The 114,347-nt window shown below is 56.4% G+C and carries 99 protein-coding genes, 1 tRNA gene and 2 riboswitches (1 of these 102 running past the window's edge); of the genes, 40 read left to right on the forward strand and 60 right to left on the reverse strand.

Annotation, left to right across the window (positions count from 1 at the left end; all coding sequences use genetic code 11):
- The 3 genes from ACI7MX_RS17625 to ACI7MX_RS17635 all read left to right on the forward strand — a co-directional run.
- Nucleotides 1-1,007, forward strand: a 1,007-nt coding sequence (locus ACI7MX_RS17625; protein WP_405634589.1) for an excinuclease ABC subunit UvrC, incomplete at its 5' end; no start/stop codon positions are given.
- A 33-nt stretch (nt 1,008-1,040) separates the two neighbouring features.
- Complete coding sequence (gene pgsA / locus ACI7MX_RS17630) at nt 1,041-1,598, forward strand: CDP-diacylglycerol--glycerol-3-phosphate 3-phosphatidyltransferase (protein ID WP_122784402.1); 558 nt, start codon at nt 1,041-1,043, stop codon at nt 1,596-1,598.
- 66 nt (nt 1,599-1,664) lie between these two features.
- Nucleotides 1,665-1,740 (forward strand) — tRNA-Gly (locus ACI7MX_RS17635).
- A gap of 362 nt (nt 1,741-2,102) precedes the next feature.
- On the opposite strand, the gene ACI7MX_RS17640 is transcribed toward ACI7MX_RS17635, so the two are convergent.
- The 3 genes from ACI7MX_RS17640 to ACI7MX_RS17650 form a co-directional block, all read right to left on the reverse strand.
- Complete coding sequence (locus ACI7MX_RS17640) at nt 2,103-3,041, reverse strand: cyclase family protein (protein WP_405589555.1); 939 nt, start codon at nt 3,039-3,041, stop codon at nt 2,103-2,105.
- Between the two features lie 194 nt (nt 3,042-3,235).
- Nucleotides 3,236-4,054 carry an alpha/beta fold hydrolase gene (locus ACI7MX_RS17645; RefSeq protein ID WP_405589558.1) on the reverse strand — a complete coding sequence of 273 codons (819 nt, stop codon included), beginning with the start codon at nt 4,052-4,054 and terminating at the stop codon, nt 3,236-3,238.
- Nucleotides 4,055-4,172: 118 nt separating this feature from the next.
- Complete coding sequence (locus tag ACI7MX_RS17650) at nt 4,173-5,069, reverse strand: LysR substrate-binding domain-containing protein (RefSeq protein ID WP_405589561.1); 897 nt, start codon at nt 5,067-5,069, stop codon at nt 4,173-4,175.
- 105 nt (nt 5,070-5,174) lie between these two features.
- Between ACI7MX_RS17650 and ACI7MX_RS17655 the strand changes: the two genes are divergently transcribed.
- Genes ACI7MX_RS17655 through ACI7MX_RS17670 form a run of 4 tightly spaced genes read left to right on the forward strand, consistent with a single transcriptional unit; the run spans nt 5,175 to nt 8,399 of the window.
- A complete protein-coding gene (locus tag ACI7MX_RS17655) occupies nt 5,175-5,840 on the forward strand; it encodes an RraA family protein (protein ID WP_405589564.1) in 666 nt (221 codons plus the stop codon).
- Complete coding sequence (locus ACI7MX_RS17660; protein WP_405589566.1) at nt 5,840-6,505, forward strand: RraA family protein; 666 nt, start codon at nt 5,840-5,842, stop codon at nt 6,503-6,505. Before ACI7MX_RS17655 ends, ACI7MX_RS17660 begins: the two co-directional genes overlap by 1 nt.
- Complete coding sequence (locus tag ACI7MX_RS17665; RefSeq protein ID WP_405589569.1) at nt 6,502-7,137, forward strand: RraA family protein; 636 nt, start codon at nt 6,502-6,504, stop codon at nt 7,135-7,137. The genes ACI7MX_RS17660 and ACI7MX_RS17665 overlap by 4 nt, the downstream gene beginning before the upstream one ends.
- Nucleotides 7,134-8,399 (forward strand): pyridoxal phosphate-dependent aminotransferase, encoded by a 1,266-nt coding sequence (locus ACI7MX_RS17670; protein WP_405589572.1) that lies wholly within the window; start codon nt 7,134-7,136, stop codon nt 8,397-8,399. The genes ACI7MX_RS17665 and ACI7MX_RS17670 overlap by 4 nt, the downstream gene beginning before the upstream one ends.
- Nucleotides 8,400-8,464: 65 nt before the next feature.
- On the opposite strand, the gene ACI7MX_RS17675 is transcribed toward ACI7MX_RS17670, so the two are convergent.
- Nucleotides 8,465-9,556, reverse strand: a complete 1,092-nt coding sequence (locus ACI7MX_RS17675) for an NADH:flavin oxidoreductase/NADH oxidase (protein ID WP_405589575.1) — start codon at nt 9,554-9,556, stop codon at nt 8,465-8,467.
- A 49-nt stretch (nt 9,557-9,605) separates the two neighbouring features.
- Here ACI7MX_RS17675 and ACI7MX_RS17680 point away from each other — a divergent pair, with 49 nt between their 5' ends.
- Both ACI7MX_RS17680 and ACI7MX_RS17685 read left to right on the forward strand, forming a co-directional pair.
- Nucleotides 9,606-9,941: an ArsR/SmtB family transcription factor gene (locus ACI7MX_RS17680; RefSeq protein ID WP_405589578.1), complete on the forward strand. Its 336-nt coding sequence runs from the start codon at nt 9,606-9,608 to the stop codon at nt 9,939-9,941.
- Nucleotides 9,942-10,367: 426 nt separating this feature from the next.
- Nucleotides 10,368-11,648 carry an MFS transporter gene (locus ACI7MX_RS17685; protein ID WP_405589580.1) on the forward strand — a complete coding sequence of 427 codons (1,281 nt, stop codon included), beginning with the start codon at nt 10,368-10,370 and terminating at the stop codon, nt 11,646-11,648.
- 824 nt (nt 11,649-12,472) lie between these two features.
- On the opposite strand, the gene ACI7MX_RS17690 is transcribed toward ACI7MX_RS17685, so the two are convergent.
- Both ACI7MX_RS17690 and ACI7MX_RS17695 read right to left on the reverse strand, forming a co-directional pair.
- The gene (locus ACI7MX_RS17690; protein WP_405589582.1) at nt 12,473-13,033 is read right to left on the reverse strand and encodes an NTP transferase domain-containing protein; all 561 of its coding nucleotides are present in this window, start codon (nt 13,031-13,033) and stop codon (nt 12,473-12,475) included.
- Nucleotides 13,034-13,090: 57 nt separating this feature from the next.
- Complete coding sequence (locus ACI7MX_RS17695) at nt 13,091-13,948, reverse strand: LysR family transcriptional regulator (RefSeq protein WP_405589585.1); 858 nt, start codon at nt 13,946-13,948, stop codon at nt 13,091-13,093.
- A gap of 109 nt (nt 13,949-14,057) precedes the next feature.
- On the opposite strand from ACI7MX_RS17695, the gene ACI7MX_RS17700 reads away from it, so the two are divergent.
- Together ACI7MX_RS17700 and ACI7MX_RS17705 are read left to right on the forward strand one after the other, a co-directional pair.
- Nucleotides 14,058-14,717 carry an ankyrin repeat domain-containing protein gene (locus tag ACI7MX_RS17700; protein WP_405589588.1) on the forward strand — a complete coding sequence of 220 codons (660 nt, stop codon included), beginning with the start codon at nt 14,058-14,060 and terminating at the stop codon, nt 14,715-14,717.
- An 18-nt stretch (nt 14,718-14,735) separates the two neighbouring features.
- On the forward strand, nt 14,736-15,218 hold the full coding sequence (locus tag ACI7MX_RS17705) for a nucleoside deaminase (protein WP_405589591.1): 483 nt from the start codon (nt 14,736-14,738) through the stop codon (nt 15,216-15,218).
- A gap of 18 nt (nt 15,219-15,236) precedes the next feature.
- On the opposite strand, the gene gspD is transcribed toward ACI7MX_RS17705, so the two are convergent.
- From gspD to gspE, 11 genes are read right to left on the reverse strand one after another with little or no spacing between them, the layout of a single operon-like run.
- Nucleotides 15,237-17,492: a type II secretion system secretin GspD gene (gene gspD / locus ACI7MX_RS17710; protein WP_405589594.1), complete on the reverse strand. Its 2,256-nt coding sequence runs from the start codon at nt 17,490-17,492 to the stop codon at nt 15,237-15,239.
- Nucleotides 17,489-18,001 carry a hypothetical protein gene (locus tag ACI7MX_RS17715; protein WP_405589597.1) on the reverse strand — a complete coding sequence of 171 codons (513 nt, stop codon included), beginning with the start codon at nt 17,999-18,001 and terminating at the stop codon, nt 17,489-17,491. The genes gspD and ACI7MX_RS17715 overlap by 4 nt, the downstream gene beginning before the upstream one ends.
- On the reverse strand, nt 17,998-18,636 hold the full coding sequence (gene gspM / locus ACI7MX_RS17720; protein WP_405589600.1) for a type II secretion system protein GspM: 639 nt from the start codon (nt 18,634-18,636) through the stop codon (nt 17,998-18,000). The genes ACI7MX_RS17715 and gspM overlap by 4 nt, the downstream gene beginning before the upstream one ends.
- Nucleotides 18,626-19,657 (reverse strand): type II secretion system protein GspL, encoded by a 1,032-nt coding sequence (locus ACI7MX_RS17725; protein ID WP_405589603.1) that lies wholly within the window; start codon nt 19,655-19,657, stop codon nt 18,626-18,628. The genes gspM and ACI7MX_RS17725 overlap by 11 nt, the downstream gene beginning before the upstream one ends.
- On the reverse strand, nt 19,654-20,376 hold the full coding sequence (locus ACI7MX_RS17730; RefSeq protein ID WP_405589606.1) for a type II secretion system minor pseudopilin GspK: 723 nt from the start codon (nt 20,374-20,376) through the stop codon (nt 19,654-19,656). The genes ACI7MX_RS17725 and ACI7MX_RS17730 overlap by 4 nt, the downstream gene beginning before the upstream one ends.
- Nucleotides 20,373-20,984 carry a prepilin-type N-terminal cleavage/methylation domain-containing protein gene (locus ACI7MX_RS17735; protein WP_314484190.1) on the reverse strand — a complete coding sequence of 204 codons (612 nt, stop codon included), beginning with the start codon at nt 20,982-20,984 and terminating at the stop codon, nt 20,373-20,375. The genes ACI7MX_RS17730 and ACI7MX_RS17735 overlap by 4 nt, the downstream gene beginning before the upstream one ends.
- Nucleotides 20,981-21,316 carry a hypothetical protein gene (locus ACI7MX_RS17740; RefSeq protein ID WP_314484193.1) on the reverse strand — a complete coding sequence of 112 codons (336 nt, stop codon included), beginning with the start codon at nt 21,314-21,316 and terminating at the stop codon, nt 20,981-20,983. Before ACI7MX_RS17740 ends, ACI7MX_RS17735 begins: the two co-directional genes overlap by 4 nt.
- A 29-nt stretch (nt 21,317-21,345) precedes the next feature.
- Nucleotides 21,346-21,783, reverse strand: a complete 438-nt coding sequence (locus ACI7MX_RS17745; protein WP_314484196.1) for a GspH/FimT family pseudopilin — start codon at nt 21,781-21,783, stop codon at nt 21,346-21,348.
- A 1-nt stretch (nt 21,784) separates the two neighbouring features.
- Nucleotides 21,785-22,207: a type II secretion system major pseudopilin GspG gene (gspG, locus tag ACI7MX_RS17750; RefSeq protein WP_314484199.1), complete on the reverse strand. Its 423-nt coding sequence runs from the start codon at nt 22,205-22,207 to the stop codon at nt 21,785-21,787.
- A 10-nt stretch (nt 22,208-22,217) separates the two neighbouring features.
- Nucleotides 22,218-23,420 carry a type II secretion system inner membrane protein GspF gene (gene gspF, locus ACI7MX_RS17755; protein ID WP_405589611.1) on the reverse strand — a complete coding sequence of 401 codons (1,203 nt, stop codon included), beginning with the start codon at nt 23,418-23,420 and terminating at the stop codon, nt 22,218-22,220.
- Nucleotides 23,421-23,422: 2 nt separating this feature from the next.
- Entirely contained in the window at nt 23,423-25,141 is a 1,719-nt protein-coding gene (gspE, locus tag ACI7MX_RS17760) for a type II secretion system ATPase GspE (protein WP_314484269.1), read from the reverse strand.
- A gap of 669 nt (nt 25,142-25,810) precedes the next feature.
- On the opposite strand from gspE, the gene ACI7MX_RS17765 reads away from it, so the two are divergent.
- Nucleotides 25,811-25,987, forward strand: a complete 177-nt coding sequence (locus ACI7MX_RS17765; protein ID WP_405589614.1) for a hypothetical protein — start codon at nt 25,811-25,813, stop codon at nt 25,985-25,987.
- Between the two features lie 92 nt (nt 25,988-26,079).
- On the opposite strand, the gene ACI7MX_RS17770 is transcribed toward ACI7MX_RS17765, so the two are convergent.
- From ACI7MX_RS17770 to ACI7MX_RS17780, 3 genes are all read right to left on the reverse strand, one after another.
- Nucleotides 26,080-27,108, reverse strand: a complete 1,029-nt coding sequence (locus tag ACI7MX_RS17770) for a methionine synthase (RefSeq protein WP_314484204.1) — start codon at nt 27,106-27,108, stop codon at nt 26,080-26,082.
- Nucleotides 27,109-27,135: 27 nt separating this feature from the next.
- On the reverse strand, nt 27,136-28,119 hold the full coding sequence (locus tag ACI7MX_RS17775; RefSeq protein WP_405589773.1) for a DUF1852 domain-containing protein: 984 nt from the start codon (nt 28,117-28,119) through the stop codon (nt 27,136-27,138).
- Nucleotides 28,120-28,342: 223 nt separating this feature from the next.
- The gene (locus tag ACI7MX_RS17780; RefSeq protein ID WP_405589617.1) at nt 28,343-30,646 is read right to left on the reverse strand and encodes a PfaD family polyunsaturated fatty acid/polyketide biosynthesis protein; all 2,304 of its coding nucleotides are present in this window, start codon (nt 30,644-30,646) and stop codon (nt 28,343-28,345) included.
- 305 nt (nt 30,647-30,951) lie between these two features.
- Between ACI7MX_RS17780 and ACI7MX_RS17785 the strand changes: the two genes are divergently transcribed.
- The 3 genes from ACI7MX_RS17785 (at nt 30,952) to ACI7MX_RS17795 (ending at nt 45,755) form a co-directional block, all read left to right on the forward strand.
- Nucleotides 30,952-44,289 carry an SDR family NAD(P)-dependent oxidoreductase gene (locus ACI7MX_RS17785; protein ID WP_405589620.1) on the forward strand — a complete coding sequence of 4,446 codons (13,338 nt, stop codon included), beginning with the start codon at nt 30,952-30,954 and terminating at the stop codon, nt 44,287-44,289.
- Between the two features lie 64 nt (nt 44,290-44,353).
- Nucleotides 44,354-45,349, forward strand: a complete 996-nt coding sequence (locus ACI7MX_RS17790; RefSeq protein ID WP_314484217.1) for a thioesterase domain-containing protein — start codon at nt 44,354-44,356, stop codon at nt 45,347-45,349.
- Between the two features lie 4 nt (nt 45,350-45,353).
- Nucleotides 45,354-45,755 (forward strand): YybH family protein, encoded by a 402-nt coding sequence (locus ACI7MX_RS17795; RefSeq protein ID WP_405589623.1) that lies wholly within the window; start codon nt 45,354-45,356, stop codon nt 45,753-45,755.
- Here ACI7MX_RS17795 and ACI7MX_RS17800 read toward each other — a convergent pair.
- Complete coding sequence (locus ACI7MX_RS17800) at nt 45,745-46,677, reverse strand: AraC family transcriptional regulator (RefSeq protein ID WP_314484223.1); 933 nt, start codon at nt 46,675-46,677, stop codon at nt 45,745-45,747. The two genes, ACI7MX_RS17795 and ACI7MX_RS17800, sit on opposite strands and share 11 nt — an antisense overlap.
- A gap of 240 nt (nt 46,678-46,917) precedes the next feature.
- On the opposite strand from ACI7MX_RS17800, the gene ACI7MX_RS17805 reads away from it, so the two are divergent.
- The 4 genes from ACI7MX_RS17805 (at nt 46,918) to ACI7MX_RS17820 (ending at nt 50,737) form a co-directional block, all read left to right on the forward strand.
- Nucleotides 46,918-47,691 carry an L-iditol 2-dehydrogenase gene (locus tag ACI7MX_RS17805; RefSeq protein WP_405589626.1) on the forward strand — a complete coding sequence of 258 codons (774 nt, stop codon included), beginning with the start codon at nt 46,918-46,920 and terminating at the stop codon, nt 47,689-47,691.
- A 150-nt stretch (nt 47,692-47,841) separates the two neighbouring features.
- On the forward strand, nt 47,842-48,873 hold the full coding sequence (locus tag ACI7MX_RS17810) for a DNA topoisomerase IB (RefSeq protein WP_405589629.1): 1,032 nt from the start codon (nt 47,842-47,844) through the stop codon (nt 48,871-48,873).
- Between the two features lie 88 nt (nt 48,874-48,961).
- Nucleotides 48,962-49,297 carry an RcnB family protein gene (locus ACI7MX_RS17815; protein ID WP_314484232.1) on the forward strand — a complete coding sequence of 112 codons (336 nt, stop codon included), beginning with the start codon at nt 48,962-48,964 and terminating at the stop codon, nt 49,295-49,297.
- A gap of 204 nt (nt 49,298-49,501) precedes the next feature.
- On the forward strand, nt 49,502-50,737 hold the full coding sequence (locus ACI7MX_RS17820) for a M20/M25/M40 family metallo-hydrolase (protein WP_405589632.1): 1,236 nt from the start codon (nt 49,502-49,504) through the stop codon (nt 50,735-50,737).
- A 21-nt stretch (nt 50,738-50,758) separates the two neighbouring features.
- Here ACI7MX_RS17820 and ACI7MX_RS17825 read toward each other — a convergent pair whose 3' ends face one another.
- The 4 genes from ACI7MX_RS17825 to ACI7MX_RS17840 form a co-directional block, all read right to left on the reverse strand.
- Entirely contained in the window at nt 50,759-51,526 is a 768-nt protein-coding gene (locus ACI7MX_RS17825; RefSeq protein WP_405589635.1) for an SDR family oxidoreductase, read from the reverse strand.
- 24 nt (nt 51,527-51,550) lie between these two features.
- Nucleotides 51,551-52,618, reverse strand: coding sequence for a phosphotransferase family protein (locus ACI7MX_RS17830; protein ID WP_405589638.1), 1,068 nt, complete (start codon nt 52,616-52,618; stop codon nt 51,551-51,553).
- A 197-nt stretch (nt 52,619-52,815) separates the two neighbouring features.
- Nucleotides 52,816-53,130, reverse strand: a complete 315-nt coding sequence (locus ACI7MX_RS17835) for an SCP2 sterol-binding domain-containing protein (RefSeq protein WP_405589641.1) — start codon at nt 53,128-53,130, stop codon at nt 52,816-52,818.
- A 55-nt stretch (nt 53,131-53,185) separates the two neighbouring features.
- Nucleotides 53,186-53,896: a histidine phosphatase family protein gene (locus tag ACI7MX_RS17840; RefSeq protein ID WP_405589644.1), complete on the reverse strand. Its 711-nt coding sequence runs from the start codon at nt 53,894-53,896 to the stop codon at nt 53,186-53,188.
- 207 nt (nt 53,897-54,103) lie between these two features.
- On the opposite strand from ACI7MX_RS17840, the gene sohB reads away from it, so the two are divergent.
- Complete coding sequence (gene sohB / locus ACI7MX_RS17845; protein ID WP_314484250.1) at nt 54,104-55,123, forward strand: protease SohB; 1,020 nt, start codon at nt 54,104-54,106, stop codon at nt 55,121-55,123.
- Nucleotides 55,124-55,329: 206 nt separating this feature from the next.
- Nucleotides 55,330-60,447 carry an NEL-type E3 ubiquitin ligase domain-containing protein gene (locus ACI7MX_RS17850; protein WP_405589647.1) on the forward strand — a complete coding sequence of 1,706 codons (5,118 nt, stop codon included), beginning with the start codon at nt 55,330-55,332 and terminating at the stop codon, nt 60,445-60,447.
- Nucleotides 60,448-60,489: 42 nt separating this feature from the next.
- Here the strand turns inward: ACI7MX_RS17850 and ACI7MX_RS17855 are convergent, their stop codons facing one another.
- From ACI7MX_RS17855 to metH, 4 genes are all read right to left on the reverse strand, one after another.
- Nucleotides 60,490-60,984: a DUF934 domain-containing protein gene (locus ACI7MX_RS17855; protein ID WP_405589650.1), complete on the reverse strand. Its 495-nt coding sequence runs from the start codon at nt 60,982-60,984 to the stop codon at nt 60,490-60,492.
- Nucleotides 60,968-62,626, reverse strand: coding sequence for a nitrite/sulfite reductase (locus ACI7MX_RS17860; protein ID WP_405589653.1), 1,659 nt, complete (start codon nt 62,624-62,626; stop codon nt 60,968-60,970). The genes ACI7MX_RS17855 and ACI7MX_RS17860 overlap by 17 nt, the downstream gene beginning before the upstream one ends.
- Nucleotides 62,627-62,981: 355 nt before the next feature.
- Entirely contained in the window at nt 62,982-63,200 is a 219-nt protein-coding gene (locus ACI7MX_RS17865) for a DUF2970 domain-containing protein (RefSeq protein WP_314484260.1), read from the reverse strand.
- Nucleotides 63,201-63,344: 144 nt separating this feature from the next.
- Nucleotides 63,345-67,055: a methionine synthase gene (metH, locus tag ACI7MX_RS17870; protein ID WP_405589657.1), complete on the reverse strand. Its 3,711-nt coding sequence runs from the start codon at nt 67,053-67,055 to the stop codon at nt 63,345-63,347.
- 152 nt (nt 67,056-67,207) lie between these two features.
- Here metH and ACI7MX_RS17875 point away from each other — a divergent pair, with 152 nt between their 5' ends.
- Together ACI7MX_RS17875 and nfuA are read left to right on the forward strand one after the other, a co-directional pair.
- The gene (locus ACI7MX_RS17875; protein WP_405589660.1) at nt 67,208-69,505 is read left to right on the forward strand and encodes a fatty acid cis/trans isomerase; all 2,298 of its coding nucleotides are present in this window, start codon (nt 67,208-67,210) and stop codon (nt 69,503-69,505) included.
- A gap of 564 nt (nt 69,506-70,069) precedes the next feature.
- Nucleotides 70,070-70,654 (forward strand): Fe-S biogenesis protein NfuA, encoded by a 585-nt coding sequence (gene nfuA / locus ACI7MX_RS17880; RefSeq protein ID WP_153378818.1) that lies wholly within the window; start codon nt 70,070-70,072, stop codon nt 70,652-70,654.
- Between the two features lie 96 nt (nt 70,655-70,750).
- Here nfuA and cobM read toward each other — a convergent pair whose 3' ends face one another.
- The 5 genes from cobM to ACI7MX_RS17905 all read right to left on the reverse strand — a co-directional run bounded on the left by cobM (nt 70,751) and on the right by ACI7MX_RS17905 (nt 73,606).
- Nucleotides 70,751-71,497 carry a precorrin-4 C(11)-methyltransferase gene (cobM, locus tag ACI7MX_RS17885; protein ID WP_314484095.1) on the reverse strand — a complete coding sequence of 249 codons (747 nt, stop codon included), beginning with the start codon at nt 71,495-71,497 and terminating at the stop codon, nt 70,751-70,753.
- Between the two features lie 76 nt (nt 71,498-71,573).
- The gene (locus tag ACI7MX_RS17890; RefSeq protein ID WP_405589664.1) at nt 71,574-71,987 is read right to left on the reverse strand and encodes a cobalamin biosynthesis protein; all 414 of its coding nucleotides are present in this window, start codon (nt 71,985-71,987) and stop codon (nt 71,574-71,576) included.
- Nucleotides 71,984-72,685 carry a CbtA family protein gene (locus tag ACI7MX_RS17895; RefSeq protein ID WP_314484091.1) on the reverse strand — a complete coding sequence of 234 codons (702 nt, stop codon included), beginning with the start codon at nt 72,683-72,685 and terminating at the stop codon, nt 71,984-71,986. The genes ACI7MX_RS17890 and ACI7MX_RS17895 overlap by 4 nt, the downstream gene beginning before the upstream one ends.
- An 11-nt stretch (nt 72,686-72,696) precedes the next feature.
- Nucleotides 72,697-72,885 (reverse strand): CbtB-domain containing protein, encoded by a 189-nt coding sequence (locus ACI7MX_RS17900; RefSeq protein WP_314484088.1) that lies wholly within the window; start codon nt 72,883-72,885, stop codon nt 72,697-72,699.
- A 96-nt stretch (nt 72,886-72,981) separates the two neighbouring features.
- Nucleotides 72,982-73,197, reverse strand: a riboswitch (cobalamin riboswitch).
- A gap of 28 nt (nt 73,198-73,225) precedes the next feature.
- Nucleotides 73,226-73,606 carry a response regulator gene (locus ACI7MX_RS17905; RefSeq protein ID WP_405589776.1) on the reverse strand — a complete coding sequence of 127 codons (381 nt, stop codon included), beginning with the start codon at nt 73,604-73,606 and terminating at the stop codon, nt 73,226-73,228.
- A 198-nt stretch (nt 73,607-73,804) separates the two neighbouring features.
- Between ACI7MX_RS17905 and ACI7MX_RS17910 the strand changes: the two genes are divergently transcribed.
- The 5 genes from ACI7MX_RS17910 to ACI7MX_RS17930 all read left to right on the forward strand — a co-directional run bounded on the left by ACI7MX_RS17910 (nt 73,805) and on the right by ACI7MX_RS17930 (nt 80,306).
- On the forward strand, nt 73,805-77,272 hold the full coding sequence (locus ACI7MX_RS17910) for a response regulator (RefSeq protein WP_314484085.1): 3,468 nt from the start codon (nt 73,805-73,807) through the stop codon (nt 77,270-77,272).
- Complete coding sequence (locus ACI7MX_RS17915; protein ID WP_405589669.1) at nt 77,273-78,088, forward strand: CheR family methyltransferase; 816 nt, start codon at nt 77,273-77,275, stop codon at nt 78,086-78,088.
- Nucleotides 78,085-78,675 (forward strand): chemotaxis protein CheB, encoded by a 591-nt coding sequence (locus ACI7MX_RS17920; protein WP_405589672.1) that lies wholly within the window; start codon nt 78,085-78,087, stop codon nt 78,673-78,675. Before ACI7MX_RS17915 ends, ACI7MX_RS17920 begins: the two co-directional genes overlap by 4 nt.
- Nucleotides 78,666-79,862, forward strand: a complete 1,197-nt coding sequence (locus ACI7MX_RS17925; RefSeq protein WP_314484077.1) for a hybrid sensor histidine kinase/response regulator — start codon at nt 78,666-78,668, stop codon at nt 79,860-79,862. The genes ACI7MX_RS17920 and ACI7MX_RS17925 overlap by 10 nt, the downstream gene beginning before the upstream one ends.
- Nucleotides 79,863-79,928: 66 nt before the next feature.
- Nucleotides 79,929-80,306, forward strand: coding sequence for a response regulator (locus ACI7MX_RS17930; protein ID WP_314484074.1), 378 nt, complete (start codon nt 79,929-79,931; stop codon nt 80,304-80,306).
- A gap of 446 nt (nt 80,307-80,752) precedes the next feature.
- Here the strand turns inward: ACI7MX_RS17930 and eco are convergent, their stop codons facing one another.
- Nucleotides 80,753-81,229, reverse strand: a complete 477-nt coding sequence (gene eco, locus ACI7MX_RS17935) for a serine protease inhibitor ecotin (protein WP_314484071.1) — start codon at nt 81,227-81,229, stop codon at nt 80,753-80,755.
- A gap of 216 nt (nt 81,230-81,445) precedes the next feature.
- Here eco and pgm point away from each other — a divergent pair, with 216 nt between their 5' ends.
- On the forward strand, nt 81,446-83,086 hold the full coding sequence (pgm, locus tag ACI7MX_RS17940) for a phosphoglucomutase (alpha-D-glucose-1,6-bisphosphate-dependent) (RefSeq protein WP_405589677.1): 1,641 nt from the start codon (nt 81,446-81,448) through the stop codon (nt 83,084-83,086).
- A 46-nt stretch (nt 83,087-83,132) separates the two neighbouring features.
- On the opposite strand, the gene ACI7MX_RS17945 is transcribed toward pgm, so the two are convergent.
- The 3 genes from ACI7MX_RS17945 to ACI7MX_RS17955 all read right to left on the reverse strand — a co-directional run bounded on the left by ACI7MX_RS17945 (nt 83,133) and on the right by ACI7MX_RS17955 (nt 85,065).
- The gene (locus tag ACI7MX_RS17945) at nt 83,133-83,615 is read right to left on the reverse strand and encodes a YbaK/EbsC family protein (protein WP_405589680.1); all 483 of its coding nucleotides are present in this window, start codon (nt 83,613-83,615) and stop codon (nt 83,133-83,135) included.
- 75 nt (nt 83,616-83,690) lie between these two features.
- On the reverse strand, nt 83,691-84,701 hold the full coding sequence (locus tag ACI7MX_RS17950; protein ID WP_314484061.1) for an NAD(P)-dependent alcohol dehydrogenase: 1,011 nt from the start codon (nt 84,699-84,701) through the stop codon (nt 83,691-83,693).
- A gap of 67 nt (nt 84,702-84,768) precedes the next feature.
- A complete protein-coding gene (locus tag ACI7MX_RS17955; protein WP_314484058.1) occupies nt 84,769-85,065 on the reverse strand; it encodes a winged helix-turn-helix domain-containing protein in 297 nt (98 codons plus the stop codon).
- Between the two features lie 152 nt (nt 85,066-85,217).
- Here ACI7MX_RS17955 and hemB point away from each other — a divergent pair, with 152 nt between their 5' ends.
- Nucleotides 85,218-86,192, forward strand: coding sequence for a porphobilinogen synthase (hemB, locus tag ACI7MX_RS17960; protein WP_405589683.1), 975 nt, complete (start codon nt 85,218-85,220; stop codon nt 86,190-86,192).
- Nucleotides 86,193-86,197: 5 nt separating this feature from the next.
- On the opposite strand, the gene ACI7MX_RS17965 is transcribed toward hemB, so the two are convergent.
- Complete coding sequence (locus ACI7MX_RS17965; RefSeq protein ID WP_314484051.1) at nt 86,198-87,133, reverse strand: LysR family transcriptional regulator; 936 nt, start codon at nt 87,131-87,133, stop codon at nt 86,198-86,200.
- A gap of 483 nt (nt 87,134-87,616) precedes the next feature.
- On the opposite strand from ACI7MX_RS17965, the gene ACI7MX_RS17970 reads away from it, so the two are divergent.
- Nucleotides 87,617-88,882, forward strand: a complete 1,266-nt coding sequence (locus tag ACI7MX_RS17970) for a Wzz/FepE/Etk N-terminal domain-containing protein (protein ID WP_314484048.1) — start codon at nt 87,617-87,619, stop codon at nt 88,880-88,882.
- A gap of 9 nt (nt 88,883-88,891) precedes the next feature.
- Here the strand turns inward: ACI7MX_RS17970 and modC are convergent, their stop codons facing one another.
- The 6 genes from modC to ACI7MX_RS18000 all read right to left on the reverse strand — a co-directional run bounded on the left by modC (nt 88,892) and on the right by ACI7MX_RS18000 (nt 92,728).
- The gene (modC, locus tag ACI7MX_RS17975) at nt 88,892-89,980 is read right to left on the reverse strand and encodes a molybdenum ABC transporter ATP-binding protein (protein WP_405589687.1); all 1,089 of its coding nucleotides are present in this window, start codon (nt 89,978-89,980) and stop codon (nt 88,892-88,894) included.
- 2 nt (nt 89,981-89,982) lie between these two features.
- On the reverse strand, nt 89,983-90,663 hold the full coding sequence (modB, locus tag ACI7MX_RS17980; protein ID WP_405589690.1) for a molybdate ABC transporter permease subunit: 681 nt from the start codon (nt 90,661-90,663) through the stop codon (nt 89,983-89,985).
- Nucleotides 90,664-91,431: a molybdate ABC transporter substrate-binding protein gene (modA, locus tag ACI7MX_RS17985; protein WP_314484039.1), complete on the reverse strand. Its 768-nt coding sequence runs from the start codon at nt 91,429-91,431 to the stop codon at nt 90,664-90,666.
- Between the two features lie 122 nt (nt 91,432-91,553).
- Nucleotides 91,554-92,210 carry a DNA oxidative demethylase AlkB gene (gene alkB / locus ACI7MX_RS17990; RefSeq protein WP_405589693.1) on the reverse strand — a complete coding sequence of 219 codons (657 nt, stop codon included), beginning with the start codon at nt 92,208-92,210 and terminating at the stop codon, nt 91,554-91,556.
- Between the two features lie 2 nt (nt 92,211-92,212).
- Entirely contained in the window at nt 92,213-92,389 is a 177-nt protein-coding gene (locus ACI7MX_RS17995) for a hypothetical protein (RefSeq protein ID WP_314484033.1), read from the reverse strand.
- A 36-nt stretch (nt 92,390-92,425) separates the two neighbouring features.
- A complete protein-coding gene (locus ACI7MX_RS18000) occupies nt 92,426-92,728 on the reverse strand; it encodes a DUF1883 domain-containing protein (RefSeq protein WP_003445729.1) in 303 nt (100 codons plus the stop codon).
- A 209-nt stretch (nt 92,729-92,937) separates the two neighbouring features.
- Here ACI7MX_RS18000 and ACI7MX_RS18005 point away from each other — a divergent pair, with 209 nt between their 5' ends.
- Nucleotides 92,938-93,288 (forward strand): hypothetical protein, encoded by a 351-nt coding sequence (locus ACI7MX_RS18005; RefSeq protein WP_314484029.1) that lies wholly within the window; start codon nt 92,938-92,940, stop codon nt 93,286-93,288.
- A gap of 84 nt (nt 93,289-93,372) precedes the next feature.
- Here the strand turns inward: ACI7MX_RS18005 and ACI7MX_RS18010 are convergent, their stop codons facing one another.
- Together ACI7MX_RS18010 and ACI7MX_RS18015 are read right to left on the reverse strand one after the other, a co-directional pair.
- Nucleotides 93,373-93,654: a hypothetical protein gene (locus ACI7MX_RS18010; RefSeq protein WP_314484026.1), complete on the reverse strand. Its 282-nt coding sequence runs from the start codon at nt 93,652-93,654 to the stop codon at nt 93,373-93,375.
- 26 nt (nt 93,655-93,680) lie between these two features.
- On the reverse strand, nt 93,681-93,872 hold the full coding sequence (locus tag ACI7MX_RS18015; RefSeq protein ID WP_314484023.1) for a hypothetical protein: 192 nt from the start codon (nt 93,870-93,872) through the stop codon (nt 93,681-93,683).
- Nucleotides 93,873-94,152: 280 nt separating this feature from the next.
- Here ACI7MX_RS18015 and galU point away from each other — a divergent pair, with 280 nt between their 5' ends.
- From galU to ACI7MX_RS18045, 6 genes are all read left to right on the forward strand, one after another.
- Nucleotides 94,153-94,992, forward strand: coding sequence for a UTP--glucose-1-phosphate uridylyltransferase GalU (gene galU / locus ACI7MX_RS18020; RefSeq protein ID WP_405589699.1), 840 nt, complete (start codon nt 94,153-94,155; stop codon nt 94,990-94,992).
- 133 nt (nt 94,993-95,125) lie between these two features.
- Nucleotides 95,126-96,484, forward strand: coding sequence for a glutathione-disulfide reductase (gorA, locus tag ACI7MX_RS18025; RefSeq protein ID WP_314484013.1), 1,359 nt, complete (start codon nt 95,126-95,128; stop codon nt 96,482-96,484).
- Nucleotides 96,485-96,799: 315 nt separating this feature from the next.
- Complete coding sequence (locus tag ACI7MX_RS18030) at nt 96,800-97,405, forward strand: SCO family protein (RefSeq protein ID WP_122782723.1); 606 nt, start codon at nt 96,800-96,802, stop codon at nt 97,403-97,405.
- 28 nt (nt 97,406-97,433) lie between these two features.
- Entirely contained in the window at nt 97,434-97,895 is a 462-nt protein-coding gene (locus ACI7MX_RS18035; protein WP_405589703.1) for a copper chaperone PCu(A)C, read from the forward strand.
- Nucleotides 97,896-98,160: 265 nt separating this feature from the next.
- Complete coding sequence (locus ACI7MX_RS18040) at nt 98,161-98,313, forward strand: hypothetical protein (RefSeq protein WP_405589705.1); 153 nt, start codon at nt 98,161-98,163, stop codon at nt 98,311-98,313.
- Nucleotides 98,300-98,791, forward strand: a complete 492-nt coding sequence (locus tag ACI7MX_RS18045; RefSeq protein WP_405589708.1) for a GNAT family N-acetyltransferase — start codon at nt 98,300-98,302, stop codon at nt 98,789-98,791. Before ACI7MX_RS18040 ends, ACI7MX_RS18045 begins: the two co-directional genes overlap by 14 nt.
- A 4-nt stretch (nt 98,792-98,795) precedes the next feature.
- On the opposite strand, the gene ACI7MX_RS18050 is transcribed toward ACI7MX_RS18045, so the two are convergent.
- From ACI7MX_RS18050 to ACI7MX_RS18075, 6 genes are all read right to left on the reverse strand, one after another.
- Nucleotides 98,796-100,139, reverse strand: a complete 1,344-nt coding sequence (locus ACI7MX_RS18050; RefSeq protein ID WP_405589711.1) for an OprD family porin — start codon at nt 100,137-100,139, stop codon at nt 98,796-98,798.
- Nucleotides 100,136-100,576 carry a pseudoazurin gene (locus ACI7MX_RS18055; RefSeq protein ID WP_314483995.1) on the reverse strand — a complete coding sequence of 147 codons (441 nt, stop codon included), beginning with the start codon at nt 100,574-100,576 and terminating at the stop codon, nt 100,136-100,138. The genes ACI7MX_RS18050 and ACI7MX_RS18055 overlap by 4 nt, the downstream gene beginning before the upstream one ends.
- 22 nt (nt 100,577-100,598) lie before the next feature.
- Nucleotides 100,599-101,375: an ABC transporter ATP-binding protein gene (locus ACI7MX_RS18060; RefSeq protein ID WP_405589714.1), complete on the reverse strand. Its 777-nt coding sequence runs from the start codon at nt 101,373-101,375 to the stop codon at nt 100,599-100,601.
- Nucleotides 101,372-102,376: a FecCD family ABC transporter permease gene (locus ACI7MX_RS18065; RefSeq protein WP_405589717.1), complete on the reverse strand. Its 1,005-nt coding sequence runs from the start codon at nt 102,374-102,376 to the stop codon at nt 101,372-101,374. Before ACI7MX_RS18065 ends, ACI7MX_RS18060 begins: the two co-directional genes overlap by 4 nt.
- An 8-nt stretch (nt 102,377-102,384) precedes the next feature.
- Nucleotides 102,385-103,398, reverse strand: coding sequence for an ABC transporter substrate-binding protein (locus ACI7MX_RS18070; RefSeq protein WP_405589720.1), 1,014 nt, complete (start codon nt 103,396-103,398; stop codon nt 102,385-102,387).
- 145 nt (nt 103,399-103,543) lie between these two features.
- Nucleotides 103,544-103,738: riboswitch (cobalamin riboswitch) on the reverse strand.
- Between the two features lie 32 nt (nt 103,739-103,770).
- A complete protein-coding gene (locus ACI7MX_RS18075) occupies nt 103,771-104,934 on the reverse strand; it encodes a DUF1624 domain-containing protein (RefSeq protein ID WP_405589723.1) in 1,164 nt (387 codons plus the stop codon).
- A gap of 419 nt (nt 104,935-105,353) precedes the next feature.
- Between ACI7MX_RS18075 and ACI7MX_RS18080 the strand changes: the two genes are divergently transcribed.
- Nucleotides 105,354-106,454: a polyamine ABC transporter substrate-binding protein gene (locus tag ACI7MX_RS18080; RefSeq protein ID WP_405589725.1), complete on the forward strand. Its 1,101-nt coding sequence runs from the start codon at nt 105,354-105,356 to the stop codon at nt 106,452-106,454.
- 29 nt (nt 106,455-106,483) lie between these two features.
- Here ACI7MX_RS18080 and ACI7MX_RS18085 read toward each other — a convergent pair whose 3' ends face one another.
- Genes ACI7MX_RS18085 through ACI7MX_RS18115 form a run of 7 tightly spaced genes read right to left on the reverse strand, consistent with a single transcriptional unit; the run spans nt 106,484 to nt 112,750 of the window.
- Entirely contained in the window at nt 106,484-108,580 is a 2,097-nt protein-coding gene (locus tag ACI7MX_RS18085; protein ID WP_405589728.1) for a flagellar biosynthesis protein FlhA, read from the reverse strand.
- 2 nt (nt 108,581-108,582) lie between these two features.
- Nucleotides 108,583-109,713, reverse strand: a complete 1,131-nt coding sequence (flhB, locus tag ACI7MX_RS18090) for a flagellar type III secretion system protein FlhB (protein ID WP_405589731.1) — start codon at nt 109,711-109,713, stop codon at nt 108,583-108,585.
- A complete protein-coding gene (fliR, locus tag ACI7MX_RS18095; RefSeq protein WP_314483971.1) occupies nt 109,703-110,506 on the reverse strand; it encodes a flagellar biosynthetic protein FliR in 804 nt (267 codons plus the stop codon). The genes flhB and fliR overlap by 11 nt, the downstream gene beginning before the upstream one ends.
- Before the next feature lie 3 nt (nt 110,507-110,509).
- The gene (locus tag ACI7MX_RS18100) at nt 110,510-110,782 is read right to left on the reverse strand and encodes a flagellar biosynthetic protein FliQ (protein WP_122782738.1); all 273 of its coding nucleotides are present in this window, start codon (nt 110,780-110,782) and stop codon (nt 110,510-110,512) included.
- Nucleotides 110,782-111,489: a flagellar type III secretion system pore protein FliP gene (gene fliP / locus ACI7MX_RS18105; RefSeq protein WP_405589779.1), complete on the reverse strand. Its 708-nt coding sequence runs from the start codon at nt 111,487-111,489 to the stop codon at nt 110,782-110,784. Before fliP ends, ACI7MX_RS18100 begins: the two co-directional genes overlap by 1 nt.
- Before the next feature lie 56 nt (nt 111,490-111,545).
- The gene (locus ACI7MX_RS18110) at nt 111,546-111,914 is read right to left on the reverse strand and encodes a flagellar motor switch protein FliN (RefSeq protein ID WP_405589734.1); all 369 of its coding nucleotides are present in this window, start codon (nt 111,912-111,914) and stop codon (nt 111,546-111,548) included.
- Nucleotides 111,911-112,750, reverse strand: coding sequence for a FliM/FliN family flagellar motor switch protein (locus ACI7MX_RS18115; RefSeq protein ID WP_405589737.1), 840 nt, complete (start codon nt 112,748-112,750; stop codon nt 111,911-111,913). Before ACI7MX_RS18115 ends, ACI7MX_RS18110 begins: the two co-directional genes overlap by 4 nt.
- 336 nt (nt 112,751-113,086) lie before the next feature.
- On the opposite strand from ACI7MX_RS18115, the gene ACI7MX_RS18120 reads away from it, so the two are divergent.
- Nucleotides 113,087-114,347 carry the 5' portion of a sigma 54-interacting transcriptional regulator gene (locus ACI7MX_RS18120; RefSeq protein WP_405589782.1) on the forward strand. It continues 119 nt past the right edge of the window, so only the first 1,261 of its 1,380 coding nucleotides appear in the window; the start codon lies at nt 113,087-113,089; its stop codon lies beyond the right edge, outside the window.

The following is a 114,347-nucleotide window of genomic DNA, read 5'->3' on the forward strand; positions in this document are numbered from 1 at the left end:
GGCGGGTGCTGGGCAGCAAGAATTTCTTCCCGCAGGTCGGTATCGAGGAGGAGGTGGGTGAAGTCATGGCTGCCTTCCTGGGGCAGTACTACATCAGCAGCCCCGAGCGCGATCTGCCGAGCGAATTGATCGTTAACGTCGAGCACGAAAGCTTCGACGCCATTATTGATGCCCTTGAAGCCTTGCGCGGTCGAGAAATGGCCATCAGTTACCGTGTACGGGGCACTCGAGCTCGCTGGCAGCAATTGGCCGTCACCAATGCCGAGCAGGCGCTGGCTGCGCGCCTTGCCAATCGCTTGCATGTGGCTGCGCGCTTTGAGGCATTGGCCAAGGTTCTCAAACTCGACGAGATCCCGCAGCGCCTTGAGTGTTATGACATCAGTCATTCCAGTGGTGAAGCCACGGTCGCCTCTTGTGTGGTATTTGGCCCTGAAGGGCCGATCAAGTCCGATTACAGGCGCTTCAACATCGAAGGCGTAACCCCGGGCGATGATTACGCGGCCATGCACCAGGCCTTGATGCGGCGCTTTAGCCGGCTCAAAGAGGGGGAGGGCAAGCTGCCTGACATCTTGCTGGTAGATGGCGGTAAAGGTCAGCTGTCGATGGCGCGCGATGTGCTCAATGAACTGGCTATTCCAGACCTTATATTGTTGGGTGTGGCCAAGGGGGCAACCCGCAAGGCAGGTTTTGAAACCCTTTACTTGAATGACGCAGCCCACGAATTCACATTGAAGGGTGACTCTCCGGCTTTGCACCTGATTCAGCAAATCCGCGATGAGGCTCACCGCTTTGCAATTACCGGGCACCGGGCGCGACGGGGTAAAACCCGGCGAACTTCAACCCTGGAAGGCATTGCGGGCGTAGGCCCCACTCGTCGTCGTGATCTTTTGAAACATTTTGGTGGATTACAGGAGCTGACTCGTGCAAGCATCGAAGAGATCGCCAAAGCACCGGGGATCAGTAAAAAGCTCGCAGAGTTGATTTATGCAAATCTGCACAGCGAGTAGAATGCCCCTCTCACCTCGTAGCCAGTTGTGCCGATGAATATCCCTAATTTGATCACCGTACTACGCGTTCTACTGATTCCTTTTTTCATCCTGCTGTTTTATCTCCCTTACAGCTGGAGTTATGTCGCCTCCAGTTCAGTCTTCGCCTTTGCGGCGGCGACCGATTGGCTGGATGGTTACCTAGCGCGGCGGCTTGAGCAAAGCACGCCGTTCGGTGCTTTTCTGGACCCGGTCGCCGACAAGTTGATGGTGGCTGTAGCGTTGGTCTTACTGGTGCAAGAGCATCACAACGTATGGCTTACCCTGCCAGCTGCCGTGATCATTGGCCGAGAGATCGTCATTTCAGCCTTGCGCGAATGGATGGCTGAGCTGGGGGCTCGTGCCCAAGTCGCAGTGTCGAACATGGGTAAATGGAAAACCGCCGCGCAAATGCTGGCGCTGGTGATTTTGCTGGCCAATCCTTCTGACTTCAGCTTTTGGGTGTTGGTGGGGTATGCATTGCTACTCGTGGCGGCGGGGCTGACCTTGTGGTCGATGCTTCAGTATTTGCGCGCGGCGTGGCCTCACTTGAAGACGACCTCGACGAAATAAATAAAACATTTTGAATCAAAGGGTTGACGCAAACTTTCAGTTCTATAGAATGCGCACCACCAAGACGCGGGAATAGCTCAGTTGGTAGAGCACGACCTTGCCAAGGTCGGGGTCGCGAGTTCGAGTCTCGTTTCCCGCTCCAAATAAAGATCTACAGAGTTGCACGCAAGTCTGTAGATCAACCAAAAAAGACGCTTCGGCGTCTTTTTTTGTTGTACCTAATTCCATCGAAGCCAAGGGCATCTGGACGGATTTTATCCAGAATCCAGTCCATTATCGGATGGCTTCGAGAGCGGATTGTTGCCGGTACCCAACCAGAATTTTGCCGAATATCTAGCCCTGAACTCAAGGTTCAGGAGGATAAAACTATGGCATCTTCCAGATGCTGCCGTCCGGCATGCGAAGTCTTTTGGCAATCACGACACCCTCGCGCAGGCATACATAATGGTTGACCCTGTGCGCTGCAACAGTCATCGCAGTGCACAGGGGGCAGCAGTAAAGTAATCAGTAAATGGCAACCGGGTTGATGTTGACCTGAGTCGAGCCAACGTACAGCGGTTGGCCGAGCACGAACAGGAACTCCCAGACCTTGTCGCGCACCAGTGCACGGCTGTCGATCAGTTCCAGGTTGTAGATGCCACGCTTGGCGAGCATGTACTGGTTGACCGGAAACTCGTCATCACCCTGTGGGCTTGGATAGACCTCAGAGGCCCAGGTATCGCCGCCGAAAGCAACGATGCCTTGGTCGGCCAGCCACTGTGCGGCTTGCATGCCGATGCCGGGCTCCACTTCGAGGAATTGCGTGTTGTCCTTGCCGATCAACTCCAGCCAGCCGGTGTTGAACAGCACCACATCGCCCTTGCGCAAGGTCAGGCCCTGCTTTTTCAAGACGGCCTGGATATCGGCCACGCTGAACTCGGTGCCACCGGGCACAACGGTCTTGTTGTAGTAGGCGGTCATGTCCAGCACCACGCCGCGAGTCACCATGGGCGGCACCTTCTCGACACCCAGTTTGGTGACGCCATCGACCGTCACGAAATCGGCGGCCTTGTTGCCGTTGTAGTACACATTGTCGATGCCGATATGGCCGATCCCGTTCAGTTGGGTGCCCACACCGGTCCACGCATTAACCAGTTCATCGTTGAAGGTGAACTTGTTCGGCCCCAGCGACTTGCCGGCCTGTTGTCCGACCTGCACGTTGTACAAGCGGAAGCTGCGATGGCGGTATGCCGGAAGGTTTTTGTCCACGGGCACTGCCAGTGGATACGTCTTGCCCTTTTTGACCAGACCGACTGCTTGCTTGACTACCTCCGGGGTCAACAGATTGGCTGCACCGATTTGATCGTGGGCACCGTATTCGGAGGGGTACCAGTCGGCTGCGCTTGCGGCCTGTATGGCCAGCGGCAATAAGGTCGCCAAGGCGATATTTGAAAAGAGCTTCATGCTGTGATCCATTGGTTTAGACAATGAATCGGAGTGTGCGGTGTTTACATCTGTGGATTAAGCCCTGTCTTAGCCAAATTTATTTGCTTTGAAATCAACAATGAAGGCTGGGCGAGCCCAAGCCTGCGTGCTGCTCGTAATGTGCAGGCTCCCCATCGGCTCTATGACGGGAAACGTGTGCGGGGCGGGGTGGCTCAGGCTTCGCTGCTCAAGCGTTGCAGGTAGGCAATACCTTCCCACATCGCGCTCGGGTTGGAATACATGGGGAAATGCCCGCAGTGGCTGATCTGCGCCAGATGTACGCCCTGACTCTGGATAGTGGCCAGGTAGGGCAGCGAGCTGTTCTGCTCGCCGTACATGAACATGCGCGGACAGGGCAGCGCGAGAAACCTGCTCATCAACCCGCCGTGATCCGACAGCCTTACCATTGATTCGAAAATCCCACGCACTGCGCCGGCACGCACCTTGTGCTTCAGGCTGGCGGCATACAGCGCGCTGGCGTAGGCCGGAGCGTGTCGGGTGCGTTCGATAAAGTCCTCAAAAAAGCGTTCAGCGTCATCTTCGGCGTACTCGTGAATCTGCCGACTCAGAAAGCAGTCGTGTGGATCAATATTGCCCTCGATATTGACGAAACTGAGCACCCGTTCTGGATGCTGATGGGCCAGCAACAGCGATGTCAGGCCGCCCATGGAGTGACCGACCAGATGGAAGCGCTGGATGCCGAAGTGCTTCAGCATCGCCAGGGCCGTTTTTACCAGCAAGGGAATGTCGATGCGCGACAGGTCTGAGCAGCCGGTTTCGCCACAACCTGGGGCGTCGTAGGCGAGGAACCCATGCCCGTTGAATGCGGCATACCGGACAACGTCCGCATAGTCTTCCTTGGTCGAGCCGAAGCCGTGCAGGAAGACCACAGGCGCTTTTTCGCCGCCTCGATACAGAGCCGCAACGTTAAGGCTGCTACCGTCGACCGTCAGCGGCACGAGGGCTCGGGAAAATGCGTGTTGAGTAGACACCGGTCTGGCTCCTGAGGTGGAAAATTGTCGGGGCCGGACTCTGGAACACGCTGACCGTTGTGTAAATTCCGGATCCAGTAATCCATCCATAGGCTGAACCTATGGAATATAACGCCTGTTATTTCGCGTCAGCCGGCAACAACGCCAGCAGCGCTTCTACCAACGGATTGGCGCGAGCGCCATTCCATACGACCGCGGCGGTCACTACGCTGAGCCGTGGCGTCAACGTTTTCAGTATCACGTTGGCCGGGGCCAGCTTTTTCATCGAAGCAGGCACCAACGCTAGCCCCTGGCCGCAACTGACGAAGGCAATCTGTGAGGCGACTGAACGGACTTCGTGCAACACCCTTGGGGAAAAACCATGGGCATTGCACACGCCGATCAGGTAATCGAAGTAATTTGGACTGACCTGGCGTGAAGACATCACCATGGGTTCGTCCACCAGATTGGCCAGGGTCAGCCGTGTGCGAGCGGCAAGCGGGTGGTCGCGGGGAATGGCAACCGCCAGGCGGTCCTCGGTCAGCGGCAGGCTGCGTATATTTTTGCCGAGGTTGCCTTCAAGGCGGGCGAAGGCCAGGTCGATATCGCCAGACTCCAGCGCCGTGATGGCTTCAGCACTGTCGATTTCACGCACGGCCACCGTGATCTGCGGGTGCTCAGCCTTGAATTGGTCTATCAGCGGTGGCAGTACGTCAATCATGGCTTGAGTGATGGCGCCGATGGTTAACACCCCAGCCTGACCGGAAACGGCTTCGTGTACCGCCAGTTCGAGCTGCCCCAGTTGCTCGGCGAATTTACGCACCGCAGGCAGGATGGCAGCGCCTGCCGGAGTCAATCGAGCGCCTTGACGCGAGCGCTCGAATAATTTGGTTTTCAACGCATGCTCAAGGATCTGAATCTGTTCGCTCAACGGCGGCTGGGACATGCCCAGGCGTTTGGCTGCGCGACTGAAATTTTGCTCCTCTGCGACGGCAAGGAAGAGCCAGAGGTGCCGGATCAGGCGGAAATTGATCATGTTTTTTCCATAGGTTGGGCGTATGAAAGCCTTAGTTGAATAGGAATATACCTATGGAATGGGTCTGTCGATACTCGGGCCTCCACACCACCAGGTCAGCTATTCATGAACGCCTCCCACCTCCTAGAACGCTTGTCCGCACTGGACACCAATACGGTGTCCGATGCTTTGGACTTCCTCGGCATGCCCGGCGCAACCTTCGGTCTGCTGCCGCTGTGGAACTGCCCGAAGATCACTGGCCGTGCCAGCACCGTGCAATTGGGCGCCAAGCAGGACGCAGCGCCGACTGCGCATCTGATTTCTCCGGTCGTGGCGCGTATCGATACTGATGACCGGGTACTGGTCATTGCCGGTGGCGCGCAAGGCATCTCCTGTTGGGGCGATATTCTGGCCAATGCGGCGCGCATGAAGGGTATCCGCGGTTCAGTGCTTGACGGGTGCAGCCGCGACATTAAGGGCAGCGAGGCCATTGGCTATCCGCTGTACGGCCGTGGGGTGACCATGATCAGCGCGCGCAATCGTCTGGTGCAGGTGGATGCCGGTTGCGCCGTGAGCATGGCCGGAGTGACGGTAAAGGAAGATGACTACGTGATGGCTGACGAGTGCGGCACTGTTTTCGTGGCCGCGGAGGTCATCGACAAGTTGCTTGAGCTGGCTGAGCGCATTGACCGACGTCAGGCGGCGATGGTCGATGCCATCAGGGCGGGATGCTCGGTCGAACGTGTGATGCACGACAGCCAATTCGAAGCCATCAATGCTGAGTACGCCTGATGAATATTGAAGACAAAGCACTCGTCGCGCTGTTCGTGGGGCTGGACACCCCGGCCGTCTCCGATGCGCTGGACACGTTGGGTCTGCCCGGTCAGTGCCTCAGTATCATGCCGCTGGCCAATTACACCCAGGTCATCATCGGTCCGGCATTCACTGTGCAATACGTCAGCGCCAGCAGCCCGCCCGGCACCGTGGGCGATTTTCTCGATGAGGTGGCGCCCGGCGATGTTGTGCTGATCGCCAATGACGGGCGCACGGACTGCACCGTTTGGGGCGACATCATGACCCAGTTCGCCTTGGCGCAGGGTATTGCGGGCAGCGTGATTGATGGTGTTTGCCGTGACGTGAGCAAGGCGCTTGGCGAAGGCTACCCGCTGTTTACCCGGGGACGCTTCATGCGCACCGGCAAGGACCGCGTCGAGGTGGTGGCAATTAACCAGCCGGTCAGTATCGGCAGCGCCCGTGCGTGCGCCCGCGACATCGTGGTCGCCGATGCCAATGGCGTGGTGGTGGTGCCGCGTGAGCGAGCTCGCGAGGTGGCAGAACGCGCTCGGCGGATAGAGCAGGTGGAAGCGCAGATCCGCGAACACCTCGCCAGCGGTAAATCGCTCAAGGAAGCCCGGGCGCTGCTCGGTTATCACTGCCTGCAAAGGAAATCGCAATGAGCCCTTATGACATTGAAACAGTCGCTCTGAGCGCCAAAGCGCTTGGCAGTTCGACGCTGTACGAAGCGTGCGGTCTGCCAACGGCGGTGGACCCGGCAATCCGCCCAGTCTGGCGAGGTGCATTGATTGCAGCACCGGCTTTCCCGTTGGAGTGTGCGCCGGGCGACAACCTGGCGTTGCATCTGGCGTTGGAGCAGGCCCCCCGAGGCAGTGTGCTGGTGGTCAGTACCGGCAATTACATCGCCGGGTATTGGGGCGAAGTGCTCACCGTCGCGGCTCAGGCTGCTGGCGTGGTGGGCCTGGTGATTGATGGCGGGGTGCGTGATATTCAGGCCATCGAGCAGCTCGGTTTCGCGGTGTTTTCGCGCGGGGTGTCGGTCAAGGGCACCGTCAAGGCTACGGCCCTGTCGGTAGGCCAGCCCATGTTCTTCAACGGGGCGCAGGTGGCGGCCGGTGATCTGGTCGTCGCCGATGCCGACGGCATCGTGATCATTCCTCAGGTTGAGGTGCCGCGCACTTTGGCTGAGGGGCAGGCGCGTTTCGACAAAGAGGCACGGATGATGGCGGCCCTGCGCGAAGGTCGTACCACCGTCGAACTGTTGGGGCTCAAACGCCCAGAGGCGATTCAATGAGTGGCGGCGATCAGCGTCTCAATTACCGCCTGGCGGCGGCTCAGCCATCAGCCACTTACCGCGTCATGGACAGAGTCGCCCAGCGCCGTGATCAAGGTCAATGTGTTCTTTCCTTGTGTGCAGGTGAGCCCGACTTCGATACTCCGCAGCACATCCGCCAGGCGGCCATTGCGGCCATCGACGCAGGCCACACGCGCTATACCCCAGTCGCCGGTTTACGTGCCCTGCGCGAGGCCATTGCGGACAAGTACCGGGTCGAGAACGGTCTGTCTGTCAGTTGGCAAGACACACAAGTCAGCAGCGGTGGTAAGCAAGTGATCTTCAATGCACTGGCCGCCACCCTCAATGACGGCGATGAGGTCATTATTCCGGCCCCGTACTGGGTCAGCTACCCGGAGATGGTGCAACTGTGCGGCGGCCGCTCGCGCCTTGTCACCTGCGGCGCCGACTGCGGCTTCAAGCTGACCGCAGCGTGTTTGCGCTCAGCCATTGGGCCGCACACCCGCTGGCTGATTCTCAACTCGCCGTCCAACCCCACCGGTGCCGTGTACAGCCGAGAAGAACTCCACGCATTGGCTGAGGTGCTGCTGGAGCATCCGAGCGTATTGATCCTCTCTGACGACATCTACGAGCACCTGATATTTGACGGCCGACCCTTTCACACCCTGGCCCAAGTGGAGCCGCGTCTGGCTGAGCGCACCCTGACCATGAACGGAGTCTCCAAGGCTTACGCCATGACGGGTTGGCGCATTGGCTTCGCCACCGGGCCGCGCTGGTTGCTGGACGCTATGGAAAAACTGCAAGGCCAGCAGACTTCCGGCGCCTGCTCGATTTCTCAACATGCGGCAGTGGCCGCACTGCGCGGGCCAAAGAACTTTCTCGACGAGAGCCGCGAAGTATTTCAGCGTCGCCGTGACCTGATGGTGGCCATGATAAATGACACGTCGGGGCTGTACTGCGCTGTGCCGCAAGGGGCGTTTTACGCGTTTGCTGATTGCGCTGCGCTGTTGGGCAAGTATTCACCGGGCGGGCGAGCCCTGCACAGCGACGAGGACGTTGCGCTGGCTCTGCTTGAGGAGGCGAATGTGGGCGTGGTGCCGGGCAGCGCTTTCGGGCTGGCGGGCTATATACGCATTGCCTATGCTCTGGATGACGTCTCGTTAAGCAATGCCTGCCTGGCGATCCAGCAGTTCTGTCGCGATATTCGTCAGGGGACGAACGCACAGCCTAGTACCAGGGCTGCCGGTTCTACTGCGCGTTAATCGATGAAAGGACCTGTCAAGCATGGGCAGAACTGCCGCGAGCAGCGCGGCAGTTTGCGGCTCAGTTACCGATAGCGCTCAAGCCAGTGAGCGTAAGGCGCGGGCAATGTCCACGAGGCGTTGTCGACGCCCAGCTCCTTGGCTGCGAAATAGGTCCAGTGCGGGTCAGCCAAATGGGCGCGCCCCACGGACACCAGGTCAAGTTGTCCGTTTTGAACGGCCGCTTGAGCCAACTGCGGTGTACCAAAACCCCAGGCGGAGGTCACAGGCAGCTCGGCTTCCCGGCGAACGCGCTCAGCGACCGGGCCCATGAATGCCGGGCCCCAGGGAATGTGGGTGTCAGGAATGGTGAACCCGACGCTCACGCTCAGCAGGTCAAGACCACCGTCCTTGAAACGGCGCGCGAGTTCGATCGATTCGGTTAGTGTCTGCTCGTCGCGGCCATCGTACTCGATGACGCCAAAGCGGGCGGTCAAGGGCAGATGTTCCGGCCACACCTCACGCACGGCAGCCAACGTCTCCAGCAGGAAGCGGCTGCGGTTTTCAAAGCTGCCGCCGTACGCGTCGGTGCGTTGGTTGGAATGCTCCGAAAAAAAGCTTTGGCCCAGATAGCCGTGGGCAAAGTGCAGCTCGATCCACTCGAAACCGGCTTCGCGAGCACGGCGGGCCGCATCGACGAAGTCCTGACGTACTCGGGCTATGTCCTCCAGGGTCATTTCCTGTGGCACCTTCGGCAGATTGGCGCCATACGCAATGGCGGAGGGCGCAATGGTTTGCCACCCGGCAGGGTTGCCTTCAGGGATGTGATCGTCACCTTCCCAGGGGCGATTGGCGCTGGCCTTGCGACCGGCGTGCGCAATCTGAATGCCCGGCACCGAACCGGCCGCCTTGATCGCTTTCACGGCGGGTACAAATGCTTGCGCTTGTGCATCGCTCCAGATGCCCGCGCATCCCGGTGTAATGCGCCCCTCAGGAGACACCGCAGTGGCCTCAACGACCACCAGACCTGCGCCGCCTCTTGCCATACTGGCCAAATGCACGAGGTGCCAGTCATTGACCATGCCATCAACGGCCATGTACTGGCACATCGGCGGAATGGCAATTCGGTTCCTCAAGGTGACGTCCTTGAGAGTAAACGGCTCAAATAGTGCAGACATAGGTCAGGTTCCTCGTAGGTTAATTCGCTTGTTCGATAGTATTCGAAATATGGCGACAATTGAAACCTTTGGTTATCATCCGTCCATGCGAGCTTTCAAACACCCCCTGCCTTCCGATTTTGTCCTTGAGCGGTTGCTGTACGCCTTGAGCGACCCCGTGCGCATGGACATTGTCCGCTATCTCGCGGGCGTGACCGAGGCCTCGTGCGGCGAGCTCGACGGTGGTCGCCCCAAGTCCAGCATGTCCCATCATTTCAGGGTCTTGCGCGATGCAGGTCTTGTGCAGACGCGAAATGTGGGCACGACGCACATGAATGCCTTGCGCGCGGAGGAACTCAATAGGCGTTTCCCGGGGTTGTTGGCCTGCATACTTGCCCAATCCTGAATCTCACTGGCTTTCAGACGGTTTAGCTCTGTCATTTGCACCACTGCGAAGCTTCCCAAGGCCTTGGCTCAAGCAGTTTCGAGTGTGGTCCGACTCAGAACGGTTATCGAGCTGAGCCATTTTAGTCGAGCCTGCGGAGCCTGTTGGTCACTGCCATGATATTCGTCGAAAAAAGCCACTGGGGCTCTTCTTCTTGTCCCTGACTGCGGCTACCATGCGCGCCCTGATTTTGTCTGCCCGGTCAATGACGAGGTGCGCGTCCAGCGCGTCTTGAACCTTGCCCGCAACTCGAACGCCTCGACTGTGGCCTCGAGCCACGCTCAATCACATGTATACACAGATCCCCCCGCCCGGCATTGCCGAGAGGGGTCGCTGTGCTGTTGCCCGGTCGAGGGTTTAATTGTTTGTTGAGGTCTTGAGTTCATTATGTCTGTGCAACTGTTAGCAATGGCGCTGGCACCGTTACTTGGGCTGTTTATCATCAGTATTGGCAACGGCATGCTTTCGTCGTTAACGACCCTTCGTCTCGATTCGTTGGGCGAGTCAGCCACGATGGTTGGCATTGTCTCGTCTGCGTACTTCATTGGGCTGACTTTAGGCTCGATCTTCAATGACCGACTGATCGTGCGCATCGGGCATATCCGAGCCTACAGCTGCTTCGCGGCCCTTATTGCCACGACCATTCTGTTTCAGGGGCTGTCTTCAGATCCCTGGACGTGGTTTGCATTACGCCTGATAAATGGCTGGGCCAGTGTGGGTGTATTTCTGGTGGTGGAAAGCTGGCTGTTGATTGCCGCCGACCCCAAGATCCGCGGGCGCCTGCTGGCCCTTTATATGATCGCCCTCTATGGCGCGGGTTTGCTGGGGCAGGCCAACCTGGGTGCCATTGCGCAGACCGGCGATACCATCCCCTTCATGATCGCGGCCATTCTGGCTTCATTGTCGATGCTACCGATTGTGATGATCCCGCGCGTGACGCCCGTGGTCGAGCGAGCAGAACCCCTTATGCCGTGGCAGTTATTGCGTGCAACGCCGACCGGAGTGATCGGCTGTTTCGGCTCAGGTCTGGCCATCGCTGCGGTCTACGCCTTACTGCCGCTGTACCTGCAACGTATTGGCCTTGATGTTACTGAGGTCGGACACATGATGGCTTACGTGATACTCGGTGCAATGCTGCTGCAATACCCGGTCGGGCGTTGGTCGGATCATCAGGACAGGCAACTGGTCTTGATCGTGCTGGCTGCGGCCTGCGCAGTGCTGTCGTTGATTATCCTGTTTTTACCGCCTGGTTCACCGTTGTTGATCGTGGCGTTTTTCCTGCTGGGTGGTGGTATTTTTGCGATCTACCCGGTTGCGGTCAGTCACGCTGCAGACCACGCGTCGTCCGGGGCTATCGTGCGGATGATTCAGGGATTGCTGTTGATCAACTCATTAGGGTGTGCCATCAGCCCGCTGGTGATTTCACCGTTGATGACGAAAGTGGGCGAAGGCGGGTTGTTTTGGGCGCTGGCAGGGCTCAATGCGGGACTCGTGGTGCTGTTTATCTGGCGCCGTGGCCAGCGTTCAGAGCCGGTGACGGCAGCGCCCTTTACCGCTGCGGCGCAGATGTCGGCAGTGGGGGTTGAAATGCGTGTGACCGAAGACCTTGCCCAAGCTGTATTTGATCATGAGCACGACGGCGAAGAGGGGCAGAGGCAAGCCGGGTAGGGGAGGCTCTTGTAGTTTTTCATGAGCGCAGTGTGCTCTAAACCGCTTGTGACCTGCTTGTGACCTGCTTGTGACCTGCTTGTGACCTGCTTGTGACCTGCTTGTGACCTGCTTGTGACCTGCTTGTGATCTGCTTGTGATCTGGCTTTTGATCTTGATCTACCGCCCCTTTCGGGAGGCCGAGTGGAGGTTCTGCGGAGTGGGTCGACCGGCATGGATGCCGGGAGAGCTGCGATCGGGCCAAGGATGGCCCGTCGCAGCGTGCCCACGGAGCGGGACCGGAGCGAGGGGCACCTGAGCGCAGCGAGGGCCGTACGCAGGGGCAAGGCCTTTTTGCTTACTTTTGTGGCTGTTTGACAAAAGTGAGCCGCCGTAAGGGCGGAACCCGTAGAAAATCTTAATACATCCAATGGATATGTACGCAGGCCAATTAAAAGCTTCGAGTACATATCCATTACATGCTTTTAACTGCAATAAAGGTTTCGCCCTTACGGCGAGGCACTTTTGTCAAACAGCCACAAAAGTACCCAAAAAGTCCTTGCCCTACCATACGGCCGAGCTCGCCTAGGCTCGCCCGGTGCCTTCACTCCGGCACTGTTATGGGGGCCCGCCGCGACGGGCCATCCTTGGCCCGATCGCGGCTGGCTCGGCGTCCTGCCTCGCCACCCCCATAACAGCACCTGCGTTCAGCCTCCTGTGATGGGCCCCAGTGTCGTCCCCACTGTTTCGGTGGCAGCAGTGAGATTGTTTTGAAGCTAAAAGCTAAAAGCTAAAAGCTAAAAGCTAAAAGCTAAAAGCTAAAAGCTAAAAGCAAGAAGCTAGACCTACTGCCCATCTGTTCCTATCAGTGACTGGACATACTGCAAGTCGTCCACAGTATCGACATCCAGCACGGTGCCTCTATCCGCCACCGCAACCCTAAGCACCTGATTATTGGCTCGATGAGCCTCAACAATACGTGCCGCCCCGCGCTCACCAGAGAGTTGCGCCAACTCATTGAAACACTCCGCGCCGAAGGCCACCGGATGGCCCTTTTGCCCATTCCAGGTGGGCACCACAACAAGCGCCGAACCAAGACCTTCAGCGACGCTGCGCAGACTCATGGCGCTAATCAACGGCAAGTCGCCGGGCAAAATCAGCCAGCCACCCGCGTCGGGCGTGGCCCGCACACCGGCAGCGATAGAGTCGCCCATGCCCTCGCCATCGGCCTTGCTCACTACATGCCACGGCAAACCAGACGCTTGGGCCGCGCGAATGACATGATCAAGTACGGTGAGCCCGCACAACGGTGTCTGCAGCTTGTTCAGTGTGCCACCCGACGCGATAAACCGCGTTGAACGGCCCGCGGCAAGGATTAGGACGACAGGCGAGTGGGGCGTGATCATGGGAAGACCTTGTTGATGATTTTTTGAAATGTTCAGGCTTGACGATGGGTCATTGGACTAACCCCTGGCAGCCAGTGTTTCGCAAAGTGTCACAAGTTGCAGTTTCAGCAGGTTACCCGCATGGCTGAGTCCCTGCAGGCCGTAGAGCGCCAAAAATACGCCCTGAATATCAGGCAGGCCACTGTCCGCTTCCAGCACTTTATGCTGCGCATTGATGACTCGCTCTGGCAGCAAACTGATACCCAACCCGGCAGCCACGGCAGCACAAACGCTGGCCAAGCTGGCACTTGAGTAACTGATGCGCCAGTTCCAGCCACCCATTTCCAAATGATGAAGCATTTCATTGCGGTACAAACCGTCCACGGGAAAGGCCACCAGAGGCAAGGGCTCGCGCCGCAATGCGGGTGTTGAGCGACTGTCCACCCAGCACATGCGCTCCGGCCAGCACCCCAGGCAATCCGTGCCCGGGCCCATCTGTTTGACCAGCAGCAGGTCGAATTCCCCCTGGCGATACAGGCGCATCAGTTGCGGGCCCAAACCGCTGGTGACTTCTAGCCGTACGCCCGGATGCTCCAGACCGAATTGCGCGAGGATGGGCATCAGGCGTTCAGCAGCAAAGTCTTCAGGCACGCCCAAACGTAACACCCCTTCACTTGTCAGATTGGACAGCACATCGCGGGCTTCTTCTTGAAGCGCCAGAATGCGTCGCGCATACGCCAGCAAGCGTTCGCCCTCGGGTGTGGGCATGACTCGACGCTGTTCTCGGTCAAGCAATTTGCACCCAAGGCTGTCCTCCAGACGGCGTATTTGCTGGCTGACCGTTGACTGGGTGAGGTGCAAGCGCTGCGCCGCGCGGGTGAAATTGGCGCAGTCCACCACCGCAATAAAGCTGCGAAGCAGAATAGGATCGAACATGGGTACCGCCATTCGCATTGCCACTGAAAAGCATGTTTATATTTAATTTCAGAATGCTTGCGGTGCTGACCATACTGGCTTTTCAATGCGTTGATAAGAGGGGCAGACCATGGCGGGGCCAACCGTTAAAAAAGCGCTGTTGACGGCCGGGCTGTTGATGGCCGGTGTGGTCATGGCAAGCGACACGCCACTGCTGACGGCCGTAAAAGACGGTGAGCTGGGCAGGGTGCAGCAATTGATCAGCGAAGGTGCCGATGTCAACGTCCGCACACTGGATGGCAGCAGTGCGCTGCTGCTGGCCACCCGTGCCAACCAAATCGATATCGCTCAGGCGCTGATCGCAGCCGGTGCCAATGTTAACCAGAAGAACCTGATCCACGACAGTCCTTACCTGCTGGCGGGTGCCAGTGGGCGCAATGAGATTCTTCAAGTGCTGCTGGCCCATGGCGCCGACCTTAAGAGTACCAACCGCTATGGCGGCACGGCGTTGATCCCGGCGTGTGAGCGCGGTCATGTTGAAACGGTACGCCTGTTGATTGCCGCCGGGGTTGATCTAAACCATGTCAATCGACTGGGCTGGACCTGCTTGATGGAGGCCATCGTGCTGTCTGACGGCGGGACCGCCCATCAGCGCATTGTCCGCCAATTGATCGACGCCGGAGCCAATCTTGACCTGCCTGACAGCGACGGCGTGAGCCCGTTGCAACAGGCGCAAAAGCGCGGCCAGAACGAGATTGCCCTGATGCTGCGCAACGCTGGGGCACACTGATTGATGATGGGAGTTTGTATGCACAACGATGAGTATTACTTGAACCGGGCCGTGGAATTGGCGGCCAGGAATGTGGCTGAAGGTGGACGGCCCTTTGGCGCCGTGCTGGTGAAAAACGATCACGTACTGGTTGAAGCAGTCAACAGCATTCATCTCAGTCACGACCCCACCGCCCACGCTGAATTGCTGGCGATACGCAGTGCCAGCCAGCAACTGGGGACGCGTCTGGACGGCTGTGTGATCTACGCCAGTGGCCAGCCGTGCCCCATGTGTTTAAGTGCGATGCACCTGTGCGGTATTGCACGGGTGGTGTATGCCGCCAGCAATGAGCAGGGCGAACCTTTCGGGTTGTCGACCGCCGCGATTTACCGGCAGATGGCGCTGCCCTTGGGCGATCAGGCGTTGCCACTGCAACACCTCGGTCAGCCTGCCATGATCGGGATTTATCGCGAGTGGCAGGCTCGCCAGGTGCCGCACGGATCAGGCGCAGGTCGCGAGTAATCAGTCGCCGGGCGCGTGTTACTGCGTCGGTTTGAGCAGTTGTAACTGCTGGCGGTAGTCATCCGTTACTTGTCGCGCCTGGCTGTTGCTGGTGACCACGCGCGGGGTGATCAGCACGATAAGCTCTGTGCGTTTCTTGCTTTTGCTGGTGGTGCCGAACAACCAGCGCAACCCTGGAATGCGGCCCAGATACGGCACGGTGGACGCGGTGTCGCTGTTGTCCTGTTTGATCAACCCCCCGAGCAATACCGTCTGGCCGCTTTGGACCGCCACTTGCGTTGACACCGAACGGGTGGAAATACGCGGGTTGCCGTTGTTGTCCAACGCGGTACTGGTATTGGCGTCACTGACCTGCTGCTTGATGTCCATGTACACAAGGCCACCCGGATTGATGCGCGGCAAGACATCCAGAATGACCCCGGTCTGCACGTATTCAACACTGCTCAGCGTAGTGTCCGAGACGTTGGTATTGACCGTGGTCTGGCTGATGGGGATGTTGTCGCCGACCTGGATCTGCGCCTGCTGATTGTTCATGACCACCAGCGAGGGGGCTGACAGCACTTGCGTTCGGCCGTTGGTTTCCAGCGCATGTAGCGCCACTTGCAGGTTGCTGCTGACAAAGGAATAGAACAAGGAGTCCGCTGCCCCCAACCCCGCACCACCGCCACCCAGCGCACCCTGACTGCCGGATGCATTGGCCACGGTGGTGCTGGCGGAGTTGCCGGCCAGACGCCCCAGGTACCATTGCACGCCCAGATCAAGCTCGCCGCTGAGGTTGACTTCGAGAATCCGCGTTTCGATCTGCACCTGCATCGGCGCATTGTCCAGGCGTTTGACGGCTGCTTCGATCTCGGCCCATTGCGCAGGGCGTGTGCGTATCAGCAACTGGTTACTGCTGACCTGCGCCGTAATGCGTGTGCTGTTATCCAGCCGCTGGCTGGCGCCCGATTCGGTACCCACGGCCTCAATGCCAGTGCCTCCCATGCCACCGGCGTTATCGTCGGCGACCTCAGTTTCGCTGTCATCCTCGGTTTGTTGCAGACTGTCCTGGCTGTCGCTACTGGCGTTCAGGCCCATGTCGCTTGTGTTGCTGGCAGCGCCCGTGAGAGAGGACAGTGAACGGGTACGCAAGCCGGGCGCAACCTTGGCCGCGCGCTCATCCTTGATCTGCCCGTTGCCGTAGATCTGGCGCAGGTATTTGGCCAGATCAGCCGCTTTCATATTGCGAACGTCGTAGACGTACATTTGCGGCTCATTGCCGCCACCCTCATCGATGGTATGAATCCAGTCACCGACTTCGCTCAGATAGCGCGGTTGCGATGAGATGGCCACCACTGAGTTGGTTCGTTCATTTGGCAGAAAACGCACCATGCCCGCCAACGGCATGCCGCTGTCAGGACCGAAGATTTTTTGCAGTTGCGGCATCAGCTCACCCACGCTGGCCCGTTGCAAGCCATACACGCCAATGGACATGCCCTTGAGCCAGTCAACATCGAAGGTGTCGATGGTGTCCTGATAGTTGGCCAACTCATCGGGTGTACCGGCGAGGCTGAGCACATTGCGCGCCGGATCGACCAGCAAAAAGGCGTTGTCGCGGGCGAAAGGCTTGAGCAATTTCTTCATCTCGATGGCCGAGATGTAATGCAGCGGGAACAGTCGCGCAGACAGCCCATTGGAGGGCCGAGCCACCGGCATTTCGGGCACCAGTTTGCCCGCCACCGCCTGATTGGCAGGCAGGATCACGTAACGGCCGCCCTGACGGATCATCGCGTTGTCGGTCCATGACAGCAGGGTTTCCAGAATCGACAGCGCCTGTTGTTTGTTCACCGGCTTGGACGTCGAGAAGCTGACCTCGCCTTTGACACCCTGATTGATGCTGTAATTTTCGTGCAATAAATCACCCATTACGCTGTTGATCACGGCTTCAATCGGCTGATTGGTGAAGTTGAATACAATGTCGCCGCTTGCGTCTGCGGGGGTGTTTGCAGTTGAGGGTGACACCGCCGGGACGGGAGGGCGGACAAATGTCTGGTTGCCTGTTTTGATCTGCTGGCGCGGTGAGGCCTTGGCGCTCGCGCCGGTCGGCGGCGGCAGTCGATCAGGCTCGCTCAAGGGTGCACGCTGCGACCCGGTGCCCTGGAGTGCTTCCTGCATCAGCGCCGGGTCGTTTTCATAATGCTCCGGTGTGGTGGCGCAACCGGCCAGTGCGACCGCGGTAGCCAGGCACAGCAGTGGGCTGCGCAAACGGGGAAACTCAAGGTAGCGATTGTTCATGGTGTGGGTACGTCTGGAAGGGTAATTAGGGGCGCTTTCGAAGGGGGCGGAAGGCGCAGCAGGGGCAGGCGCAGTTCGCGCGTCTGGCCCTGAAGACTGAAGGTGGCGTGTTGTGGCCTGGCGCCGATCAACGTCCAGCCGTTATCGAGCGTGCTGCCGACAGCCAGTTTCAACGTGTGCTTGTCTGGCATGCGCAGCAGTACCCACTGCGCTTGCCCGGTGATGATTACGCCCGTGAGGCGGATTCCGTCGAGCGAGCCCTGGTCTTTTCCGGTGATCAGGTCGGGCGTGCGCTGGGGGCTGAACATTGACTGTTGCCAGGTCAGTGCCAGTGCCTGCAAAGACAGGGACTGCATCACTTGGGGCGGCGTGACGGGCGCTGCTTCACGTGGGCGAGTGGCGGGCAGCCAGTCAACAGTCTGGCCCGCACCCAACAACAGGCTGATGGCCGCGGCGGTGAGCAGGGCAGTACTGGTCAGTAGCACCAGGGTAAGGCGATCGAGCCTCATGCTTCAGGCTCCTCGGTCGTAACAGGGCGGCGGTTCGGCAGCGTCGGTGCCCGTTGCATATAGCCGCGCAGCAACAGGTGCACTTGCAAGCGTCCGGCGCCACCACTCGCGGGCGCTGAAGTTGAGCGACGCAGGCTCAGGTTATCGACGAAAAGAAAGGGTTGCCCGTATTCAAAGTCGTGCAGCAGGTTGGCCAAGGGTTCCATTGCGCAATCCAGGGTCAGGCTGACTTTCACCTGACGATACGGTTCGCCACTGTCCTGCTCCGGTGTGATGGGCATGCGTTGTGTCACCTGACATCCCGGCCCTTGGTTGGCGTGTGCCTTGACCCGGTCGAGGCTGTATTGCATCAGGTCGGCGGCGACTGCACTGGGGTCTAAGCCGGGCAGCAGGCTGGAGCGGCTGGACGGGTCGCGCCGCGCAGCCAGCAACTGCTGTTGCAGGCGGTCGCGTTGTTGCACGACCCCGGCATAGTGTTGCTGTTGCGCACGCAGCGTCTCGGCCTGCTCCTCAAGGTCACTCAACGGATCAAGGAACCAGCTTTGCACCAGCAGCCACCAGGCGGCCCAAAGCAACAAGGCCAGCACGATCAGGGCAGCGCCACGGCGCTCGCGCGGGGTTAATTCACGGCGCATCGGTGGCCTCCTTGCGCAGTTGCGCGCGCAGGGAGAAACGCTCTTTGCCGGTGTCGGCATCGGGCTGGATGATGCCCTGGAACTGCGCGTCACTCAGGGTTTTGCAGTCCTTCATGCGGGTTATCAGTGCACTGGCCTTGGCACTTTGCCCGGAAAGAGAAACACCTGCGCCGTCATCGATTTCCAGTTGTTCGACCCAAGTGTCCGCACCGAGGCAACCGGTAAGGTCGACCAAGACGCTGGACAGGCTTGGCTGCGCGGCTTTGAGTCGGGCCAAATACTGTGCGGCGCCCTGAGTATTGATCAATTCGCGGCGCAGCTTTTGCACCGCCTGCACGTGTTCGCGCTGTTCATCGACGCGGTGCTGCATAGCGTCGACCATGCGCGTACGGGCATTTAGCCAGAGCGCCATGCATCCCATCATCAACGCGCAGCACGTCAGCGCCAGATAGCCGGGTAATCGAGCGTGTCGCCGGCGCGGTGGTTTCTGCTCGGTGGGCAACAGGTCAACGCCCAGTGGCCGGCCATCCTCATCGAGCCCGTCGACGGCCTGCATCGCCAGACCTTGTGCCATGCAGGCGTCAATGACCGGTTGCAGCCGTTCGCGCAGAATCGCGACGAGCAGCACCTGTGCTTGCGCACCTTCCTTGCTGGTGACGCGTGCGACGTAGTGCAGCTGATCGCGGGGGTAGGGCGTGTATTTATCCAGTACAAAACCAATGACGGCGTGCAGGTCACGCAAGGCCGCGGTGGGCAGTAGCAGTGTCTGGGTCAGCAGCATGTTGGCCGGCAAGACCAGAATCAGTCGCTCGTTGTGATGCACTTCAATCGGCCCGGTTAATGGCCAGCTGATCAATCGTTTGTTTACCTGCTTGAATAAACGCGCCCGCGCAGCAGCAGGCAGCAGGGTGTGCAGTTCGTTCAGCCATGCCACCCATAGCTGCCGGGCACGACTGTCACGCCATTGGCGATGAAGTTCGGCCTGGAGCGGGGCGAGTTGCTTTGAAAGTAAATGCTTCATTCTTGCCAGCGCAGGACCCGGTAAGGCCTGACACCCTCCTTCGATGGGTTCAATAACAGCGTGACGCTGAGCGTTTTGCTAAAGCCGCCGGGTAATGTCGCCCGGCTTTGCAGGGTGATGACGGGGCCAGCCTCCTGGGCTGTACCGCTGCCTTGGGGCAGGTTGAGGGCACGGCGTAGCCACGGCGAAGCCAGGCGTGCATCCGGTGTGGGCAGTCCGCTCCACAGGGTCAGGTGCTGACTGGCGCACGTATAGCTGTGCTGATCCATGCCCGCCAGTTCGCGCACTTCCTCAATCGTGCGCAGAGGGGGGCGCTCGCCTCTGCGGCGCTGGTTCAGCGCTTGCGCCAGTTGCCCGGTGTGCTCCGCCGAGCCGCCGCAGGCCAGAAGCAGCCTTACGAACAATTCGTCGGGTGCGGCGTTGATGTCCAGTTTTCCCGTTTCGCTGGTCAGGCTGACCGTCAACGAGGCCTCGTCAAAATGCAGCGCGTGCGGCTGACCGTCTGCCCTCCAGCGACGCAGTGGATCGCGGTCCAGTTGCGCCAGCACCGCCATCCCGATGCCCGCTTCAGCCGCCAGCAGTGCTTGGGTCTGTTGGTGTTGCCACAGGGCTTGCCGATTTTGCAGATGCACCCAGCCCACCAGTCCGGCCAGCAACGTGCTCAACAGCGCCAGCACCCACAGCACCAACAACAGCGCCACACCGCGTTGGCGCTTCATAAGGTTCGAGCGTCTGAGGACAGGTCAAGTCGCAGGTCGATACTTTGCAACGGCCACGTCACTGGCCCTGCCAGGTGTGCATCGACGCGCACACTGGTCGGTAAGCGTGCGGGCCACGGCCAGTGGTCCAGCCAGTCGGTGGCCTCACCCTTGGGCGAGATACCGCGATAGCTGAAGTTCACGCTTTGCACTTGATGCAACAGCACCTGCGGTTCCTGCGCAGGCAGCAAAGACTGATCGCGCAGACGCTGCACAATCACCTGCAACCGTTGGCCCGCCGCCAGCGTCACGCTGTAGCGATACACACCGCCGCCCAGATGGGCCGAGAGCGGCGCGTAAAAATGCACGCTGTGGGGTTCGCCCACGAACACTGGCGACTGCTTAACGCCGGGAGCCGAGGCTGCCAGCGGCAACGTCTGGCCGATGGCTGAGCGCAGAAAATTCTGCGTGGAGCGCACTTCGTCCAGACGCGTGCTGTAGCGCTCGGCTTTGGCCATTGCTCGATTGGCACCCGTGATCGCCCCAGCAATCAGCGTCAGCAGAACGCCGAGCAGGCTCAACACCACCAGCACTTCGAGCAACGTAAAACCTTGCGCCGCACGCTTCATGGGGGCGCTCCCGCACCGGCACTGCGCACTTGCATCGTGGCGTAGTGCGCGTGCCGAGTGCCGTCGCTGAGTTCAAGCTCAAGTCGCCAGGCCTTGAGCGGGGCATTGCCTGCCGGCAGCGCACTGACATTCAGCCGCCACGCTACGCCCGACCAGCGTCCTTCAGTGACGCCTGCCTGTATAGGGCCCACGTTGGCTTCGGCCATCAGAGAGCGCGCTGTCAAGCTCAACCGATCACTGCGCTGTGCCTGTTGCAGGGCACGGGCGCTCTGTCCGAACGCGGCCACCAAGACAGTGCTGCACACCGCCAGAACGGCGAGGGCAGCCAGCATTTCCAGGAGGGTGAAGCCCCGTTGGCCGTTCACTTGAGGGCGCGCAACTGAACGCTGCCCGTGAGCCAATTAATATCGATCCGCCACTTTTGGGCGTCGCGTGTCAGCAACAGATTGCCGCCGCTCGAGCCGCCATCCGGGTAAAACTCAAACGCCGAGCCGATCCCTTCGGCGGTTTGCAGCTGCACGTGCATGTCCGCGGGCAACTGCCTGACGTTTTGCCGTGGCCCTTGAAAGCGGCCGCTGTTCAGATCAAAACGCGTCTGCGCCGGCTGCCCGGTAACGATGGCCTGAACCCGTGCCGCTCGCAGTGCTTGAACCACTTCGCTCAAGGCGCGGCGTTCATGGGCGCTGTGCAGGCCTTTGCCCACGCCTGAGCCCACCAGCGCGACGCAGATGCCGATCAATGCAATCACCACCAACAATTCGAACAGGGTGAAGCCGCGCGCGCGGGTCAGGGGGCGCATGTTATTCCCAGTTATCCAGATCGGCCTTATAGCCATCGCCGCCGGGTTGCCCATCCTGACCGAAGAAAATCAGGTCGAAGCTGCCGTGCTCGCCGGGGTAGCGATAGCCAAACGGGTGGCCGAACGGGTCCTTGAGGTCAGACGGTTTGGCGTACGGCCCGGCCCAACCGCTGCTGTTGGCGGGCTTGGTGATCAGCTGCTGCAAATTGGCCGGCGGGGTGCCGACATCCAGGCCGTAGCTTTCGACTTTCATGCCCAGGCTGGCCAACTGAGCCTTGCCGGCGCCGTACTTGCCTTTGTCGACGTTACCGCCGACTTGACGTACGACGATGGTAGCCACGATACCCAGCAGCACGATCACCGCGAGCATTTCCAGCAGGGTGAATCCGCCCTGGCGGGGTTGGACGGGTTTGAATCGAGTCATAGGGGCTTCCTCAAATATTACTGGTCAGGCTCATCAGCGGGAGCATGATGGCCAGCATGATCACCGTCACCATGATGGCCATAATCACGGTCAAACTGGGTACGAGGGCTGCAAGCATGCGGTCGATGCCACGCTTGGCCTCGACATCGAACACGTCGGCGACCTTGAGCAACATACTGTCGAGGTTGCCGGCCTGTTCGCCGACTTCAATCATTTGCAGTGCCAGCTCTGGCAGCAGCGGTTGCTCACCGAAAGCCTGGGCGAGTGTGCCGCCAGCCTTGACCCATTCTGTGGCGTGCTCGACCTGAGCGCGCAGGGCGTGGTTGCCACACACTTGGCGAACAATGTTCAGGGCCTGGAGCAGGGGTACGCCGTTGTTCAACAACGTGCCCAGAGTGCGGGCCAGTCGGGCGGCCTCGATGCGTTGCAATAACGGGCCGATGACCTTTAGCGTCAGTACGCGGCGGTCGTGTCGCTGACGCCGTTGTGGATCACGGCGCAACAGCGCAACGCCCCAGGTCGACGCCACACTGGCCCCCAGCAGTACCAGCCCGTAGGCACTCAAAAACTCGCCGAGCCACAAAATAGCCTGCGTGATCAGCGGAATGGGCACGCCCAGGTCGCGAAAGATCGGCACAAACTGCGGCACAACATAAGCCAGCAGCAAGGCCAGCGAGCCGAGGACGCCGACCACTAAAAAGATCGGGTAAATCAGCGCGTTGATCACTTCACCGCGCAGTTTCTGACTGCGCTCCAGGTAATCACTGAGCTGATGCAGGGTGTTCTCCAGCGAACCGCCGGCTTCACCGGCACGAACCATGCTGATGTAGAGGCTGGAAAACTGCCCGTGCTCTTCTTCCAGCGCCTGACTCAACGGCTTGCCCGCCTTGACCTGCTCACGCACGCGTTCCAGCAGGGCCTGGCGCTTTGCATCATGGTTTTGTCGCAACAGCGTGCCCAGTGCCCGCTCCAATGGCTGACCGGCACCGATCAGCGTGGCCAACTGCTGGGTAAAGCTGACCAGCGCCGCACCGTTCAGCGCACTGCGCCGCATGACGATGCCCGGCCCGCTGCTGGCACTGGCGTTCAGGCTGAGCAGCAACAGCCCGCGTTTTTGCAGGATGGCTGCCGCTGCGCTTGGGTCAGCGGCTTGCAAGGAGCCGTTTTGCGCAACGCCGTCGGCGTCCAGTGCGCGGTATTTGAAATGCGCCATGATCAATCGCCGCGCGTCACGCGCAGCACCTCTTCGAGTGAAGTGATACCGGCCACCGCTTGACGCAGGCCTTCTTCGTAGAGCGTGCGCAAGCCGCCGCGGCGGGCGGCCTGTTCGAGGGTCGAGGCATCGGCCTGACGCATCAGCAGGGTGCGCAACTCTTCGTTCATCACCAGCAGTTCAGTGATCGCACTGCGCCCGTGATAGCCGCCGTTGGCCTGATCGCTGGCGGGGTGATAGAGCATGATGGGACGCTGATCGGTAAAGCGCTCCAGCCCATGAGTGGCCACCAGCTCGGCGGACGCTTCAAAGGCGACGCGGGTTAACGGGTCGAGTCTGCGCACCAGTCGCTGGGCCAGAATCCCTTTGACCGTTGAGGCAATCAGGTAGCTTTCGACCCCCATGTCAAGCAGGCGCGTGATGCTCGCTGCCGCGCTGTTGGTGTGCAGCGTGGATAGGACCAAGTGGCCGGTGAGCGAAGATTGAATGGCGATGCGGCAGGTTTCCAGATCGCGCATCTCGCCGATCATGATCACGTCCGGATCCTGCCGCACGATGGAGCGCAGTGCCCCGGCGAAGTCGAGGCCGATGGAAGGCTTGACCTGGATCTGGTTGATGCCTTCAAGCTGATACTCCACCGGGTCCTCGACCGTAATGATCTTGCGTTCGGCGGTATTGAGGCGTGACAGCGCGGTGTACAGGGTGGTGGTCTTGCCCGAGCCGGTAGGGCCGGTGACCAGCAGAATACCGTGGGGGTTTTCTAGCACGTCGAGAAAATTCTGCAAGCGCTCGCCGTCCATGCCCAGGCTGGGAAAGTCGAAGCTGACGGTCTGACGGTCGAGCAGGCGCATCACCACCGACTCGCCGAAACTGGTGGGCACCGTACTGACCCTCAGATCCAGTTCCTTGCCTTGTATGCGCAACATGATCCGGCCGTCCTGAGGCAAGCGGCGCTCGGCAATATCCAACCGCGCCAAAATTTTCAGGCGAGAAATTATGGCGGCCGAAGAACTGGAAGGCGGAGCCTCGGATTCGTGCAGTACACCGTCAACGCGGTAACGCACTTTGAGCTGGCTTTCGAAGGGCTCAATGTGGATATCGGAAGCGCGCTGTTCGACTGCGCGTTGCAGGATCAGGTTGACCAAGCGGATCACCGGCGCTTCCGAGGCCATATCCTTGAGGTGTTCGATGTCATCTTCGGCACCGCTATGCTCGTCCAGCGTCTCAATCAGCGAGCCCATGGCCGAGCGACCTTGACCGTAGAAACGCTCGATCAGCACGTCCACGTCGCTGGCCAACCCTACCGACACATACACCGGTGTCTGGCAGGCGTAGCGCACGGCACGCAGCGCATAGGCGTTGCCGGGGTTGGCCGTCAACACATGCACGCCGTCAGCATGGGTGCCGATCGGCAGCAGCCGGTGGTGACGCATAAAACGTTCACTCAGGCTTGGCAGCGCAACCTCGGGCAGCGCTATGGCGTCTGCCTTCAGCATCGGTGCGCCAAGGGTCGAGGCCCACGCCCGGGCTACATCCAGTTCGGACACCAGCCCCAGGCGTGTCAGCAGGTCAGTCAATGAGCTGCTTGCGGCTTCTTGTGCCAGTCGGTGTGCCCGATCCAGGTCGCCGGTCTTGAGTCCTGCATGAGCCAATAACCAGGCGCACAAGGCGTGCGCCGAGTGCTCACTCAGGTGTTCGAGGTGGACGGGATTCAAAAGCATGGGCACGAAGTGACTTCAAATGACGACAAATAACAAAGGTTTAAATCGAGACCCTTGTCATTCGTGGGTAATAATTAAGTACGCGTAACGTTAGTTATTGGGGTGTCGATTTTTGCTGTCGGGCGTCAGAGTTTGTTTTCGTCCGCTTTAGCTTGTTTGTGTGCGTAGTTGTCAAATTTTACTGTGTGGTTTGAGTCATTACGATGGGATCAGGTGCGCCGGATGCCGTAGTGGCTATTGCGAATGTCATAGCAGCAATAGCACCAAGTAGTGGCAATTTCATATTAACTATCTCCCTTTGGGCAATAATGTTGAAATGATGGCGCGCTACGGGTGCAGGGCTCAGTCTATGGTTTTTTTTGCTTGGGCGCCCATATTTAAGGGATTAACGCGTCGTGGCTAAATTTTCTAAACCTACAGACATGTTGGTTTGAAAAAAGTTCAGTCGATGCATCAAAAATTTCGACATTTAACTGAGCCTATATTTTAGTTTGACTTCGACTAAAAACAATTACGTTAATCTAAAAGGGGCGATCAGTAGTCGCGCTATTAAATGGCGCTGGGCGAGTAACTTTTTTTATCTAGTTTGTCGCCCAGGTTAGTGGCTTGCGGGTACTTGGTTTTTCTGTGTGCGCTGTTTAAGTTTTAAAACTCGTTATGGGTTAAGTGATGTCTCGAATAAAAGGAAATGGGGCGAGTCCCCGCGACAATTGCGCGCTGGACATGGCGACCATTTATGGCAAGGTTCGCCGCATCCTCCAGAACATTCACCTTACCCGTTCAACACGTTCGCTTTGTCCGGGTCAGAATGGCGGTCAGGTGCTGGCCGAAATTCTATTCGTCTGAGTCAACCCGTCGTACGCGGACTTCCCGAACTTCGGCACCACCACCTGCGTCTTGGGCGGTGAGGTTTCAATACAGGTCGGACTTGACGACCACTAGTTAGAAAGTTCTCTTCGCACAATGTCCGCACCCGCAGTTAATGCCTGTAATTTGCCTCTCGCAACCTGACGAGGAAGCGGAGCCATACCACAGTTTGTGCAGGGATACAGTTTGTCTGCATCTACGAACTTCAGGGCTTGTCGCAGGGTATGGGCGACTTGCTCGGGGGTTTCAATACTGTGAGAGGCCACATCGATCGCCCCCACCATCACTTTTTTGCCACGAATCAGTTCCATGAGTTCCATGGGGACATGAGAGTTGTGACATTCCAGTGAGATGATGTCGACACTGGATTTTTGCAGCTTGGGGAAAGCTTCTTCATATTGACGCCACTCTGACCCCAGTGTTTTTTTCCAGTCGGTATTGGCCTTGATGCCATAGCCATAGCAAATATGCACCGCCGTTTCACATTTAAGGCCTTCAATGGCCCTTTCTAACGTAGCCACCCCCCACTCATTCACCTCATCAAAGAACACATTAAAGGCGGGTTCGTCGAACTGAATAATGTCCACGCCGGCCGCCTCTAATTCATGGGCTTCTTCATTGAGAATCTTTGCAAATTCCCAGGCCAGTTTTTCGCGGCTTTTATAATGAACGTCATGCAGGGTATCGATCATGGTCATGGGGCCAGGTAACGCCCATTTAATGGGTTGGCGAGTATGTTGACGTAAAAGCTTGGCATCTTCGACAAACACCGGCTTTTGCCGAGTGACGGCCCCCACGACCGTCGGTACGCTGGCATCATAACGATCACGAATTCTGACCGTCTCACGTTTTTCAAAATCGACACCGTTTAGGTGTTCTATAAAGGTCGTGACAAAGTGTTGGCGAGTCTGTTCACCGTCGCTGACAATATCGATGCCCGCCAGTTGTTGTTCTTGCAATGACAAGAGCAAAGCGTCCTGTTTGCCCTCAACCAGTGTTTGGTTTTGCAGTTTCCAGGGCGACCAGAGCGTCTCGGGTTCCGCCAGCCAGGAAGGTTTAGGCAAGCTGCCAGCGGTTGAAGTGGGCAGTAATTTTTTCATGAAAGTCAGCCTTGTATTTCTGTTCAGTCAAAGGGCGTACTGTGTGGACCATTGTTCCAGCAGGGCGTGGTGGGGCTTGATGAAGTGCTCCTCCACGAATTTGCCCTGTTCAATCGCCAGTTGGCTGCGTTCTTCTCGATCATAAATAATTCGAGTCAGTGAATAATCGGAGTGCTTCAAACTTGGCTGGTAGGATTTTCCTGCAGCTGAGTTGGCATTATAAATTTCAGCACGGTAGATCTTTTGGAAGGTGTCCATCGTGCTGATGGTGCTGATCAGTTCAAGCGCCGTATAATCGCGCAGCAAATCGCCGGAGAAATAAAAAGCCAACGGCGCAACACTCTGAGGTGGCATAAAGTAACGAACGCTTAATCCCATTTTTTTGAAATAGTCATCCGTCCAGGAATGTTCATCTTGCAGGTATTCAACACCCAGCACCGGGTGTTGGTTTTCAGTCTGATGGTAGGTCTTGTTACTCGAAACGCTCAGGCAGATGACAGGGGGTTTATTAAAGTTATCGGTGTAACTGCTAGAGTTTACGAAGCACTTGAACAACTGCCCATGCAGGTCGCCAAAGGTCTCGGGCAAACCGAACTCGGTGCGGTCTTTATTGTGCGCCTGCAACAGCACGCTGAAGTCATAATCGCGCACATAGGAGGAAAAGTTGTTCCCCACAATGCCGTCGATACGTTCATGGGTAGTGCGGTCAATAATCTGCGTTTTTAAAATTTCAATCAGGGGGATTGCAGGGCCACCGCCAAGCGTATCAATGTTCATCTCGGCTGAAATAATGTCGAGTTCAACGCTATAGCGATCGCCGGTGGGGTTATCCCAATGGGCCAAGGCATTGAAACGATTGTCTATCATTCTGAGGGTATTACGCAGGTTCTCCTGACGACTCTGGCCACGGGCCAAGTTAGCAAAGTTGGTGGTCGTGCGGGTATTTTCGGCCGGGTGATAATGTTCGTCAAAGCGAATGCGCTTTATCGTAAAGGTAAAGGGGTTATTCATCATAATTAGGCGCCCTGATGACTGAGGTTAAACCTGAAAGTTGGCAAAAGGTATCCAATAGTTTTTCAGATTTATGGAGGTTCACTCAGTTGTCTTAAGAGTGTTTATTAAGGCGTATATTAGGTGAGCCATTGAGGAGAATAAAATGAATTGATTTCACTGAATCGTTAGCCCTGCTCATGATGAGGCGCGAAGAGTTGTTCACGTGCTTTGCGCGCAAGCTTTACTGAATTTTCCCTGTACTTGTTACTTGCCAGCCCTTGGAAAGAAATCGATTGTGTTCTGTTGCCCCGTTTAAAAGAGCGAGCGCAATCGCGTCAACGTGTCGGTGTTGCCAAGGTTGAAGAGGCGTATTTTTGCACCATTGATTGAAGGCACCTAACGCCGTTCCGGTTTGGATCTGGACGTTCACCGGGTCTGCGCCTGAAGTGCTCAATGCAAGGTCCATGGAGTAACGCCAGTACTCGCGAAAGACATGGGCCATGCGTACCTTAGGATTGGATTGAGCCTGTTTAATGTCCTGATGACGGTGTTCTTGTGTGAGCCTTTGCAAAAGGTCGCTCCACACCTCTGACAGGCTGCGCCTGAACACATCACGCTCCAGGCTCGTGCGCTCGTCTGGCGGAATGTCTTCAAGGCCCTTATGGCGCTGGTAAAGGGTGGTCAGCCAAGTCGCCCGGGCGGTAAATAACGACTTGCACTTAAGTACCTGAATCGTTGAGTCGCTCTCATACAGGATGTGGCTCGGTGCGCAGGTTGTGTCCTCAATACGGGTTGTTTCCAGTAAAGATTTGACGTTATCCGTAGCGCCGGATTCCACGGTGCACTGGTTGATTGAGCCGGTCAGAATAAAGTCCGCCCCTAGCATGAAAGCGATGCCCGCCGCAGATGGCGTCCCAATACTGCCAGATAGGCCCAAGGTCATGGCTTCCTTGTATTGAAAGCGTTTTGTCATAACCTCACGCAGCTCGTTGATTGCCGGAAACAGCACGAAGGGGCTGCCTCGCGTATTCAGACCGCCTGAATCGGTTTGGACACACACGTCGTCACTCATGGGAGTGTGTTTGGCCATAGCGGCCTGATCTGCACTGATAACGCCTTCATTCAATAAGTCCTGAACCAGGTAGTCGGGAGCAGGGCTCATGAAAGCCTGTGCGATCGTGAGGTTAGTGACCTTGGCTAAAATCCGATGGGTGCACTCAATATTGCCGGCATTTCGACGTAAGCCCTTGACGCGAAACAGCACCAGCGCGGCGGTGATTTTGTCGAACCAGGACACTTCCATGCGCTGTACGCTGCACTTCAAAAACAGGTTTACCAACGCTCGATCACTCCCAGGCAGCGCGGGGTCAGCCATCAGGTTCAGGCCGTAGGGTTCATCATGCGAAAGAGTGGCTTGCAGATTTTTTATCGCCTTCTCTACGTCGGCCAGGCTCATCCCTGCGGTGCCCAAATAGGCAAGCATGCCTGCCTGTGCCATACGGGCAACCAAGGTTGGCGAACTGATGCCGCGTAACATTCCTCCCGCCACATAGGCGTATTTCAAACCATAGCGTTCGCGAAACACAGCGCTGCCCAATCGTTGAGCTTCTGTTTGCGAGTGCTCGGGTGTCAGCACTGGCGCGTCGCAGGCAGTTTCAGTGGGCGCATGCTGTAGGGGCAGTGACGGGCTTGTTCGTTGAATCTCTTCAACCAGCTTGCTGAGTACATGGCTGCCCGCTCGTTCGGGGGTTGCACCTATTTCTTCATAAGTGAAATCACCCTGAGCGATCAGGTAACGAATGCTGTCGACCCACAATACAGGGCTTGCCACTTGACGGGCCAAGAGGGCGGCAACTTGACCGCTGAGATAAGGGCGACCTGTGGCATTGGCCATGGCAACAATGTTGGGGTCGTTAAACGTGAAATCGTTTAAAAATTGTGCGAACAGCGCTTGTGCCGGGAGCATATGAGGGGAATGAAAGGCAGCACTGACGTTCAAAACGATGCAGTGCAAGCCTTGTTGAGTGAAGTATTGCTCTGCCGCCAGGATAGAAGGCGTATCACCGGCAATGACTGACTGGGTGGGTGAATTGAAGTTGGCAAGGCTGACGGTCGTCAATCCTCGCGCGTTTAGAAGGTTTTGCACCTCGTCGGCGGGCAAGCCCAGTACGGCCGCCATACTGCCCGCACCCACTTGGCTCATCAGTTGACCGCGCTTTTGCACCAGGCGTAATCCCGTTTCAAAATCAAAACATCCTGCAGCCAATAGTGCTGCGTACTCTCCTACGCTATGCCCAACAACGGCTTCGGGCGGTAAGTTTGTTTCGCATGCACGATAATAGTGCATTGAACTCACAACATAGAGGGCGGGCTGTGTGTATTGGGTCAATCGTAATTGGTTGTCGGGGTCTTCAAGGCACAACTTCTTGAGCGAATATCCCAATAAGGTGGAGGCTATTTCGTCAAGTTCCGGGAAGTCATTCCACAGCTGTCCGCCCATTCCCCTGTATTGAGTGCCTTGGCCGGGGAATAGTAGCGTTTTCATGGCATTCCACCTTCTTGAGTAGACTGAATGTTTAAAGTCTGGCGTGATCTTAAACAATGTAAAGGCGCTGATAGAAGAAGTGGACATATGGCTGTAAAGAAATTGATTATTTAGAAGATTTTTTGTAGGAGTTAGGCGACAAGCGTTTATTGCGTTTGTGCGGATGTGAACAATACTTTGTTATGTGATCTGTTCTTAGCTTCGTTAAAACCTGTTGAGTTGCCCGCGTTCCCCCCTTTGACATGGATGCCTACCTGTATTGACGCGCAGTAGTTGTGCGCGCGACTGTGGTTTTAGAGGTGTCCTTGAAATTTTTAGTCGATGATTTGACCGCCAGTCGGTTAGTTGTTCTGGCTATTGAAGCCATTACCCAAACATCTTTTTGGGAGACGACTCATGAACATTCTCCTTTTGCCTTGGACGACCTGACGCAGCATGTAAACCAACGCGATCATTTGCGTGGCGCACTGTTGTATCTGTGTGAACTGGGCTATTTGGACATTGCGCGCCCGGATGTGTTCTCGTTCAACGCCCGTACTGCCTCACTTTTCTACGCCATGACGGGTTTGGCCGATGCGTCGGGCATTACTCACCCCTTCGTTCTGCGTCATCCGACGCTGGATGACATCGCGCAATTACTTGAGCTTGATCGGCTTACTCAGCCTTCGGGCTTGCACACGCCTGTTGAAGAACTCATACGGCGGGTCACGACAACACCGCAAACCACGCTGCTGCTTGATGTTTCGGGATGTATTGGGGCGGCGCTCTATAGCCAGAGAATTGATGCCATAGAGGCGCTGCGCGGCACTGATTACGCGGACTGTATTCGTCTGCAACGCAACGATGGCCAGCATGTGCAGTTGCTGGGGCTGTATGTGTTGCCCGCCATGCGAGGGCGAGGCTACAGCGATGTGTTGATTGAGTCGATGCTCTTGTATGCCCGTCTTTTGGGGAGCGTAAAGTCGGTGGTGGGGGTAACCCGTTGTGCCGATTATCCAAAGCATCGCCTTGAATTTGGCATGCACACTTATATCCGTGCTCAAAACACACTCGGCCAATTACTGGATCCCATGCTGCATTTTCATGTGTCCCATGGGGCGCAGGTGCGTGAGGTTTTACCCGGTTTTCGACCGGGCGATGTGGACAATGAAGGGGCTGGCGTTTTGATCCAGTACGCGCTTGAGTTGCCAGTGCGTACTCAAGCACCTGACGAGGTCACTTCTGCGCCAAAGCCACAGGTTCAGAACCGTGAACAGATTGAGCGCACGGTCCATAACCTGCTGCTTCAAGTGTTGGGCTCGCAACGGTTTGACGCCTATGGCCCGCATGTTCCACTGATGGAAATGGGCCTCACCTCGCTTGAGCTGCTGGAGTTGCGACGGCTGTTGAGCGCTGCGTCTGGCCTTGAGCTGGATGCCACGTTCTTTTTTTACTGCAACACGCCTGACGCGGTGGCGGGTTATTGGGCGCAGCGGCTGGTGTCGCCCACCGTTACTTCTGAAACTGCAACGCCAGCTACCTCAACTGTTCCCATTGCCATTATTGGCATGGCGTGTCGCTTGCCGGGAGGGCTGAACAACCCGCAACAATTCTGGGATGCGCTGTTGGAAGGGCGTGATGTTATAGGCCCAATGCCTGAGGCGCGCCAAGAGCTGCGCACTGAGGGTGATGGGGATTTTCGTTGGCAGGCTGGCTTCCTGGAGGACATTGATCGCTTTGATGCGGGATTCTTTCGCATATCGCCCAAGGAAGCCGAGTGGCTAGATCCCCAGCAACGCTTGCTGATGGAGATCGCGTGGACGGCACTTGAAGATGCCGGCATCGCCCCGAACACCGTGAGAGGCGGCAAACATGGCGTTTTCATTGGTTTGATGGGCAGTGATTATGCTGCGCTTCTGGGGCAGGGCGAATCCGAGGGTATTGAGGCGCAGTTTGCTACCGGCAGCGCATGCTCGGTGGCGGCGGGGAGACTGGCCTATTTTCTTGACTGGCAGGGCCCGGCTCTGACAGTAGACACCGCGTGTAGCTCATCGTTGGTGGCGGTGCACCTGGCGTGCCGCAGCCTGCAAACAGGTGAATGTGGCCTGGCGTTGGCGGCCGGTGCAAATGTGTTGCTCGATGACAAGCGCTTTCAGGCATTTGACCGGGCCGCCATGTTGTCGCCCACCGGGCGCTGCCACAGCTTTGATGAGAGGGGTGACGGTTATGTCCGCGCCGAAGGGTGCGCAGCGCTGGTGCTTAAACGTCTTGATGATGCGCAAGCGAATGGCGACCCGATAGTGGCTGTGATTCGAGGCAGTGCCATTAATCAAGATGGGTGCAGTGCGAGTCTGACGGCCCCCAATCCCAAGGCCCAGCAAGCGGTGATCGAGGCCGCATTGGCGAGTGCGAATGTTGACGCGTCGTCGATTGCCTATCTCGAAGCGCATGGCACCGGAACCCCTTTGGGAGACCCGATAGAAGTTCAGGCGGCCATGCAGGTGCTGGGCGTGAATCGGCCGCCGGACAGGCCACTGTTGATCGGCTCAGTCAAGAGCAGCATAGGGCATCTTGAGGCTGTCGCAGGCATTGCGGGGCTGATTAAAACAGTGCTGTGCCTGCAACATGAAAGGATTCCCGGACAGGTGCACTTTGATCGGCCCAACCCCCATATCCCGTGGGACGCGCTGGCGGTTCAAGTGGTGAAGCAAACTCGGGCATGGCCGCAAAGCGATAAGCGCGCGGGTGTCAGTTCTTTCGGGTTCAGCGGCACCAATGCTCACGTTATTGTCGAGGCGTATCCTCAACAGTCCGTTGCTGATGTAACCACCGATCTGCCGTGTGCCATTATTTTGTCCGCACGTACAGAGTCGCAACTGGTGTCACGGGCGCAGCAGTTATCCCTTTTTCTTGAGCAGCACGACGTTGAATTAAACGCCTTGGCTTATACGTTGCAAACGGGCCGTGATGCGATGGCAGTCCGGTTGGCCTTTATGGCTCGCTCAGTCGTTGAAGCCAAGACGTTATTGAACGGTTGGCTTGGCGCAGGCCGCCTGTCTCAGGGGATTTTTAAGGGTGTGGCCTCAGGTGCTGGCACACCGGCCACACCCTTCGTGGCGGATGAAGGGCAACTGTCAGAACCGTTGCTTGAGGGCTGGGTCAGCGGTGGACAGGTGGACTGGCACCGTTTCTATGGCGCAGTAAAACCTCGAGGGCTGAGCCTGCCGACATATCCCTTCGCGGATGAACGCTTTTGGTTGCCCAACATGAGGGCACCTTCAATGGCACACGCGCCAGTTACTGAAGGGTCGCTTCTTCTCACGCCAACGTGGGAGCGGGCAGATGAGGGCGCTGAGGTGGGCGCGTCTAATCAGGTGCTGTGGCTGAGTGCCGATCATTCGATCATCGAGTCTGGGCTACACCCTTCGGGTATACCTTTTGTTGCCGCTGACACCCGTACGGTGCTGGTTGAACGTTTGCAGGCAGCCCGTGCCTGGGATCAACTGGTCTGGCTGGTTCCTTCTGAGGAGCCTGACGCTGCTGTGATGGGGTATCGCCTGATACAAGCGTTACTGGCCTTGGGGTACGCGCATCAGGCGTTGAATCTCACAGTAGTCACCCGTCAGGCTCAGGCCATTGCCGCGGATGAGCCGATAGACCCGTATCACGCGAGCGTGCTTGGGCTTATGGGGTCGTTGGCCAAGGAATATCCTCATTGGCAGGTGGTTTTATTGGATCGGCCTGTTGAGGGTGATGTGCCCTTGCGCACCTGGGTTCGACGCTCAGCAGATGCCCAGGGCAACGTGCAGGTGTGGCGCAAAGAGGGTTGGTTCAGGCAGCGTCTGGTGCCTTGCGAAATTAGGGATGCGCCTAAATCGGTTTACCGCGAGGGCGGTGTTTATGTCGTGGTTGGCGGTGCGGGCGGGCTTGGTGTAGTGCTCAGTGAATACTTGATCCGTCGCTATCGCGCACAGATGGTCTGGCTTGGTCGTCGGGTGGAAGATAAGCGCATTACGCAACAGCGTACCCAGTTGGCCGCTTTGGGTCCGATGCCCTTGTATCTGCAGGCAGATGCCAATGATCCCCAGGCATTGCGCCGCGCACAGGAGGTGATACGCGAGCGTTTTGGTGCTGTACACGGGGTGGTGCATTCGGTGATGGAATTGGCGGACAGTCCGCTTGCTCAAATGGATGAAGCAACCTTTGTGGTGGGGCTGAAAGCCAAGATGACGGCGCAAAATCTCGACGCTGTGGTGGGCGCGCAGGCCGTGGATTTTGTGATGTTTTTCTCGTCGATCAACAGCTTCCTCAAAACCGCTAACGCCAGCAACTATTCGGCTGGGTGCTGTTTTGCCGATGCTTGCGCGCATAACTTTCAGCGTCGTGGCTACCCGGTCAAGGTTATGCACTGGGGCCATACCGGAGGAGGCTGCTCGCCCGCGTACCGAGCGTTTATGGCGCAAATCGGTATGACGTCCACCCAGCCGGCGGAGGCCATGGCCCTGCTGGAGCAACTGTTGGCCGGCCCGTTATCGCACCTGGTGTTTGCCAAAACTTCCAAGGACATCGTTGCCCGGATGCTTGGCATCGCCAGTGCGCCTCCCGGGCCTGCGATGCAAGGTGCTGCCCGTCGCGAAATCGGCCCCCAGATTGATCTTGAACAATCGGTGATTGAAGACCTGACCGAACAGGCCTGCCGCGTGCTGAAATTGCCCGCTCATGGCATAGACCCTGGCCTGAACCTGAATGCCTACGGTTTTGACTCCATCTTGTTGATGGAGTACGCCCGCCAATTGAGCGATCACTATGGCTTGACGCTGTCGCCGTCACTGTTTTTCAGCCACACCAATCTGCTGCAGTTTGCTGCCTACCTTTTAAAGTTTTTTGCACCTGCAATGATCAGCTTTTACGCTCCCGAGGTCGCACCTGAGCACCCGCCAACCGCATCGCAGCCATCCCCTGCGGATGCCGTTGTTCCAGTGCCCCTGACCAGTGATGACGAGATTGCCATCATTGGCATGAGTGGGCGTTTCGCTGATGCCCGCAGCGTGGATCAACTGTGGGATATTTTGCGCAACGCACGCTCGGCCATTCACGAATTCCCCGGCACACGACTCTCAATGGCCGATGCGTTACATCCCCGATGGCTGACCGCTGCGCCGGGCCTGGAAGAGTTTGATCCGCTTTTTTTTGAAATATCCCCGCATGATGCGGCCCTCATCGATCCTCGCCAGCGCTTGTTGTTACAGGAAGCCTGGCGTGCGCTGGAGGATGCGGCTTACGGTGAACACCACTTACTCAATCAAACCATCAGTTTATTTGTGGGTGTAGAAGCCGGGGACTATGGTCGATTGATCGCCGAGCGCAATACGCTGACGGCCAATCATGAGGCCATATTGGCCTCTCGTCTGGCCTATGTCTTGAACCTGAGTGGAGGCGCCATAGCGATCAATACCGCGTGTTCTTCCAGTCTGGTGGCGCTGCATCAGGCTTGCCAGAGTTTGAGGACACGCGAATGCGATACGGCATTGGTGGCTGGAGTAAATTTGCTGTTGAGTACCCAGCTTTACGACCAGATGGCCGAGGCGGGCATGCTGGCAGCGCAGGGTGTTTGTTACGCCTTTGATCAACGAGCGACCGGCATGGTGCCCGGCGAAGCCGCAGTAGCGGTGGTGCTCAAACGCCTGTCAGATGCACGGGCTGATGGTGACCCGATCCGCGCGGTGATCGCAGGCAGCGGTATTAACTATGATGGCAAAACCCAAGGGATTACGGCCCCCAGCGGTAAGGCACAGACCAAGCTGTTACAGACGGTTTATGAGCGCTACAAAGTCAATCCGGATCAGTTGGAGTATGTCGTCACTCACGGCACCGGGACGCCATTGGGTGACCCGGTTGAGGTCAATGCCCTGTGTGACGCGTTTGCCCCGTTTACTCAACGGCAGCAGTTCTGTGCGCTAACGTCGAACAAGCCAAACGTGGGGCACTCCCTTGCCGCATCGGGTCTGGTGAGTGTGGTTAACCTGGTGCAAGCGCTTGAGCATGAAACAATCCCGCCAAGCGTGCATGCCGATCAGCAGAGCACTTACGTCAACTGGGCGAGCAGTCCGTTTTTCGTTAACACGGCTGTACGTCCCTGGCCGCAAAGAGCAGGTGCCGCACGTCTGGGCGCCGTCAGTGCTTTTGGGATGAGTGGCACCAATGCCCATGTGGTCATTCGAGGGGCTGAGGCGTTGCCCGCCGCCACAGACTCACCGACGTTTGCTTATGCCTTGATGGTGCTGTCGGCAAAAACCGAAGCGGCGCTGCGGTTGCAGCTGCAAGCCCTCATCGCCGCCCTGCAAGCGCGCGAATGGAATCAAGCCGACCTGCAAAAAATGAGTCATACCTTGCAAAGTGGCCGGCATCATTTTGCCTGGCGTTGCGCCGTGGTGATCAAGGATGAAGATGACGCGGCTAGCCAACTGCAACGATGCCTTGATGCGGGGCAAGATACGGCCAATGGATATGGGCAGGTTGCGCGAGGTTTTACCGTAGATAAAGCCCGGCTCGAGCAGGCTCACGCGTTGCTCGCACACACAGCCATTGGTTATGAACCTGAAGCTTTGAGGGCCACCCTTGAAACCCTGGGGCAGCGGTATCGCGAGGGCTATGACTTACCGTGGGTGTTGCTGTTTGGCGATCATTTGCCGGCACGTATCCATTTGCCGACATATCCGTTTGAACGCGAGCGCTTCTGGGCCATCGCCCCCCCCACACCTCAGGCATTGCACCCCTTGGTGAATCGCGATACCCGCACTGCGGACCGTCAACGCTACACCACGCGACTGACGGGGGAGGAAACGGTGCTGCGCGATCACCGAGTTTCAGGGGCGCGTATCTTGCCGGGTGTTGCTCATCTGGAATGGGCCCGGGCCGCCGTGCAGTTATGGCTGGGTAATGATCTGCCTGTTCGTCTGGAGCAAGTGACCTGGCTTGTGCCCTTGATCGTCGACGCCGAATTACAGGTGCATATCGATCTGGTGCAGGAAGGGCAAGGGCGGATCGCTTTCCACATCTACAGGGGTGAGGGTGCAGATGTCGTGCGTTATAGCCAAGGCTGGGTGCAGCAGATCGACGCGCCGAACCGTGCGGCTCCATGGGTTGATCTGGCCAGTGTGGGTGAGCACTGCGTAACTCAGCTTCCCGGTGACGATTGCTATGCCCGGTTTGCCGTCGCAGGTCTCGAACTTGGCCCGGCTTTTCAGGTAATACGTCAGGTCAAACAGGCTGGAAGCGTGGCGCTGGGAGCGCTGCAAGCGGTGACAGGCTTTGAGCCCGGCGAGGGCTGGATGTTACCGCCCGGCATGCTGGATGGAGCCTTGCAGGTGTGTGCGCAACTGAGTTCGCAGACGACGATAGCCCTGCCGTTTGCAGTACACAGCGTCGAACAATGGGGGGCGATGCCTGAAACGGCGCAAGTGGTTGCACGTCGGATAAGTGATGGCGAAAAACTGACGCCCAACTTTGATATCGACATCGTGAATGCCGATGGCAGCGTTGCGGTGCGCATGTGTGGTTTCAGTGCGCGGGTGAGGGCGACACCACCGCCGGCTGACGCGGATGAGCTGACCCTCACACCGGTCTGGTTGCCGGTGCCCGCGCACGCCGTGAGTCCTGCTCATGCGTCGGGGCAGGTGGTGCGACTGATGGCTGATCTCGAGTTGATTGAAGGTCAGGTGTCCGTACTGTGGCGTGCGGGAGACAGTAGCGAAACATTGCTTGAGCACCTGACAGGGCTGAGCGCATTCACGCGTCTGCTGTGGCATGTTCCGCAGGGTCAAGTGCACTTGGCGAGAATGGGCCTGCGACTGATCAAGGCGTTGCTGGCGTTGGGCTTTGCTGAGAAACCTTTGGAATTGACGGTGGTGACCCGGCAAGCGCAGGGGCTGGACGCGAATGAAAAAATTGACCCTGAGCAGGCAGCCCTGCATGGGTTAATCGGCTCGTTGGCCAAGCAATACGCCCATTGGCGCATTAGATTACTGGACCTGCCTGAGGCGCACAGCCTGACCGAAGACGTGCTGCTGGCTCAGCCCGTCAACACTTATGGCAATGCCCGACTGTGGCGAGGGGGTAGCTGGTATCAGCAACAGTTGGCGCGCTGTGTGTTAGCGCCATTGAATACCGAGGTGTATCGAGACAGCGGCGTGTATGTGGTGGTCGGCGGCGCAGGCGGATTGGGGAGGGTGGTGAGTGAGCACCTGATTCGCCAGTGCCGGGCGCAGATGGTGTGGCTGGGGCGCCGGGAGGAGGATGACGCTATCACCCAAGCCCGCCGCCGACTTGGCGAGCTGGGCCCAACGCCCTTGTACCTTCAGGTCGATGCGACAGACCGTGATGCGTTGGCACTTGCACAGATTGAGATAGTGCAACGTTTTGGCCCACCCAATGGCGTGATTCACAGTGCAATGGTGTTGGCTGACAAAGGGCTGGCCAGCATGGATGAAGCCACGTTCGAGGCGGCGGTGTCTGCCAAGGCGTTAACAGCACAGAGAATGGATGAGGTGTTCGGGCATCACACGCTGGACTTTGTGTTGTTTTTTGGCTCATTGCAGAGTTTTTTGAAGGCACAAGGGCAAAGCAATTATGCGGCAGGCTGTTGTTATTCAGACGCCCTGGCTTGCGTGCTCGGGCAACAGCGCCCGTATCCTGTCAAGGTGATGCATTGGGGCTACTGGGGCAGTGTCGGCGTGGTGGCCACCCCGGCCTATCAGAATCGTTTGGCACAGATGGGCTTGGGCTCTATAGAACCGGTTCCGGCCATGGCTGTACTGGATCAATTCGTGGCCTCACCTGTTGCGCAAGCCGTTTACCTTAAAACCAGTCAGACCGCGCTACCGGCTGCTTTGGGTGTGAGCCTGCAAACGGTTGTCGAAGTGGCGCCCTGTTTGCCCCGCGTGGAGTTGCCTTTCGATCAGCCCGCACCCTCACCACCCGCTGGCATTGAAGCGGCGCAGCGTATTTTTGAGCAACAACTGGCCCCTGTGTTTCGGGAGCGGTTGCTGGCGATAGAACCACAGTCGGTGAGTCACAAGCACCGCCCTTGGTACGAGGCAAGCTTGCGCCGCCTACATTCATCCAGTGCGCTGGACGAGCAGGGTGCGGCACCTGGCGTGCAATGGAACGCCTATGTGGAGTCGCACAAGGACGATGCTCAGACGGGTGCTCAAGTTCGGTTGGCGAATGACGTTTTGCAACGCTTGCCAGAGATTCTGCGCGACGAGGTCAAGGCCACGCAGGTGGTGTTTGCCCAAGGCCAGGTGCAGCACGTTGAAGCGGTGTACGGCAAGCACCCGGTGGCTAACTATTTCAACACCCTGCTCGGGGACCGGCTGCTGGCTTATATCGAGCAGCGGCTTGCCCAGGATCCGCAGGCCCGCTTGCGGATTTTGGAAGTGGGCGCAGGCAGCGGGGGCACGAGTGCCACCTTGATTGCTCGGCTGGGTGCGTACGCTGCCCATATCGATCAGTACTGTTACACCGATCTGGCGGGCGCGTTTTTAGGCCATGGGCAAGCGCAATTCGGCGCTTCGGTTGCGTACCTGCACACGCAGTTGCTCGATATTGAACGCTCCCCAATGGCCCAGGGTTTCAGACCGGGGGATTACGACATTGTCGTCGCCACCAACGTGTTGCATGCGACACGCGATATCCGCAACACGTTGCGCAATACCAAGGCCTTGCTTAAGGGCCACGGTTTACTGCTACTCAACGAATTATCCGGGGTCAGCCTTTTTCAGCACCTGGTCTTTGGGGTGCTGGATGGCTGGTGGCTGGCGCAAGACAGGGATCGGCGCATCCCCGACACGCCTGCCCTGAGTGCCGCTGCCTGGCGAGAAGCACTGACAGAGGCGGGCTTTAATTCGGTAGTGGTCACTCAACCGGCGAGCTGTGAACTGGGGCAGCACATCATAGAAGGCTTTAGCGACGCCATACTCTGCTTTGAGGGTGAGGCGCAAGATCCTCAGCCGGTTTCCCATGGCATTGAATCAGCTGCGCCGGTTCGGGTCACAGCCGCAGCCTTGGGCGCGCAAGCCAGCCTGCGCCAGACACTTCGTGCCTGTGTACTGGAAACCCTGGGGCTTAAGGAAGCCCAATTGCAGGATGACCAAGCGTTTATCAGTTATGGCGTGGACTCGATCAGCAGCGTGGCGCTGGTTAATACCATCAATAGGCGGTTAGGTCTGCGGCTAGCGGCCACGGTGTTGTATGACTATCCGACACTGGCGCGTTTGAGTGCCCACTTGCAAGAGATTGCGGTGCCAGCGACCGCGGTGCTACAGCCAGAGGTTACTGACTCTGCGATGAGCGAACCGCCGGTTCAACCGGTGACGATGGCACCTGTAAAAGCGCGTTTCGTGAGCCCCCAACCCTCTTCACCTGGTCAAACTTATCGCCGTGTTCTACTGGAGCGTCCCGGTTCGATTGACCAGATACGTGTGGTCGATGAGCCCCTTGCGGCCTTGGGGCCTTACGACGTGCGGATCGCCGTGCAGGCTTTTTCCCTGAATTTCGGTGATCTGCTGTGCGTGAGCGGGCTTTACCCCACTCAACCTGATTACCCGTTCACCCCCGGTTATGAAGCGAGCGGCATCGTCACCGCCGTGGGTTCTGAAGTCCTCAGGGCTGCACCGGGTGACCGCGTCGTGGCGTTGGCCGACCACGCGCTGGGGGCGCACGCCACGGTCGTCACCTGTTCACAAGATCAGGTCTTTACCTGTCCTGCGGGTCTGTCGTTTGAGGCCGCGTGCGCCATGCCCTCTGCCGCGTTGACAGTCATCGAGTGCTTCGCCCGAGCACAGCTCAAGGCAGGCGAGCGAATTCTGATCCAGACCGCGACAGGTGGCGTGGGCCTGATGGCCGTGCAATTGGCCCAACACATCGGCGCGGAAGTCTTTGCAACGGCCGGTTCTCAAAACAAGCTCGACTATCTGGCGACGCTCGGAGTGCGTCACTTGATTAACTACCCGCAAGAAGACTTTGCCGACGCCATTCACCGGATGACACAAGGCCAAGGCGTAGACGTGGTGCTAAACACACTCGACGGTGATGCGATGCAAAAAGGCTTGCGCTGCCTGAGCGCAGGCGGGCGCTATATTGAAATCGCAATGACGGCCTTGAAGTCGGCCCACGCCATAGATTTATCGTTGCTGGATAACAACCAATCGGTGCACTGCGTTGATATGCGCAAGTGGGGTCTGGAGCGGCCCGAGCTCGTAGGCAAGAACTTTCAAACAATGGTAGATCTGCTTGAACAAGGCGCTATCGCCCCGACGTTGAGCCAAACCTTCCCCTTCGATGATATTCACAGCGCTTACCGTTGGCTGCAATCGCGTGACCATATAGGCAAAGGGGTGGTGAGTATTCCACCTGCACTGCAGTTTCAAGAATGCACGCCGGCGCCAAAGGCCTCAAATGATCTGGAGCCTATTGCGATCATTGGCATGAGCGGCCGTTTTGCCAGTGCTACGACGACTGAGGCTTTATGGGACGCACTGGTGAACGGTGTGGATTTGGTTGAAGAAGTGTCGCGCTGGGAGTTGTCGTCACTGAGCTCAGAGTCAGCGGGTTCATCCTGCAAACAGGGTGGTTTCTTATCGGACATTGAATGCTTCGACCCGTTATTTTTCAACATTTCGAGCATGGAAGCGGCGGCGATGGATCCCCAGCAGCGATTGCTGCTCGAGGAAACGTGGCATGCCCTGGAAGATGCTGGCCATGCCGGGCGGGCCATAGAAGGTGCACGGTGCGGCGTGTATGTCGGTTGTTCGGCAGGCGACTATCTGGATCTGCTGGGCGTGGCGGCGCCCGCTCAGGCTTTTTGGGGAAATGCGGCGTCGGTGATTCCTGCTCGAATAGCCTTCCACCTGAATTGGCAAGGCCCTGCCGTCGCCACAGATACGGCGTGTTCAAGTTCGCTGGTCGCGATTCATCAGGCCTGTCAGGCGTTACGTGATGATGAAGTCGATATGGCCGTTGCGGGCGGGGTCTTTGTGCAGTGCACGCAGCGCCTTTTCCGCCAGGCCAATCAGGCCGGCATGCTCTCGAATACGGGGCGGTGCAGTGTGTTTGATGAACAGGCTGATGGTTTTGTACCCGGTGAAAGTGTAGCGGCCATCGTGCTCAAGCGACTGTCACACGCACAGGCAGATGGCGATACGGTCTATGGCGTAATCCGTGGCTCCGGCATTAATTACGACGGAGCGACCAATGGCATCACGGCGCCCAGCGGCCCTGCGCAAACGCGTTTGGTGCGCGAAGTGTATGAGCGCTTCGCGATTGACTGCGCCGCCATTCAACTGGTTGAAGCGCATGGCACCGGGACTGTTTTGGGTGATCCGATTGAATTCAATGCGTTGGCAGAGGCGTATGGCACTGCGTTACCCAGGGCCAAATGCGCGATGGGTTCAATCAAAAGCAATTTGGGGCATGCCGCGACAGCGGCAGGTGTGGTGGGCGTGATCAAAGTGTTGCTGGCAATGGAGCACCGGAAGATTCCACCGTCGCTCCATTTTCATCAAGGTAATCGTCACATCGATTTCGCTCACAGCCCGTTCTACGTCCCGACGCACGCGGTTGCCTGGGAGGTTCCTCAGGGGGGTGAACGCATGGCGGCGGTCAGCTCATTTGGTTTTAGCGGCACCAATGCCCATGCAGTCATCGCACAAGCCCCCAGCCGCATCGAGCCCGTATCCAATCGACCATTCTTTTTGATTGTTCTATCGGCGCGCACCCCAGAACAACTGCGTCAATTGGCTCAACAGCTGGCGCACCAGATCAGTCGCCAGCCTGTTGATATGGGGGCCATGAGTTACACGTTGCTGATGGGGCGCCGCCATCAAGATGTCCGGCTGGCCTGTGTAGCAGCCGACATTGCACAATTGTGCGAGCAACTGAACCAATGGCTCGATGAACAGCAGCCGCGAGAGGTGATCAGTGGTCACGCCAGTTCATACGCTGTGCAGGCGCAACCTGCCGGGCGGCAACTGTTGGAGACCTGCCACAACGCTTCATCACCTCAAGCGTTGAAAGAGACCTTGTCAGGTTTGGCCAGCCTGTATGTGCAGGGCGCTGAATTATCTTGGGAGCGAATCTTTGACAGAGCCTCACGGCGCAGGATTCGTTTACCGACTTACCCCTTTGCCCGTGAGCGGTATTGGCCACTGCCCACCACGCCCCAAACCCCTGCAGTCAACCGTGTCAGCCCATCAATGCCAGCGGCGAGCAACGAGGCGTCTGCAACCGTTCGCCAGGCAGTACGCGGGATATTCAAGCGCGTCCTGGCCTTGAGCGATGAGCAGTTGCGTGATGATGTCGATATTGCGTGCTATGGGATCGACTCGATTATTCGAATGGAGTTGGTAAGAGCACTCAATCAACACTTTGAACTTTCAGTCTCGAATGGCGTGCTGGATGAGTATCCCAGTGTCAAACGCTTATCTTTGTATATAGAGGCCGCTGAGCAGCCCGTCGACATTGCGAGGAGCGCAGCTGAACCCGAGCGTGATGGTGCAAACATCGAACCGGCTAACGACAGGGTGTATCTGGCAGGTACAAGTGCCTTGAAGGCCGATGTTGAAAGTGTCTGGAAGCATTTATTTGTACGCAGCAAGCAAGATTGAAAAGAAGCGGACCCACTTTCCTGGGGCCTGACAAGGGTGGTTTTCATGTGCGGTGGAAAAGTAAATGCATTCAATGACCGGTAATGTGAATCAGGCGCCCGCTCAGTCATCGGCGTTCAAAGCGCTACCACCCGAAGTGGTGTGTTTTAAACAGGCTGCTTATGGCCGACCGGTATTTTGGATACATGCTGCGGCTGGAGGCAGTTCGATCTGGCAGTATCAACGCATTGCCAATGTCAGTCAGCGTACGTTGTATGCCATAAAACCGCCCTCTATTGATATTACGCACTATTGGTTATCCGGGATTGAAGCCAGAGCGTCCTACTACATCGCCCTTATTACTTCAATCGACCCTGAGGGGCCGTACGATCTGGGCGGGTATTCTATGGGCTGTACCCTTGCTTATGAAGTGACCCGGCAGTTGGTGTTGATGGGGCACAAGGTGCAATCACTGGTGCTGATCGACCCGACAGACATGTCGAGCGTTCAGGCATGGGCTGCGGCTCACAACAACAGTGAACTGGGGGCGCAATCCTTGGTGCTTAGAACCATGAATTTTTCTCTCCTGCTCGAAGAGTGGACAGAGGGGCGCAGTGCGCAGCGCACGCTTATCCATCGAGACGAAGTGTCCGGTTACGAGTACCTGGAAGCTTTTATCGAGCGTATTTATGACATGGGTGTGCAGCGCGGGTTAAGGCTTGCCAAAGATCAGTTTATGCTCAGGGTAATCCAGGACCATCAATTGCTGGAAAGCCTGGTCTGCAACGGTTACAACCGCTCCTTGCCTGAACACTGTGAAGTACAAGGCTATCTTTACGTCAATCGAAGCAGGGCCATGCAAGGCTCCGCGGCGCCTTATATTTTAATGAGCGATGATTTGTCCAGAGGGGTTGAAGAAAACTACAACGCCGAGTGGCTATTAAAGTGTCGTCACTTCAGCATCACTGAACTTGAGTGTACGACTCACTTCATGTTGCTCTTTGAAGCCGAGTCATTAATGCCGTGCATTGAACACTGCAGAAAACTGTATCAGTTGGGCCCGGTTGCCCTCGTGAGGTGAAGTCATGGACTTGAAGTCAACTGTTCAACAGGCCATCAATAAAGTGGCAGAAGCCATTGCCACCAGGTGTGTAGAAAACGTCTTGGCTTTGTATACACCCGATGCCTGTTTTTTGGCTGGCGATCAACGCGTCTTGCCGGGCAGGCAGGCGATAGAGGGTTATATCCGACGCCTGTTCGAACTGAACATAAACGGCGCCGTCTTTACGACCGAAACAGTAGAAGACCTCGGTGGCGCCGTACTTGAGGTGGGAAGCTATGAGATGTTTACGCAAGGCCGGCAGAGTGTGGTCGAAGGGGATTACATGATTGTGTGGAAGCACCAGGAAGAACAGGGCTGGCTCATCCATAGAGATGCTTTTAGCCTGTTGCAGGAGTCATTGCTCGCGCCTGAAATCAAGGGTTAATGCCGCAGGTACTGCGATTAAACAGCGTCATGCCGGTGGCGCGCCGGTACTCGCTTGGCGTCTGGCCCATTTCAACGCGAAAGTGGCGGTTGAAGTTGGAGATATTTTCATAGCCCACTTCAAAGCAGATGGTGGCCACCGACAGCTCGGTTTGCATGAGTAGCCGACACGCACGCTGAACCCTCAACTTGCGCATAAGGTCGATGAAACCGTGGCCGGTAATTCGTTTGAAAAAACGCGAAAACCCCGGCTCACTCATCTTCAACTGGCGAGCAATGACGGATACTCGAACATCGCCTGTGAGTTCAGCCAGCAAATAGTCAAAGGCTTTGTTTATGCGCTCTGAACTGTGCGCATTGAGGGAGGGGCTGTAGCAGGCACTGGCCAGAAAATGCACGTCCTGCGCAGGGGCCTTGATCAAGACATTGATCACTTGCAGAAACAGAATCAGCCGTTCCAGCCCCTCAGCCAGACCGATGGCTTCGAGCAGGTGGGCGGCCTCTAAAGCGGTTGAGCCGGTAAATGTCAGACCACGGCGAGCCCGTTCAAACAAATCCTGCAAATCGCCCAGTTCCGGGAGTGTGCCGCGCAAGGCCAGTAGGGTCGCGCCATCAAATTGCAACACCACATCTCGCCCGGCCAGGTGCTCACCGGGCGCCACATCGCCAATCCAGTCATGGGGCAAATCGGGGCCAATCAGCGCGACATGCCCCGCCGAAAAAGCACCGATGTAATCGCCCGCCACCAGCTTGCCGCTGCCTTGGCGAATCAGATGGATTTCAAACTCGGGGTGATGGTTCCAGCGTGCCAGTGCATAAGGGTAGTCATGCTCATACCAGCGAAAACACTGATGAGGCTCAGGGAGGATGACTTCCAGTTCGGCGGGCCGTTGTTCAAACAGGGCGGCTCGGTGATCAGACATGGCAGGCCCTTTTTATCGTTATGTATGCGATGAGTCGCTGAAACATACGCGTTTGTGGTCGGCTGCGGCTAGCTCATCTAATGCGCAAGGCTGATATTTTTTTAACCCTGAGTTGCCCGATTAAAAAAGTATCAGCCCGGCATCCGCTGCGCATTTGTCGGGTAATTTTTAACCTGCTGAAATCATCCATAGCCTTGATGCCCACGGGCATCCCCACTCATAAAAACGGATGAACGACCCATGAAACGACTGGAAGGTAAAAGCGCGTTAATAACAGGTTCTGCCCGAGGCATCGGCCGTACGTTTGCTCAAGCCTACATTCGCGAAGGGGCAACGGTGGCCATTGCCGACATCAACCTTGAGCGCGCCCGCGCCACGGCCCGCGAGTTGGGGCCACAGGCTTACGCGGTTGAAATGGATGTCACCCGTCAGCGTTCAATCGACGATGCCTTGGCCGCTGTCATCGCGCAGACGGGCAAACTGGATATTTTGATTAACAATGCGGCCCTGTTCGATCTGGCTCCGATCGTCGGCATCAGCCGGGACAGTTTTGAACGCCTGTTTGCGATCAACGTCGCGGGCACCCTGTTTACCTTGCAGGCGGCCGCCAAACAGATGATTAGCCAGGGGCATGGCGGAAAAATCATCAACATGGCCAGCCAGGCCGGTCGCCGGGGCGAAGCGCTGGTGGGGGTGTATTGCGCGACCAAAGCGGCGGTGATCAGCCTGACCCAATCTGCGGGTCTTGACCTGATCAAACACGGCATCAATGTCAACGCGATTGCCCCCGGAGTCGTCGACGGCGAACACTGGGACGGCGTTGATGCACTGTTTGCCCGCTACGAGAATCGCCCGTTGGGCGAGAAGAAAAAAAGCGTGGGGCAAGAAGTGCCATTTGGCCGAATGGGCACCGCCGATGATTTGAGCGGAATGGCTATTTTTCTGGCGTCCCCCGACAGCGAGTACGTGGTCGCCCAGACCTACAATGTCGACGGTGGCAACTGGATGAGTTGAGAGGGCTGGTCTTTGACGGAGCGGGCGACCTCATCGTCACTTGGCGCGGCTTCCTCCTGACGCTCTGACTGAGGGGGCACGGGGCACCTCTGGGGTGCCGCGCGGTCAATGGTGTTATGGGCCCATGATTGCCTTTTAAGGAGACGCGCCATGAGCGATGTGCTGCCTGCCGATCTGCACTATGTCGATGACACGCAGCCCGGCATTACCCGCAAAAAACTTCGCAAGGGTTTCAGCTACTTTGATCCTTCGGGAGAGCGCATCACCGATACGGATCAGATCAAGCGCATCAACGCGCTTGTCATTCCGCCGGCCTACGTTGATGTGTGGATTTGTCCGGACCCCCGTGGCCATTTGCAAGCCACCGGGCGTGACGCCAGAGGCCGCAAGCAATACCGCTATCACGCGCGCTGGCGTGAGGTGCGTGACGCCACCAAGTATTCACGCTTGCGAGATTTCGGCCTGGCATTGCCTAAACTGCGCAAACATTTGGACGGGCTGTTGGCGGCGCCGGGCATGAGCCGCGACAAAGTGATGGCCACGGTCATCACTTTGCTGGATGCCACGTTGATCCGCGTAGGGAATAGTCGATACGCACGCGATAACCGCTCCTATGGCCTGACTACGTTGCGCAGTCGCCATGTTGCGGTCAGTGGCACAACCATCAAATTTCAGTTTCGTGGCAAAAGCGGCGTAGAGCACTGTATTTCGGTCAAGGACCGCCGGATAGCGCGCATCATCAAGCGTTGCCTTGAAATTCCCGGTCAGAGCCTGTTTCAGTATCTGGACGAAGAGGGCGTGCGCCACTCAATCAGTTCTTCCGATGTGAATGACTACCTGCATGAGCTGACGGGCGCCGACTTCACGGCCAAGGATTACCGCACCTGGGCGGGCAGTGCGCTGGCCTTGTCAGTGTTGCGCGAGCTGCAATGGCAACCCGAGTCCGATGCCAAGCGGCATGTAGTCGACATGGTTAAAAGCGTCGCCAAACAGTTGGGCAATACGCCGGCGGTTTGCCGCAAGTGCTATATCCATCCGGCCGTATTGGACGGTTTTGCCTCTGGGAATTTGGCAAAGCTGCCAAAGCCGCGTGTACGCAAAGGATTGAAGGTCGAGGAAATGGCGCTCGCCATGTTTCTTGAGCAAATGATCGCTGCCGACCAACCTGCTGACACACTCTAAAAAAATGGAACGATCCGACTGCCAGAATTGTCCATTGTGCCTGTAGTAAATCCCCGGACACTTAGCCGGTAACCATGACGAGGTGATTATGCGCAATGTTATTTCTGCATCAATATTGGCGTGTTTGATGGGCGCCGTACCCTTTGCAGCCCAAGCCGCCAATCAAACCCCCCGCGACTGCAAAGCCGATCAGATATTGGTCAAGTCTATGGACAAGTTCAGTTGCTACGGGATCGGTGACAAAGCTCCGGACCAATTTATTCGTGATAAAGCAGCGATAAAAGACTGGAAATCCAAAAAACTGACCAAGCCGGTTAAAGACGAGCAATGGGTGCAAATAGGCAACTATTACGTATTGGTCAACGGCGTTAATAATGTGATCAAGGAAATCCGCACCAAGAATGGGAAAGTAGTCAGCAAGTAAATTGAGGCATGGCGGATCGGCTTCAAATGATCCGCTTCGCCAGACAAGGCGCCTCGAACGCAGCAGGCATTGTTTTGTGAGACCCGTCGCGGTTTTCACAATGGGTCCGCTCAGCGACATGAGACCGGTTTAGTCTGTGGCCTACGTTCGATTACACGAGCGCAGCAGTCGCAACTTCCCAGTCATGGATCGAGGCCCACCCTTATGCAGCTTTCCCACATAAGCATCGCCACAGCCACTCTGCTGGCGCTATGTGCTAGTGCAATCACTCACGCCGCAGATATTCCCCCCCAACAACTGCTCTCCCAGGCTCAAGCCGAGCAACCGGCCTATCTGCAAACCCTGAAATCGCTCGTCTCGGTCGATACCGGCACGGGAACCCAGGAAGGGCTTGAGCAAATCAGCGCACTGCTGGTCAAGCGCCTTACCGATCTGGGGGCCAAGGTTGAGACCTTCCCGGCCACGCCTTCGGCGGGGAACAACATCATCGGCACCTTTAAAGGTTCAGGCACTAAGGACTTCTTGCTGATGGTGCACTACGACACCGTTTTTGGCCCCGGCACGGCGGCTAAACGTCCGTTTCGCACAGAGGGCGACCGTGCATATGGGCCCGGTGTTGCCGATGCCAAGGGCGGAGTGGCGATGATCCTGCACGCGATCAAGCTGCTTCAGGACCAACAGTTCAAAGGCTACGGTACGCTAACCGTGCTGTTCAACCCGGATGAAGAAATGGGCTCGGCCGGATCGAAACGCATCATTTCCGAGCTCGCGCGCAAACATGATTACGTCTTTTCTTACGAGCCACCCGACACAGATGCGGTGACGGTGGCCACCAATGGGATCAATCAGGTGAAACTGGAGGTCAAGGGCCGCTCTTCACATGCCGGTTCCGCGCCCGAGAACGGCCGCAATGCCCTCACCGAGTTGAGCCATCAGATTATCCAACTCAAGGACCTGGGTGATCAGGCCAAAGGCACTACCGTCAACTGGACCCTGGCCAAGGCAGGTGAGAAAGCCAACATCATTCCAGATCTGGCCACCGCTGAGGCGGATATGCGCTATTCGGACGTCACCGAGAATGCCCGGGTGATGGCCGACGCCGAGCGCCTCTCCAAAAACAGCCTGATCCCGGACACTCAGGTCACCCTCACCTTGAACAAAGGCCGGCCGCCGCTGGCGAAAAATGAGGGTTCTGAAGGGTTGGCCAAAACAGCCCGTCAGCTCTATGGCCAGATCGATAAAACCATTGAGCCTATCGCCATGCGTTTTGGCACGGATGCTGGCTACGCCTACGTACCGGGCAGTGCCAAACCGGCGGTGCTGGAAACCATGGGCGTCGTGGGGGCGGGTTTGCATGCGGACAATGAATACATTGAATTGAACAGCGTGGCTCCGCGGCTGTACCTGACCGTGGCCATGATCAGGGAGTTGTCGCAGTAAGCTTTCTGTACGGTGTAGGCGTTATGACAAAAAACCGCCATCCACATTCAACGAAATGCCTGTGGTGTAAGTGGACGCATCACTGGCCAGGTACAGCACCGCCCCGGCCATCTCGCTGGGAGCGGCCACGCGCTTGAGCGGGATACGTTGCAATACGGTTTGCAAGATGGCGTCATTGCTGACCAGCGCCGAGGCAAATTTAGTGTCGGTCAGGCCTGGCAGCAAGGCGTTACAGCGGATGCCGAACGCCGCGCACTCTTTGGCAAACACTTTGGTCATGTTGATCACGGCCGCCTTGGTCATCGAATAGACACCCTGGTACTCACCCGGTGATACGCCGTTGATTGACGCGACGTTGATAATGCTGCCGCCGCCGTGGGTGCGCATCAGCTTGCCGGCTTCCACCGACATAAAGAAATAACCGCGAATGTTCACATCAACCGTTTTCTGGAACGCACTCAAGTCGGTGTCCAGTACATGGCCGAACTGCGGATTGGTGGCGGCGTTGTTGACCAATATGTCGAGGCGACCGAACGCTTCGCGAATGTGGGTAAACGTGTGGATGATCTGCTCTATCTCGCCAATGTGGCAGGCGATGGCAGTGGCTTTGCCGCCTTCGGCGATGATTGCATCGGCGACTGGCTGGCACCCTTCGAGCCTGCGACTCGAGACAATGACGTGGGCGCCTTGCTGGGCCAGCAGTTTGGCGATGGCCTCACCGATGCCGCGGCTGGCACCCGACACAAATGCAATTTTGCCATCGAGGTCGAACAGTTGAGTCTTGGACATGCTGATTCCTTACTGATGGCGTGGTTATAGACTGGACTGGGCAATGACCTTGAGGCTCATGCGCTCCAGCAGTTCATTCATTTTTACAAACGTGGCAAAGCGCTTGTCCCGGGTTTGGCCGTGGTAGTAGCGGAAGTAGATTTGCTGAACGATACCGGCCAGGCGGAACAGTCCGTAGGTGTAGTAAAAATCGTAATTGTCGATCTGAATGCCGGAGCGTTCAGCGTAATAGTCTACAAATTCGCGGCGTGTCAGCATGCCGGGTGCATGGCTTGGCTGGCGGCGCATGTGTTGCATTGACGCGGGATCGTTCGCCTCGATCCAATAGGCCAGGCTGTTGCCCAAATCCATCAGAGGGTCGCCTACGGTCGTCAGTTCCCAGTCCAGCACGCCGATGATCTTCATGGGGTCGGCGGGATCAAGCATCACGTTATCAAAGCGGTAGTCGTTATGAACCAGGCTCGGGGCAGGGTAATCGTTAGGCATATTGGCCTTTAGCCAATCCTTGACGTGCTGCCAGTGCGGTGCATCTGGGGTCAAGGCTTTGTCGTATCGCTCGCACCAGCCACTGATCTGTCTGTGGACATAGCCCTGCGGTTTACCCAAATCGCCCAGGCCGCAGGCGTTGTAGTCGACCTTGTGCAGTTCAACCAGCTTGTCGATAAAGCTGTGGCAGAGCGTTCGCGTGCCTTCAACGGTGAGGTTCAGCTCGGCTGGCAGATCTGAGCGCAGGATGATCCCCTTGACGCGCTCCATGACATAGAACTCGCTGCCGATGACGGACTCGTCAGTACAGTGGGCGTAGGCGTCAGGACAATAAGGAAAGGCCTGCTTGAGCTGGTTGATGATGCGGTATTCGCGACCCATGTCATGAGCCGATTTGGCTTTGTGCCCAAAGGGCGGGCGGCGCAGAACCAGCTCTACACCGGGGTATTCGATCAGATAGGTCAGGTTAGATGCACCGCCCGGGAATTGGCTGATCACGGGCTGTCCGGTCAGGCCTGGCACCTTCGCTTTGAGATAGCCATCGACTGCGCCGGCGTTGAGTTCTTCTCCGGAGCGGATACGGGTGGATGAGTCGGTGAGCGCCATGGTTATCTCTTCTACTTATAGTTGGGGCTGGACAACATGGGCCAATTTAATAGGCGCTGATGGCGGCTACAAGGCAATCGCGGCCTCTATAGGCGAGGTGGTTAGCGGGCAATCAGTGAACTTGATAACCCTTGAGCAAAAAGCGATGCAAAAAAAACCGAAGCGCGTGGGCTTCGGTTTTCAGTGTCGCGTGGCGCTTACGACGGGAACAGTTCGCTCAGTTTCATGGCCAGCATCATGTCGCCTTCAGCGCGCAGCTTGCCGCCCATGAAGGCTTGCATGCCATCGGTCTCGCCGCTGACGATGCCGTGCAGGGTTTCGCCGTCCATGACCAGAGTCACTTGAGCGTCCGGGTTTTCACCCTCTTGCAGCTCGCACGTGTTGTCTTTAACAATCAACGAGAAGTTTTTTGTGTCATCAATGCGAAAGCCGAATACCAGATCCAGGCCCTCAGCAGCGGCTGGGTTGAATTTGGCTTTCATTGCTTGAACGGCATCAGCTACAGAAGTCATGGTTCGATCCTTTCAGGGTGGGTTACGGCGACCCGCAGGTCACGGTTGCCAGCGCTCATCGATATGTGATCAGCGATGGCGTCTTCAACAGTTGTAAATGCACATGACTGTTAAAGGAAGCCAGGGTGACCTCGCGGCCACGAAACTTGAGTTGGCTGAGCGAGGTGTTAACAATTTGCCAGGTCAGCTTGAAGGCCTCGCTGGCAGGCATTTGGGTCAGTTGGTGGAGCAGGGCAGTGATACTGCCGCCGGACGTGAACACGGCAATGTTTTGTTGATGGCTGGCCAGATCGAGAATACGGTTCAGGCCTCCCTTCACACGCTCGATAAAACCCGGCCAGCTTTCCAGCTGCGGGGAGTCGTAAGTGCCGCTGATCCAGCGCGCAATGATCAGATCGAAGATGCGCTGGAATTCTTCCGGCTGATGGGCGGCATTTTTCAGCGTGTTCAGGGCTTCTGGTTCATGTGGCAAGAGGCCCGGGAGCAGGGCATCAAGCACCGCGAAGGCGTCGAACTCATTGAAGGCCGGGTCTATTTCCAGATCGGGCGCAGTCAGTCCGGCGGCCGTGAACTGGGCCAGCGCATGCCGGGCGGTATCTTGTTGGCGCAGCAGATCACCTGACAGGCAGCGATCAAAGCGCACACCAAGGTCAACCAGATGTTGGCCGGTGATGTGCGCCTGACGCACTCCCAGAGGCGACAGGACGTCATAGTCGTCTGCACCGAATGAGGCTTGGCCATGTCTGATCAGGTAGATGCTGCCCACGTCCGCTTTATCCCGGCACGCTGAAAGTCTGGCGAGGTTAGGAGGAAGGCAAGAACCTGTCAATGAAAAAACATACGCTCGTTTGAATCGTTCGTTGGGCGTGCTGAGCATTGTGTTTCGTGGCTGGCAGGTCGAAGGGCGCGTCGGTATGCTGGGCATCATTACGCGGCCCAAACTCAGGGCCAATCGGACATTTGAGGAGAGGCTGTGGAATTTATTGCCGATTACGCCAGTTTTCTGGCTAAGACTGTGACCTTGGTGGTTGCCATTCTTGTGGTACTGGTGACCCTGGCGGCATTGCGGGGCAAAGGGCGTCGCCGCTCTGCCGGGCAATTGCAGGTCAGCAAGATGAACGAGTTTTACAAAGGCCTGCGAGACAAGCTGGAACAGTCATTGCTGTCCAAAGATCAACTCAAGGCGTTGCACAAGCAGCAGAGTAAAGCCGAGAAAAAACTGAAGAAGCAGCCTGAAGAAAAGCCTCGGGTCTTCGTGCTGGATTTTGACGGTGATATTAAAGCCTCGGCTACCGAAAGCCTGCGGCATGAAATTACTGCGCTGCTGAGCTTGGCCACCCCGACTGACGAAGTGGTTTTGCGCTTGGAAAGTGGCGGCGGCATGGTGCACAGCTACGGTCTGGCGTCCTCACAATTGGCGCGTATTCGCCAGGCCGGTATTCCGCTGACTATCTGCATTGACAAAGTGGCGGCCAGCGGCGGCTATATGATGGCGTGCATCGGGCAGAAAATTATCAGCTCGCCGTTCGCTATTTTGGGTTCCATCGGCGTGGTGGCGCAGTTGCCCAACGTCCACCGTCTGCTCAAAAAGCACGATATCGATTACGAAGTCCTGACCGCCGGTGAATACAAGCGCACGTTGACCGTGTTTGGCGAAAACACTGAAAAAGGCCGTGAGAAGTTTCAGCAGGATCTGGATATCACTCATCAGTTATTCAAGAATTTTGTTGCCCAATACCGCCCGCAGCTGGCGATTGATGAAGTGGCCACCGGCGAAGTCTGGCTGGGCGTGGCCGCAATTGAAAAACAATTGGTGGATGAGCTGAAAACCAGTGACGAATACCTGTCTGAACGCGCTAAAAACGCTCATCTTTATCACTTGCACTATGCGCAGCGTAAAAGTTTGCAAGAGCGAGTAGGGCTGGCAGCAAGCGCTTCTGCTGAACAGGTGGTTGATTCTCTTTGGCGTCGGCTGACACAGCGGTTTTTCTGATAAGCCACCCCCTGGCGCGATAGTGATGTCTCGCTAGGGGGTATTAATTAGCAAGTTATTTGATTGTTGTTAATTGTGCGGTATATATTTATTTTTTAGTGGCGTATGTTTGCTTAATCAGGGAAGTGAGTGATCGGCTAATTGACTCAATCAATCTGGGTTCTGAGTATAAGCTAACGCTTCTATGAATAACTCAGGTTTGTTTTATGGAAAACCCAGTAGGGACACTCGCAGAGCACTCCTCCGTTTCACACGTGGAGGGTGCTGAAGAATTGGCCAGTACGGAGGCCATTAATCTGCATGAACTCATTATTCCTCCCCTGTTGCCTTCATGGTTCAAAGACGCGCCCTCGTTTGTTCGTGAAGCCTTGCGTGAAAGTATCAGGCAGGGGCAAGTTACTCAACAGGCTGTAGCGCAAGTACTGGCGCAAGTTAAGCCCATTGATAAGTTTTGTGAGCCCTTACTGCAAGCGGCATTGGTTGCCCACGGGTGGGGGGATATAACGCCTCGTACTTACGGTATTAAAGAAGTTCACCTGCTGAACAACTTGCTGATTTTTTTGAGTCAGCAACAGTTCAAGCTGGCTGACACCCTAATCCCGTTGCTGTTACCTGACTTATTGGTACCCCAAAGCCTGGAAGTGAATATCGTATCGAGCATTACCCATCAAAGCCTGCTACAGGCAGCCATGCAAAATTTTGAGGCTGTTCAAACCGAGGCAATTGAATTTGCCCAGGAATCATTTATTTATGAGGTGGATGGCACTTCTGCGCGCATTACTTCATCGATGAAACCAGAGATATTTGCCGCGATTTGCCGCAATCTGGATTTAGGTCAGCAGTACCAAACCCACCTGAGTCAGATTTTTGCCCCCCCCGATGATCGATGGCCCAGTGACGATCCTAGGTCCACACGCTATAAACTGAATTATCTGTTCAGCATGAATCAAAAACATATGTTTGCGTCAGCATTGCATCTTGCCTACATGAATAAGCAAATGAGTCCGACGAACTATATGTTTATGGTTGATCTGCTGGCACTTACGAAAAACGCTGCTGCACAAGGTTATCCCCGGCACAGTACTTTAAAAATCATGGGTGTTGAAGTGCCCGGAATCATTGTGATGTGGCCGGAACGCAAGCCCACCGCACAAGTACAACGGTGCATGGTGTATTTGCCGCAGGCTCCCGGTCAGTCATTTCATTTATTTCAAACGTTCACGGCCTTCAAAGAGCAATTGCGAGAGTGGCTCAAGGAGCCCGGCTTCGCTCGTTACTTCGCAAAGCTTCTGCCTTTGCGCCAGCGTACCGAGTTCTTGCGCAGAATCGACACCAAAAACGTGACGCTGGATTCGTTGTTGATTCGACGACCGCCCATTATCAATGATCCGGCATTATTTTTAGAAACCCAACACATCCCTCAGTCAACTCCACCGTTTGAAGTCGCCTGGCGCTTGCAACTTGAGCAACTGAAAGATGACGCGCGAGTATTAATAGTTCCGACGGGCGATGAAGACACTAAAAGCCGTGTGACTCGTTTGGCATCTTATTTAAATCTGGGTGTCAGTTTGCTCGGTATCGCTCTGGGTTTTGTACCGGTACTGGGTGAGGTGTTATTGGCCGTCAGTGTGATTCAACTGGGATCTGAAGTGTATGAGGGTATCAAGGCCTGGCGGCGGGAGGATCGTGTTCAGGCACTTGAATACCTGTTTGATATCGCCCAGAACCTGGCCTTGGCAGCGAGTTCGGCAGGCGCGGCCAAAGCGTTGAAGCCATCACCGATGGTCGATGGGTTGATTCCTGTGACGACGGTGCAAGGGCACAAGCGATTGTGGGTACCGGACTTGAAGCCTTATGAAGTAAAAAAAACATCGCTGACGGGTATCAAACCGAATGCACATGGCGTGTATTTTCTTGAAGGGCGGGCATTTATCAAGCTGGAGGGCAAGGTGTACCGCATCAAGACAGATCCCCTCAGCACACAGAGCTATATTCAGCACCCCAATGATCCCCAAGCCTACACTCCTAAATTGCAACATAACAATCACGGCGCCTGGACCCACGAACTGGACAACCCTCAACTGTGGCGTCGTGAGCAATTGAGCAGGCGTTTGGGGCCTGATGCGCAGTTGCTCTCAAGCCGTGCCATGGACGCTGTGTTGCAGGCTTCACATACAACGGACGACATGCTGCGTGCATTGTTTACAGATAACTTGCCGCTCCCTCCTTTGCTCGCAGACAGCATGAAGCGTGCCGGTATCTGCGAAAGAGTCGAGCGCTCTATCCTGCAGATGAATCAAGGCGTGACCGGCCCTGATAACAGTGACTTGCAATTGGAGGTTTTGACGGAGCTTGCGGGGTGGCCATCCGATCTGGTGCTGCGTGTCGTGGATGTAAAAGGCGGGACCGTCAAAGAATACGGCAGTGAACTTGCAGCCATACATCGGCGGATGCAGATAGCCGAAGCACAGATTAATAACGGGGACTTGCTCAAGACGGCATTGGAGTGTCTTTCAGCAGAGCAAAGAATAGTGTTGTTAGGTGAGGATTTGGCAGGTGTTGACCAGCAGGCTCAATTATTGGCACGCAAAATGGGAGCGCATGCTCAAACGGTAAAAAAAAGGCTGGTAACCCGGCTGTACACCGCCAGTGAACCTGACACGCCCTCTCTGAATGCATTGACGGGTCAGTTTTCCGGGTTGCCGATTTCTGTGATGACTGAGTTGATGAGTCATCTGACACTTGGTGAAGTGTCCACTCTTAAACAAACCAACCGTCTGCCGTTGCATGTTCTGGAAGAGGCGCGGAGTTATGTTCAATTCTTGCGTTTAAATCGCGCGCTGGAAGGGCTTTATTTTGACGGTTTGAGCAATGCTGATACTCAAACCCTTGCTTGGCACACCATGCAACGTTTGCCGGGCTGGCCAGAGAACTTGAGGCTTGTGATACGCGACAAAACCACGGGCCAGGAGTTGGACCGACTGGGTAATACGTCAGCCTCAAACAGGGTCGAGCTCTTCAAGAGCGCCGACAATTATGAGTTTTTCAGCACGGTCTCTGAAGACATGTACAGCACCCCCCAGCTCTTGAAGTGCGTCGTAAGAACGCTTTCGCCATCAGCGCGGACAGCCATGGGCCTGTCTGAGGCTGACGCCGGGCAGGCGCTTGCCCTTAAAGTTGCCAATCTGGCCGCACAGGAGCGCATCAACAGCGCTCAAAAGCTGGGCTTACAGACGATCAAGCCTTGGTTAAAACCGCCCATGCGCCTGGCTGATGGCCGTATAGGCTACACCTTGGGTGGCCGCTCGGGGCATCTGCTGGATGAAAGCAAATCACGGTTACTTAAGGACTTGGTGCTAGAGCTTTATCCTTTGATGACGGACGTTCAGGCCGGGCAATTTTTGTACCACTTGCGGCTCAGTCCGGCTCTGGCTACCCGGGCCCTGGCCACGCTCAAAACTCAGTTACAAACACTGCGCTTCGACATCGAACAGTGGGTCACACGGCCTGTTTGGCGTCAGTCACATACAGGCCCCAGGGTGCTCATGTCCACTGCTGAAAAACGCGCAATTGGCCAACGGTTGATACTGGCCTGGAGGCGGCAAACGCCAGCGGTCAATTTTGGCGATCATGTCGGGTACGTACTGGATCTTAATAGTTGGTCTGTCGATAGCTTGCCTGTGCTGTCAGCAGACTATAGCCATATCAGTGCTTTGCGTTTGGCGGACTCTTCCAGCGCCATCGTGCCCGTTCATTTTCTGCAACGCTTTCCCAACTTGCGCGTGCTGTCGCTCGAAAACAATCACCTGCGCGAATTACCTTCATCACTGGCCACGCTGACGCACCTCACCGAGCTGAATCTTCAAGGTAATCAGGTGGCATTAAGTGCTGAAGCCGTCACGTTGTTATCTGGGCTTAACACACTTAAATCGCTGAACCTTACGGGCAATCCATTGGGGCGTCGAATTTCAGTGAGCCAACTAGCGGATCTGGAGGACTTACGACTGCGGCATACCCAGATCAGTGAGTGGCCTGAAGGGGTGGAAAATCTCACGCATTTGCAAGTCCTTGATTTGCGGGATAACGCAATTATTCACATTCCCGGCGAAGTATTGACGGCTGAAAGGGCTGCAATCAATCGTGTGACTAACCTGCATGACAACCCGTTGAATGCCGATTCGATTCGCCGCCTTGATATTTACCGGCGTGAACAGGGCATCAATTTAGGGGTTGAAGTGCAGCATATGCATGCGAGGTCGGCCAGAGGCATTCTGCACTGGGCTCGCCAACCGACACTTGAGCAAACGCAAATTTGGAATGATTTGTCGAGCCTGAGTCAATCAAGTTCGTTTTTTCGGGTGCTTGAGGATATGAGTGAATCTGAGCAGTTTTTACGAACTCAGGATGATCTGACCGAACGAGTCTGGGCAACCCTCACTGCCATGCATGAATCCAGCGAATTGCGGCGCCGTTCATTCGACATTGCGGCCAATCCGCGAACCTGCCGGGATGGGAGCGCGATGACGTTCGCCAGCCTGGAGTTACAACGTCACGTAACCAACGCGTTGCGTCAGCCCGGTACAGAAGAGGAACTCCTGAAATTGGCACGAGGGCTCTTTCGCCTGGAGTTGCTCGACAAGCATGTCACAGCGGTGGTCAATGCTCGTCAGGCAACAATCCTCGCGGAGCAACAGGCGTATATCGGGCAACTTCAGGCCCTCGCTGATGCCGTAAGCCCTGATTTTGCGCCGATTCCCGTACGCGAGATGAGTGCTGAAGAACAACAAGGTGTAGCCTATCGATTAGGTACTCCCGAGGCCCTGACGCTGGCGTCGTTACTCAGTCCAGCAGCATTGCGCGCCAGGCTGGCCCGTCATGACCCGTTGGAGATTCAAATGTATTACCACATTCAGTTGGCCAATCGTCTGGATTTGCCCGCGCGGCCAACCAGCATGCGGTTTGAACAAATCGCCCACGTGACGCAGGCTGAGGTTGAAACCGCCCGGGCGTCTGTCGTGCGTCAGGAAACACCTTCGGCCTTGAAGGCTTCAATCGAATCACGGGACTTTTGGTATGAATTTCTGGAGAAAAAGCATCCAGAGACGTTCAGTCTGTCTGATGAGCCTTTTGCACAACGTCTGGATGTTTTGTTTTCGCAACGGCAGGGCCTGTCCAGCGGCACCTATCTTGAGAGCTTGAATACGATCAGAGAAGAGCGAAATCAAGCCAGAGGGGCGCTGATTACCAGGCTGACCACAACAGAATTGCAGGAGCATCCATTGCCAGGGCCCATACATCAGGCTGAGCCTCAGGCAGGGGATTAAGTGAAAGGTTCCGGATCATCCGACCCAGAACCTTTCAAGGTCTCAACGCCGACGGAACAGAGGCATCGGCTCGTCGGTAGACGACTGGTAGGTCACCGAAAAATCTTTCAGGCCTTCCAGTGCTTCATACGGGTCTTTGTCGGCACGAATGGCAAACGCGTCAAAGCCGCAGCGGTGCAGGTAGAACAATTGGTCGCGCAGTACGTCACCAATGGCGCGTAGTTCGCCTTTGTAGCCGTAGCGGTCACGCAGAAGACGGGCGTTGGAGTAGCTGCGCCCATCGGTGAAGGCGGGGAAGTTCAGGGCAATCACCTGGAAGTTCGCCACGTCTTCGCCAATTTCTTCGGCTTCTTCATCGCTGTCCAGCCACACACCCAAGCCGCCATCGCGGGCCTTGAGTGCGTGGGCGTGTTCACGCCACATTACTAGCGGGACGATCAGATCGTCGCAGTTAGAGATGTCGTCAAAGCTGGCGTCCTTTGGCAGCAGGTGCCAGGTTTCGTCGATGACTTCGTTGTTCTTAATGATTCGCTGCATAGACGCGCTCCTTGAAAGGGTCGATGCCGATACGTTGATAGGTGTCGATGAAACGCTCGTCTTCGGTGCGTTGTTCAACGTACACATCGATCAGCTTTTCGATGACATCCGGCATGGCGTCCTGAGCAAACGATGGGCCGAGGATTTTGCCCAGGCTGGCATCCCGGCTGGCGCTACCGCCTAATGAGACCTGATAGAACTCGGCGCCTTTTTTGTCGACACCCAGAATGCCGATATGACCGACGTGGTGGTGACCACAGGCGTTCATGCAACCGGAAATGTTCAGGTCCAGTTCGCCAATGTCGAACAGGTAGTCAAGGTTTTCAAAGCGACGCTGGATCGATTCGGCAATTGGAATTGATTTAGCATTGGCCAGCGAGCAGAAATCGCCGCCAGGGCAGCAAATCATGTCGGTCAGCAAGCCAATGTTCGGTGTGGCAAAACCTTGCTCGCGCAACTCGCCCCACATGGCGAACAATTGGTTCTCTTCAACATCGGCCAGAATGATGTTTTGCTCGTGAGAGGTGCGTAACTGGCCGAAGCTGTAACGGTCTGCCATGTCGGCAATGCCGTCCCACTGCTTGTCAGTCACATCACCCGGCGCAACGCCCGTAGGTTTTAGCGACAAAGTTACGGCGACATAGCCCGGCTTTTTGTGAGCCAAAGTATTGCGCACGCGCCAACGGGCAAAACCCGGATGCTGCTGGTCGAGCTCAGCCAGTTCAGCACCGAAGTCGGGCAGGGCTTTATAGTCCGGGTCAACGAAGTGCTTGGAAATGCGCTGGACTTCGGCTTCAGTCAGGGTGTTCGAACCACCGCGCAAGTGCACCATTTCGGCTTCAACGCGCTCGGCGAACACTTCGGGTGTCAACGCTTTAACCAGGATTTTGATCCGCGCCTTGTACTTGTTGTCCCGACGGCCATAGCGGTTGTAGACCCGCAAAATGGCTTCGAGGTAGCTCAACAAGTCGGGCCAAGGCAGGAATTCGTTGATAAAGGCACCAATCACCGGGGTGCGGCCCAGACCGCCGCCGACCAGTACGCGGAAGCCCAGTTCGCCAGCGTCATTGAAGACTGGCTCAAGGCCAATATCGTGCACTTCGATCGCGGCACGGTCAGACGCAGAGCCGTTGATCGCAATTTTGAACTTGCGCGGCAAGTACGCGAATTCAGGGTGAAAAGTCGTCCATTGACGAACGATTTCACACCACGGACGCGAATCGATCAGTTCATCGGCGGCAACGCCTGCAAACTGGTCGGTGGTGACGTTACGCAAGCAGTTGCCGCTGGTCTGGATAGCGTGCATTTGCACGGTAGCGAGTTCTTCCAGGATGTCCGGAATGTCTTCCAGCGCTGGCCAGTTGAACTGTACGTTCTGGCGGGTACTGATGTGCGCATAGCCCTTGTCATAATCGCGAGCAATCTTGGCCATCATCCGCGCCTGGCGCGAAGTCAATTGGCCATAGGGCACAGCGACCCGCAGCATCGGAGCGAAACGTTGAACATACAGGCCATTCTGCAAGCGCAGAGGGCGGAATTCTTCTTCGCTCAGCTCACCGGCCAGATAGCGTCGGGTTTGATCTCGGAACTGCTTGACGCGGTCCTCGATGATCCGCTGATCGTACTCGTCATATACGTACATATAGGTCCTGTTCTCAGGCTGCTAACAGCTTATCTGCGCGCACGGCCGCGCACTCCCCACGGAGCTGGGCACGATACCAGTTTGTAGTTATGCGCAAAAGTGATGTTTAAGCATATGGAAAGAACGAAAACGACTATAAGCGGTTGATTCTAAATCCCTTACTTGTAAGAAGGGCATTGCTGGGCTTAACTCAGTGGAGTCTTTAAGCATTCACCCATAAAACCGAAAAAAAGGCGATGCGATGAGTACTCCAGTCAAAGTGCGTAAAAGCGACAGCAAAGTCGATGCGTGGGCCATTCTTTTTTTGATTATTCTGGTCGTGGCGACAGCCGTGTACTGGGTCAGTCATCAGTAGTCAAACCCCTGCGAAATACAGCACCAGCTTGACGATTGCGAACAACGTCAAGGCAAATACCCCGGTAAACAGCAAGCCCAGCAGCAGGAACTGGCCGGGTTTGCCGTGGGTGAAATCGCGTGTCCTGTTTTTTGAACTTTGCACGCCAAAGGCGGCGGCCATCACGCTGTGCACGACTTGCCAGAACGTAGGAGGTTTGTTGTCAGCTGGGTCGCTCATGTCACTCACTCGCGCAGACGGCAGTGGCGAGAGTGTAGTTCAGGGCACTTGTTGCTGTAGTCGCTGCCGCAAGCTGCGATGGGGTCGTAGCGACTCTGTTGTGACAGAGTCTGCGGCAGCGCTCATACGCTACTGGACAGGGGCTTAGTTGTCATACCCCAGATTAGGTGCCAGCCAACGCTCGGTGACAGCCAGGTCCTGGCCTTTACGTGCGGTGTAGCTTTCGATTTGGTCCTTGTCGACTTTGCCCACCGCAAAGTACTGCGCTTGCGGGTGTGCAAAGTACCAGCCGCTGACCGCGGCGGCCGGGAACATGGCGTAGTGCTCAGTCAGGAACACGCCACTTTGGCCTGCGCGCATTTCTTCGGCTTCAGGGTCGAGCAATTTGAACAGAGTGGCTTTCTCGGTGTGATCAGGGCAGGCCGGGTAGCCGGGAGCAGGGCGGATGCCGCTGTATTGTTCCTTGATCAGTTCTTCGTTGGCCAATTGTTCGTCCTTGGCGTAACCCCAGTAGTGGGTGCGAACCTGCTGATGCAACCACTCCGCACAGGCCTCAGCCAGTCGATCTGCCAGCGCTTTGACCATAATCGAGTTGTAATCGTCGCCTGCGTCCTGATAAGCCTTGGCCACTTCTTCAGCGCCGATCCCGGCCGTGGTAATAAAACCGCCCACGTAGTCAGTGACGCCGCTGTCTTTTGGCGCGACAAAGTCGGCCAGCGAGAAATTTGGCTTGCCGTCGGTCTTGATGATTTGCTGGCGCAGGTGATGCAGTTTGGCCAACGGCTGGCCATTATCGTCGTAGAGCTCCAGGTCGTCGTCATTGATCTGGTTGGCCGGCCAGAAGCCGAAGACCGCGCGCGCACTGATCAGCTTCTCGTCGATCAGTTTTTTCAGCATTTCCTGAGCATCTGCATACAGCGCTGTAGCGGCCTCGCCGACCACTTCATCGGTGAGGATGCGGGGGAATTTGCCTGCCAGATCCCAGGAGATGAAGAACGGTGTCCAGTCGATGTATTCAGCCAGTACCTTGAGGTCGATATTGTCCAGCACCTTGGCACCTGTGAAGGTGGGCTTGACCGGCTGGTAGTTGGCCCAGTCGAACTGCGGCTTTTTGGCAATAGATGCTGCGTAGCTCAGGCGTTCAGTCCGGGCGCTGCGGTTGGCGGTGCGCTCGCGCACTTCAACGTACTCTTCGCGGGTCTTCTCGACGAATGCCGGTTTCAGTTCTTTGGACAGCAACTGTGTGGCCACGCCCACGGCGCGGGAGGCGTCCGTGACGTAAATCACGGCGTCGTTCTGATACTTGGGTTCAATCTTGACTGCCGTGTGGGCCTTGGAGGTAGTCGCACCACCGATCATCAGTGGCAGGTGGAAGTCCTGACGCTGCATTTCGCGGGCGACGTGCACCATTTCATCCAGCGACGGGGTGATCAGGCCGGAAAGGCCAATGATGTCGCACTTCTGTTCCTTGGCCACTTGCAGAATTTTCTCGGCCGGCACCATGACGCCCAGGTCAACGATGTCGTAGCCATTGCAGCCCAGTACCACACCAACAATGTTCTTGCCGATGTCATGCACATCGCCTTTGACCGTGGCCATCAGAATCTTGCCTTTGGCCTCGGGCTTGTCGCCTTTTTCCAGTTCGATAAAAGGAATCAGGTGCGCGACCGCCTGCTTCATCACGCGGGCAGATTTAACCACTTGCGGCAGGAACATTTTACCGGCGCCAAACAGGTCGCCCACAATGTTCATGCCCGACATCAACGGGCCTTCGATCACTTCGATCGGGCGCTTGAAGGACAGGCGTGACTCTTCAGTGTCTTCAACAATATGCGTGGTGATGCCCTTGACCAGTGCATGCTCCAGACGCTTGTTGACGTCCCAGCTGCGCCACTCTTCGGTCTCGGCTTCTTTGACGCTGCCGTCGCCCTTGTACTTGTCGGCGATAGCCAGCAAGTTATCAGTGGCATCCGGGGTGCGGTTGAGCACCACGTCCTCAACGGCATCGCGTAGTTCGGTCGGGATCTGGTCGTAGATTTCCAGTTGCCCGGCGTTGACGATGCCCATCGTCAGACCATTGCGGATGGCGTAGAGCAGAAACACCGAGTGAATGGCTTCACGCACCGGGTTGTTGCCACGGAACGAGAACGACACGTTGGACACGCCGCCCGAGGTCAGTGCATAGGGCAGTTCGTCGCGGATGTAGGCGCAGGCGTTGATAAAGTCCACAGCGTAGTTGTTGTGCTCTTCGATGCCGGTGGCCACGGCGAAAATGTTCGGATCGAAGATAATGTCTTCCGGCGGGAAGCCCACTTCATTGACCAGAATGTCGTACGAGCGTTTGCAGATTTCCTTTTTACGCGCTTCGGTATCGGCCTGTCCGGCTTCGTCGAAGGCCATCACGACCACTGCGGCGCCATAACGCTTGCACAGTTTGGCGTGATGGATGAACTGCTCGACGCCTTCTTTCATGCTGATCGAGTTGACGATGCCCTTGCCCTGAATGCACTTGAGGCCGGCTTCGATCACTTCCCATTTGGAGGAGTCGATCATGATGGGCACACGGGAGATGTCGGGCTCGCCGGCGATCAGGTTGAGGAAGGTGACCATCGCCTTCTTCGAGTCCAGCATGCCTTCGTCCATGTTGATGTCGATGATTTGCGCACCGGCTTCAACTTGTTGCAGAGCCACTTCCAGGGCTTCGGTGTAGTTGTCCTCACGGATCAAGCGGGCAAAGCGCGCAGAGCCGGTGATGTTGGTGCGCTCGCCAACGTTGACGAACAGCGAGTTGCGATCAATGGTGAACGGTTCCAGGCCCGACAGGCGACAGGCCTTGGGAATGTCCGGGATCTGGCGGGGAGCATAACCGGCCACGGCATTGGCGATGGCCTGGATATGCCCCGGGGTTGTGCCGCAGCAACCGCCGACAATGTTCAAAAAGCCGCTTTGAGCGAATTCTTCAATCACCTTGGCGGTTTCAGAGGGCAGTTCGTCGTACTCGCCGAACTCGTTGGGCAAGCCTGCGTTAGGGTGAGCCGAGACGTAGGTGTTGGCTTTGTTGGACAGTTCTTCAAGGTAGGGGCGCAGTTCGCGGGCACCCAGTGCACAGTTCAGGCCCACCGAAATCGGCTTGGCATGGCTGACCGAGTTCCAGAACGCTTCGGTGGTCTGACCGGACAGGGTGCGACCCGAGGCATCGGTAATGGTGCCGGAAATCATGATCGGCAGCTCGATGCCCAATGCTTCAAAGACACCTTGAACGGCGAAGATCGCGGCTTTGGCGTTGAGGGTGTCGAAAATCGTTTCGATCAGGATCAGGTCGGCGCCGCCTTCGATCAGGCCTTTGGTGGCCTCGGTGTAGTTCTCCACCAGTTCATCGAAAGTGACGTTGCGGTAACCGGGGTTGTTGACATCCGGGGACAGTGAGCAGGTGCGGCTGGTTGGCCCCAGTACGCCCGCAACAAAACGAGGCTTGTCGGGCGTCTCAAGGGTTTTGGCATCGGCCACCTTGCGTGCCAGGCGTGCGCCTTCTACGTTCAGCTCGTAAGCAAGGGCTTGCATGCCGTAATCGGCTTGGGAAACCTGAGTGGCGTTAAAGGTGTTGGTTTCGAGAATGTCGGCGCCGGCATCCAGGTAGGCCTTCTCGATAGCACCAATAACGTCCGGGCGCGTCAGGACCAAGAGGTCATTGTTGCCCTTGATATCACTCGGCCAGTCTGCGAAGCGTGTGCCACGATAGTCGTGTTCCTCCAGACGGTAGCTTTGGATCATAGTACCCATGCCGCCATCGAGAATCAGAATGCGCTCTTTGAGGGCTTGCTGAAGTGCTTGGAGACGAGCGCTGCGGTCAGACATAGGACTACCTGTTTAGAGCCATGCAAAAGATGCCAAAGCATAACAAACCTGCGTGGTATTTGATCACTCGTCGATTTACATGAATTTAGTTCATGTTAAGGCGAGTGCTCCATGGGTAGAATCGCGACATTCTAATATCAGGACAATGGCACATGTTTCTTCGCCTACTCACCGGCGCCGTGACGCTGGTGATGTGCAGTACAACGTTTGGGCAAGTCCCGCTCGTTAGCCCGGCTATTTCTTATACCCGGGATATTCAACCGATCCTTACTGAAAAGTGCGTGGCCTGTCACGCGTGCAACGACGCTGCCTGCCAGCTCAACCTCGGCAGTGCAGAGGGGGCTACACGGGGTGCCAGCAAAGTACCGGTTTATAAAGGCGACAGAACCATCGCCGTACCTCCCACGCGGATTTTTTATGATGCCAGCGGCCCGACTGAGTGGCGTAACAAGGGTTTTTACTCGGTGCTCGACGCTCAAGGCGCACAAGCGGCGCTTATGGCTCGCATGCTGGAGTTGGGGCATAGCGCACCTTTAACGGCTAACGCCAAGCTGCCTGAAGAAATCGTGTTGGGTCTCAACCGTGAGAACTCATGCCCGGCACCGGGCGAGTTCAATGCGTATGCACAAAGCCATCCCAAAGAAGGTATGCCGCTGGCGGTGACCGGGCTGACAGATCAGCAGTACAGCACTTTGCAGGGCTGGTTGGCCGCAGGCGCCCCTGTTGACCAAAACGCCATCAAGCCTACGGTCGTCGAATCCGCACAAATTGCCGAGTGGGAAGAGCTGTTCAATCGTCCGGGCTCAACCGAAGCGCTGGTTGCACGTTGGTTATACGAGCACCTGTTTCTCGCGCATGCTTATTTCGACAATGGCGTACCGGGCCATTACTTCCAGTGGGTACGTTCCCGCACGCCCAGTGGCCAACCTGTCGATCTGATCGCAACACGTCGTCCGAACGATGATCCGGGCACTACGTTTTACTATCGGCTGATGCCTGTACAGGGCGTGATTGTGCACAAAACCCACATCAGCTATCCGATGGGGCAGCGCAAGCTGGCACGGGTCAAGCAATTGTTTTACAGCGGTGACTGGCATGCCTCACGTTTTCCAGGCTATGGCCCGCGCGGTCGTGCCAACCCGTTTGAAACCTTTGAAGCCATCCCCGCCGTGGCGCGTTATCAATTTATGCTCGATAACGCTGAATACTTCGTGCGGACCTTCATTCGCGGGCCGGTCTGTCGTGGGCAAATTGCTACAGACGTGATCCGGGACAACTTCTGGGCGGTGTTCCAGGAGCCCGCACGTGATCGCTATGTGGTGGATGCCGCGTATCGAGGTGAAGCAACACCTTTATTGGCGATGCCCGGTCAGATCGACGACGTTGGCAGCATTATTAACCTGTGGCACAACTACCGCGACAAGCGCAACGATTATGAAAAGTTACGTCAGGACGCGTATGCGCAAATGCCTCCGCCCAGTTGGTCGACATTGTGGGCGGGTAACGATAATGCCTTGCTGACCATCTTCCGCCATTTCGACAGTGCCAGTGTTACCAAAGGTCTGGTGGGCGAGGTGCCGCAAACCCTGTGGTTGTTTGATTACCCCTTGCTGGAGCGCACTTATTATCAGTTGGCGGTCAACTTCGATGTGTTTGGCAACGTATCTCATCAAGCGCAAACACGGTTGTACTTTGACTTGATCCGCAACGGTGCCGAGGTCAACTTCCTGCGTTTGATGCCGGCGGATTCGCGGGCTGCAATCCTCGGCGACTGGTATCAAAACAGTGGCAAGCTGAAAATGTGGATGGACTACCAGAAAATAGACACGGACACCCCGACCGGGATGAAGCTCGATCCGGTAGACCCCAAGCGTGACTTTGCTCTCAAGCTGATTGAGCGCACCGGCACACTGAACGCTCGCCCCGATCCTATCAACCGTTGCACAGGTGCTTACTGCTCGCGGCCCACTATCTCTCAGGAGTTTCAGTACGCAGAACAGTCCTTGAGTCGATTGACGTCGCGTCCTGCTGCGGGGCTGGTGGTCATCAATCAACTGCCGGAGGCGACCATGCTGCGCATCGAAGGTAGCGATGGCAAGCGTGAGATGTACAGCATGCTGCGTAACCGCGCGCACACCAACGTAGCGTTCATGATGGGGGAGGAGTACCGCTTGCAACCGGGCTTGGACACCCTGACCATCTATCCGGGTGTACTGAGCAGCTACCCCAACTTTATATTCAACCTCCCCGCAGACGATGTTGAAGCCTTTGTTCAGGCGATGGAAAAGTGTCAGGACCAAGCGGCCTTCGATGCCATTGTCGAGCGTTGGGGTATCCGTCGCAGCAACCCTGAGTTTTGGCATTACTTCCATGATATTGGCCAGTACATCAATGAAACCGATCCGGTAGAGGCGGGAGTACTGGATATGAACCGCTACGAAAACTTGTAATCCATGACCCGTTCGGCATAAGTATCGACACATTTATTGTGAATGATGAGTACCTCGCGTGGGATCTGCCGCTGGCAGCGAGCTTTTGATCTTGCTTAAGCTTTTGATCTGAAGCGCCCCATTAAGCCACGCTGGCCGAACACAGGGAGTGCGCAGTAGGTGGCCCGGCAGGACGCCGGGTTAGCCGCGACACGGCCAAGGATGGCCGATCGCGGCGGCCTACTGAGCAATGCCTGTGTGAGGGCATGCCGAGCCAAAGCGAGGCACCGAGTGGTAGGGGCAAGAGCGTTTGGTTACTTTGCGCTTTTCAAAGTGACGCGGCGTAAGGCCGCAACCCTGAGTGGCCGTTACCGCAGCAATGGATATATACCCAAAAACACCGGGCCGGACTGTTCTACGGCGCTTCGTCGCAGTGGCGCACCCAAGCCATCGCAGCCTTCGTTTTTCATCAACGTCTACAAGAACTTTATGCCTGTGGGGTGCGGCTTTCCTGACAAAAATACTAGGACTTTGTCAGGCGCGCCGATTGGCGTAAACTGCCCCCCATGTCTGTGAGGAGATTCCATGAGCGCCATAACGATTACCGACGCCGCCCAAGATTACCTGGCTGATCTGCTGTCCAAGCAGAACTCCCACGATATTGGCATTCGCGTCTTTATCACCCAACCGGGTACTCAGTACGCTGAAACCTGTATTGCTTACTGCAAGAAAGAAGAAGTGAAGCCTGAAGATACGGTCCTGGGCCTGAAAAGCTTTACGGCCTATATCGATCAAGTCAGCGAGCCGTTTCTGGAAGATGCCGTGGTGGATTACGCCACGGATCGCATGGGCGGCCAACTGACCATCAAGGCACCGAATGCCAAAGTACCGATGGTCAACGAAGACAGCCCGATCAACGAACGCATCAACTACTACCTGCAAACCGAGATCAATCCCGGGCTCGCCAGCCATGGGGGGCAGGTCAGCCTGATTGAAGTGGTTGAGGACGGTATTGCGGTGCTCAAATTCGGTGGCGGCTGCCAGGGCTGTGGTCAGGCTGATGTGACGTTGCGTGAAGGTATCGAGCGTACGTTGTTAGAGCGTATTCCTCAGCTTAAAGGCGTGCGTGACGTGACAGACCACTCGCAGAAAGAAAACGCTTACTACTGAGTTGCCTCGGTAAAAAGGCGTTCGCTGCCAGTTGCATAAAAAAACGGTGCCCCGTGAGCACCGTTTTTTTTGGCTTTCGTTTGAGGGTGCCCTCACTCACGGGCGATACACATGCGCATGCCCTGCACGGTACAGCGACGAATCCGAGAATGTATCGTTACCCAGTACCCGGCCTACCAAAATCAGCGCTGTGCGGGTAAAACCCTTGGCTTTAACTTTCAGAGCAATATCCGATAGCGTGCCCGTCACCCAATCCTGATCTGGCCAGCTGGCTCGGTGGATAACAGCGATGGGGCAGTCGCTGCCGTAATGCGGGGTTAATTCTCGCACGATGCTTTCAAGGTTTTTGACACCCAAGTGAATGGCCATGGTCGCTCTATGTTGCGCCAGGCTGCTCAGTTCTTCTCCAGCCGGCATCACGGTTTTTTCCGCATAGCGTGTCAAAATGACGCTTTGCGAAATGTCCGGCAATGTCAGTTCTGCCCCCAGCAGCGCCGCGCAAGCTGCCGTGGCAGTGACGCCGGGAATGATCTCAAAGGCGATGCCCAGCGCTCGCAAGCAGCGGATTTGCTCGCCAATGGCACCGTAGAGGCTCGGGTCCCCGGAGTGCACGCGGGCGACATCGTGACCTTCGTCGTTGGCGGTTTTGATCAGTGCAATGATTTGTTCAAGGTGCAGCTCGGCGCTGTTGATGACGCGTTCGGCGTTATGCCCCTGCAGCACCGCTTCAGGAACCAGCGAGCCGGCATAAATAATCACCGGGCAGCTACGGATCAGGCGCTGGCCTTTGATGGTAATCAGCTCTGGATCGCCGGGCCCGGCACCGATGAAATAGACAGTCATGGGAGTCTCTTGAAAGGGTCGTGATAGAGCTGTTCGTGAACGTTGCTCATAGTGAGGCAGGGGATTATCGTGGTTTTTACCCGGATGAAGCTAACGCAAAGGTAGCAACTGATGATTTTTGTAGGGTTATCAGTACGCTGGCCGATCCATGGCCGAGTCGTTCAGCCAGCGCCAAAGCAGCGCTTTCGGCCACGCCAAAACAACCCGTGTGCTCAAACGCTACCGTGGAGTGGTGGCTGAGCTTTGAGGAGAAAGGCGCCAATTGCTCAGCGCTGAATACCTCAAAGCTGATATTGAGTTGCGTGGCCACTTGCAGCAACCCAGGCTCGTGCTGCTTCGTGTAGATACTGGCCAAAGCACTGATCGCGCTGACGGCGATACCGGCGTTGGCCAGTGAGTGTTCTATCAGCGCAATCAAATGCTCGGCGCTGCACCCTTGTCGGCAACCCAGTCCAATCACCAGAATTGGCCCCGCGACTGACTCAGTCACGCTGAGTACTGACCCTCAGGTTTACGACGGAACAACCAGGCGCTGATCACCCCCAACGCCAGCCAGAAGACGAAGTTGGTCAGTTGCGCAGCTACTTTAAACTGGGATTCAAGCGCTTGCGGAGCCAGGCTTGAGTGAACCAAAGGCTGAGGAGCGCCGAAGATATGCGGCACCGCCAAAATCGCAACACCAAGAACCTTGAGTGCCCAATGCTTGCCGAACACCAGCAGAGCAATGCCCACCGCAGTGGACGCAGCCGTCGTGACCCACCATAGCTGACGCTGCAACAAGTCGGCGGCGGCTGTGCCCGGCAGTTCCGGCGGCAAACCCATTGTCGGTGCCAGACAGAACACGGCATAGCCGGCCAGCCCCCAGAGCAGGCCCTGAGACGTGCGGGTGGGCGCACGCAAGGTGTACAGGCCCGCCAGCATCAAGGCGAAACCGACCGCAACGACCAAGTTTCCACCCGCGGTGGACAGCACGCGTTGCCAGCCATCTTCCGGCTCCCAGGCCTGGGCGTCATGTTCATGGGCGGGCATGGCTATGTCGGCATGGGCATGGATTTCGCTTGCAGCCGGCTTTTCAAAGGTTTCTGCTTGAAGAATCAGGGGGGCGACCCAAAAACTTTGTAGCAGTGTCAGCAACAGGGCGGCCAGCAAGCCGGTAAAGCCTGCCGTTTGAGCGATCCGCTTAATCATGGCAGGCACTCTCAATGGCACGGAAATGCAGAGCTGTGACGGGTGTCATGGGCTGCGTTGTGAACCGCATCGATGTGTGAGAAACCGGCAAAGTAAACGAGGAAGGCCCCCAGCACAGCGGCGCCAACAGCGGCAACAATGCGTTGGCTTTGAGTGGTAGGGGTAGCAACTGCATGGGTGCGACTGGTGCGGATGGACATGGCGCTTGCCTCAGGGCTGGCAGCGGGCATGAAAGCGCAAGAAAACCCCGCGAACGAGGCTCGCAGGGTTCAACAGCGCCCGCCCACCGCGGGTTTGTTATTCAAAGAGAACCAGGCCGGTCTCCGGGCTTGCGAGGGGCTCAAAAGGCTTGAACCTGTAAACATCTCCTTCCCACGCACAGGGCGCAGTGGCTTTGATGCTTCTCTCGCTTACCGTTGCGGGGGCAGCGCCGGACTTGTCAGCAGATAAATGCCTGACGCACCGGTTTCCCGTTTCACCCTGTGAAGGGCACCTGATACAAGGCGCTTAGGAAAGCACAGCTATAAGGGGAAGGTCAATTCAAGGAGTGCGGCAAATCTCAGGATCAAGAATGTCTTTAACCTTGTTGCGTAACTGATCGATGGAAAAGGGTTTGCCAATCAAATACACGCCTGCGGAAGGTTCAAGCGTTTCGGCCAGGCCGCTGGCGATCAGGACGGGCAGCTTTTGTCGCAACGCTTGGGCCTTAACTGCCAGTTGCTGTCCGTTGAAGCCTGGCAAACTGAAATCGGTCATCAGCAAATCTAAGCGAATGTCCAAATTCTCCAGAAAAACCAAAGCATCTTCAGCGCATTCGGCATCAATTACGTTGAACTCCAGTTCTTCAAGCACGTCTACGATCAGCATTCTGACAATGCTGTCGTCTTCAACCACAAGAATCGTGGAGGCTGTTGCGGGCATAGTCATGATCTCGTCAAAAATGTAAGCGCTGGGTTCATTTAGTGTCGCTTGAGCGTCAGCAATGCCCGCCAGAATAGCCGTGTGTAGGTTTAATTTGAATTTTTTTGTACGAAATTTCTATATTACAGATAAGAAAATGGAACTGAACATCACTAATCCTGCAAACTCCCTCTTTTGCCTACCGTACGGACTCGTCCCATGAAATCCCCCACCTCCATTGATGAGCGAAGCTTTCGCAAGCTTTTAAGTCGAAACGTTGGCTTGCCCTTGGCCGTTGGTGTACTGAGTGCCGTGCTGTTTGTGGTGATGATCAGCTATCTGCTGTCCGTGATCCGCTGGGTCGAACACAGCGATCGCGTCATTACTAACGCCAACGAATCCGCCAAGATTACTCTCGACCTTGAAACCGGCATGCGCGGCTACCTCATCACCGGCGATGAGCATTTTCTTGATCCTTACGTTGTTGCCAAACCGCAAATAGTTGCTCAATTGGAAAGCTTGCAAGAGCTGGTCAGTGATAATCCGCAGCAAGTCGACCGTGTTAAACGGCTCGAAGCATTGCAGAAGGAATGGGCCCTTTACGCACAGTCGATGGTCGACTTGCGTCGCCAGGGCGGTGACTACAAGGCGGCCGTGCAGGCCGGTCGGGGTAAGCGTCTGACCGATGAGATACGTAAGGAATACGAGGACTTCATTCAAACCGAACAGCAATTGCGGGTGTCTCGCAGCGATCAAGTCAGCGAGACAACGGTCATCAGCATCACGCTATACCTGTTGTTTATCCTCGGTCTAAGCGGGTTTCTAGCCTATGTAGGGCGCCGTGATTTAATAAATCTTTCAAATAGTTATAAAGAAAACTTCGAGTCTTATATCAAGACGGCGGAGCGTTTAGAGCGTCAGGCGTGGTTGCGTAACGGACAGACAGAGCTGGCAGAGCAGGTGCTGGGGCGCCTGAGCCTGAATATGCTGGGGCGCAATATTCTGCAATTCTGCGCCCAGTATCTGGGCAGCGTGGTGGGCGCCGTTTATGTGCGTGAAGATCATGGCGGCCTCAAGCGAGTTGCTTCGTATGGCTTTTCTCGTGAACAGGAATCGCAGGATCAACTGATTCACAATGACGAAGGTTTGGTGGGGCAGGCGGCTCAGCAGGACCAGCTGATTCGCCTGGACAACGTGCCGCAAGATTACTTCTTCAAAGTCAGCTCCGGGCTGGGCGAAGGTTCTCCCCGCAGCGTACTGGTGGTGCCGACCAGCGATGATGATCGCGTCAATGGCGTGATTGAGCTGGGTTTCCTCAGGGCCTTGACTGAACGTGATGTTGAATTGTTCGAATTGATCGCTGACAACATTGGCACATCGATTGAAGCTGCTCGTTATCGTCAGCGTCTGCAAGAGGTGCTGGCTGAGACCCAACAGCTTAATGAAGAGTTGCAAGTGCAACAGGAAGAACTCAAGACCGCCAACGAAGAGCTTGAAGAACAATCGCAGATCCTCAAGGAGTCGCAGACTAATCTTGAGACCCAGCAAGCGGAACTTGAGCAGACCAATGAGGCCTTGTCCGGTCAGCGCGATGCGATGAACCGCAAAAATATAGAGCTCAATGAGGCTCAGGTTCAGCTGGAAGAGCGGGCTCAGGAGCTGCAACGGTCCAGCAAGTACAAGTCCGAATTTCTGGCCAATATGTCCCATGAGCTGCGCACGCCACTGAACAGCTCATTGATTTTGGCAAAACTGCTGTCTGAAAACCCTCACGGAAACCTTTCAGGTGAGCAGGTCAAGTTCGCCGAGTCGATCTATTCGGCGGGCAATGACTTGCTCAACCTGATCAATGACATTCTGGATATTTCAAAAGTCGAGGCTGGCAAGCTTGAGGTTTTGCCCGAAAACGCCAGCGTAGCGAGGGTGGTTGAAGGCTTGCGCGGGATGTTTGAGCCATTGGCCGGGGACAAGGGGCTGTCACTCAAGGTTGAAGTGCAACCCGGCACGCCGCCCATGCTCTACACCGATAGCCAGCGTTTGGAGCAAATCCTGAAGAACTTGCTGTCCAACGCGATCAAGTTCACCGAAAAAGGTCAAGTCAGCCTCACCGTTGCGCGGGTGCCCGGCGAAGGGGTTGCCTTCACAGTGAAGGATTCCGGTATTGGTATAGCCCAGGATCAGCAAGAAAGTATCTTTGAGGCTTTCCGTCAGGCTGACGGCACCACCAATCGCCGCTATGGCGGTACCGGCTTGGGGTTGTCGATTTCACGAGACCTGGCGACTTTACTCGGCGGCTCCATCAGTATCAGCAGCACGCCGGGGCAGGGCAGTGAGTTTACGTTGATCATGCCCGAGCAATTTGTCGAGCCTGCCGAGCCGATGACGCCCAAAGTCGCGCCATCGGCCCGGCCCGTACCAGCCAGCACTGTGTTGGTGCCTGTCGAGGTTGCGCCTGTACACATTCCACGTTTTGCCGATGACCGGGAAAAAGCGCCCTTCAGCACTCGCTGTATTTTGGTGGTTGAAGACGAGCCGAACTTTGCGCGCATCCTCTTCGATCTGGCCCACGAACTGGGCTATAACTGCCTGGTGGCTCACGGCGCGGATGAAGGCTTTGCGTTGGCAGCCGAGTTTATTCCCGATGCCATTTTGCTGGACATGCGCTTGCCTGATCATTCCGGTTTGACAGTACTGCAACGCCTGAAAGCCTCGGCGCCGACCCGGCATATTCCAGTGCATGTGATTTCCGTTGAGGACCGTGTCGAAGCGGCGATGCACATGGGGGCGGTGGGGTACGCGGTAAAACCGACAACCCGCGAAGAACTGAAGAATGTCTTTGCGCGACTTGAAGCCAAATTGACCCAGAAGGTCAAGCGCGTTCTGTTGGTTGAGGACGATGATTTACAGCGCGACAGTATCGCGCGCTTGATCGGCGATGATGATATTGAAATCACCGCCGTTGGCTTCGCACAGGAAGCACTGGACCTGCTGCGCACCCATATTTACGACTGCATGATCATCGATCTCAAACTGCCGGACATGCTCGGTGGTGATTTGCTCAAGCGAATGTCGATGGAAGATATTTGCTCCTTCCCCCCTGTCATCGTCTATACCGGACGTAACCTGACACGCGATGAAGAAGCCGAGCTGCGCAAATATTCGCGCTCCATCATTATCAAAGGCGCGCGTTCACCTGAACGCTTGCTCGATGAAGTGACATTATTTCTGCACAAAGTTGAATCTCAGTTGTCCCATGAGCGGCAAACGATGCTCCAGACCGCTCGCAGCCGCGACAAGGTGTTTGAGGGACGCAAGATTTTGCTGGTGGATGACGATGTCCGAAACATCTTTGCCCTCACCAGTGCGCTGGAGCATAAAGGTGCCATCGTGGTTATCGGCCGTAATGGCCGTGAAGCCATTGAGCGCCTGAACGAAGTGGAAGATATCGACCTGGTGCTGATGGACGTGATGATGCCGGAGATGGATGGCTATGAAGCCACTATTGAGATTCGCAAGAACCCGCGCTGGCGCAAGCTGCCGATCATTGCTGTGACGGCCAAGGCGATGAAGGATGATCAGGAGCGTTGCCTGCAAGCGGGTACCAATGATTACCTGGCAAAACCGATTGATCTGGATCGCCTGTTCTCCCTAATCCGGGTCTGGCTACCGAAAATGGAACGACTCTAAGTGCATCGAAACACCGACATTGAATTAAGGTTGCTGATCGAAGCGATCTACCTCAAATACAGCTATGACTTTCGTGATTACTCCGGCGCTTCGGTCAAGCGCCGTGTCCATCACGCGATGCGTCAGTTCGACTGTCAGACCATTTCGGCCTTGCAGGAACGCGTGCTGCATGACCCGACTATGTTTATGCAGTTGTTGCAGTATTTGACCATTCCGGTCAGTGAGATGTTTCGCGATCCTGAGCACTTCCTGGCCATTCGCCAGGAAGTGGTGCCAATTCTCAAGACCTATCCGTCGCTGAAAATCTGGATTGCCGGATGCAGCACCGGCGAAGAGGTCTACTCAATGGCCATCTTGCTGCGCGAAGAAGGGCTGCTGGATCGCACCATTATCTATGCCACCGATATCAATCCGCGTTCGCTGGAGAAAGCCAAGCAGGGCATTTTCTCGATGGAAAGTATCCGCGGTTACACCAGCAATTACCAAAAGGCCGGTGGCCAGCGCTCGTTTGCTGATTACTACACGGCAGCTTATGACTACGCCATATTTGACAAGAGTCTGTGTGAGAACGTGACCTTCGCTGACCACAGCCTGGCGACCGACAGCGTATTCTCAGAAACCAATTTAATTTCATGTCGTAACGTATTGATTTACTTCAATAAAAATCTTCAAAACAGAGCCTTTGGTTTGTTTCATGAGTCGCTCTGTCATCGCGGCTTTTTGATGCTGGGCAGCAAGGAAACCCTGGATTTTTCGGATTACAGCAAAGCGTTTGCGCCGGTGCTCAAGCAAGAACGGATTTATCGAAAGCTATGAGTACTGAGCCCAGGGCTGTAGACGCTGTGGTCATTGGCGCCTCGGCAGGGGGAGTCGAGGCATTACTGACGCTTTTTGCCCATGTTCAACCCGGCTTTCGGTTGCCCGTTATTGTGGTGTTGCATATCCCCGATGAGCGTCGCAGCCAGCTGGCCGCGGTGTTTAACAGTCGCCTGTCGTTGCCGGTCAAGGAAGTTGACGATAAAGAGCCCATTATCCCGGGCACGTTGTACTTTGCGGCCCCCGGCTATCATGTATCCATAGAGCAGGATCACAGTTTTTCATTGAGTCGCGAGGAGCGGGTGCATTACTCCCGTCCCTCGATTGACTACCTGTTTGAGTCAGCCGCCGATGTGTATCAATCGCGCCTGGCTGCAATATTACTCACGGGGGCTAATCAGGACGGTGCCCAAGGGTTGTCATCGGTCAAGCAGCAAGGCGGTTTGACCATTGTGCAAGACCCGACAGAAGCCCATGTGGCCATCATGCCGCATGCAGCGCTGGAACGCTGCCAACCGGATTACATCCTTCCTTTGCACGGCATTGCCCGTTTGCTCGTCGAGCTGGAACGAATCGAATGCTACTAAGTGAAATTCAAGCCAAGTTGCTGATCGTTGACGATCTGCCTGAGAACTTGCTGGCGCTGGAAGCGTTGATCACACGCGAGGATCGCACGGTTTACAAAGCCCTGTCCGCTGACGAGGCGCTGTCGCTGTTACTGCAACATGAGTTCGCGATGGCCATTCTTGATGTTCAAATGCCAGGCATGAACGGTTTTGAACTGGCCGAGTTAATGCGCGGAACTGAAAAAACCAAAAATATCCCGATCGTGTTTGTCAGTGCCGCCGGGCGCGAGATGAACTATGCCTTCAAGGGCTACGAGACGGGCGCGGTGGACTTCTTGCACAAACCGCTGGATATCCATGCGGTCAAGAGCAAGGTTAACGTGTTTGTCGAGTTGTATCGCCAAAGCAAGGCCATGAAGCATCAGGTTGAAGCGCTGGAACAGAGCCGCCGAGAGCAGGAAACCTTGCTGGCCCAACTGAAAGTCACCCAGCGCGAGCTTGAGCATGCGGTGCGCATGCGCGACGATTTCATGTCGATTGTCTCCCATGAAGTTCGCACGCCTCTGAATGGGCTGATTCTGGAAACCCAACTGCGCAAAATGCATCTGGCCCGCGACAATGCTGCTGCCTTTACGATGGAAAAAATGCAGGCGATGGTCGATCGCGACGAGCGTCAGATTCAGAGCCTGATCCGCCTGATTGAAGACATGCTGGATGTGTCGCGCATACGCACCGGCAAGCTATCGATTCGCCCCTCGACGTTTGACTTGTCGCAAACCGTGGCCAATCTGCTGGAAAGTTTTGCAGCACAAATCAGCGCAGCGCAATCTCGGGTCAATTTTACGGCTTGCCAATCGGTGACAGGCCAGTGGGATGAGTTCCGGATAGAGCAAGTGGTGTCCAACTTGCTGACCAACGCATTGCGCTACGGTGCCCGCAAACCGGTTGAGGTGTCGGTGTATGTTGAGGGGGCTAATGCCATCATCGATGTGAGAGATCAGGGCATTGGCATCAGCGAAGAAAACCAGCAACGTATTTTCCATCAGTTCGAGCGAGTTGCCGGGAGTGACGTTGTGAACGGTCTGGGGTTGGGACTGTTTATTTCTGAGCAGATCATCGCCGCTCATAACGGTTCTATCAGCGTTCACAGCACGCTGGGCGAGGGCGCTTTGTTCAGGGTCAGCCTACCGTTGGAGCAGAAGTCTTGAATTGGCCGCAACCTCTGGCGCGGCGTGATGTCGTAATGGCAGCGATGGTACGGATTAGGGTTTCCCATGAGTGAAGATGCGCAAGATGTTGTTTTGATTGTTGAGGACGATCCCTCGATCCTGATGGTATTAAGCGCCTATTTGGCGAGTGAAGGCTATCGAGTGCTGCAAGCGGAAGACGGTGAGCAGGCGTTTGAAATTTTGGCGAGCAAACCGCACCTGGACTTGATGATTACTGATTTCCGACTACCGGGTGGCATTTCCGGTGTTCAAATTGCAGAGCCTGCGCTGAAATTACGGCCGGATCTCAAAGTGATTTTCATCAGTGGTTATCCGCAGGAAATTCGTGAAACGGGCAGCCCGATCACCCTCAAGGCACCGATTCTGGCCAAACCGTTTGACCTCGACACCTTGCAGGAACAGATACAGAAATTGCTGGCGTGAGGTGTGCCCCCCCTTCTCGGTGAGCGTGCCGGGAGTGGGGCGAACCCACCGACAGCAGGCATGATGGTGTTTTATGGCAGCGTTGATGACCTTTCGCTTTTCGCCTCCGCGTCTGGCTTAGTTAATAGCCGCTCCAACACTCAAAAAAAGTTTCCTGACCTTGAACGTTTCCAGCGTTCGTCAAGCAGTCTCCACGTTCAAACTGCCTAAACATGCCTTCACAGGCTTATGGGCAGCGGCAATGATATAGCCAGCGGCTTACTCCATTATCTGTATTGAAAGCGTCAAACAGAGCCTGACATTGCCCGAGTGATTGACTGGATAAAAGCGCAAGCCGCCGAGTTTGTTCGCGCGGACAATTCTGAGTACCCGGCACTCTGCGACCCTTCAACAGGAAGCTGAGTCACATGGAGCGAAAGGGGCGCTGAGCACTTATTGGGGGGTCATCACTCGCTAACAGCCTGCTTGATCTGTTTGGAAGCGGACCAAATGCGATAGCGCACTTCAATGTCTTTGGGCGCATACACCACAATCGGCAACTTGCTGTTGTAACGCAGCATAAAACCGTCGCCCACCACCGGAACAAACTCAGGATGCGCCTTGCCTTGCGGGCAGGCCATCATCGTGCTCGCCGGGCCTGTCACCTTGTTCAGGCGATACATCGGGTAACCCCAGCCCTCGAGGGTTTTTTCTTCCAGCTTGCCGCCCAGTCGCTGCTGGTTGCAATCCACCTGCAGGGTTTTACCGGCAATGATTTGAACCTTGTAATCGTCTTCGTTCTTATGCTTGGGCAGATAGATAACCTGGCGGCTGAACCCGGCTTCGGCTTTGGGGTAGGGAGCCACGTCTTCCAGTTTGGCTGCGTGGGCTACGCTGCACAGCGCACTCAGTAAAAGTGCTGCACTGATGACGAATGGTTTCATGGGGGTTTCCTTATTACAGAACTTGAAAAAAGTATCGACTTGAAAAATGCGCGCTCAACGCGGGTCTATTCTCGTCGTCGCGGCACAATGAGGCAACGGTAAGACTATTTAAGTGCAAAACTGGCCCATTGACGGGATAGATTGCTTCTCGCCAATGTCGAAGTGCCAGTAAACTGTTTTTTTCCTCCGAATCATTATTTTTCCCGAGGTTTTTGCATGACACTCAGTCCTCTTGCGGGCAAACCGGCTCCAGCTCAACTGCTGGTCGATATACCGCGACTGGTGACCGCTTATTACACCGGTCAACCCGATGCCGCCATCGCCACTCAGCGTGTTGCTTTTGGCACGTCGGGGCACCGTGGCAGCTCGTTTGAGCTGAGCTTTAATGAGTGGCATGTGCTGGCTATCAGTCAGGCCATTTGCCTGTACCGCCAAATGAAAGGCATCAATGGCCCGCTGTTTGTCGGCATCGACACCCATGCGCTCTCAACCCCGGCCGGGGCCAGTGCATTGGAAGTGTTTGCCGCCAATGGTGTCGAAACCATGATTGCGGCGAATGACGAGTACACGCCGACACCCGCTATCTCTCACGCGATCATTTGCTACAACCGGGGTCGCACGTCAGGCCTGGCCGACGGCGTGGTGATCACTCCGTCGCACAACCCGCCAGAGAGTGGTGGTTTCAAATACAACCCGCCAAACGGTGGCCCGGCCGATACCGATGTCACCAAGTGGATCGAAGCCAAGGCCAATGAGTTGCTGGCTGCCCGACTCGCAGGGGTCAAGCGCATTAGTTACGAACACGCCCTGAAAGCAGGCACCACGCACCGCCACGATTACCTCAATACTTATGTGGCCGATCTTAAAAATGTCATCGACATGGACACCCTGCGCGGTGCCAATCTGCGCCTGGGCGTAGACCCGTTGGGGGGCGCCGGTGTGCGTTACTGGTCAGCCATTGGTGAGCACTACGGATTGAACCTTGAAGTGGTCAACACTTCGGTAGATCCGACATTCCGTTTTATGTGCGTTGACTGGGATGGACGCATCCGCATGGACCCGTCATCCCGCTACGCGATGCAAGGCTTGATCGGCCTTAAAGAGCGCTTCGACGTGGCCTTTGCCTGCGACCCGGATCATGATCGGCATGGCATTGTCACGCCATCGGGTGGCTTATTGGCACCCAACAGTTACCTGGCGGTGTCAATCGACTACCTGTTCAACCACCGCCCGCAGTGGCGTTCAGATGCCGCGGTCGGCAAAACTGTGGTCAGCAGTGGCTTGATCGATCGGGTGAGTGCGCGCCTCGGACGTCGATTGTATGAAGTGCCGGTGGGCTTTAAATGGTTCGCGGATGGTTTGTTCGAGGGGTCGCTGGGTTTTGGCGGAGAGGAGAGCGCGGGTGCTTCGTTCTTGCGTCTGGACGGCAGCGTCTGGTCGACCGACAAGGATGGTTTGATCCCGTCGCTGCTAGCCGCAGAAATGACTGCGCGCACGGGGCGGGACCCTTCACAGTTGTATCAGAAAATGACCGAAGACTTGGGCTTGCCGTTTTCAACCCGGGTGGATGCCAAAGCCACCCCGCAACAAAAAGCACTGCTCAGCAAGTTGTCGCCAGAGCAAGTCAAATCGACCCATCTGGCGGGCGAAACCATTACCCAAATCCTCAGCCATGCACCCGGCAATAATCAGGCGATTGGCGGTTTGAAGGTGATGACTGAAAACGGTTGGTTCGCCGCACGACCGTCAGGCACGGAAGACATTTACAAGATTTACGCCGAAAGCTTTATCGGCGATGAGCACCTCGCCCGTCTGGTCGAGGAAGCTCAAGTGCTGGTGGATACGGCTATTTCGTAATGCTGTGACTCAGCCTGTCCCTGGCGACAGGGGCGGGCTGAGGTTGTCAGGCTGGGGCAGGGGCGACCATGTGCTGACAGACATCAACCCATTGCGCTTGCACCAGCTCTGCCATACGGCTTGGGCAAATACGCACAGCCGTATGGGTAGCGCCGGCTGCGGGCATCACTTCATCGAAGGCTTTGAGCGAGATGTCGCAATAAATGGCCAGTTCGGTTGCCAACCCAAAAGGACAGACACCGCCTACCGGGTGACTGGTGAGCGCCACAACTGTCTCTGCATCGAGCATTTTGGCTTTGCTGCCAAGTGCATTCTTGATTTTCTTGTTATCAATACGTGCGTCGCCGCGTGCGACCAGCAGCACGTTGCGATCTCCTGCGCGAAAAGCCAGCGTCTTGGCGATTTGCCCGGGTTCAACTCCGTGGGCCTCAGCCGCCAATGCCACCGTGGCGGTGCTGGTGGCCAACTCGATGATGTGCAAGTCCGGGGCTTTGGCGTTTAAGAACGCGCGGACGGATTCAAGGCTCATGGCGCAGACTCCAGGGAAATCCGAAATCTAAAGAAGAGGGTGGCGCACTGTCAATGCGCCACCTGTGTGGCGGTATCAGATATCCAGCACGATTTTGCCGAAGTGCTGATTGGTTTCCTGATATTTGAACGCTTCAACAATGTCGGTCAGCGGGAAGTGACGGTCAATGACCGGACGCATACCGTTGGCATTAATGGCGCGGATCATGTCCTGCTGCTGGCTGCGGCTGCCGACCAGCACGCCTTGCAGGCGCACTTGCTTGACCAGTGCAGGAACGAAGTTCATTGACCCGGATACACCACTCAAGATGCCGATCACCGAAATATGCCCGGCAACCCGTACGGCAATCATCGACTGTTCCAGGGTCGACGGTCCGCCCACTTCGATCACATGGTCAACACCGCGGCCACCGGTGAGCGCGCGTGCGGTTTCGCCCCATTGGGTGTCTTTGCGATAGTTGATGAGGTGATCAGCGCCCAACGCTTTCAGGCGCTCAAGTTTTGCGTCGCTTGAGGAGGTCGCAATCACCGTGGCGCCCGCCATTTTGGCGAATTGCAGGGCGAATATCGACACCCCGCCGGTGCCCTGGATCAACACGGTATCACCCGGCTTGAGGGAGTCATCGGCCATCAGCGCACGCCAGGCAGTCAAGCCCGCCGTCGTCAGGGTTGACGCTTCGGCGTGGCTATAGCCCACAGGCGCCAGGGTGAAAGCGGTGGCTTTGGCGGTCACTTGCTCACGGGCATAGCCGTCGATCCCGTCGCCAGGCACGGTCACAAACCCTTCAACCAGCGGTGTGCCGTCGATCCACTCCGGGAAGAAAGTGCTCACGACTGAATCGCCCACCTTGAATTCAGTGACGTCGCTGCCGATCGCAATGACTTCCCCGGCACCATCGGCCATGGGAATACGTTGTTCGGTGGGTCCCCACATGCCGCTAACTACAGCAAAATCGTGGTAGTTCAGAGAGTTGGCGTGCAAACGTACAGTGATTTCACCGCTGGCAGGGGCGCGAACTTCGCTGCTGCCCACGACAACATTGTCATAACCGCCACCAGGTTTAACGAAGATAGTTTTAGTGCTCACAGGGCTTCCTCTGTTTTTACATGACGTAAAGCACATTTCGCAAAATGACGAAATGAAAGGTTAAAAATTACAACTCGATTTTCAGCCTAGCCGCAAAGTCATCAATCGCCTGCTCATTGCGTCGGTAGTACGTCCATTTGCCAATGCGGGTGGTCAGAACAAAACCGGCCCGTTGCAAGATGGCCAAGTGCGCAGAAGCGGTGGACGGCGATAGGCCGGCCTTGTGCTGCAGATGGGTGACACACACACCAATGGCAGGATCACCGTGATCCTGAGGCGGGAAATGACTGAGTGGGTCTTTGAGCCACTCCATCATTTGCATGCGAGTGTCATTGCCCAGTGCTTTGAGCTGTTCGAGTATCATGAGCGGCGATGCTACGCTTTTTTACGAAATGTTCAACGCCCATGCCGTGCCCGTGACAACCGGCCGCAGGCAGGGCGGATGTTTTGCATTTACAGGTTCAATCCTGTATTTGTTGCGCCATCAAGCCTTCAACCTGCCCATCAGGAACCATGATGCCTAGCCAGTTCCCTTCTGTCCGTCCCCGCCGTCTGCGTCGTACACAAACACTGCGCGACCTGTTTCAGGAAACCGAATTCAGTCTGAACGATCTGGTGCTGCCGATCTTTGTCGAAGAAGAGATTGACGATTTTGTACCGATTACCAGCATGCCGGGTGTGATGCGTATTCCCGAATCCAAACTGGCTGGCGAAATCGAGCGTTATGCCCGTGCCGGCATCAAGTCGGTGATGGCCTTTGGTGTGTCGCATCATCTTGATGCCACGGGCAGCGACTCATGGCGTGAAGACGGACTGGTCTCGCGCATGGCCCGTATCTGTAAAGATACCGCGCCTGAAATGATCGTGATGAGCGATACCTGCTTCTGCGAGTACACCTCCCATGGCCATTGCGGTGTCATGCACGATCACGGCGTTGATAACGACGCTACGCTGATCAATTTAGGCAAGCAAGCGGTTGCCGCGGCAGCGGCCGGGGCCGACTTCATCTCGCCGTCGGCCGCGATGGACGGTCAGGTACAGGCCATTCGCAGCGCCCTCGATACGGCCGGTTTTATCGATACCTCGATCATGGCGTATTCCACCAAGTTCGCATCGGCCCTCTATGGCCCGTTCCGGGAGGCGGGTGGCAGCGCATTGAAGGGTGATCGCAAGTCTTACCAGATGAACCCGCTCAATCGTCGCGAAGCCATTCGCGAGTCGCTGCTTGATGAGCAGGAAGGCGCCGACGTACTGATGGTCAAACCGGCAGGCGCGTACTTGGACATCATCCGTGACGTGCGCGAAGCTTCGCGCTTGCCACTGGCGGCGTACCAAGTGAGCGGTGAGTACGCGATGATCAAATTCGGTGCGATGGCCGGGGCTATCGATGAAGCCCGTGTGGTGCGTGAATCACTGGGTTCGATCAAGCGTGCAGGTGCGGACATGATCCTGACCTACTTTGCAATGGATCTGGCGTTGCAGGGGATTTAAACCCCTTATGCCCAATGTGCCGGGTCATCGACGATGGCCTGGTGCTTTTCCAGCACTTTGGGTATTTCTTGCTTCAAGAACTCGACCCACGTTCGTACTTTAGCATCCAGAAATCGGCGGGAAGGGTAGAGCGCGAAGATGCTTTTTTCGTGCAGTCGGTAGTGTGGCAGCACGCGTACCAGTGACCCTCGCTGATAGGAATCCACGGCCACATAATCGGGCAACAGACAGATGCCCAGGCCGGCTTGTGCCGCCTGCGCCATGGCTTCGGCCACGTTAACCTGAAACACATTCCCTGGACGAATTGACTGCTCGCCGTGTTCATCGCGAAAGGTCCAGCTGTCGGTGAACAATGGGTCAACCAGGTGCAGACAGCGATGGTGACTCAGGTCTGCGGGCGTTTGCGGCACACCGTGACTCTGCAGATAGGACGGGGCTGCGCTGATCACGCTGAAGATGCTGCCCAGCGGCTGGCCAATCATTTCGGAATCGGGCAGATCCCCCGACAACGTGATCACTACATCGTGGCCTTCCTCCAGCAAATCGGGTTGGCGTTGAGACAGCGTCAAGTCAATGTTGACCTGCGGGTAGAGCTTCACATAGCGGGCCACCAAGGGCGCGAGAAGTTGAATCCCCAAGCCCGTGGTGGATTGCACACGCAAATGACCGCGCGGTATCAAGTGAGCGCCTGCGGCTTCGGCATTGGCATCCTCGATTTCGCCGAGAATCAAACGGCATCGTTCCAGGTAACGTGTGCCCACCTCGGTGAGTGCCAGGCGTCGGGTGCTGCGTTGCAGCAAGCGCGCCTGCAACAAGGACTCCAGCTCCGAGAGCAAACGTGATGTTTGCGCTGTGGAATAGCCAAGCGCCTGTGCCGCAGCCGTGAAGCTGCCGGTCTCGACTACGCGTACGAACACGCGCATCGCCTGGTGAATGTCCATGCTGTTTATGACTCCGCACTTAGGCTTAAATTTTTGTGGCGGGGATAATTACACAGACTGTAGAAAGATACCGCTTTCCTGAACATGTTCTTGCACCGGATCAGCGCGAAGAAGCGCGCATACGCACTTGAAAAAAACACATTAACGCTTAACGCGTCGCAACTCGAAAGAGTGTTAGTTTAAAAAATTCAACTGCACGAAAAGCTTCAGCGTGTTCAGGGGGTATGTGAAAAAATATCCTAAATTAAGGTAGGAAATATCATTGAAAAATGTGAGATTAAGACTTTAATAAAGTAAGGGGTGATATCACTATGACACCACCCGTGGTGCTGCCCGTTGTTCTGCCAGGTGATTGATTTATAAAGCAGGGACTTTTTTAGCTGTTTCCCTGTCAGACATGTACTTTAATTTGCTTGCCCTTTTCTTTTCTAGAACAGCCAAGCTCTGAACGTGCCAAAACGGTTCACACACAGGGAGCTATTTTTGAAGACTACTGAACATCCGCGTGCTCACGCAGAAATTGATGTGCTTGACCTGTTTCACTCGTTTTGGCAACAGAAGGTATTGATAGCAGTCACCACGGCCGCCGTAGCGGCTATCGCTGTGGGTTATGTCCTGGTCGCGCAACCCATCTACCAGGCCAGTACCCTGCTGCGCCCGGCAGCGATCAATGAGCTCGATGCCCTGAACCGCTCTGAGGTGTATACCCTTCCTCCGGCAGAGGCCCTGCTCAAAGTGGGGGCAGCACTCGACTCATATGAGACTCGTCTCAATTACTTTCGTGCTCACCCGGACTTATTCGAGCCGCTGGCTAAAAAGGGCCTTTCGCCCGAGCAAAGCTTTGAGATTTTTAACCGGGATGCCATCAATTTGATTCGCCCTGATCCCAAGTCCGGCGACTCGAGTTCTTTTTTAAAGTTACAGCTGACTTACCCGGATTCTGTTAATGGCCCGCAGATCCTTAACGGTTTTGTTGAATACGCGATCAATGACCAGCGTGCGCAAATCAGTGCGGATCTAAAAGTCATTATTAATAACCGACTGCGCGAACTGGATGAAAAAATCAACGCTGCACGTTCCGCCTATCGTTCGGGTAAGGATGCCGAAATTGCCGGTCTAGTAGAAGCTGACACCCTGAACACGGCAAAGCTTAAAGATGAGTTAAAGGCTCTGCGACTGCAATTACGGACTGAACGGGCGGATCGTATAGCGCAGTTGCAAGAGGCTATTACCATTGCCAACTCGTTGGGTATCACCCAGCCGACGACGCCATCCGCGATGGCCGCGGCTACGCAAGGTACTTCTACGAGGGGTATGCGTACCGAGATCACTTCACAAGCCCTGCCGCTGTACTTCATGGGCAGCAAAGCTCTTGAGGCCGAGCGTGCAGCTTTGCTCAAGCGGACGTCTGACGACTTTACCAACGAAAAAGTGTCGGATATCGCCAAAAAGTTGCAGATGCTAGAGGTCAACCGCCAGGTTGAAATGCTCGGTAAGCGCACGAACGAAGATCTGTTTCTTAAAAATATCGAGCCTTTGCGTGCCGAAGTGGCCCGATTGGGCGGCCTGAATACGGACATGAGCCGGTTGGGTCTGGCCAGTATTGATCGCAAGGCGCAAACGCCACTGGATCCGATCAAACCGAAAAAGGCGATGATTATCGGACTGGCTGTGGTACTCGGCTTGCTGTTGGGTCTTGGTATTGCAACTGTTCGCTATTTTGTCAGGCTACGCCGCGAGACCTTGTAAAGGGTCGACTCAGATCAATACTGCCGCCGACTTGACCTGTGCCCAGAGCCTTTGGCCTGGATGCAGGCCGAGGTGGTCGCGCGAGTATCTAGTGATCCGCGCCAGCAGCGCACTGCCATCGACGTCCAGGCGAACCAGTACGTGGGCTTGATTATCTGTCCCCGTTTCGCTGATGACGGTGGCGTGCAAGCTGTTAAGGATGCTGCTGTGCTCAACACGGTCAAGGCTCAGGCTGATATCGCGGGCTTGTATTTTGATGCGCATCGGCCGCCCGATCGCCAACGCCTCGTGCGCAACTTTCAGCTGCTGGACGCTGTGAGGCAGTTGCAGGGTCAGTAAGTGATAGTGCGCATCAAAGGCCGCTACCGAGCCTTGAATGACAACTCCGGCGTCGTTATCGAGCGCCAGAGGCAAGTCCAGTCGGGCCAATGTTTCGCCGATAGGGCCACTGGCAAGCGCCTTGCCATGACTGAGCACGACAATATGATCTGCCAGTCGCGCGACTTCATCCTGCGAATGACTGACGTAGAGCACAGGAATATCCAGTTCGGCGTGCAGGCGTTCGAGATACGGAATGATTTCGCGTTTGCGTTGGCTGTCCAGTGCAGCCAGCGGCTCATCCATCAGCAGCAACTTGGGGTTAGTCAGCAGGGCTCGGGCGATTCCAACCCGCTGGCGTTCGCCCCCGGATAAATGCGCCGGTGCGCGTTGCATCAAGTGTGTGATGCCGAGTAACTCTGCCGCACGATCGAGGTCAACCTTGCGTTCATGCCGTGCGATCCGTCTCAAACCGAACTCCAGATTGCCCCGCACGGACAGATGCGCGAACAGACTGGCCTCTTGAAAGATGTAACCCAGCGCACGTTTGTGGACGGGCACAAACGTGCGCTGCTGAGTGTCTTGCCAGGTCTCACCATTGATCTGCACAAACGCTTGTTCGGCCCGCTCAAGACCGGCGATGCAGCGTAAGCAGGTGGTCTTGCCGGAGCCGGAGTGACCATAAAGTGCAGTGACACCCCGGCCCGGTAGTCGCACGTCCAGATCCAACGAAAAACCGGGGTAAGTCATTTGCAGTCGAACGTTTATCTGCGAGGCCATACTCAGCTCCAGGTGTTCTGCGATTTGCGGCTTGAATAGAGCGCCAACAGCACCAGAAATGAGAACACCAGCATGGCTGCGGCCAGCCAGTGCGCTTGGGCGTATTCAAGCGCCTCTACGTGATCGTAGATTTGCACCGAGACCACCCGGGTTTTATCGGGAATATTGCCGCCAATCATCAGTACAACACCAAATTCCCCCACCGTATGGGCGAACCCCAAAATAGCGGCCGTCACAAACCCCGGTCGTGCCAGCGGCAAGACGACGTTAAAAAAACAGTCCCATGGGTTGGCCCGCAACGTTGCCGCGACTTCAAGCGGTCTTGGGCCAATGGCTGTAAAGGCGTTTTGCAAAGGTTGTACGACAAAGGGCATGGAGTAGATGACCGAGCCAATGACCAGTCCGCTAAAGCTGAAAGTCAATGTTCCTAAACCGAGCATCTGCGTCAGTTGCCCGACATACCCGTTTGGCCCCATTGCCAGCAGCAGGTAGAAGCCGATGACAGTAGGCGGTAATACCAGGGGCAGGGCGACGATTGCGCCGATCGGTCCGCGCAAACGTGATCGGGTGTGCGCCAGCCAAAGGGCGATCGGGGTGCCGACCAGCAACAAAATGACAGTGGTCAAAGAGGCCAGTTTGAACGTCAGCCAGATCGCCGAAAAGTCGGCACTTGAGAGCGGCATTTACAGTTGATAACCGTAGGATTTGATGATGGCTGCAGCTTTTGGCCCTTTAAGGTACTCCGTCAGCGCCTTGGCCGCCGGGTTGTCCGCGCCTTTCTTGAGAATCACCGCATCTTGCTTGATCGGATCATGCATGGTCTCAGGGATGATCCAGGCGGAGCCGCTGCTGACCTTGCCATCCTTGTAAATCTGCGACAGGGCCACAAAGCCCAATTGCGCGTTGCCAGTCGATACGAACTGATAGGCCTGCGTGATGTTCTGGCCCTCAACGATCTTGTCTTTGACCTTCTCGGTCAGGCCCATCTTGCCCAATACCTGCGTCGCAGCGAGTCCATAAGGGGCTGCTTTGGGATTGGCAATAGCCAGATGCTGATAGGTGCCCTCGTTGAGCACATGACCCGCCGGGTCAACGTAGCCGTCCTTGGCGGACCACAAGGCGAGGGTGCCCACTGCATAGGTAAAACGTGAACCGGGGACGGTCTCACCTTCTTTTTCAAGCTTCTCGGGGGTGCTGTCATCGGCTGCCAAAAACACCTCAAAAGGCGCGCCGTTTTTTATTTGTGTATAGAACTGGCCGGTGGCGCCATACGCAGCGATCAGCTTATGCCCGGTGTCTTTTTCGAAGTCGCTGGCAATGGCTTGAATCGGTGCGGTGAAATTGGCTGCCACAGCCACTTGCACGTCACCGGCGCAGGCAGTGCCCACTGTAAGGCTGGTGATCAGTGCCACAAGCACAGCGGGAGCAAACAGACGAGCGCAAACGTGCATGACAAAACTCCATGTAGAAACGTGGGTAGCCCGGCGTGATACGGCTGTAGCGGGCGGTAGGAAGATAAACGCTATAAATGGAAATTTATAGCGTTTTGCACCCTGAAGCTGAAGCGTCCTGTTCAACCTGCTTTGCGCAGGGTGATATTGAGACGCTGCTCACCCAGCACCGGATGATGGCCGGGTTTAATCGGCAGTACACCGTGAAAGCGCAAGCGATCGACACCGCCCCACACCACGATGTCGCCATGAAACACCGAGATGCGTTGAGTCGGGTCGTTACGTGCAAACCCGCCGAACTGAAAGACCGCAGATAAACCCAGAGAAACTGACACGATAGGGGCTTCAAAGCACCGCTCGTTTTTGTCCTGGTGCAACGACATTTTTGCACCAGGACAATAGGTATTGATCAGGCAGGCGTCGGGTACAAATGCGTTGAACCCTGCAGCCCGGGCGGCTGTTTCGGCCAGCGTCAAAAAGACCTCAGGCATGGCTGGCCAGGGCTGTTCGGTCAACGGATCAATCGGGCTGTAGCGGTAGCCCTCGCGGTCGGTTGTCCAGCCCAGGGCGCCACAACTGCTAAGGCGTGCAGACATCGTGTAACCGCCGGGTGTTTGCATCTGCCGAAAAGGCGATTGGCACAGGACAGGTGTCAGTGCCGCCAGCAATGAGTCGACCCACGGCAAAGCAAACCCGCGCAAAACAACGGCCTGTTCGCCGATACGATCGAGCCGATCAGGTTGCTGCAGGTCGTCATCGGCGAACAGGTCGAGCGTCATGTTTAGAGAGGCTTGCTGACTTTTACATCAGTGATCTTGTCGTCCGAATCATGCATGCGCTCAAGCGCTGCGTGCGCTTCTTCATCAGATTTTTGGCTCAAGTTCACAAACTCGAAACGGCGCTCGCCATTGAGTAGGTATTTGATGACGTATTTTTTAGTCTCGGAAGGAGTTTTCACGCTATTTCCTGTATTTAAAGGCGATGGGCGTCAGGCTTAGCGGAGCTTTGAGCTGGAGCGGCGAACGATTTTAATGGTCGGCTGAAAGCTCGGCTTGCGGGTGACGCTGATCGCACGGCTGGTGACGGTGTCGATGGTAATGTTCCAGAAACCTGTGCTCGGCGCCGTGATACGGGCCGGGAAGTCCTTGAACGCACCACCGTGATAGGAGTGACGGCCGCCATTTTTGAAGCTGCGAAAATGTGCGTCGCTCATCAGGCGAATGTTGCAGGGCTGGGAGCATTCGATGACGACGATGTCATCTTCGTTCAAATGCTCGCGCTGGTGAATAAACTTCATGGGTGCTCCAATAAGGGCTGCTGTCGCTAAAAAATCAGCAAGATAACATGTGCTTTAGTACTGACAGGGGTCTAAAGGCGCTTATTATGCCGCGATGCGATATTTCTGACGTAAAATCCGGACAAATCGCCACAGCAGAATCTTTATTCCCTCAGTCAGGGAGAAAATTCGGGAATTTTCGGTCGTAAGATCTTTAACGGAGGACATGTATGAAGTGGGGCGTTTTGCTGGCGATGCTGGCTTTGGGTGGCTGTGCATCAGTTACGGATATTGAGCAGACGTTACCGACCATGAGTGTGATTTCAGGCAAGAAGCCTGATGCCTACGCTCAGTGCCTGGTGCAAGAGTTGTCGCACACACGTAAGGCACCGCAGATTGAGCCGCATAAAGAAGGGTTACGTATCATCGTCCCGCAAAAGTTGACTTCCAATCCTACCGCTGTGATTGACATTGAAGAGCGTTCGGGTGGTAGCAGCATCAAGGTTTACGAAAGCATGTCGAACGTGCCCGTTCGACCCGGTGATATTCGCAAAGCCGCAACACATTGTATTTCTGGTTAACCAGGCATCCATCAAGCTTTGTCAGGGTTTTCAGCCTGACGACTGCGCCATGCAGCGTCAGGCATGCCTGAAGCCCTCACGTTCTTACTTGCACACGACAACGATATTTCGGCTGTTGAAATTTCCTACATCCACCCCGAGGGTCTTGTCGCTTTCCCTGACCGCAGGTGAACCGTCTGTCCCGACAATTGAGTAACCGGTGCCTGCGCAAGACGCGTCTGCCTTTTCGTAGCACTTGGCCCACGACATGGCTTCGCCAGAACAGTCTATGCTCAAGCCTTGTTTGCCATCGGCCAAGTAGGTATTGGATGCAGTGGCACAGCCGCCAAGCGCCAGAAGTGCGAGTAGTGCGAGGGCTTTATTCATGGAGGGTCATCATCGAAAGTGAGAGGTCAGGATTTACTTTTGCCCTTGCGGGCGGGTGCTGCGGGCTGATCCTGAAACACAGAAGCCACCTCGATGGCTGATTGTTCTGAGGTAAAAGGGCCAGCGACGTTTTCATCTGAAGCATCGGCGATCCACCATTGGTCAGTGCCGACTTTTTTGATCAGGTAACCATTGATGGTGTGTGTAGGATCTGACATGGAGCGTAGGCCTTAATGGGTGGAAATTGGCGCAATAATACCGCCAATTCTTCATCTCAGGCGGCTTATATGGCAGGTTGCCTGTACCGATGAGAAGACCGGGAGGCGGCGTCATAGGTTCAATAAACCCATCCTGAATATGAAAAAAATGTAATAAATGAACTAACTGGCACTAATTTTCTCTATGAGTGATCAGTTTGCTATCAGGGGCCATTGTAACGCTGCAGCCGCCTGATTAGACTGCGCCAAATTCGAACGTACAGCCCTTTAAAGGACTCATATGATCAAGAAATGCTTGTTCCCTGCAGCCGGTTACGGCACTCGCTTTTTGCCAGCGACCAAAGCCATGCCTAAAGAAATGCTGCCGGTGGTGAACAAGCCACTGATCCAGTACGGGGTTGAGGAAGCACTGGATGCCGGTCTAAACGAAATCTCCATCGTGACAGGGCGCGGCAAACGCGCACTTGAAGACCACTTCGACATCAGCTACGAGCTGGAAAACCAGATCAAGGGTACTGATAAAGAGAAGTACCTGGTCGGCATCCGTCGTTTGCTGAGCGAGTGCTCGTTCTCGTACACCCGTCAAACTGAAATGAAAGGTTTGGGTCACGCCATTTTGACTGGCCGCCCGTTGATCGGCGACGAACCCTTCGCCGTCGTATTGGCGGACGACCTGTGCGTTAACCTGGAAGGTGATGGCGTTCTGACGCAAATGGTCAAGCTGTACAACCAGTACCGCTGCACCATTATCGCCATTCAGGAAGTTGATCCGGCAGAAACCAACAAGTACGGCGTTATCGCCGGCGATCTGATTGGGGATGACCTGTATCGCGTGCGCAACATGGTCGAAAAACCAGCACCGGAAGATGCGCCGTCGAATCTGGCCATCATCGGTCGTTACATTTTGACCCCGGACATCTTTGATCTCATCAAGCAGACCGAGCCGGGCAAAGGCGGCGAGATTCAGATCACCGACGCCCTGATGAAACAAGCGCAGAACGGTTGCGTTATTGCCTATAAGTTCAAAGGCAAGCGTTTCGACTGCGGCGGTGCTGAAGGCTACATCGAGGCGACTAACTTCTGCTTCGAGAACTTCTACAAAACAGGCAAAGCTTACTAAAACCGCCTGTATTGAGTGTGTTTCAAGACCAAGCCACCTCCGGGTGGCTTTGTCGTTTTTTAGCCTTCGGCCAGCCCGGCGCTGGTCAATCGCGCTGGAGCGATTATGCTGTTGGACTTCTTGGGAGAGCGAAATGGCCTACGAATTTGATTTGTTTGTAATTGGTGCAGGTTCCGGTGGCGTGCGTGCGGCTCGCTTTGCAGCGGGCTTCGGTGCAAAAGTCGCGGTAGCAGAAAGCCGCTACTTGGGCGGTACGTGCGTAAACGTGGGCTGCGTGCCTAAGAAACTGTTGGTTTACGGTGCCCACTTCGCTGAAGACTTCGAACAGGCGTCGGGTTTTGGCTGGAGTCTGGGTGAAGCGAACTTTGACTGGGCGACACTGATCGCCAACAAGGACCGTGAAATCCATCGCCTGAATGGCATCTATCGCAACCTGCTGGTTAACAGCGGCGTCACCTTGATGGAAGGTCATGCCAAGATCACTGGCCCCCACGAAGTGGAAGTGAACGGCCAGCGGCACAGCGCCCAGCACATTTTGATTGCCACGGGCGGCTGGCCGCAGATTCCAGAAATCCCGGGTCATGAGCACGCGATCAGTTCCAACGAGGCGTTCTTCCTTAAAGAACTGCCCAAGCGGGTGTTGGTGGTAGGCGGTGGCTACATTGCCGTGGAATTTGCCGGGATTTTCCACGGGCTGGGCGCCAAGACGTCCTTGTTGTATCGCGGCGAGATGTTCCTGCGCGGTTTCGACGGGGCAGTGCGCAAACACTTGCACGAAGAACTGACCAAGCGCGGCATGGATGTGCAGTTCAATGCCGACATTGCTCGTATCGACAAGCAGCCTGATGGCAGTTTAAAAGCCACGCTTAAAGATGGCCGTGAGTTGATGGCCGACTGTGTATTCTATGCAACCGGACGGCGTCCGATGCTGGACAACCTTGGCCTGGAAAACACCGGCGTCAAACTCGATAAGCGCGGTTTTGTTGAGGTCGATGAGCTGTATCAAAGTGCCGAGCCGTCCATTCTTGCTATCGGCGATGTGATCGGTCGCGTGCAGCTGACGCCGGTCGCACTGGCTGAAGGCATGGCCGTGGCACGGCGCCTGTTCAAGCCTGAACAATACCGTGCAGTGGACTACAACATGATCCCGACAGCGGTGTTCAGTTTGCCTAATATTGGCACGGTGGGGTTGAGTGAAGAGCAGGCCATCGAAAACGGGCACAAGGTGCAGATATTCGAAAGCAGTTTCCGGCCCATGAAACTGACGCTCACGCCGTGTCAGGAGCGCACCTTGATGAAGCTTGTGGTCGATGCCGACACCGATAAAGTGTTGGGTTGCCACATGGTTGGGCCAGAAGCCGGGGAGATTGTGCAAGGTTTGGCGATTGCCTTGAAAGCAGGCGCCACCAAGCAGCACTTCGACGAAACCATCGGCGTTCACCCCACCGCGGCCGAAGAGTTCGTCACCATGCGTACACCGGTTAATCGTTAAGTCCCGGCACGCAACTTCAGGCTTGCACAGTGCAGGTCTGAAGTTCCCCTTCCTTTAAAGTCTGCCTGAGACGATTTGTCGCAGGCGGGCCGTGTTGCCCGGTTTTACTGGCTGTAAGAAGCGCAGCGCACTCATTCAGTGCATACCCGCCGTGCGGCAAGTTGTTGAGAGTGTTAAATTCGCCCCCCATGTAAAGGTCTACCCACAGCAATCGTGCGCACTTGCCTTTTGAGTCGAGCCGCGTACACACCTGCCATCCATTGCGCAGGTTCAAGGCTTCTGAATGCAGTCGAAGTCGCTTAGAGGAACGATGACATGAACGAATTACTGACTCGCCGCCACGTGCTTGCAGGCCTTGGCGTGCTCAGTCTTGGTTTACTTTCGGGCTGCGACATGGGCAGCGGTTTGTCTTACAAGTACGCAAAAGATCTGAGCAACGAGATTCTCGGGCGCAAGTTCAAACTGCGCGACGTGGATGGCAATGAAGTGATGCTGGGCAGTTTTCGAGGAATGATGCCGATGATTTTCTTCGGTTTCACTCAGTGTCCTGCGGTCTGCCCGACTGCACTGGCGCGTGCGGCACAAGCCAAGAAGTTGATGGGCCCAGACGGTGACCGCTTGCAGGTGGTGTTTATCACCCTGGACCCTGAGCGGGACAAACCCGCCATGCTCGATGCTTACGTAAAAGCCTTTGACCCGACGTTTATCTCGCTGTCTGGCACGCTGGAAGAAACAGCCGCCACGGCGAAGGAATTCAAGGTGTTTTACGAGAAGATCCCTACCGGTTCGTCGTATACCCTGTCGCACACGGCCACCAGTTTTGTCTTTGATTCCCGTGGTGTATTGCGCATGGGTTTGTCGCCTTCGCTGTCTGCCAAGCAATGCGCCGAAGACCTGCTTACGGTGATGTCAGTCTGCTGATTTAACGTCCTTTGAATGAGCCAATACCATGAAACCTGTTAAGTATCTGTTGTTGTCGTTACTGGGCATGAGCCTGCATGTGTCTGCACAAACCGTGGTTGATGATGCCTGGGTGCGCGCCACTGTGCCCGGCCAGCCGTTCAGCGGTGCCTTCATGCACATTACTGCCGCCACTGACAGCAAGCTGGTAGAGGTCAAATCACCTGTCGCCAAGACTGTGCAAATTCATGAGTCGAAGATGGAAAACGACGTGATGAGCATGCAGGCTGTTCCTTCAATCGCCTTGCCGGCGGGTAAAACCGTCAACATCGAGCCTGAGGGTTATCACGTGATGTTGATTGACCTCGTGGGTCAGATCAAAGAGGGCGATAGCGTACCGCTGACCCTGATTGTCGAAGACAGTAAAGGGGCCAAAGAATCGATTGAAGTCCAGGCGCAGGCGCGTGCTTTGAACACCATGCCGATGCATGACCATCAGCACATGCACTAAGGCGTCACCCCGAGATTGTGTTGTAGCCGCTGACGAAGGCTGCGATCGAGCGCGCAGCGGTACGCAGCCTGCCGCAGCTGCTACAAAGTTCTGCGCCGAGTCGCTGGCGTAACCTGTAGCCGCTGTCGAGGAACGAAGGCTGCGTTCGGCGGCGAAGCCGTCGTAAAACCTGACACCCCGAGTCGTCCCATTTAGCGACCGCTTCGCGTTCGATCGCAGCCTTCGGCAGCGGCTACAGGTCAGGTGTAGCCGCTGACGAGGAACGATGGCTGCGATCGGCGATGCAATCGTCGCAAATGCGATGAACTCGATATTACTGATAGATCGGATGGAGTGGTTTGCGACGGCTTTGCCGCCGGTCGCAGCTTCGTTCCTCGTCAGCGGCTCCAGGATTGATGTGCTAGATGATCACGATTGAACAGGTCGCTTCAGCAGACGTCCCGCAAACGCGGGACTTTGTGCTGGAGGCCCGTGCCGCGCTGTTTCCCAAATTGAACGCCAGCGGTATGCCTACTGATCTGGCTCAGTTTGAGCAGACCTATATCCAGGGTGAAGGCTGCTTTCTGATCGCGCGTCAGAATGGGCGGATCGTCGCCTCGATTGGCTATGTGCCCTATGACCACCGTTTTACGCAACTGGATTATCGGGGGCTCAAGGTGGTTGAGGTGGTGCGTCTGTTTGTACTGCCACCGTGTCGCCGCTCAGGGGTGGCGCGCGCGCTCTACGACGCCTTGAAAACCCGTGCGGTTGAAGCCGGTGTCGAGCTGATGTATTTGCACACCCACCCGTTTCTGCCCGGCGCTATCGAGTTCTGGCGGCGACAGGGTTATACCATCACGGATGTAGAGGACGATCCGGTCTGGCAAACGACCCATATGCAGTGCCGTTTGCCGTAGCCCGTCAGAAACGGCCGGTGAGCGGGTATTCAACGGCCAGGCGAATCTGGTCAGTGTCCAGTTCCGCTTGCGCGCTGTTGCCCCGATGCACGTTGTGGCGCAGTGAAATGATGGCACCCTTGGCGGTGCCACTTTGCACCACATAACGCGCCTCCAGATCACGTTCCCAGTGTTTGCCATTCTTGCCGTAACCTAAATACGCATAGCCGCCTTTGGGGTCTACGTGGCTGCCGTCGATATGGCTGCCGCGCACATAGGCTGCGCTGAAAACCAGTCCGGGCAGGCCCCACGGGGTCATGGCCAAATCGTAACGGGCTTGCCAGGACTGTTCGTTTGGTGCGTTGAAGTCAGACAATTGCACGGCATTGGTGATGAAGATTGCGCCGCGTGTCACGTAGTCAAATGGCGTGTCGCCGTGCACTTTCTGGTAGCCAAGGCTCAAGTTATGCGGGCCGTGGGCGTAGGTGCCAAGCAAACTCCAAGTGGTGTTGTCGATAGTGCCTGACAACGCCTTGCCTTCATCGGTGGTGCGGTACAGGTTGAGATTCAGCGAAACGGACTGGTTGTCATCGATGGCCTGGCTGAACACTGCGCCCAGATAGTGCTGGTTCCAGGTGTCTTGATAACGAGACGTGTACAGGCTGGCTGTCAGGTTCTTGGCCGGGGTATAGACCATACCCGCGAGGTCAAATGCATCGCCTTTTGGCCCATTCGAATAGTTCACCACAAAGCCCTGATCGTGGCTGCTGGCGTTACGGTCAGTGCTCTCGGTAAAGTGTCCGCCGACCATTTTCAGTGCGTTAAATTCGTTGCTGGTGACAAATGCGCCGGTGGCTGTTTCGGGCAACAGGCGGCTGTCGGACGAGCTGAATACCGGGGTTTTGACGCGTTGCTCACCGTAGGACACGACGGTGTTGGACATGCGCAGCTTGACCGCCGCGCCGGCCCGGCCGTAATTGTCTTTGGGGTAGCCGTCATTATCCAGCCCCAGCAGGCGGGCCTTGCCCGCACGGCCGCCGCCACTGTCAAGTTTTAGCGCCATGTAACCGTGAGCATCAATACCCACTCCGATAAGCCCTTGGGTAAAACCTGATTGCAGAGTGCCCATTAACCCGTAGGCCCATTCCTCGGCATAGCCATTGCGCTCAGAACGTGGCTTGTAGGCATTGCGTGAGCCACTGTTGCTGGCACCGTGGCGGTATTCGCGATGGTCATACACCGTGCGATTAAGCACGTTCCAGGTGCTGTCTTCGATAAAACCGTTGGCTTGCTCCTGTGCAGACTCAGCCAATGCCAAGGGGCTGGCAAGGGTCAGCAGTAGGGCGGAGCGAGAGTAGAGGCCGGTCATTGAGCCGCCTGCTGTTTTTGCAATGCAGCGTTCATGCGGTCCAGTGCACGCTTGGGCAGGGTGGCGGGCAGTTGGGGAGCTTGCGCGGCCGGTTCGCCGACCTGAATCAGCATCACCATGCCCATCGCAAGGTGCGGAATGCATTGAATGCCGTAAAGCCCGGGAACGGTAAAGGTCTGTTCAATTTCCTCATTGATTTTGCCTTTGAACGCTTGCGCCCCATCAGGCAGTAGCTCCGGCAAAGTGGCGGCGTTATGGCCACTTTGCGTGGCGACGAACTTGACGGTATCGCCGGGGGCTATCTGTAAGTAATCCGGCTCATAGACCATGCCAGCTGTGGCGCTACGGGTGAGCATTTTCACTTCATGGGTTTGGGCCCACGTAGATGAACAGAGCAGGGCAGCACTCAACAGCACACCAAGGGATGAAATACGCATCGTGGTTTATCCATAAAAGGGTTCAAGAGGGGCGCAAACGCAGAATCTTTGCCCCGTCGAAAGGGTCGGTCAAATAATGGGCGTGTACACCAAATGTGGCGTGCAAGCGTTGGGGGGTCAGCACATCACATGGCTTGCCCAGAGCGACCAACTGCCCCCGTTCTAACACCGCCACGCGGTCGCAACTCAGCGCCTGGTTAAGGTCATGGAGTGCGATCAGTGTGGTGACGGTCAAATCCTGCACGGTCTTCAAAATAGACAGCTGATGCAGGATGTCCAAATGGTTGGTGGGTTCGTCCAGCAGCAGAATGTGCGGACGCTGGGCCAAGGCCCGGGCAATGTGAACGCGCTGACGCTCACCGCCCGAAAGGTCGCGCCAAATCCGCCTGCGCAGATGGCTCACGTCCACATCGCGAAGCGCTTGTTCGACGATGGCAGTGTCTTCCACCGACCACGGGCGCAGCGCCGACAGCCAAGGTGTGCGGCCCAGTGCAACGGCCTCGAACACACTCACGGCGTCGTGGGTATCGGCCTGTTGCTCGACCACGGCCAGTTGCTGCGCAATACGCCGCCTGGCCATTGCCTGCAGCGGTTGTCCGTTCAGCAGCACCTGGCCCTGACTGGCGGTACGTAGATTGGCCAGCAGCTTGATCAAGGTCGACTTTCCCGAACCGTTCGGGCCGACAATGCCCAGCGTCTCGCCAGCGCGAACCTTCAGATTGATACCGTTTAACAGTACGCAATCGCGCACCGCGTAACTCAGGTCGTGGCAACTCAGCACCGCACGCTCATCCGTCATCGGGCACTCCTGCGGCCTATCAGTATCAACACAAACACCGGCGCGCCCACCAAGGCTGTGACGACACCGACGGGGATCACTTGCCCCTTGATCAGGGTGCGCGAAAGAATATCGGCCGCTATCAGAAACAGGGCGCCACCCAGCGCGCTGGCAGGCAGCAGCCGGCCATGGCCAGTGCCCAATAGCAAGCGCGCAGCATGGGGGATGACCAGCCCGACAAAACCGATTGAGCCGACAATGGAGACCATCACAGCCGTGATCAGCGCCGTACAACTGATCAGCAGAAACTGCATGCGGCGCACCGGGATACCCAGTGAGGCGGCTGAATCACTGCCAAAGGCAAAGGCATCCAGCGCCCGCCGGTGCCACAGGCACACCGCCAGCCCGGCCAGTGCCACCGGCACGGCCAGCCACACCGAAGGCCAGCGCACGCCGCTGAGATTGCCCAGTAACCAGAACATAATGCCGCGCGCCTGTTCGGCACTGGCCGATTTAGTGATCAAAAAAGCGGTGATGGCGTTGAACAGTTGTGAACCGGCGATGCCGGCCAGGATGATTTGGCCGGTTCCGTTAGCAGGGCCACTGGCACGGGCCAGCAATACCACCAGTGAAAAAGCACCAATGGCGCCTGCAAATGCACCCGCCGACAGGCTGATGGCCCCGGCACCCAAGCCCAGCAAGGCAATCAATACCGCGCCGGTTGAGGCACCGGCTGAAATGCCGAGCAGGTAGGGATCGGCCAGAGGGTTGCGCAATAACGACTGCAACACCACCCCGCAGGTGGCCAGCCCGGCACCGCAGGCGGCAGCGACCAGTGCACGGGTCAGTCTGTAGTTCCACACAATGCCTTCGTCTATAGGGTCCAGCACATAGCCAGCGCCCCACATTTTGTTGGCCAGGACCCGCACCACCACGCCCGGCTCAATCGCGGTTTCACCAATGGCCACTCCGGCAAGGATGGCCAGCAACAACATCGCCAAGGACGCCAGCCAAGGCAGCATTCGCACACTCATTGCGCCGCGTTGCTGTCATGAATGGCGTTTGCGAGTGTTTCAAACCCGTCAAAAAGACGCAGGCTGGCCTGCATGGCGTCGGCATCGAGAATGATGATGCGGTTGTTTTTGACCGCATCCATGTTGCGGGTCACTGGATCAGAGCGCAGAAATTCAAGCTTTTTCTCATAGTCGTCCGCGGGGAAGCGACGGCGATCCATGCGTGCGATGACCACAAAGGTCGGGTTGGCTTTGGCCAGTGTTTCCCAGCCAACCGTTGGCCATTCTTCATCGGACTCCACCACATTGCGCACGCCCAGCGTGTTGAGCATAAAGTCAGGAATGCCCTTGCGACCGGCCACGTAGGGGTCGATGTCGAGGTCGGCACTGGAGAACCAGAACAGCGCGCTGGTGTGCTTGAGGTCTTTGCCCTTGATTGAGGCCAGGGATTTTTCCAGACGCGCTTTGAGCACTTCATTAAGTTGCTCACCGCGATCCTGCACATCAAAAATCTGCGCCAACTGGCTGATGCTTTTGTACACGCTGTCGATGCGAAAGGGTTGCAGGCGTGTGCCGTCGGCGCCGACCAGATTGTCTTTGCCCTCGCAATCGGAGGGCATCAAGTAGGTCGGGATGTTGAGTTCATGAAACTGTTCGCGGGTGCCGACCACGCCTTGTGGACCGACCATCCACTCCAACTGCACGGCGACCAGTTCAGGGCGCTTGCCGACCACCGCTTCGAAACTGGGATCGTTGTCTGCCAGACGCTCAACCTTGTCGTTCTGCGCTTGGTACAGGGGAGAGACATCGTTGAACCACAGCGAGGTACCGACCAGCTTGTCGCCCAACCCCAAGGCATAAAGCATTTCAGTCCCGGCCTGGCCGATGGTCACGGCGCGTTGCGGGGCATGTTGAAATGTCAGCGCCGTGCCACAGTTCTCTATCGTCAATGGATAGTGGGTGGGAGCGGCCAGGGTCAGGGTAGGCATGCTCAAGGCGGTGGCAAGGGCGGCGGCGCGGTACAGCATCATGATGCAATCTCCATTTGGATCGTACACAGAGCGGGAGCGTACGGCCTGGAAACACATCGTTGAGCACGGCTTTTTAAGCAGAGCAAGGCCGGTCAGGTGAATGACACGCGCAGCAAGGATGTCCTTCCCGGGCACCCCGCCGGTCAGTAGGTGTTGCTATGCCGGCAGGTCTCCTGACTGATGCGTCATCGCCCGGCTCCAGCCTTCCCGGGGGTAACCCAGTGGCGTTCAAGGAGCAGGCTCAGCACCTACAGTTGCGGGGGCAGTTCCGTTTGGGGCTGTGTTAGCCCCTCGGATTCCCTTTTAATCCCGTTTGGGGACCGGCGGCGGCATGTTAGACGAACACGTCGTGGATAGGGGAAAAACTCATTATCAGAAGTATTTCAGCCATGAAATATCTCGTCGCCGACTTTTCAGCGCAGCAAACCAGCGCACGGGCATGTACAGCGCAGCAGCCAGCAACACAGCCATCAACCAGACGGCGACGATACTGTCGAATCCAAAGTAACTGCCCTGATTGAGACCAAAAACCGCGACGCCGATCAGATAAAGCACTTTCAACGCGTACAGATGGAGCAGGTAAAAGAACATGGGCGCAGCGCCAAATACCGCGAGGGTGCGAACCCATGCACGGTGTTGCGCCCGTTCAAAGGCCAGTAACAGCAAAAAGCCTGCGCCCAGCGTTAGTGCCAGAAACAGCAAAGAAGGCGGGTACTTGGTGATATTGAAAAAGCTCATCAACGTGGCCAGCCAGTGGTCGTGGTCCACCCAGGCAGCCTCGCCATACCCATTGAGTAATCGCAACAACACAAAGCCGAGCAGGGCGCCCAGACCCGAGCGCAACAAGTACTGCTGACGCTGGCTCGCCGAGGCGCTGCGTGCAAACCACGGGCCCAGGCAGTAGCCCAACGCGATCACGCCTATCCACGGCAATAGCGGGTAGGACGTGCGCAATCGCAGGGTCTCTGAGAATTCGATCCAGCCGCGATCATGCAGCACCGCCCACGGCACATGCAGGGCTGAACCCTGCGGGAAATGGACGGTGTCGAGCAGGTTGTGCCCGCCAATAATGATCATCGCCAGTAGCAACAGAAGAGGGCGCGGCAGCCACACCAGCACCGCCAGAGCCATCATGCTGACGCCAATGGCCCAAATCACTTGCAGATAAATCACGGTGGGAGGGAATTGAAAGGTCCAGGCGAAGTTCACCAGCGTGAACTCCAACACCACCAGGAACAGCCCGCGTTTGAACAGAAACGCCGAAACGTCGCGTGTGCCCTGATATTTTTCACCGAACAGGTAGGCTGAAAGGCCCGTCAGCAACACGAACACTGGCGCACACAGGTGGGCAAGGGTGCGACTGAAAAACAGGCTGGGGTCGGTGAGTTCTATGTTCATAGGGTCTGCGACTTGGCGGTGCAGAAAGAAGGTTTCGCGCACATGGTCCAACAGCATAAACAGGATCACACACCCGCGAAGGGCGTCGATGGACAGCAAGCGCTGACGTGAGGGCGGGGCATGGGCAGTGGTCGTCATTAGGGGATCGCAAACAAGGAGTAGGTCAAAAGTGCTGTTACCTTATAACATCCGTATTGAGGTTGTCATCCGATAACAGCGCTGCCGTGAACCGATCCGATAGTTTTGATCGTGCTCAACCCCGAGATCAAAGCTCGGCGACCATCAAGCTGTAAGGCGTTAAGTGTAAATAACTTCCTGTTCTCCCTCTTACAGCGGTTGTTTAACAGTGGCAGATACCAATCGGGTCACACACATTGGCCAAATCTATCCCTTTTTGGCCGGTCTCCCACTGTGATCCGGCCAAGTGCTCAGCAAGAATCTAAAGCGCAGACACATTAATCAAAAAATATCCGATGTGCCCTTGGCCAGTTGCAGTCCGCATAACCGAGCGCAGATTCATTTCGTAGCGATCTCACGCCACTTTGGGGAACTCATTCATGGTCTCGATAAAACATTTACTCGGCGCCGCCGTGTGTTCACTGTCGCTGCTAGCCGCTGCCGTGCACGCTGAACAGCGTGAACTGCGGGTGTACAACTGGGCGGACTACATCCTGCCGTCCGTGCCCAAAGACTTTGCCCGCCAGACGGGCATCAAGGTGATATGGGACACGTTCGATACCAATGAATCCCTTGAGGCCAAGTTACTGACCGGCAACTCGGGCTATGACCTGGTGGTGCCGTCCAATCAATTTCTCGACACCCAGATCAAGGCCGGGGTATTCCAGAAGCTCGACAAGTCGAAACTGCCCAACTGGCAGCATCAAGACCCGGCCTTGCTCAAGTTGCTGGAAGCCAATGACCCCGGGAACCAATACGCCGTGCCGTATATGGTCGGCACCGTGTTGATCGGCTTCAACCCGGCGAAGGTCAAGGCAGCGCTGGGTGACGACGCGCCGGTGGACAGTTGGGACCTGGTGTTCAAACCCGAGAACATGGAAAAGCTCAAATCCTGCGGTGTGGCCATGCTCGACTCGCCCTCGGAGATTCTGCCATTGGCACTGCATTACTTAGGTCTGGACCCCAACAGTGAAAACCCGGCCGACTATGAAAAGGCCAAGGCGTTGATGATGAAAATCCGCCCCTACGTCACCTACTTCAATTCGGCCAAGTACATGACCGACATTGCCAATGGTGATATTTGCGTGGCCATCGGTTACTCGGGCAGCTTTTATCAGTTTGCCAATCGCGCCAAGGAAGCCGGTAACGGCGTAGTGGTTGACTGGCGCTTGCCAAAAGAAGGGGCGCCCATCTGGTTCGACACCTTTGCGATTCCTAAAAGTGCCAAAAACGTTGAAGAGGCTCACCAGTTTCTGAACACCTTGCTGGAGCCCAAGGTCATTGCCAGGATCAGTGATTTCCTCGGCTACCCCAACGCCAACAAAGACGCGCTGGCGTTGATCAACAAGGACATTAACGACAACCCCAACCTGACACCGACCCCTGAGGCCTTGAAGTCGTTGTACATCGTCAAGCCATTGCCGCAAAAACTGGAGCGGGTGCGTACCCGTACCTGGACCAGTATCAAGTCGGATAAGTAGATCGGCAGCAAGGGGCGCCGTTAGGGGTTCTAGCCCAGCGTCCCGACAATGTTGACGCTGACGTTTTCCGGAATTTCGTTCTGTGACAGGACGTGCAGTCCCGGGCTGAACACTCGGGCATAGCGGGCCAGCAGCGGGCGCAGTTGCGGCATGACAGTCAGCACCGGAGGGTGGCCGTCCTTGCGCAGTTTCTCTTTGACAATCGGCATGGCATTTTGCAGCTGGTTAAGCAGGTTCGGCTCCACCGGAATGTTGTCCAGGCTCACCGGCCCGGCTTGCTGCGCAATGCTCAGCGCGCCGAGCAAGGTGTTCTCGAGGGCGTTATCCAACACAAAGACACTGACTTCGTCGCGTCGCCCGGTAATGCTGGCCACGATGTTGCGGCGCAACGCATAGCGTACATCCGCCGCCAGCAGCACTGGATCCTTGGTGTTTTCACTGCTTTCGACCAAGGCGCTGGCCACCGTGACGATGTCGCGCAGTGAGATATTTTCGGTCAGCAACTGGCGATACACCTTATGTTGCTGGGTATAGTTGAGTTGCGCTTTAAGGTTGTCGGCCAGTTTGGGCGCCACTTCGCTTAGGCGTTGCATCAGATGGTCGACATCGTCGTGTTTGAAAATATCGGCCAGGTGATCGCGAATCACTTTGTTCAGGTGGGTCGCCACCACGCCCGCGCAATCCACCACTTGATAACCCAGGTTAAGTGCCCGGCTTTTATCGGCAGGCTTGATCCACACCACCGGCATTTTGTAGGCGGGATCAATGCCCAGAATCCCATCGATTTCGCCATACAACTGCGCCGATGCAATCGCCATCAAGTGATCTGCATGCACCTCGGCGCCCTCAATCTGCTCGCCATTGATATGGATCGAGTAAAAGGCAGCTTTGAGTCGCAAGCTGTCGCGCATGTGGATTTCAGGCAACAGAAACCCCAGGTTTTCTGACAAAGACTGGCGCAACCCGCGCACCCGGTGTGTCAACGGTGCGCCCGCTGCTTCGTTGACCAGCCCGACCAATTTGTAGCCCAGAGACACTGACAGCCGTTCAACGTGAGGAATGTCTTCCCACGCCAAAGTGTGGGTACGCTCGTGTTGCATGGATTCGCTGAGTGCGCTGACCGCGTCGAGTTCTTGCGCCTCCACGGGGGATTGATAGCGCGAGACACACCACGCCAACCCGGCCACCACCGCGGCAAAGCTGAGAAAGGCCAGATGCGGCATGCCCGGCACAATGCCCAGTACCAGCAGAATGCCGGCCACGGTGTACAGCAGGCTGGGAGAGGCCAGCAACTGTCGACGCACCTGGGTGGTAATTTCGGCGGACTCATTGATACGCGTCACGATCAGGGCTGCGGCGGTTGACAGCAGCAACGCCGGAATTTGTGCCACCAGACCGTCGCCGATGGTCAACAACGCGTACTGTTTGAAGGCCAGCCCGGCTGGCAAGTCGTAGACGAACATGCCAATGGCAAAGCCGCCAAACAGGTTGATGGTGAGAATCAGGATGCCGGCAATTGCATCGCCGCGTACAAACTTCGAAGCGCCGTCCATCGCACCGTAGAAGTCGGCTTCCTTGGCGATGGTCTGACGGCGCTGTTTGGCCTGATCCTGAGTAATCAAACCGGCATTGAGGTCTGCATCGATCGCCATTTGTTTACCGGGCAGGGCGTCCAGGGTGAAGCGCGCCGTCACCTCGGAAATACGCTCGCCGCCTTTGGTCACCACCATGAAATTGATGATCATCAGGATCACAAACACGATCATGCCGACAATAAAGTTGCCGCCGATGACCACCTCACCGAAGGCTTCAATCACTTTACCCGCGGCCCCCGTGCCCGTATGGCCTTCAAGCAGCACAATACGGGTAGACGCCACGTTGAGGGTCAGGCGCAACAGCGTTGTGACCAGAATCACGGTGGGGAACAGGGAAAAATCCAGCGGGCTTTTCGAGGACACGCTGACCATCAACACCAGCACCGCCATGGCAATGTTGAACGTAAACAAAATGTCCAGCAGCAAGGGCGGCAGGGGCAAGATGATCATCGCCAGAATGGACAGGATCACCACCGGGATGCCGATACGTCCGCTGCGCAGGGTCGGCAGGAGGGTGTGCAGTACGTTCATGATTACGCCTTGTTCGCCATGCGTTCTGGAATAGGGAGGTTGTCGGGCAGTTGCGGCTTGGCGCGCAGGCCGCTTTTGTAGGCTTTTAATTGCAGGATGTAGGTGAGCACGTGCGCCACGGCGGCATACAGCGGGCTCGGAATCTGTTGATTGACCTGGGTGCTGAAGTAAATAGCCCGGGCCAGCGGCGGTATCTCCAGCACTTCCAGCGCATTGGCGGCAGCCATCGTGCGGATGTACAAAGCCATCTCGTCGACGCCTTTTGCGACCACGTACGGGGCCTGGGCCTTTTTGATGTCGTATTTGAGCACCACGGCGTAATGCTGTGGATTGACGATCACAGCGTCCGCGGTCTTCATCACGTGGCTGACCTGGCGCTGGGAAATCTGACGCTGAATCTGCTTGATCCGCGCTTTGACCTCGGGCCGACCTTCCTGATTTTTATGTTCTTCCTTGCGCTCCTGCTTGGTCATGCGCAGCTTTTTAAGAAAGAAATACTTCTGGATAGGGATGTCGATGGCGGCGAACACGACGAACATGCCCATCAGCGCCAGCAAGGTATCAAACAGAATCCTGAAGGACGTGCCAATGGCGGTGAGCAGGCTGGTGCGTTGCAGCGCAATCAGGTGCGGCACCGCATCACTGATCAGCGCCCAGGCCACGGCAATCAACAAGGCAATCTTGAGCATCGACTTGATCAGCTCGATCCAGTTCTGTTTGGAAACTATTCGGCCCAGCCCGGTAACAGGGTTGAGCTTGCTGAATTTTGGCGCGAAGTTTTTGGCCACAAATACCCAACCGCCCGGTACCAGCGAAAACACCACCACCAACACACTGGTGAGCAGCAAGGGGGCGAGCATCGTGATAAACAAACCGAGGTTGTGAGCCAGTATCAGGGTGAGGTCGTTCTGGGTGATCTCGCTCCAGTTGAGGTTCAAATACGAAATGCGAAAGCTGTCCTGAAACCCCTGGTAAAAGCGCTCAAACGTAAGCCTGAGAATAAACAGGGTCACCAGCAAGGACACCGTGGTGGAGAGATCCTTGGAGCGAGTGACCTGGCCGTCCTCCCGGCTTTTGCGCAGTTTTTGCTGCGAGGCTTCTTCGGTCTTTTCCTGCGCGCTGTCATTGGACACCTTGACCGTCCTCCATCATCAGGCCGATGTTGTCCAGCAACTCGCGGGTCAGGTGCAAGTAGTGTTCCGGCAGGTTGGGAATGGTCATGTAAATGCACAGCAGGCCGACCACAATGGTGATCGGGAACCCCAGTGAAAACAGGTTCATGGAGGGCGAAATACGGTTGAGCAGGCCGAAGCAGAACTGCACCAGCACCATGCAGAACACCATCGGCAGGGTCAGCAACACAGCGGCGCTGAACACCCAGGCAATGGCTTTGATAAACAGGGTATAGCTGTGATAGTTCAGGCCGCTGCCCACTGGCCAGTGACTGAAACTCTTGAACAACACACTCAGCACCAGCAGGTGGCCGTCAATGGCCAAAAACAGAAAGGCCAGCAACACAAAGTACAGTTGGTAAACGATGGAGGACGAGGACACCCCGTTTATCGGGTCGTTGTAGCGGGCCATGCTCATGCCCATTTGCGACGACACCACTTCACCGACCACGCTGAACACCGTGAACACCAGTTGCAGGGTCAATCCGAGCATCAAACCGAAGGCGATCTGTTCCAGTGCGGTCATCACGCCCCGGGCGGACAACGGGTCAATCTCGGGCACAGGCGGCAACGCGGCGCCCACCGCCGCCGTGATGACCAGTGCCAGCAACACACGGATTTTTCGCGACATCGCCTTGTGATTGAACAGCGGGGCCATGCTGAACACGGCCATCAGCCTGCAAAAAGGCCACCAGTAGCCCTGCAAGGCCTGCAAGTACTGACTGGCCTGAAACAGCGGCTCAGTTGCGTGCATGGGTCAGCCCACCAAGGTTCCGGCTTGCTTGAAGGTTTCGATAAACAGATCGCTGAGGGTGCGCAAGATCCAGTTGCCGCCCCAAATCAGCATCCCCAGCGTGATCAGCAGGCGCGGCAAAAAACTAAGCATTTGCTCATTGATCTGGGTGGCGGCCTGAAACACGCTGACCACCAGCCCCCCCAGCAGGCTTGGCACCACCAGCACGCAGACGATCAGTGCAGTAATCTGGATCGCATTGCTGACAAGGCCTGCAGCGATTTCCGGTGTCAGCATCAGCCACCTCCAAAAGGTTGAATGCTGGAGGTCAGGGTGCCCACCAGCAGCGCCCAGCCGTCGACCAACACAAACACCATCAGCTTGAAGGGCAGCGAAATCATCATGGGCGACAGCATCATCATGCCCATGGCCATCAGTACACTGGCCACCACCAGATCAATCACCAGAAACGGCAAGAAAATCATGAAGCCCAGTTGAAAGGCGGCTTTGACTTCGCTGAGCACAAAGGCCGGGAGCAGCAGTGAGAAATCCAGGGTTTCCAGGTTCTGCGGCAAAGGCTCGTTGGCCAGCGCCACCATGGTTTCGAGAGATGCCTTGTTGGTTTGCGCCAGCATGAAACCGCTGATGCTCTTCTTGGCGACTTCGAGCCCTTGCTCCATGGAAATCAGGTCGCTCTGAAAAGGCTCATAGGCCTCGCTGTAGATCTCCATCCACACGGGGCGCATCACCAGCATGGTCAGGCACAGGGCAATGCCGATCAAAATCTGGTTGGGCGGGCTTTGCTGCAAGCCCAGCGCCTGGCGCAAGATGGCCAGCACGATGATGAAGCGGGTAAAGCTGGTCATCATCATGAGCATGGCGGGCAGAAAGCCGAGCAGGGTCATCATGATCAGGATCTGCAGCTTGATGCTCAGTACCTGACCAGTTTCGCTGTCATTGAGGCTGAACAGCGAAATGTCACCGCTGGCGGCCACGGCGGGCATCGGGACCAACACCACGAGCAGCAACAGGCAGCCCTGAGCGAACTGCTTTAGGCGACTCATCCGCTCAGATCGCTGAGGTTTGAGCCACATAACTCAACGATCTTCATGCCATAGTTGCCATTGACCACCACCACTTCAGCCTTGGCAAAGAGGGCACCGTTAACCTTCACATCCAGCGGCGCGCCCGCGAGTTTGTCGAGGGCGATCACGCTACTGATGTCCACGTCCATTAACTCGCGCAACGTGATATCGGTAGAGGCCACTTCGAGTGTCACGTTGACCGGGATCTTGCCGAAAAACTTCAAGTCCTGCTGAGGCAGTGGCTCACGGGCAGGCGGGGCGGGCAGGGAAGGCTCGGGCTCGAGATCAAGCTGAGCATCATCGAGCAAGTTGTCCAGTTCGGTATCGCTAAGGGAGCTGTTCATGGGCTTTTGACACTGTCCAGAGAAGTTAAATACAAGGCCCCGTCATCTTCGGCGAGGGTTGCGTGGAACAACTTTTGCTGCTTGATGTGCACTTCGCAGCGCTCCAGCAAGCGCACCATCACAATGTCATCGACGCCCAGCGCCAGCACACTGACCAAGGGCATTTGCATGCGCGCCAGTACGCAGTCCAGGCGCACCGGCAATTGGCTGATCCGCTGCTCGTCGGGGTGCGCCATGGCGGTCGGCGCAGGTTCGCTCAGATGGCGTGTCAGCTCGTCAACGGCGTGGGTATCGAGAAACAGGTAGACCGAAGCGTCAGCGCCCGCTTGCAGGCTGCCGAACACAAACTCGACGCAATAGCCCCAGTGAATTTCTTCATACGTACTGATCGCGTCGTCAATGTGCTTCAGGGGTGTACCCCCGGTGAGCATCCGCGCGCATATCCGGCAAAGGTCGATGCCCATTCTTGCGAGCAGGCGGGTTTCCGACGCACTGACCGGCGGGTCATTCTGGCTGGTCGGGCTAATACCGCCGTAATAACTTTCAAGTAACTCCGCTATTAGAGGGCGATCAATACTGAAGCCTAACGTGCCGATTTCGGTGTGATAGCGACAATCGGGCGCCTGCGTAAAGTGTTCGTGAATACGCACGTGCTGCAAGTCGCTATTGATTCGGTACTGGCTCAGGAAGTAATCAGGAAGAGCACGGGCATATTTACCGGTGATGCCTTTTATATAGTCAGGCACTTTGTGGTGATGCCGTCCCAGTTTCTCAGGCTTTAAAAACGTGAGCGCTTCAGCGGGCACCGAATGGTGAACTTTAGTGTGGGGCGTCATGGTGATTGCAACATTCTCTGGTTACCGCCTGGAGGGGCACTGAATGGGGCAAACGCTAAGGTTTATGCGCGCTGCTGGCTAATCAAAAACTATCAAAAGGGCCAGTTGACAAGGGTTTGATACGTTCGACGAAGATTTGATGATTCATGATTATTCAGCGCGGGGGCGCAGGGGTAATGTTCGCCAGCGTCGTCGCTGTAAATCACTCACCTACATACTTAGTGCGGTGCAGCGCAATAAAAGTGTCATGAATCTGCCTTCGGGCATGTCTGTCAACCGCCTGAGGCAAGGCGATTTATAGAGCGGGTATTTGCGGTGAGATCAGTCAATAGTGTGTTGAGTTATTCCAGTGTTGGGCACTCTAAAACAGCGGCGAAGTCGTCGGCTGTCATTGTTGTCGGGCGCCCGGAGTGCCGTGGCTATTCAAAACTGGTTGATTGTTTGACACAGCAACAGCGAACGGTTGAGTGCCATGAAAGTTGTGCGCAACTTGGGCCGTCTTCTCTCGCAGCTGCCACGTTAGTGTTTATTGTGGTCAGCGGTTATAACCCGCAGTTATTGCACACCGATGTGGTTCATTTGATTCGTCGCGCCGCGCATATCAGTGTGATTCCTGTTGTCGAATACGCCGAGCAGGACAGGGCGGCGGCCTTGATGGACAGCGGCTGCGTCGATTACCTGTTAGCCCCGTTCTGCACGTCTCAAATAAAAGCCTTGCTGGAGCGTCAAGCCGCGTCGGCCAGTGTGCAGGACACTTTTATCTCCTGTTCCACGGCCAGTCGACGCCTGCTGGCAATGGCCCAGCGGCTGGCAGGTACGCGAGCGCCGATCCTGATCACGGGCGAAACGGGCACCGGAAAAGAGATGTTGGCGCGTTATATCCATCAGTTCTCTTCAACGGAGAGTACGCCTTTTGTGGCCGTCAATTGCGCCGCCATCCCCGAGCAAATGCTCGAATCATTGTTGTTTGGTCACGAGCGCGGAGCCTTTACCGGGGCTGTCAGCGTGCAGCCGGGCAAGTTCGAAATGGCTAATGGCGGTACGTTGCTGCTGGATGAAATCGGTGAGTTGCCGCTGGGTTTGCAAGCCAAATTGCTGCGCGTGCTCCAGGAACAGCGTGTCGAACGACTCGGTGGGCAAAAAGAAATCACCCTGGATGTACGCATCATTGCCGCCACCAACCGCGATCTGAGCGGCGAAGTGAGCGCGGGTCGGTTTCGTGCCGACCTGATGTTCCGCCTTGATGTGCTGCCCTTGCACATCACCCCGTTGCGTGAGCGCAAAGAAGACATTTTGGCCTTGGCCAGACGCTTTATTGGTCAGTACGCACCGCAGGAACATCGCGATGACCTGCTCACGGACGAGGCCTGTCAGGTGCTCTTGCAACACGACTGGCCGGGCAATGTGCGTGAGTTGGAAAACACGTTGCAACGTGCCTTGGTGTTGCGCAAAGGACTCTTCATTCAACCCCGCGACCTGGGGCTTTGCAGTCTCCAGCAAGACACCGTTGCCGTTCTGCCCGACAGCAACTTGCCCCACGGCAAAGCCGCGTTGCGTGCTACCGGTAAATGGGCTGAGTACCAACATGTGCTGGATG

Origin of the sequence: Pseudomonas sp. 2024-210 (assembly GCF_045062345.1) — a bacterium.
Classification (GTDB): Bacteria; Pseudomonadota; Gammaproteobacteria; order Pseudomonadales; family Pseudomonadaceae; genus Aquipseudomonas.

Excerpts from the sequence above, each read along its gene's own strand:
- ACI7MX_RS17700 (WP_405589588.1), top strand. The coding sequence starts at position 14,058 with ATGGCGGGGCCAACCGTTAAAAAAGCGCTGTTGACGGCCGGGCTGTTG.
- ACI7MX_RS17675 (WP_405589575.1), bottom strand. The coding sequence starts at position 9,556 with ATGTCTGCACTATTTGAGCCGTTTACTCTCAAGGACGTCACCTTGAGG.
- ACI7MX_RS17690 (WP_405589582.1), bottom strand. The coding sequence starts at position 13,033 with ATGATCACGCCCCACTCGCCTGTCGTCCTAATCCTTGCCGCGGGCCGT.
- cobM (WP_314484095.1), bottom strand. The coding sequence starts at position 71,497 with ATGACTGTCTATTTCATCGGTGCCGGGCCCGGCGATCCAGAGCTGATT.
- ACI7MX_RS17790 (WP_314484217.1), top strand. The coding sequence starts at position 44,354 with ATGCATTCAATGACCGGTAATGTGAATCAGGCGCCCGCTCAGTCATCG.
- ACI7MX_RS17900 (WP_314484088.1), bottom strand. The coding sequence starts at position 72,885 with ATGTCCATCCGCACCAGTCGCACCCATGCAGTTGCTACCCCTACCACT.
- ACI7MX_RS17775 (WP_405589773.1), bottom strand. The coding sequence starts at position 28,119 with ATGAATAACCCCTTTACCTTTACGATAAAGCGCATTCGCTTTGACGAA.
- ACI7MX_RS17930 (WP_314484074.1), top strand. The coding sequence starts at position 79,929 with ATGAGTGAAGATGCGCAAGATGTTGTTTTGATTGTTGAGGACGATCCC.
- gspM (WP_405589600.1), bottom strand. The coding sequence starts at position 18,636 with ATGCGCCGTGAATTAACCCCGCGCGAGCGCCGTGGCGCTGCCCTGATC.
- ACI7MX_RS17820 (WP_405589632.1), top strand. The coding sequence starts at position 49,502 with ATGCAGCTTTCCCACATAAGCATCGCCACAGCCACTCTGCTGGCGCTA.
- ACI7MX_RS17650 (WP_405589561.1), bottom strand. The coding sequence starts at position 5,069 with ATGATCAATTTCCGCCTGATCCGGCACCTCTGGCTCTTCCTTGCCGTC.
- ACI7MX_RS17860 (WP_405589653.1), bottom strand. The coding sequence starts at position 62,626 with ATGTACGTATATGACGAGTACGATCAGCGGATCATCGAGGACCGCGTC.
- ACI7MX_RS17955 (WP_314484058.1), bottom strand. The coding sequence starts at position 85,065 with ATGATACTCGAACAGCTCAAAGCACTGGGCAATGACACTCGCATGCAA.
- ACI7MX_RS18005 (WP_314484029.1), top strand. The coding sequence starts at position 92,938 with ATGAAGTGGGGCGTTTTGCTGGCGATGCTGGCTTTGGGTGGCTGTGCA.
- galU (WP_405589699.1), top strand. The coding sequence starts at position 94,153 with ATGATCAAGAAATGCTTGTTCCCTGCAGCCGGTTACGGCACTCGCTTT.
- ACI7MX_RS17715 (WP_405589597.1), bottom strand. The coding sequence starts at position 18,001 with ATGAGGCTCGATCGCCTTACCCTGGTGCTACTGACCAGTACTGCCCTG.
- ACI7MX_RS17705 (WP_405589591.1), top strand. The coding sequence starts at position 14,736 with ATGCACAACGATGAGTATTACTTGAACCGGGCCGTGGAATTGGCGGCC.
- ACI7MX_RS17965 (WP_314484051.1), bottom strand. The coding sequence starts at position 87,133 with ATGGACATTCACCAGGCGATGCGCGTGTTCGTACGCGTAGTCGAGACC.
- ACI7MX_RS17740 (WP_314484193.1), bottom strand. The coding sequence starts at position 21,316 with ATGCTGGCTGCCCTCGCCGTTCTGGCGGTGTGCAGCACTGTCTTGGTG.
- ACI7MX_RS17765 (WP_405589614.1), top strand. The coding sequence starts at position 25,811 with ATGTCTCGAATAAAAGGAAATGGGGCGAGTCCCCGCGACAATTGCGCG.
- ACI7MX_RS17660 (WP_405589566.1), top strand. The coding sequence starts at position 5,840 with ATGAATATTGAAGACAAAGCACTCGTCGCGCTGTTCGTGGGGCTGGAC.
- ACI7MX_RS17695 (WP_405589585.1), bottom strand. The coding sequence starts at position 13,948 with ATGTTCGATCCTATTCTGCTTCGCAGCTTTATTGCGGTGGTGGACTGC.
- nfuA (WP_153378818.1), top strand. The coding sequence starts at position 70,070 with ATGAGCGCCATAACGATTACCGACGCCGCCCAAGATTACCTGGCTGAT.
- ACI7MX_RS18040 (WP_405589705.1), top strand. The coding sequence starts at position 98,161 with ATGGCTGCGATCGGCGATGCAATCGTCGCAAATGCGATGAACTCGATA.
- ACI7MX_RS17655 (WP_405589564.1), top strand. The coding sequence starts at position 5,175 with ATGAACGCCTCCCACCTCCTAGAACGCTTGTCCGCACTGGACACCAAT.
- ACI7MX_RS17665 (WP_405589569.1), top strand. The coding sequence starts at position 6,502 with ATGAGCCCTTATGACATTGAAACAGTCGCTCTGAGCGCCAAAGCGCTT.
- ACI7MX_RS17745 (WP_314484196.1), bottom strand. The coding sequence starts at position 21,783 with ATGCGCCCCCTGACCCGCGCGCGCGGCTTCACCCTGTTCGAATTGTTG.
- ACI7MX_RS18015 (WP_314484023.1), bottom strand. The coding sequence starts at position 93,872 with ATGTCAGATCCTACACACACCATCAATGGTTACCTGATCAAAAAAGTC.
- ACI7MX_RS18000 (WP_003445729.1), bottom strand. The coding sequence starts at position 92,728 with ATGAAGTTTATTCACCAGCGCGAGCATTTGAACGAAGATGACATCGTC.
- ACI7MX_RS17725 (WP_405589603.1), bottom strand. The coding sequence starts at position 19,657 with ATGAAGCATTTACTTTCAAAGCAACTCGCCCCGCTCCAGGCCGAACTT.
- gspD (WP_405589594.1), bottom strand. The coding sequence starts at position 17,492 with ATGAACAATCGCTACCTTGAGTTTCCCCGTTTGCGCAGCCCACTGCTG.
- ACI7MX_RS17920 (WP_405589672.1), top strand. The coding sequence starts at position 78,085 with ATGAGTACTGAGCCCAGGGCTGTAGACGCTGTGGTCATTGGCGCCTCG.
- ACI7MX_RS17865 (WP_314484260.1), bottom strand. The coding sequence starts at position 63,200 with ATGAGCGACCCAGCTGACAACAAACCTCCTACGTTCTGGCAAGTCGTG.
- ACI7MX_RS17875 (WP_405589660.1), top strand. The coding sequence starts at position 67,208 with ATGTTTCTTCGCCTACTCACCGGCGCCGTGACGCTGGTGATGTGCAGT.
- ACI7MX_RS18080 (WP_405589725.1), top strand. The coding sequence starts at position 105,354 with ATGGTCTCGATAAAACATTTACTCGGCGCCGCCGTGTGTTCACTGTCG.
- alkB (WP_405589693.1), bottom strand. The coding sequence starts at position 92,210 with ATGACGCTCGACCTGTTCGCCGATGACGACCTGCAGCAACCTGATCGG.
- ACI7MX_RS18035 (WP_405589703.1), top strand. The coding sequence starts at position 97,434 with ATGAAACCTGTTAAGTATCTGTTGTTGTCGTTACTGGGCATGAGCCTG.
- ACI7MX_RS17830 (WP_405589638.1), bottom strand. The coding sequence starts at position 52,618 with ATGGCGCTCACCGACTCATCCACCCGTATCCGCTCCGGAGAAGAACTC.
- ACI7MX_RS17825 (WP_405589635.1), bottom strand. The coding sequence starts at position 51,526 with ATGTCCAAGACTCAACTGTTCGACCTCGATGGCAAAATTGCATTTGTG.
- fliR (WP_314483971.1), bottom strand. The coding sequence starts at position 110,506 with ATGCACGCAACTGAGCCGCTGTTTCAGGCCAGTCAGTACTTGCAGGCC.
- modC (WP_405589687.1), bottom strand. The coding sequence starts at position 89,980 with ATGGCCTCGCAGATAAACGTTCGACTGCAAATGACTTACCCCGGTTTT.
- ACI7MX_RS17815 (WP_314484232.1), top strand. The coding sequence starts at position 48,962 with ATGCGCAATGTTATTTCTGCATCAATATTGGCGTGTTTGATGGGCGCC.
- ACI7MX_RS18055 (WP_314483995.1), bottom strand. The coding sequence starts at position 100,576 with ATGCGTATTTCATCCCTTGGTGTGCTGTTGAGTGCTGCCCTGCTCTGT.
- ACI7MX_RS18045 (WP_405589708.1), top strand. The coding sequence starts at position 98,300 with ATGATCACGATTGAACAGGTCGCTTCAGCAGACGTCCCGCAAACGCGG.
- ACI7MX_RS18075 (WP_405589723.1), bottom strand. The coding sequence starts at position 104,934 with ATGACGACCACTGCCCATGCCCCGCCCTCACGTCAGCGCTTGCTGTCC.
- ACI7MX_RS17905 (WP_405589776.1), bottom strand. The coding sequence starts at position 73,606 with ATGCCCGCAACAGCCTCCACGATTCTTGTGGTTGAAGACGACAGCATT.
- ACI7MX_RS18100 (WP_122782738.1), bottom strand. The coding sequence starts at position 110,782 with ATGCTGACACCGGAAATCGCTGCAGGCCTTGTCAGCAATGCGATCCAG.
- gspE (WP_314484269.1), bottom strand. The coding sequence starts at position 25,141 with ATGCTTTTGAATCCCGTCCACCTCGAACACCTGAGTGAGCACTCGGCG.
- ACI7MX_RS18030 (WP_122782723.1), top strand. The coding sequence starts at position 96,800 with ATGAACGAATTACTGACTCGCCGCCACGTGCTTGCAGGCCTTGGCGTG.
- ACI7MX_RS17810 (WP_405589629.1), top strand. The coding sequence starts at position 47,842 with ATGAGCGATGTGCTGCCTGCCGATCTGCACTATGTCGATGACACGCAG.
- modA (WP_314484039.1), bottom strand. The coding sequence starts at position 91,431 with ATGCACGTTTGCGCTCGTCTGTTTGCTCCCGCTGTGCTTGTGGCACTG.
- ACI7MX_RS17945 (WP_405589680.1), bottom strand. The coding sequence starts at position 83,615 with ATGAGCCTTGAATCCGTCCGCGCGTTCTTAAACGCCAAAGCCCCGGAC.
- ACI7MX_RS17805 (WP_405589626.1), top strand. The coding sequence starts at position 46,918 with ATGAAACGACTGGAAGGTAAAAGCGCGTTAATAACAGGTTCTGCCCGA.
- gspF (WP_405589611.1), bottom strand. The coding sequence starts at position 23,420 with ATGGCGCATTTCAAATACCGCGCACTGGACGCCGACGGCGTTGCGCAA.
- ACI7MX_RS17925 (WP_314484077.1), top strand. The coding sequence starts at position 78,666 with ATGCTACTAAGTGAAATTCAAGCCAAGTTGCTGATCGTTGACGATCTG.
- ACI7MX_RS18010 (WP_314484026.1), bottom strand. The coding sequence starts at position 93,654 with ATGAATAAAGCCCTCGCACTACTCGCACTTCTGGCGCTTGGCGGCTGT.
- ACI7MX_RS17850 (WP_405589647.1), top strand. The coding sequence starts at position 55,330 with ATGGAAAACCCAGTAGGGACACTCGCAGAGCACTCCTCCGTTTCACAC.
- ACI7MX_RS17770 (WP_314484204.1), bottom strand. The coding sequence starts at position 27,108 with ATGAAAAAATTACTGCCCACTTCAACCGCTGGCAGCTTGCCTAAACCT.
- ACI7MX_RS17895 (WP_314484091.1), bottom strand. The coding sequence starts at position 72,685 with ATGATTAAGCGGATCGCTCAAACGGCAGGCTTTACCGGCTTGCTGGCC.
- ACI7MX_RS18050 (WP_405589711.1), bottom strand. The coding sequence starts at position 100,139 with ATGACCGGCCTCTACTCTCGCTCCGCCCTACTGCTGACCCTTGCCAGC.
- gorA (WP_314484013.1), top strand. The coding sequence starts at position 95,126 with ATGGCCTACGAATTTGATTTGTTTGTAATTGGTGCAGGTTCCGGTGGC.
- modB (WP_405589690.1), bottom strand. The coding sequence starts at position 90,663 with ATGCCGCTCTCAAGTGCCGACTTTTCGGCGATCTGGCTGACGTTCAAA.
- ACI7MX_RS17910 (WP_314484085.1), top strand. The coding sequence starts at position 73,805 with ATGAAATCCCCCACCTCCATTGATGAGCGAAGCTTTCGCAAGCTTTTA.
- metH (WP_405589657.1), bottom strand. The coding sequence starts at position 67,055 with ATGTCTGACCGCAGCGCTCGTCTCCAAGCACTTCAGCAAGCCCTCAAA.
- ACI7MX_RS17835 (WP_405589641.1), bottom strand. The coding sequence starts at position 53,130 with ATGACTTCTGTAGCTGATGCCGTTCAAGCAATGAAAGCCAAATTCAAC.
- ACI7MX_RS18065 (WP_405589717.1), bottom strand. The coding sequence starts at position 102,376 with ATGCTGCCTTGGCTGGCGTCCTTGGCGATGTTGTTGCTGGCCATCCTT.
- ACI7MX_RS17680 (WP_405589578.1), top strand. The coding sequence starts at position 9,606 with ATGGCGACAATTGAAACCTTTGGTTATCATCCGTCCATGCGAGCTTTC.
- ACI7MX_RS18115 (WP_405589737.1), bottom strand. The coding sequence starts at position 112,750 with ATGACGCCCCACACTAAAGTTCACCATTCGGTGCCCGCTGAAGCGCTC.
- gspG (WP_314484199.1), bottom strand. The coding sequence starts at position 22,207 with ATGACTCGATTCAAACCCGTCCAACCCCGCCAGGGCGGATTCACCCTG.
- ACI7MX_RS17800 (WP_314484223.1), bottom strand. The coding sequence starts at position 46,677 with ATGTCTGATCACCGAGCCGCCCTGTTTGAACAACGGCCCGCCGAACTG.
- ACI7MX_RS17855 (WP_405589650.1), bottom strand. The coding sequence starts at position 60,984 with ATGCAGCGAATCATTAAGAACAACGAAGTCATCGACGAAACCTGGCAC.
- eco (WP_314484071.1), bottom strand. The coding sequence starts at position 81,229 with ATGAAACCATTCGTCATCAGTGCAGCACTTTTACTGAGTGCGCTGTGC.
- fliP (WP_405589779.1), bottom strand. The coding sequence starts at position 111,489 with ATGCCCGCCGTGGCCGCCAGCGGTGACATTTCGCTGTTCAGCCTCAAT.
- ACI7MX_RS17670 (WP_405589572.1), top strand. The coding sequence starts at position 7,134 with ATGAGTGGCGGCGATCAGCGTCTCAATTACCGCCTGGCGGCGGCTCAG.
- ACI7MX_RS17780 (WP_405589617.1), bottom strand. The coding sequence starts at position 30,646 with ATGAAAACGCTACTATTCCCCGGCCAAGGCACTCAATACAGGGGAATG.
- ACI7MX_RS17685 (WP_405589580.1), top strand. The coding sequence starts at position 10,368 with ATGTCTGTGCAACTGTTAGCAATGGCGCTGGCACCGTTACTTGGGCTG.
- pgm (WP_405589677.1), top strand. The coding sequence starts at position 81,446 with ATGACACTCAGTCCTCTTGCGGGCAAACCGGCTCCAGCTCAACTGCTG.
- pgsA (WP_122784402.1), top strand. The coding sequence starts at position 1,041 with ATGAATATCCCTAATTTGATCACCGTACTACGCGTTCTACTGATTCCT.
- ACI7MX_RS18070 (WP_405589720.1), bottom strand. The coding sequence starts at position 103,398 with ATGATGCTGTACCGCGCCGCCGCCCTTGCCACCGCCTTGAGCATGCCT.
- ACI7MX_RS17640 (WP_405589555.1), bottom strand. The coding sequence starts at position 3,041 with ATGAAGCTCTTTTCAAATATCGCCTTGGCGACCTTATTGCCGCTGGCC.
- ACI7MX_RS17730 (WP_405589606.1), bottom strand. The coding sequence starts at position 20,376 with ATGAAGCGCCAACGCGGTGTGGCGCTGTTGTTGGTGCTGTGGGTGCTG.
- ACI7MX_RS18110 (WP_405589734.1), bottom strand. The coding sequence starts at position 111,914 with ATGAACAGCTCCCTTAGCGATACCGAACTGGACAACTTGCTCGATGAT.
- ACI7MX_RS18085 (WP_405589728.1), bottom strand. The coding sequence starts at position 108,580 with ATGAACGTACTGCACACCCTCCTGCCGACCCTGCGCAGCGGACGTATC.
- ACI7MX_RS18060 (WP_405589714.1), bottom strand. The coding sequence starts at position 101,375 with ATGACGGATGAGCGTGCGGTGCTGAGTTGCCACGACCTGAGTTACGCG.
- ACI7MX_RS17795 (WP_405589623.1), top strand. The coding sequence starts at position 45,354 with ATGGACTTGAAGTCAACTGTTCAACAGGCCATCAATAAAGTGGCAGAA.
- ACI7MX_RS17735 (WP_314484190.1), bottom strand. The coding sequence starts at position 20,984 with ATGAAGCGTGCGGCGCAAGGTTTTACGTTGCTCGAAGTGCTGGTGGTG.
- hemB (WP_405589683.1), top strand. The coding sequence starts at position 85,218 with ATGCCTAGCCAGTTCCCTTCTGTCCGTCCCCGCCGTCTGCGTCGTACA.